Annotated in this window: 102 protein-coding genes and 2 tRNA genes (2 of these 104 running past the window's edge); 56 read left to right on the top strand and 48 right to left on the bottom strand. The window is 67.6% G+C overall.

Annotated elements, in window-relative coordinates; genetic code table 11:
- The 3 genes in view from KX816_14280 to KX816_14290 are tightly spaced (each overlapping or abutting the next) and all read right to left on the bottom strand, a layout consistent with a single transcriptional unit that may run on beyond the window.
- A protein-coding gene (locus KX816_14280) for an efflux RND transporter periplasmic adaptor subunit (protein ID QXQ05404.1) crosses the window boundary here: on the bottom strand, positions 1-702 show its 5' portion. The gene continues 585 nt to the left of window position 1, outside the view; only the first 702 of its 1,287 coding nucleotides appear in the window; its start codon is at positions 700-702; the stop codon falls past the left edge of the window.
- A complete protein-coding gene (locus KX816_14285; GenBank protein ID QXQ05405.1) occupies positions 702-2,147 on the bottom strand; it encodes an efflux transporter outer membrane subunit in 1,446 nt (481 codons plus the stop codon). The genes KX816_14280 and KX816_14285 overlap by 1 nt, the downstream gene beginning before the upstream one ends.
- Entirely contained in the window at positions 2,144-2,644 is a 501-nt protein-coding gene (locus KX816_14290) for a MarR family winged helix-turn-helix transcriptional regulator (protein ID QXQ05406.1), read from the bottom strand. The genes KX816_14285 and KX816_14290 overlap by 4 nt, the downstream gene beginning before the upstream one ends.
- A gap of 117 nt (positions 2,645-2,761) precedes the next feature.
- On the opposite strand from KX816_14290, the gene KX816_14295 reads away from it, so the two are divergent.
- Complete coding sequence (locus KX816_14295) at positions 2,762-4,162, top strand: MFS transporter (protein ID QXQ05407.1); 1,401 nt, start codon at positions 2,762-2,764, stop codon at positions 4,160-4,162.
- A gap of 7 nt (positions 4,163-4,169) precedes the next feature.
- Here the strand turns inward: KX816_14295 and trpD are convergent, their stop codons facing one another.
- A complete protein-coding gene (gene trpD / locus KX816_14300; protein QXQ05408.1) occupies positions 4,170-5,165 on the bottom strand; it encodes an anthranilate phosphoribosyltransferase in 996 nt (331 codons plus the stop codon).
- On the bottom strand, positions 5,162-5,764 hold the full coding sequence (locus tag KX816_14305) for an aminodeoxychorismate/anthranilate synthase component II (GenBank protein QXQ05409.1): 603 nt from the start codon (positions 5,762-5,764) through the stop codon (positions 5,162-5,164). The genes trpD and KX816_14305 overlap by 4 nt, the downstream gene beginning before the upstream one ends.
- A 92-nt stretch (positions 5,765-5,856) precedes the next feature.
- On the opposite strand from KX816_14305, the gene KX816_14310 reads away from it, so the two are divergent.
- Together KX816_14310 and KX816_14315 are read left to right on the top strand one after the other, a co-directional pair.
- A complete protein-coding gene (locus tag KX816_14310; protein QXQ05410.1) occupies positions 5,857-6,078 on the top strand; it encodes an AbrB/MazE/SpoVT family DNA-binding domain-containing protein in 222 nt (73 codons plus the stop codon).
- Positions 6,075-6,449: a type II toxin-antitoxin system VapC family toxin gene (locus KX816_14315; GenBank protein QXQ05411.1), complete on the top strand. Its 375-nt coding sequence runs from the start codon at positions 6,075-6,077 to the stop codon at positions 6,447-6,449. The genes KX816_14310 and KX816_14315 overlap by 4 nt, the downstream gene beginning before the upstream one ends.
- Here the strand turns inward: KX816_14315 and KX816_14320 are convergent.
- From KX816_14320 to KX816_14335, 4 genes are read right to left on the bottom strand one after another with little or no spacing between them, the layout of a single operon-like run.
- Positions 6,431-6,730, bottom strand: coding sequence for a GCN5-related N-acetyltransferase (locus tag KX816_14320; protein QXQ05412.1), 300 nt, complete (start codon positions 6,728-6,730; stop codon positions 6,431-6,433). The genes KX816_14315 and KX816_14320 overlap by 19 nt on opposite strands.
- Positions 6,731-6,734: 4 nt before the next feature.
- Positions 6,735-7,016, bottom strand: a complete 282-nt coding sequence (locus KX816_14325; GenBank protein ID QXQ05413.1) for a DUF427 domain-containing protein — start codon at positions 7,014-7,016, stop codon at positions 6,735-6,737.
- 18 nt (positions 7,017-7,034) lie between these two features.
- The gene (locus KX816_14330) at positions 7,035-8,552 is read right to left on the bottom strand and encodes a chorismate-binding protein (GenBank protein QXQ05414.1); all 1,518 of its coding nucleotides are present in this window, start codon (positions 8,550-8,552) and stop codon (positions 7,035-7,037) included.
- Positions 8,549-10,444: a SurA N-terminal domain-containing protein gene (locus KX816_14335; protein ID QXQ05415.1), complete on the bottom strand. Its 1,896-nt coding sequence runs from the start codon at positions 10,442-10,444 to the stop codon at positions 8,549-8,551. The genes KX816_14330 and KX816_14335 overlap by 4 nt, the downstream gene beginning before the upstream one ends.
- A 122-nt stretch (positions 10,445-10,566) precedes the next feature.
- Between KX816_14335 and tpiA the strand changes: the two genes are divergently transcribed.
- Positions 10,567-11,298, top strand: a complete 732-nt coding sequence (gene tpiA, locus KX816_14340) for a triose-phosphate isomerase (protein ID QXQ05416.1) — start codon at positions 10,567-10,569, stop codon at positions 11,296-11,298.
- A 14-nt stretch (positions 11,299-11,312) separates the two neighbouring features.
- Here the strand turns inward: tpiA and KX816_14345 are convergent, their stop codons facing one another.
- Positions 11,313-13,373, bottom strand: coding sequence for a S9 family peptidase (locus tag KX816_14345; protein QXQ05417.1), 2,061 nt, complete (start codon positions 13,371-13,373; stop codon positions 11,313-11,315).
- Positions 13,374-13,558: 185 nt separating this feature from the next.
- On the opposite strand from KX816_14345, the gene KX816_14350 reads away from it, so the two are divergent.
- The 3 genes from KX816_14350 (at position 13,559) to KX816_14360 (ending at position 18,508) form a co-directional block, all read left to right on the top strand.
- Positions 13,559-16,519: a TonB-dependent receptor gene (locus tag KX816_14350; GenBank protein ID QXQ08590.1), complete on the top strand. Its 2,961-nt coding sequence runs from the start codon at positions 13,559-13,561 to the stop codon at positions 16,517-16,519.
- 62 nt (positions 16,520-16,581) lie between these two features.
- Positions 16,582-17,751 (top strand): acyl-CoA dehydrogenase family protein, encoded by a 1,170-nt coding sequence (locus KX816_14355; protein QXQ05418.1) that lies wholly within the window; start codon positions 16,582-16,584, stop codon positions 17,749-17,751.
- Positions 17,752-17,773: 22 nt separating this feature from the next.
- The gene (locus KX816_14360) at positions 17,774-18,508 is read left to right on the top strand and encodes a hypothetical protein (GenBank protein ID QXQ05419.1); all 735 of its coding nucleotides are present in this window, start codon (positions 17,774-17,776) and stop codon (positions 18,506-18,508) included.
- Here KX816_14360 and KX816_14365 read toward each other — a convergent pair.
- Positions 18,405-18,905, bottom strand: coding sequence for a hypothetical protein (locus KX816_14365; protein ID QXQ05420.1), 501 nt, complete (start codon positions 18,903-18,905; stop codon positions 18,405-18,407). The two genes, KX816_14360 and KX816_14365, sit on opposite strands and share 104 nt — an antisense overlap.
- Here KX816_14365 and hslV point away from each other — a divergent pair.
- Together hslV and hslU are read left to right on the top strand one after the other, a co-directional pair.
- Positions 18,904-19,590, top strand: a complete 687-nt coding sequence (gene hslV / locus KX816_14370) for an ATP-dependent protease subunit HslV (protein QXQ05421.1) — start codon at positions 18,904-18,906, stop codon at positions 19,588-19,590. The genes KX816_14365 and hslV overlap by 2 nt on opposite strands.
- On the top strand, positions 19,587-20,954 hold the full coding sequence (hslU, locus tag KX816_14375) for an ATP-dependent protease ATPase subunit HslU (protein QXQ05422.1): 1,368 nt from the start codon (positions 19,587-19,589) through the stop codon (positions 20,952-20,954). The genes hslV and hslU overlap by 4 nt, the downstream gene beginning before the upstream one ends.
- A 231-nt stretch (positions 20,955-21,185) precedes the next feature.
- Here hslU and KX816_14380 read toward each other — a convergent pair whose 3' ends face one another.
- On the bottom strand, positions 21,186-21,809 hold the full coding sequence (locus KX816_14380) for a hypothetical protein (GenBank protein ID QXQ05423.1): 624 nt from the start codon (positions 21,807-21,809) through the stop codon (positions 21,186-21,188).
- A 1,153-nt stretch (positions 21,810-22,962) separates the two neighbouring features.
- On the opposite strand from KX816_14380, the gene KX816_14385 reads away from it, so the two are divergent.
- Positions 22,963-23,421 (top strand): PEPxxWA-CTERM sorting domain-containing protein, encoded by a 459-nt coding sequence (locus tag KX816_14385; GenBank protein QXQ08591.1) that lies wholly within the window; start codon positions 22,963-22,965, stop codon positions 23,419-23,421.
- A 54-nt stretch (positions 23,422-23,475) separates the two neighbouring features.
- On the opposite strand, the gene KX816_14390 is transcribed toward KX816_14385, so the two are convergent.
- Complete coding sequence (locus KX816_14390; protein ID QXQ05424.1) at positions 23,476-24,747, bottom strand: MFS transporter; 1,272 nt, start codon at positions 24,745-24,747, stop codon at positions 23,476-23,478.
- A 29-nt stretch (positions 24,748-24,776) separates the two neighbouring features.
- The gene (gene secG, locus KX816_14395; GenBank protein QXQ05425.1) at positions 24,777-25,169 is read right to left on the bottom strand and encodes a preprotein translocase subunit SecG; all 393 of its coding nucleotides are present in this window, start codon (positions 25,167-25,169) and stop codon (positions 24,777-24,779) included.
- A 220-nt stretch (positions 25,170-25,389) separates the two neighbouring features.
- Between secG and KX816_14400 the strand changes: the two genes are divergently transcribed.
- The 5 genes from KX816_14400 (at position 25,390) to KX816_14420 (ending at position 29,662) form a co-directional block, all read left to right on the top strand.
- Positions 25,390-26,487, top strand: a complete 1,098-nt coding sequence (locus KX816_14400; protein ID QXQ08592.1) for an MlaE family lipid ABC transporter permease subunit — start codon at positions 25,390-25,392, stop codon at positions 26,485-26,487.
- The gene (locus tag KX816_14405) at positions 26,487-27,455 is read left to right on the top strand and encodes an ABC transporter ATP-binding protein (GenBank protein QXQ05426.1); all 969 of its coding nucleotides are present in this window, start codon (positions 26,487-26,489) and stop codon (positions 27,453-27,455) included. Before KX816_14400 ends, KX816_14405 begins: the two co-directional genes overlap by 1 nt.
- Complete coding sequence (locus tag KX816_14410; protein ID QXQ05427.1) at positions 27,456-28,412, top strand: MCE family protein; 957 nt, start codon at positions 27,456-27,458, stop codon at positions 28,410-28,412. It begins immediately after the preceding gene.
- Positions 28,412-29,026, top strand: coding sequence for a membrane integrity-associated transporter subunit PqiC (locus tag KX816_14415; protein QXQ05428.1), 615 nt, complete (start codon positions 28,412-28,414; stop codon positions 29,024-29,026). Before KX816_14410 ends, KX816_14415 begins: the two co-directional genes overlap by 1 nt.
- Before the next feature lie 66 nt (positions 29,027-29,092).
- Positions 29,093-29,662 carry a TIGR00645 family protein gene (locus KX816_14420; GenBank protein QXQ05429.1) on the top strand — a complete coding sequence of 190 codons (570 nt, stop codon included), beginning with the start codon at positions 29,093-29,095 and terminating at the stop codon, positions 29,660-29,662.
- Positions 29,663-29,711: 49 nt separating this feature from the next.
- Here KX816_14420 and pepN read toward each other — a convergent pair whose 3' ends face one another.
- Positions 29,712-32,309 (bottom strand): aminopeptidase N, encoded by a 2,598-nt coding sequence (gene pepN / locus KX816_14425; GenBank protein QXQ05430.1) that lies wholly within the window; start codon positions 32,307-32,309, stop codon positions 29,712-29,714.
- Between the two features lie 160 nt (positions 32,310-32,469).
- Between pepN and KX816_14430 the strand changes: the two genes are divergently transcribed.
- From KX816_14430 to KX816_14440, 3 genes are all read left to right on the top strand, one after another.
- Positions 32,470-33,666 (top strand): M48 family metallopeptidase, encoded by a 1,197-nt coding sequence (locus tag KX816_14430; protein ID QXQ05431.1) that lies wholly within the window; start codon positions 32,470-32,472, stop codon positions 33,664-33,666.
- Between the two features lie 149 nt (positions 33,667-33,815).
- The gene (locus tag KX816_14435) at positions 33,816-34,601 is read left to right on the top strand and encodes an SDR family NAD(P)-dependent oxidoreductase (protein ID QXQ05432.1); all 786 of its coding nucleotides are present in this window, start codon (positions 33,816-33,818) and stop codon (positions 34,599-34,601) included.
- Positions 34,598-36,871: a xanthine dehydrogenase family protein molybdopterin-binding subunit gene (locus KX816_14440; GenBank protein QXQ05433.1), complete on the top strand. Its 2,274-nt coding sequence runs from the start codon at positions 34,598-34,600 to the stop codon at positions 36,869-36,871. The genes KX816_14435 and KX816_14440 overlap by 4 nt, the downstream gene beginning before the upstream one ends.
- A gap of 31 nt (positions 36,872-36,902) precedes the next feature.
- Here KX816_14440 and KX816_14445 read toward each other — a convergent pair whose 3' ends face one another.
- The 5 genes from KX816_14445 to KX816_14465 all read right to left on the bottom strand — a co-directional run bounded on the left by KX816_14445 (position 36,903) and on the right by KX816_14465 (position 49,324).
- Positions 36,903-37,823, bottom strand: a complete 921-nt coding sequence (locus KX816_14445) for a DMT family transporter (GenBank protein QXQ05434.1) — start codon at positions 37,821-37,823, stop codon at positions 36,903-36,905.
- Positions 37,820-38,845 carry a low specificity L-threonine aldolase gene (locus KX816_14450; GenBank protein ID QXQ05435.1) on the bottom strand — a complete coding sequence of 342 codons (1,026 nt, stop codon included), beginning with the start codon at positions 38,843-38,845 and terminating at the stop codon, positions 37,820-37,822. Before KX816_14450 ends, KX816_14445 begins: the two co-directional genes overlap by 4 nt.
- A 10-nt stretch (positions 38,846-38,855) precedes the next feature.
- Complete coding sequence (locus KX816_14455; GenBank protein QXQ05436.1) at positions 38,856-39,653, bottom strand: hypothetical protein; 798 nt, start codon at positions 39,651-39,653, stop codon at positions 38,856-38,858.
- Between the two features lie 40 nt (positions 39,654-39,693).
- The gene (locus tag KX816_14460) at positions 39,694-40,806 is read right to left on the bottom strand and encodes an NERD domain-containing protein (GenBank protein ID QXQ05437.1); all 1,113 of its coding nucleotides are present in this window, start codon (positions 40,804-40,806) and stop codon (positions 39,694-39,696) included.
- A gap of 472 nt (positions 40,807-41,278) precedes the next feature.
- Positions 41,279-49,324: an autotransporter-associated beta strand repeat-containing protein gene (locus KX816_14465; protein QXQ05438.1), complete on the bottom strand. Its 8,046-nt coding sequence runs from the start codon at positions 49,322-49,324 to the stop codon at positions 41,279-41,281.
- Positions 49,325-49,583: 259 nt separating this feature from the next.
- Between KX816_14465 and KX816_14470 the strand changes: the two genes are divergently transcribed.
- Positions 49,584-50,981 (top strand): DNA recombination protein RmuC, encoded by a 1,398-nt coding sequence (locus KX816_14470; protein ID QXQ05439.1) that lies wholly within the window; start codon positions 49,584-49,586, stop codon positions 50,979-50,981.
- Here the strand turns inward: KX816_14470 and KX816_14475 are convergent.
- The gene (locus KX816_14475; GenBank protein ID QXQ05440.1) at positions 50,978-51,775 is read right to left on the bottom strand and encodes an RNA methyltransferase; all 798 of its coding nucleotides are present in this window, start codon (positions 51,773-51,775) and stop codon (positions 50,978-50,980) included. The genes KX816_14470 and KX816_14475 overlap by 4 nt on opposite strands.
- A gap of 1 nt (position 51,776) precedes the next feature.
- A complete protein-coding gene (locus tag KX816_14480; protein ID QXQ05441.1) occupies positions 51,777-52,394 on the bottom strand; it encodes a DNA-3-methyladenine glycosylase 2 family protein in 618 nt (205 codons plus the stop codon).
- Between the two features lie 78 nt (positions 52,395-52,472).
- Between KX816_14480 and KX816_14485 the strand changes: the two genes are divergently transcribed.
- From KX816_14485 to KX816_14505, 5 genes are all read left to right on the top strand, one after another.
- On the top strand, positions 52,473-52,790 hold the full coding sequence (locus KX816_14485; GenBank protein QXQ05442.1) for a 2Fe-2S iron-sulfur cluster binding domain-containing protein: 318 nt from the start codon (positions 52,473-52,475) through the stop codon (positions 52,788-52,790).
- 34 nt (positions 52,791-52,824) lie between these two features.
- A complete protein-coding gene (locus KX816_14490; GenBank protein ID QXQ05443.1) occupies positions 52,825-54,045 on the top strand; it encodes a histidine kinase in 1,221 nt (406 codons plus the stop codon).
- Complete coding sequence (locus tag KX816_14495) at positions 54,042-54,842, top strand: LytTR family DNA-binding domain-containing protein (GenBank protein QXQ05444.1); 801 nt, start codon at positions 54,042-54,044, stop codon at positions 54,840-54,842. The genes KX816_14490 and KX816_14495 overlap by 4 nt, the downstream gene beginning before the upstream one ends.
- 546 nt (positions 54,843-55,388) lie before the next feature.
- Complete coding sequence (locus tag KX816_14500) at positions 55,389-55,631, top strand: PEPxxWA-CTERM sorting domain-containing protein (GenBank protein QXQ08593.1); 243 nt, start codon at positions 55,389-55,391, stop codon at positions 55,629-55,631.
- 255 nt (positions 55,632-55,886) lie between these two features.
- Positions 55,887-56,495, top strand: a complete 609-nt coding sequence (locus KX816_14505) for a DUF1090 family protein (protein QXQ05445.1) — start codon at positions 55,887-55,889, stop codon at positions 56,493-56,495.
- A 22-nt stretch (positions 56,496-56,517) separates the two neighbouring features.
- On the opposite strand, the gene ubiG is transcribed toward KX816_14505, so the two are convergent.
- The gene (gene ubiG, locus KX816_14510; GenBank protein ID QXQ08594.1) at positions 56,518-57,345 is read right to left on the bottom strand and encodes a bifunctional 2-polyprenyl-6-hydroxyphenol methylase/3-demethylubiquinol 3-O-methyltransferase UbiG; all 828 of its coding nucleotides are present in this window, start codon (positions 57,343-57,345) and stop codon (positions 56,518-56,520) included.
- On the opposite strand from ubiG, the gene KX816_14515 reads away from it, so the two are divergent.
- From KX816_14515 to KX816_14530, 4 genes are all read left to right on the top strand, one after another.
- Complete coding sequence (locus tag KX816_14515) at positions 57,344-58,567, top strand: aspartate kinase (GenBank protein ID QXQ05446.1); 1,224 nt, start codon at positions 57,344-57,346, stop codon at positions 58,565-58,567. The genes ubiG and KX816_14515 overlap by 2 nt on opposite strands.
- Positions 58,568-58,626: 59 nt before the next feature.
- On the top strand, positions 58,627-59,583 hold the full coding sequence (locus KX816_14520; GenBank protein ID QXQ08595.1) for a nitronate monooxygenase: 957 nt from the start codon (positions 58,627-58,629) through the stop codon (positions 59,581-59,583).
- A gap of 1 nt (position 59,584) precedes the next feature.
- Positions 59,585-61,849 carry a phosphoenolpyruvate--protein phosphotransferase gene (gene ptsP, locus KX816_14525; GenBank protein QXQ05447.1) on the top strand — a complete coding sequence of 755 codons (2,265 nt, stop codon included), beginning with the start codon at positions 59,585-59,587 and terminating at the stop codon, positions 61,847-61,849.
- A gap of 383 nt (positions 61,850-62,232) precedes the next feature.
- A complete protein-coding gene (locus tag KX816_14530; protein QXQ05448.1) occupies positions 62,233-64,371 on the top strand; it encodes a catalase in 2,139 nt (712 codons plus the stop codon).
- Between the two features lie 8 nt (positions 64,372-64,379).
- Here the strand turns inward: KX816_14530 and KX816_14535 are convergent, their stop codons facing one another.
- Positions 64,380-64,661 carry a hypothetical protein gene (locus tag KX816_14535; protein ID QXQ08596.1) on the bottom strand — a complete coding sequence of 94 codons (282 nt, stop codon included), beginning with the start codon at positions 64,659-64,661 and terminating at the stop codon, positions 64,380-64,382.
- A gap of 164 nt (positions 64,662-64,825) precedes the next feature.
- Here KX816_14535 and rpmB point away from each other — a divergent pair, with 164 nt between their 5' ends.
- Positions 64,826-65,137: a 50S ribosomal protein L28 gene (rpmB, locus tag KX816_14540; protein QXQ05449.1), complete on the top strand. Its 312-nt coding sequence runs from the start codon at positions 64,826-64,828 to the stop codon at positions 65,135-65,137.
- Positions 65,138-65,228: 91 nt separating this feature from the next.
- Here the strand turns inward: rpmB and KX816_14545 are convergent, their stop codons facing one another.
- Positions 65,229-66,200 carry a cation diffusion facilitator family transporter gene (locus tag KX816_14545; GenBank protein ID QXQ05450.1) on the bottom strand — a complete coding sequence of 324 codons (972 nt, stop codon included), beginning with the start codon at positions 66,198-66,200 and terminating at the stop codon, positions 65,229-65,231.
- Positions 66,201-66,318: 118 nt separating this feature from the next.
- Between KX816_14545 and KX816_14550 the strand changes: the two genes are divergently transcribed.
- A complete protein-coding gene (locus KX816_14550) occupies positions 66,319-68,412 on the top strand; it encodes an acylase (GenBank protein QXQ05451.1) in 2,094 nt (697 codons plus the stop codon).
- Positions 68,413-68,793: 381 nt separating this feature from the next.
- Here KX816_14550 and KX816_14555 read toward each other — a convergent pair whose 3' ends face one another.
- From KX816_14555 to KX816_14585, 7 genes are all read right to left on the bottom strand, one after another.
- Entirely contained in the window at positions 68,794-70,065 is a 1,272-nt protein-coding gene (locus KX816_14555; GenBank protein ID QXQ05452.1) for an amidohydrolase family protein, read from the bottom strand.
- A gap of 40 nt (positions 70,066-70,105) precedes the next feature.
- Positions 70,106-70,807 (bottom strand): MerR family transcriptional regulator, encoded by a 702-nt coding sequence (locus KX816_14560; protein ID QXQ05453.1) that lies wholly within the window; start codon positions 70,805-70,807, stop codon positions 70,106-70,108.
- Positions 70,808-70,876: 69 nt separating this feature from the next.
- Positions 70,877-71,875, bottom strand: coding sequence for a hypothetical protein (locus KX816_14565; GenBank protein QXQ05454.1), 999 nt, complete (start codon positions 71,873-71,875; stop codon positions 70,877-70,879).
- Positions 71,876-71,890: 15 nt separating this feature from the next.
- Positions 71,891-73,141, bottom strand: coding sequence for an ATP-dependent Clp protease ATP-binding subunit ClpX (clpX, locus tag KX816_14570; GenBank protein QXQ05455.1), 1,251 nt, complete (start codon positions 73,139-73,141; stop codon positions 71,891-71,893).
- A 134-nt stretch (positions 73,142-73,275) separates the two neighbouring features.
- Positions 73,276-73,920: an ATP-dependent Clp endopeptidase proteolytic subunit ClpP gene (gene clpP, locus KX816_14575; protein ID QXQ05456.1), complete on the bottom strand. Its 645-nt coding sequence runs from the start codon at positions 73,918-73,920 to the stop codon at positions 73,276-73,278.
- A 50-nt stretch (positions 73,921-73,970) separates the two neighbouring features.
- Entirely contained in the window at positions 73,971-75,323 is a 1,353-nt protein-coding gene (locus KX816_14580; protein QXQ05457.1) for a hypothetical protein, read from the bottom strand.
- A 14-nt stretch (positions 75,324-75,337) separates the two neighbouring features.
- Complete coding sequence (locus tag KX816_14585) at positions 75,338-76,336, bottom strand: glycosyltransferase family 2 protein (GenBank protein ID QXQ05458.1); 999 nt, start codon at positions 76,334-76,336, stop codon at positions 75,338-75,340.
- A 141-nt stretch (positions 76,337-76,477) separates the two neighbouring features.
- On the opposite strand from KX816_14585, the gene KX816_14590 reads away from it, so the two are divergent.
- Both KX816_14590 and KX816_14595 read left to right on the top strand, forming a co-directional pair.
- Entirely contained in the window at positions 76,478-77,161 is a 684-nt protein-coding gene (locus KX816_14590; protein ID QXQ05459.1) for a class I SAM-dependent methyltransferase, read from the top strand.
- Positions 77,158-78,072: a hypothetical protein gene (locus KX816_14595; GenBank protein ID QXQ05460.1), complete on the top strand. Its 915-nt coding sequence runs from the start codon at positions 77,158-77,160 to the stop codon at positions 78,070-78,072. Before KX816_14590 ends, KX816_14595 begins: the two co-directional genes overlap by 4 nt.
- 127 nt (positions 78,073-78,199) lie before the next feature.
- Here KX816_14595 and tig read toward each other — a convergent pair whose 3' ends face one another.
- The 6 genes from tig to KX816_14625 form a co-directional block, all read right to left on the bottom strand.
- The gene (gene tig, locus KX816_14600) at positions 78,200-79,822 is read right to left on the bottom strand and encodes a trigger factor (protein ID QXQ05461.1); all 1,623 of its coding nucleotides are present in this window, start codon (positions 79,820-79,822) and stop codon (positions 78,200-78,202) included.
- A gap of 32 nt (positions 79,823-79,854) precedes the next feature.
- Positions 79,855-79,939 (bottom strand) — tRNA-Leu (locus KX816_14605).
- A gap of 60 nt (positions 79,940-79,999) precedes the next feature.
- On the bottom strand, positions 80,000-80,098 hold the full coding sequence (locus KX816_14610) for a DUF2474 domain-containing protein (GenBank protein QXQ05462.1): 99 nt from the start codon (positions 80,096-80,098) through the stop codon (positions 80,000-80,002).
- Position 80,099: 1 nt separating this feature from the next.
- Positions 80,100-81,101, bottom strand: coding sequence for a cytochrome d ubiquinol oxidase subunit II (gene cydB, locus KX816_14615; protein ID QXQ08597.1), 1,002 nt, complete (start codon positions 81,099-81,101; stop codon positions 80,100-80,102).
- Between the two features lie 10 nt (positions 81,102-81,111).
- Positions 81,112-82,545 carry a cytochrome ubiquinol oxidase subunit I gene (locus KX816_14620; GenBank protein ID QXQ05463.1) on the bottom strand — a complete coding sequence of 478 codons (1,434 nt, stop codon included), beginning with the start codon at positions 82,543-82,545 and terminating at the stop codon, positions 81,112-81,114.
- Between the two features lie 73 nt (positions 82,546-82,618).
- The gene (locus KX816_14625) at positions 82,619-83,311 is read right to left on the bottom strand and encodes an EAL domain-containing protein (GenBank protein ID QXQ05464.1); all 693 of its coding nucleotides are present in this window, start codon (positions 83,309-83,311) and stop codon (positions 82,619-82,621) included.
- Positions 83,312-83,547: 236 nt separating this feature from the next.
- On the opposite strand from KX816_14625, the gene KX816_14630 reads away from it, so the two are divergent.
- From KX816_14630 to KX816_14645, 4 genes are all read left to right on the top strand, one after another.
- On the top strand, positions 83,548-85,215 hold the full coding sequence (locus KX816_14630; GenBank protein QXQ05465.1) for a formate--tetrahydrofolate ligase: 1,668 nt from the start codon (positions 83,548-83,550) through the stop codon (positions 85,213-85,215).
- 5 nt (positions 85,216-85,220) lie between these two features.
- Positions 85,221-86,015: a transporter gene (locus tag KX816_14635; GenBank protein ID QXQ05466.1), complete on the top strand. Its 795-nt coding sequence runs from the start codon at positions 85,221-85,223 to the stop codon at positions 86,013-86,015.
- A gap of 131 nt (positions 86,016-86,146) precedes the next feature.
- Positions 86,147-87,646, top strand: a complete 1,500-nt coding sequence (locus tag KX816_14640; protein ID QXQ05467.1) for an amino acid permease — start codon at positions 86,147-86,149, stop codon at positions 87,644-87,646.
- Between the two features lie 9 nt (positions 87,647-87,655).
- Positions 87,656-88,126, top strand: a complete 471-nt coding sequence (locus tag KX816_14645) for a glycosyltransferase (protein ID QXQ05468.1) — start codon at positions 87,656-87,658, stop codon at positions 88,124-88,126.
- Between the two features lie 71 nt (positions 88,127-88,197).
- On the opposite strand, the gene KX816_14650 is transcribed toward KX816_14645, so the two are convergent.
- Both KX816_14650 and KX816_14655 read right to left on the bottom strand, forming a co-directional pair.
- Positions 88,198-88,815, bottom strand: coding sequence for a hypothetical protein (locus KX816_14650; protein QXQ05469.1), 618 nt, complete (start codon positions 88,813-88,815; stop codon positions 88,198-88,200).
- 239 nt (positions 88,816-89,054) lie between these two features.
- Positions 89,055-89,285, bottom strand: a complete 231-nt coding sequence (locus KX816_14655; GenBank protein QXQ05470.1) for a hypothetical protein — start codon at positions 89,283-89,285, stop codon at positions 89,055-89,057.
- A gap of 107 nt (positions 89,286-89,392) precedes the next feature.
- Here KX816_14655 and KX816_14660 point away from each other — a divergent pair, with 107 nt between their 5' ends.
- Together KX816_14660 and KX816_14665 are read left to right on the top strand one after the other, a co-directional pair.
- Positions 89,393-90,352: an IS1595 family transposase gene (locus KX816_14660; protein QXQ08598.1), complete on the top strand. Its 960-nt coding sequence runs from the start codon at positions 89,393-89,395 to the stop codon at positions 90,350-90,352.
- 504 nt (positions 90,353-90,856) lie between these two features.
- Positions 90,857-91,027, top strand: a complete 171-nt coding sequence (locus tag KX816_14665) for a DUF1508 domain-containing protein (protein ID QXQ05471.1) — start codon at positions 90,857-90,859, stop codon at positions 91,025-91,027.
- 32 nt (positions 91,028-91,059) lie between these two features.
- Here the strand turns inward: KX816_14665 and KX816_14670 are convergent, their stop codons facing one another.
- Positions 91,060-91,512 carry a hypothetical protein gene (locus KX816_14670; GenBank protein ID QXQ05472.1) on the bottom strand — a complete coding sequence of 151 codons (453 nt, stop codon included), beginning with the start codon at positions 91,510-91,512 and terminating at the stop codon, positions 91,060-91,062.
- Positions 91,513-91,571: 59 nt separating this feature from the next.
- On the opposite strand from KX816_14670, the gene KX816_14675 reads away from it, so the two are divergent.
- Together KX816_14675 and KX816_14680 are read left to right on the top strand one after the other, a co-directional pair.
- The gene (locus KX816_14675; protein QXQ08599.1) at positions 91,572-92,516 is read left to right on the top strand and encodes a glycosyltransferase; all 945 of its coding nucleotides are present in this window, start codon (positions 91,572-91,574) and stop codon (positions 92,514-92,516) included.
- Entirely contained in the window at positions 92,513-93,796 is a 1,284-nt protein-coding gene (locus KX816_14680) for a hypothetical protein (GenBank protein QXQ05473.1), read from the top strand. The genes KX816_14675 and KX816_14680 overlap by 4 nt, the downstream gene beginning before the upstream one ends.
- Before the next feature lie 3 nt (positions 93,797-93,799).
- Here KX816_14680 and KX816_14685 read toward each other — a convergent pair whose 3' ends face one another.
- Positions 93,800-94,411, bottom strand: a complete 612-nt coding sequence (locus KX816_14685; GenBank protein QXQ05474.1) for a hypothetical protein — start codon at positions 94,409-94,411, stop codon at positions 93,800-93,802.
- A 10-nt stretch (positions 94,412-94,421) separates the two neighbouring features.
- Positions 94,422-94,832 (bottom strand): hypothetical protein, encoded by a 411-nt coding sequence (locus tag KX816_14690; GenBank protein ID QXQ08600.1) that lies wholly within the window; start codon positions 94,830-94,832, stop codon positions 94,422-94,424.
- A 132-nt stretch (positions 94,833-94,964) separates the two neighbouring features.
- On the opposite strand from KX816_14690, the gene KX816_14695 reads away from it, so the two are divergent.
- Both KX816_14695 and KX816_14700 read left to right on the top strand, forming a co-directional pair.
- Positions 94,965-95,222, top strand: coding sequence for an AbrB/MazE/SpoVT family DNA-binding domain-containing protein (locus KX816_14695; protein ID QXQ05475.1), 258 nt, complete (start codon positions 94,965-94,967; stop codon positions 95,220-95,222).
- 3 nt (positions 95,223-95,225) lie between these two features.
- Positions 95,226-95,612 (top strand): PIN domain-containing protein, encoded by a 387-nt coding sequence (locus tag KX816_14700; protein ID QXQ05476.1) that lies wholly within the window; start codon positions 95,226-95,228, stop codon positions 95,610-95,612.
- Between the two features lie 4 nt (positions 95,613-95,616).
- Here KX816_14700 and lepA read toward each other — a convergent pair whose 3' ends face one another.
- Positions 95,617-97,410 (bottom strand): translation elongation factor 4, encoded by a 1,794-nt coding sequence (gene lepA, locus KX816_14705; GenBank protein QXQ05477.1) that lies wholly within the window; start codon positions 97,408-97,410, stop codon positions 95,617-95,619.
- 116 nt (positions 97,411-97,526) lie between these two features.
- Here lepA and KX816_14710 point away from each other — a divergent pair, with 116 nt between their 5' ends.
- From KX816_14710 to KX816_14745, 8 genes are all read left to right on the top strand, one after another.
- Entirely contained in the window at positions 97,527-98,156 is a 630-nt protein-coding gene (locus KX816_14710; protein ID QXQ05478.1) for a lysozyme, read from the top strand.
- A gap of 73 nt (positions 98,157-98,229) precedes the next feature.
- Complete coding sequence (locus KX816_14715) at positions 98,230-99,540, top strand: FAD-dependent oxidoreductase (GenBank protein QXQ05479.1); 1,311 nt, start codon at positions 98,230-98,232, stop codon at positions 99,538-99,540.
- A 60-nt stretch (positions 99,541-99,600) separates the two neighbouring features.
- Complete coding sequence (locus KX816_14720; GenBank protein ID QXQ05480.1) at positions 99,601-101,427, top strand: PASTA domain-containing protein; 1,827 nt, start codon at positions 99,601-99,603, stop codon at positions 101,425-101,427.
- Positions 101,417-101,971: a hypothetical protein gene (locus KX816_14725; GenBank protein QXQ05481.1), complete on the top strand. Its 555-nt coding sequence runs from the start codon at positions 101,417-101,419 to the stop codon at positions 101,969-101,971. Before KX816_14720 ends, KX816_14725 begins: the two co-directional genes overlap by 11 nt.
- A 58-nt stretch (positions 101,972-102,029) precedes the next feature.
- A tRNA-Pro gene (locus tag KX816_14730) sits at positions 102,030-102,106 on the top strand.
- A gap of 71 nt (positions 102,107-102,177) precedes the next feature.
- Positions 102,178-103,104, top strand: coding sequence for a pirin family protein (locus tag KX816_14735; protein QXQ05482.1), 927 nt, complete (start codon positions 102,178-102,180; stop codon positions 103,102-103,104).
- A gap of 110 nt (positions 103,105-103,214) precedes the next feature.
- Positions 103,215-104,132, top strand: a complete 918-nt coding sequence (locus KX816_14740) for a UDP-2,3-diacylglucosamine diphosphatase (GenBank protein ID QXQ05483.1) — start codon at positions 103,215-103,217, stop codon at positions 104,130-104,132.
- A 71-nt stretch (positions 104,133-104,203) separates the two neighbouring features.
- Positions 104,204-105,241 (top strand): glycosyltransferase family 1 protein, encoded by a 1,038-nt coding sequence (locus tag KX816_14745; protein QXQ08601.1) that lies wholly within the window; start codon positions 104,204-104,206, stop codon positions 105,239-105,241.
- Between the two features lie 30 nt (positions 105,242-105,271).
- Here KX816_14745 and KX816_14750 read toward each other — a convergent pair whose 3' ends face one another.
- Entirely contained in the window at positions 105,272-105,916 is a 645-nt protein-coding gene (locus tag KX816_14750; protein ID QXQ05484.1) for a response regulator transcription factor, read from the bottom strand.
- Positions 105,917-106,018: 102 nt separating this feature from the next.
- Positions 106,019-108,271 (bottom strand): AsmA family protein, encoded by a 2,253-nt coding sequence (locus tag KX816_14755; protein QXQ05485.1) that lies wholly within the window; start codon positions 108,269-108,271, stop codon positions 106,019-106,021.
- 98 nt (positions 108,272-108,369) lie between these two features.
- Here KX816_14755 and KX816_14760 point away from each other — a divergent pair, with 98 nt between their 5' ends.
- Genes KX816_14760 through fliA form a run of 3 tightly spaced genes read left to right on the top strand, consistent with a single transcriptional unit; the run spans position 108,370 to position 111,940 of the window.
- The gene (locus KX816_14760; protein QXQ05486.1) at positions 108,370-109,098 is read left to right on the top strand and encodes a lytic transglycosylase domain-containing protein; all 729 of its coding nucleotides are present in this window, start codon (positions 108,370-108,372) and stop codon (positions 109,096-109,098) included.
- The gene (flhA, locus tag KX816_14765; protein QXQ05487.1) at positions 109,095-111,200 is read left to right on the top strand and encodes a flagellar biosynthesis protein FlhA; all 2,106 of its coding nucleotides are present in this window, start codon (positions 109,095-109,097) and stop codon (positions 111,198-111,200) included. Before KX816_14760 ends, flhA begins: the two co-directional genes overlap by 4 nt.
- A 2-nt stretch (positions 111,201-111,202) precedes the next feature.
- Entirely contained in the window at positions 111,203-111,940 is a 738-nt protein-coding gene (fliA, locus tag KX816_14770) for an RNA polymerase sigma factor FliA (GenBank protein ID QXQ05488.1), read from the top strand.
- Positions 111,941-112,064: 124 nt separating this feature from the next.
- Here the strand turns inward: fliA and KX816_14775 are convergent, their stop codons facing one another.
- The gene (locus KX816_14775; GenBank protein QXQ05489.1) at positions 112,065-112,625 is read right to left on the bottom strand and encodes a YqgE/AlgH family protein; all 561 of its coding nucleotides are present in this window, start codon (positions 112,623-112,625) and stop codon (positions 112,065-112,067) included.
- A 152-nt stretch (positions 112,626-112,777) separates the two neighbouring features.
- On the opposite strand from KX816_14775, the gene KX816_14780 reads away from it, so the two are divergent.
- The 3 genes from KX816_14780 to KX816_14790 all read left to right on the top strand — a co-directional run bounded on the left by KX816_14780 (position 112,778) and on the right by KX816_14790 (position 114,428).
- Positions 112,778-113,263 carry a peroxiredoxin gene (locus KX816_14780; protein QXQ05490.1) on the top strand — a complete coding sequence of 162 codons (486 nt, stop codon included), beginning with the start codon at positions 112,778-112,780 and terminating at the stop codon, positions 113,261-113,263.
- A gap of 70 nt (positions 113,264-113,333) precedes the next feature.
- Positions 113,334-113,765, top strand: a complete 432-nt coding sequence (locus tag KX816_14785) for an MgtC/SapB family protein (protein QXQ05491.1) — start codon at positions 113,334-113,336, stop codon at positions 113,763-113,765.
- Between the two features lie 33 nt (positions 113,766-113,798).
- A complete protein-coding gene (locus tag KX816_14790) occupies positions 113,799-114,428 on the top strand; it encodes a chromosome partitioning protein ParB (protein QXQ05492.1) in 630 nt (209 codons plus the stop codon).
- A gap of 16 nt (positions 114,429-114,444) precedes the next feature.
- Here the strand turns inward: KX816_14790 and KX816_14795 are convergent, their stop codons facing one another.
- On the bottom strand, positions 114,445-114,519 hold the 3' end of the coding sequence (locus KX816_14795) for a M2 family metallopeptidase (protein ID QXQ05493.1). 1,740 nt of this gene lie beyond the right edge of the window; 75 of the gene's 1,815 nt are visible here — the last part of the coding sequence; the start codon falls outside the window, past its right edge; its stop codon occupies positions 114,445-114,447.

Genomic DNA, 114,519 nt, shown 5'->3' on the forward strand with positions numbered 1-114,519 from the left:
CGCCGGATTGTTGGCGACGGTGACGCCCTGCACGGTGCTGCGCGCCTGGGCGACGCGGCTCAGCGCCAGCCGCAGCGAGGCGCGCGCGGTGGTCACCGCGTCGGCGGCGTGGGAGACTTCCTCGCCCGAGACCGCGCCGTCGGCGGCGGCACCCTTGCGGCGGGTCAGGTCGTTCTGCGCGCGCGAAAGCTCAGCCTGCGCCTGCGCGACGCCCGCTTGCGCCTCGTCGACCTGCGAGACATTGGCACGGGTCGAGCGAACCGCGCGCGCCAGCTCGGCGGCGGCGGACGACAGGTTGATGTCGGAGGTGGCGGGATCAAGGTCGATCAGCGGTTGGCCCTGGCGCACCGCCTCGGTGTTGTCGGCGTAGAGCGCGACGACGGTGCCGCCCTCGCGGCTGGTGATCGCAACGACGTCGCCCGCGACATAGGCGTCGTCGGTCTCCTCCACGGCGGGCGCGAAAAACAGCGCGTGGACGCCGTAGGCGACGGCCGCGATCAGCAGGACGATGCCGAGGACAGCGAACAGCCGGCGGCGCAGCCGGCCTTTGGCCGGGTCCTTGGCGGGCGGCGCGGCGGCGACCGGGGCCGCAGTTGCAGGCGCGGCGGCAGGCGGCGTCGGCACGACCTGCGGGGCCGCGGGAACGGCGGCCGGCTGATCGTCGACGTCGTCGGCGACCGGGCGGGGTCCTTGGTTGTCCATTAGCGTCTGGCCTCGATCGGGGATGGTGTCGTCGCGGTCGCGGTGGCGACGGTGTCGGGTTGGAAGCCGCCGCCGAGCGCGACGATCAGCTGGACGCGGCGGAGGATGCCGTCCGCGGCGATATTGATCGCCGCTTGCTGCGCATCGAGAAGCCTCGTCCCCGACGCCAGGATATCGAGTTGCGAGCCGAGGCCCGAACTCGTCCGCCGCTCGTCGAGGCGGACGACGTTCTGCAGTGTCGCCACGAGGCGGGCCTGCTCGGCGGCATCGGCGCTCGACGTCCGAACCTGCGAGATCGCATCGGCGGCATCGCGGACGGCGCGCAGCACCGTCTCGTTGTAGTCGGCCGTGGCGATATCGAGGTCGGCAGTGGCGCTCTGATAGTCGGACCGCAGCTTGCCGCCATCGAAGATCGGCAGGTGCAGCGACGGCCCGATGCCCCAGGTGAAGGCCCCGCCGGTAAGCAGCGAGCCAAGGCCGATCGACTGGAAGCCGACGTTCCCGAGCAGGTTGATGTTCGGGTAATAAGCCGTGCGCGCGACCTTGCGGCCCGCAACCGCGGCGTCGATCCGCGCCAGCCCGGCGATCAGGTCGGGACGCCGACCGAGCAGGTCGGCGGGCAACGTCGTCGGCAACGGCAGGGCCGCGTCGAGGTTGATGTTCGCGGGCTGAATGGTCGGGTAATAGTCGGCCCCGCGACCCGCCAGCGCCGCGAGGGCATGGACGACGACCTCACGCTGCCCCTGGGCGCGCAGCCGCGCCTGCTCGGCCTCGGTCAGCAGCGTCTCGGCGGCACGAATATCGAAGTTACTCGCGAGCTGGTTGCGGATACGCGACTGGACCAGAGAAACGCTGCGCTGGCGCGACGTCACGAAATCGTCGGCGATCCTCGCCAGCCGCTCAGCGCGGACCAGCTCGATATAGGCCTGGGCGACATTGGCGGTCAGCGCGAGACGAGCCGCAGCGACGTCGATCGCCGCGGCCCGCGCGCTGCCCCGGGCCTGATCGACGATGGCCGCCTGATGACCCCAGAAGTCGAGGTTCCAGCTGAACTGGCCGAGCGTGCTGCCGACGAAGCGATCGGTGCCACCGTAAGGCGGCGGGATGATATACTTGCCGCTGAGCCGCGTGCGCTGCTCCTGGCCGTCGAAGCTGACCTGCGGCCGGCCCTCGGCGCGACGTCCAGTGACCGCCGCATCGGCGAGGCGGACACGCGCCAGCGCTTGCGACAGCGTCGGGCTGCCCGCGAGCGCATCGGCCATGATGCGATCGAGCTGCGGATCGCCGAGCGCGGTCCACCAGGTGTCGGTGATGACCGGGCCCGCGGTATCGCCGAGCCCGACGGCGGCTGCGGGCAGTGGCGTGAGTTCGGGGCGGATCGAGTTCGGCGCGCAACTGGCAAGTGCTGCTGCGGCGATGCCGAGGGTGGCGATGCGGAAGATCATGCGGACACCCGCTCAGCCGCGGCTTCCCGGGCTTCGAGTGCAACGACCAACCGCGACAACAGGCTGATCAACGTCACGACCTCGGCCTTTTCAAAGCCGTCGAGCGCGTCGTTCCAGACCCCGAGCACCAGCGGCGTCATCGCCTCGAGCTGCTCGCGACCGGCTTCCGTGACGGCCAGGCTGACGATCCGGCGGTCCTCGTGCTCACGTTCACGCTCGACCAGGCCGCGCGCTTCGAGCTGATCGATGAGCCGCGTCGTAGCGCCGCTGTTGTGGCCGATCTGCCGCGCCAGACCGGCACAGTTGTCGACGAGGTTGTGACGAAGCATCGCAAGGGCGATCCAGTGCGTCATGTTCAGCTCGCGCCCGACAAATCGCCGGTCGATCTCGGAGGTCGACGTCTTGGTGATCCGCTTTATCAGATAGCCGATCGAGCGCTGCGGCTCGAACGTATCCAGCGCGTAAAATGGTTCGGTCATAGCTGCCTTGGCGGTCACTGCCTAAGCAGCTATATACTCGATAATGGTGAAACCGCAAGTGCCCGTGGACTATCGGAAACCGGCCGCCATCATCCGCGCGGCGGAACCTTGGACAGCGACAGGGGTCACGCAGCGATGAAGCCCGACACGCCCCCGACCCGCGCCCAGACCCTCGCCGGCATCGCGGGCCTGTCGTTCGGCACGGCTCTGGTCGTCCTCGACGGCGGCATCGCCAATGTCGCGCTGCCGACGATCGCCCGCGACTTGAAGGTCGACAGCTCGGCGGCGGTGCTGGTGGTGACCGTCTACCAGCTCGTGCTGGTGATGACCTTGCTGCCGCTATCGGCGGTCGGCGACCGGATCGGCTTGCGGCGGCTGTACCAGGGCGGCCAGTTGCTGTTCGCGGTCGCGAGCCTGCTCGCCTTCTTCGCGCACAGCCTGCCGTTCCTGCTCGTTGTGCGGATGCTGCAGGCGCTCGGCGCCGGCGCGGCGCTCAGTGTCACCTCGGCGATGCTGCGACGCTTGTACGCGCCCCAGCACTTGGGTCGCGGGCTTGGCCTGAACAGCATTGTCGTGTCGGCGTCCGCCGCGCTGGCTCCGACCGCGGGCGGCCTGATCCTGTCGTTCGCGAGCTGGCCGTGGCTGTTCATCGCCGCCGCTCCGCTGGCGGTGTTCTCGCTCGCGCTCGGCCGCTTCCTGCCCAACCCGGAGCCGCGCCCGGAGCCTTTCGACTTCACCGGCGCGTTGCTGTGCGCCGCGACCTTCGGCCTCATCATCGGTGGCCTCGAGAGCGCGGTCCACGGCGGCTCGCCGGTGGTCTCGGCGGCGATCACCGTGATCGGCATCGCGCTCGCTTTCGTGCTCGTGCGCAACCAGCGTCAGGAAGCGCGACCGGTCCTGCCCGTCGACCTGCTCGCCCGCCCGGTCGTTGCCCTGTCGGCGCTCGGTGGCTTCCTGGTGTTCACGGCGTCGATGATGCTGCTGGTGTCGCTGCCCTTCCGGCTCGAGCACGAGTTCGGTTTCTCGCCCCAGCAGGTCGGCGCGATGATCGCGCCGTGGCCGCTGACGACCTTGTTCGTCGCGCCGCTCGCGGGCTCGCTGTCGGACAAATATCCAGCTGGAGTCCTTGGCGGCATCGGCATGGCGATCGGGGTGACCGCGCTGGTGCTGCTCGCGATGCTGCCTTCCCACCCGAGCTATTTCGACATCGCCTGGCGGATGTCGCTGTGCGGCGCGGGCTTCGGGATGTTCATGTCGCCAAACGCCCGCCTGATCATCGGGTCGAGCCCGCGCGAACGCGCCGCCTCCGCGGGTGGCCTGGTCTCGACGTTACGGCTGTGCGGCCAGACCACCGGCGCGACGATGGTGGCGGCGTTGCTCGCGGTTGGTCTCGGCGGCGGGCACACGCCGGCTTTGGTTGCAGCGGGCCTCGCGACGATCGCCGGGCTGTGCAGCATCGCCCGCCTCAATCCCGCGATCCGCTTGCCGAACGCGACGGAAGTCGAGGCGCTGCGCGCACCGGGACCGCTGAACTAGCGCTGCGTCAGTAGGCCAGCCACGTCTTGAGCAGCGCCCCTGCCCGCCCGTCGTCGATCGCCGCCGCCGCCAGTGCGGCACCCGCCGGCCAGTCTGCCGCCGCCCCCGCGACGCTCAGCGCCCCCGCGCTGTTGAGCAACACCGCATCCCGGTATGCCCCCGCCTCGCCCGCCAGCAGCGCCACCAGCGCCGCCGCATTGTATCCCGGGTCGCCCCCCCGCAACGCCCCGAGCGGATGCCGCGCCAGGCCGCAATCCTCGGGCACGATGAGTTGCTCGGCAGGACCGCTATCGCCGATCGCCAGCGCCCGGCTCGGCCCGGCGATCGACAGCTCGTCGAGATTGTCCTCGCCCGACACTACCAGCGCCGCCTCGCTGCCCAGGATGGCCAGAGCGGTCGCAACGGTCGGCAGGTAATCGACCCGCGCGACCCCGACGAGCTGCCGTGTCACGCCCGCCGGATTCGCCAGCGGCCCGAGCAAGTTGATGATCGTCCGCCGTCCGATGGCCCGGCGGATCGGAGCGAGCCGCGCCAACGACGGATGGTGCTTTTGCGCGAACAGGAAGGCGAGGCCGAGCTCGTTCAGCGAGTCCTCGGCGCTGTCCGACGCGCGGTCGAGGTCGAGCCCCAGCGCCTCCAGCGTGTCCGCCGCGCCCGCCTTCGATGACGCCGCGCGGTTGCCGTGCTTGGCGACCGGCACGCCGCACGCCGCGACGACGATCGCCACCGCGGTCGAGATGTTGAGGCTATGCGCGCCGTCGCCCCCGGTACCGCACACGTCGATTGCCCCGGCCGGCGCGCGCACCGTGATCATCCGCGCCCGCAGCGCCCGGGCGGCCGCCGCGATCTCGACCGCGGTTTCGTCCCGCAGAGTGATCCCGAGCAGGAAATCGTGGACTGCCGCGTCGTCGAACCGTCCATCGAGGATAGCGCCGAACGCCGCCTCGGCCGCGGCGTCGTCGAGCGGCGCCGACGGATCGGGCAACCCGACGAGGGTGGTCACGCCGCGGCCTTGAGCGGGCTATGCGCGATGCCGGCAACGGTCAGGAAATTCGCCAGCAGCGCATGGCCGTGCTCGCTGGCGATGCTCTCGGGGTGGAACAGCACGCCGTGCAGCGGCAGGTCGCGGTGGCGCAGGCCCATCACGATGCCGTCGGCGGTGCGCGCGTTGGCGATAAGCGTGTCGGGCAGCGTCTCGGCCTCGAGGATCAGCGAGTGGTAGCGCGTCGCCAGGTACGGGCTCGGCAGTCCGGCGAAGACGCCGTCGTTGTCGTGATGGATCGCCGAGGTCTTGCCGTGCATGACCTTGTCGGCGCGCACGACCTTCGCCCCGAACGCCTGCCCGATCGCCTGGTAGCCCAGGCAGACGCCGAGCATCGGCAGCCGCGCCTCTGCCGCTGCAGCGATAAGATCGAGGCTGATGCCCGCCTCGTTCGGCGTGCACGGCCCTGGCGACAGCAGCACCGCCGCGGGCTTCAGCGCCATCGCCTCGCCGACCGTCAGCGCGTCATTCCGCACCACCTCGACCGCCACGCCCAGCTCCTGCAGGTAGTGGACAAGGTTGTAGGTGAAGCTGTCGTAATTATCGATGACGAGGATCATGCGGACCGATGTAGCGCGGGTTGCGGGCGGCGTCATCTGGCTGTGGACGTTACGTCGTGCTACGGAAGCTCGATCGATTGAGGAGTCGTATGATGACTAGCGTGACGGTATCGCCCAAGTTCCAGGTCGTCATCCCGCTTGATGTACGCGCGCGCATGAAGCTCAAGCCCGGGCAGAAGCTGGAGGTGTTCTACAATGGGCACAGCATCAAGCTGGTACCGGTCATCCCGATCGAGGAGGCGTACGGCATGTTCAAGGGCCTCGTGAACAATTTCGAGCGTGAGAAAACCGACCGCGACCCTTTCCCGCAATGAACGTCGTGGATTCGAGCGGCTGGATCGAATTTCTCATCGAGGGTGCCAACGGCCCCGCTTTTGCCGAAGTGATCGCCGACCACAATAACCTGCTGGTACCGACGATCGCGATCTACGAAGTCTACAAATGGGTGTCGCGCCAATCCGGAGATGCGGTAGCCGATCTTGCGGCGGCGACCATGCGCAGCGCGACCGTCATCGACCTCGACCCGGATATCGCGGTCATGGCCGCCGACCTGTCCGCGCAACGCAAGCTGGCGATGGCGGACGCCATCATTCTGGCCACCGCGCAACGCTTCGACGCGACGCTTTGGACACAGGACCGCGACTTCGACGGCATCGATCGGGTTCGCTATTTGCCGCGCAAATGACCGCGCAGGGCAAGGCTGCAGTTGTTGAGCGCCCGTAGCGTCCCCGCGTCGGCCATCGTCTCGAGCAGCCTGAGTGCCTCCGCCAGCGCCTCGACCGGCAGGTTCCGCTTGGCCGGCGGCCTGACCACCGTGTCCCACTTAGCCCCGCAGGCATTGTCGTAGGCGACGCGCAGAAAGCAGTGGTCGTGCCGGATCGGCCAGCCTGGCGCGGCCTCGGCGACGAGGCTCGTTACCGCCGCGTCGATCGCGACCCGCAGCGCTTCGCGACTGACCAGCGCCAACGCGTCAGCCGACCTTGACGCCCTTCCAGAAGGCGACGCGGTCCTTGATGTTGGCGGCGGCATCCTTGGGCGTCGGATAATACCAGGCGGCGTCCTTGTTCTCCGACCCGCCCGCGCTCAGCGAGTAGTAATTCGCGGTGCCCTTCCAGGGGCAGACGCTGGTCGTCGCGCTCGGCTTGAGCAGCGCCGGGTCGATGCTCGCGAGCGGGAAATAATGGTTGTTCTCGACGACCACGGTGTCGTCGGACTCCGCGATAGTGACGCCATTCCACACTGCCTTGACCATGTTCGCTCTCCTGGGGGATTACTGCCCGTACCCCGGCGCGGCGGCCATCGCCAGCGCCTCGCGCGCCGCTGCGACAAGCGCGCCCGCCTTGGCCTCGCACTCGGCATCCTCGCTCGCGGCGACGCTGTCGGCGACGATGCCGGCACCCGCCTGGACGTGCATGACGCCGTCCTTGACCACTGCGGTGCGCAGGACGATGCAGCTGTCCATCGAGCCGTCGGGCGAGAAATAGCCGACTCCGCCCGCATAGGCCCCGCGCTTCTCGGGCTCGAGCTCTCGGATGATCTCCATCGCCCGGACCTTGGGGGCACCGCTCACCGTCCCCGCCGGGAAGCCCGACAGCAGCGCGTCGATCGCGTCGCAACCGTCCTTCAACCGGCCCCGGACGTTCGAGACGATGTGCATGACGTGGCTGTAGAATTCGACCCCGAAGCGGTCGGTGACGGTGACTGTGCCAGGGGCAGACACCCGCCCGGTATCGTGGCGGCCGAGGTCGAGCAGCATCAGATGCTCGGCCAGTTCCTTTGGGTCGCTCAGCAACTCGTCACGCAGCGCCGCGTCCTCGACCGCATCGCGCCCACGCCGGCGCGTGCCCGCGATCGGCCGGATGGTGACCTCGCCGTCGCGGACCCGGACCAGGATCTCGGGGCTGGAGCCGATCAGCGCAAAGCCCGGCAAGTCGAGGAAATACAGGAACGGTGACGGGTTGATCCGCCTGAGCGCACGGTACAGGTCGAGCGGCGGCAGCGGGAAGTCGACCGTAAAACGCTGCGCCAGCACGACCTGGAAGATGTCGCCCGCAGCGATGTAGTCCTGCGCCGCGGCGACCATCTCGGCGTAGCGGCCCGGCGGCAGCACCCGGCGGCGCTCGCCGTCGGGCAGCGTTCCCGGTTCGCGGCGCGCTGCCGAGATCGGATGGGCGAGACGCGCCGCGGCGGTCTCGATACGCTCGACCGCAAGCGCGTGCGCGGTAGCCGCGTCAGCCTCTCCCGGAAACACCGGCGCGACGAAGAACAATTCGTCCTTCAGCCGATCGAAGACCAGCAACAGCGTCGGCCGTACGAACAACAGGTCGGGCAGCCCCAGCGGATCGTCGCCCGGCGGCGGCAACCGCGGCTCGGTCAGCCGCGCCGTCTCATAGCCCATGTAGCCGACCAGCACCGACAGCGCCGGTGGCAGTTCGGGCGGCACGTCCATGCGGCTCGCCGCGACCAGCGCGCGCAGTTCATCCAGGACCCCGCCGGCGCAAGGCTCGAACGCCGCCCGGTCGGCTTGCCAGCGGCGATTGACCTCGGCGCGGTCGCCGGTCGCGCGCCACACCAGATCGGGGGCAAGGCCGAGCAGCGAGTAGCGCCCGCGCACCGCACCGCCTTCGACAGACTCGAGTAGGAAGTCACCCGCCCCAGCCTGCGCCAGCTTGAGCATCGCGCCGACCGGGGTCTCGGTGTCGGCGACGATCTTGTGCCAGACCAGCTGCGGCCGGCCGGCGTCGTAGGCCGCGCCGAACGCCGCCGGGTCCGGCGCGACCTGGGTCACTTCGCGGTGGCGTCGCCGAGCAGCCGGCGCCGGGTCGCGGCGATCGCGGCCGGGTTGAACTTGACCCCGACCTCGCGCTCCACGGAGCGCCCGAAGGCCGCCGCGAGCTCATCGGGCGCACCCTGCGCAAGCTGCTGGCGGGTCGCCTCGAGCAGCGGCGGCGCGCTCGCGACATTGCCCGGCTCGACGCGGTCGACGTGGAGCAGCAACACCGTGCCGTCGGTGGCGGGCAGCGCGCGGGTGGCCCCAGCCGGCATGGTCAGGAAGACGCTGATCGCAGGCGGGATCTTCTGCTGCTGGATGGCATCGATGCGGCGACCCTTGATCGGCTGTGCGGTAATGCCGTGGGCGCTCGCGGCGGCGACGAAGCTGGTGCCCTTGGCGACCTGGGCGACGATGTCGTCGGCGATGCGCTGGGCGGCCTTGGCGCGCAGGTCGAGGGTCAGCGCGGCGGTGACCTGCGGCTCGATCTGCGCCAGCGGCGGCGTCGTGGGGGACACGGTCTGGCCCAGCTCCAGCACCGCGAACTGCCCGCGGCCGAGGTCGACGACGGTCGGGCCATCGGCGGGGTCGGCGTCGAACGCCTTGGCGACGACGGGCAGCGCGGCCGGCAGCAGCGTCGCGCCCGACCCGTCCTTGCCGACCGGCGCGACCGAGACCGGCACCAGTCCATTTTCCTTGACGACATCGGCGAAGCTCTTGCCGCCGCTCAACCCGTCCTCGATCTTGCCGACGAGGTCGGACATCGCCGCCTCGGCCTTGGCATCGCGGAGCTTGGCAGTGATAATGCCACGGAGGTCGGCGAACGACTTGCCTTGCGGCTTGATGACCGCCTCGACCTTGACGACGTTCCAGCCGAAGTCGGTCTTGACCGGCCCGAGGACGCTGCCCGTCGCCGCGGCGAAGACCTGGTCGGCGAACGGCTTGCTGGCCGCGAGCGCGAACTTGTCGCGGCTCAATTCACCGAGCGCGATATCGGTGGCGCTGGCCCCGTTGGCCTTCGCGGCGGCGGCGGCAAAGCTCTCGCCCCCGGCAACCGCAGCGGCGAACGCCTTGGCCTTGGCCTCGTCCGGCAGAACCAGCTGCGACAGGCGGCGCTGCTCGACCGCACCATAGGCCTCACGGTTCTTGTCGTAGTCGGCCTGGACCTCGGCGTCGGTCACCGCGACCTTGGCGACGAGCGCCTCGCGGTCGATCGGCGCATAGCGGAAGCCGCGGCGTTCGGAAGCAACGAACTTCGCCTTGTTGGCGGCATAATAAGCGGCAACCTGCGCCGCGGTCGGAGCGGTCACGACCGGCGGCGGCACGTTGGCCCCGGCACCCTCATGGAGGTCGAGCAGCAGCCGGGTGTAGGGCAGCGCAATCTCGCGCGGGACCTGGGCGTTGCCGCTGACCGAAAGCAGCAACTGCTTCCTGACGAGGTCGCTGCGCAGGCCGTCCTTCAGCTCGCGCTCCGACAGGCGCTGCTGGCTGAGCAGACGCTGGTAGGTCGCCTGGTCGAACTTGCCGCCGACCCGGAAGGCATCGATCGAGGCGACCGCCCCGTCGACCGCGCGGTCGCTGGCGACGATACCGTGCGCCTTGGCGAACTCGTCCATCGCGGTGACGCCCGCAAGCTGGTCGGTGATCTGCTCGACACCGCCCTCGCGCGCCGCCTGCGCCTGCGTCAGGCCGGGGTTCTCGGCCCGCGCCTGGGCGACGACGCGCTCGAGCCGGCCAAGCACGGCCTTCTCACTGACGCCGGCGTGTCCGACCGTCGCAAGATCGCCCCCGGCACCGCCGCCGCGGCCGAAGGGATCGCCGACACCGGTGATCACGAAGGCGATCAGCACCAGCCCGAGCAGGACGAGCACCGGCCACGAGGTCAGCCATTTGCGAATGAATGCGAGCACTTGAATTCCGGTTTTAGCGAACGGCGCGGACCATAGGGATGCGGCCCGCCAGCGGCAAGCATAGGGCCCGCGAGACCGCGGCGGGCTTGGCGAGGACGCGCGCCCACGCTAGTCGCGAAGCCATGACCAGCCCCAAGTTCATCGTCGGCAACTGGAAGATGCACGGACTGGCGTCCGCCCTCGCCGAGGTCGAGGCCATCGCCGCCGGTGTTCCTGAAGGTGCCGACGTCGCGATCTGCCCGCCGTTCACGCTGATCGAGCAAGCAGTCCGCACGGCTGCCGGCACCCGGCTCGCGATCGGCGCACAGAACGTCCACCCCGAGCCGCACGGCGCCCACACCGGTGACATCTCGGCGACCATGCTCACCGACGTCGGCGCGACCATCGTCATCATCGGCCACAGCGAGCGCCGCGCCGATTGCGGCGAGGATGATGCTACGGTCCTCGCGAAGACCTGTGCCGCCGTCGCCGCCGGACTGACCGCGATCGTCTGCGTCGGCGAAACCGAAGCCGAACGGGATGACGGGCGCGCCGAAGCGGTCGTCGCAAGCCAACTCGCCGGATCGCTCCCCGACAGCCCCGAGCGGCTGGTCGTCGCCTACGAACCGGTCTGGGCGATCGGCACCGGCCGTACCCCGACCGTCGCGGACGTCGCCGCGATGCACGCGATGATCCGCGCTGCGCTCGTTGCCCGCTTCGGGTCGGCCGGAAACGCGCTCCGGATCCTCTACGGCGGCTCGGTCAAGCCCGACAACGCCGCGAGCCTGCTGGGCATCGCCAACGTCGACGGCGCGCTGGTAGGCGGCGCAAGCCTGACGGCGGCGAGCTTGCTGGCGATTGCCGGAGCGGCCTAGGCCCACGCTATCGCCTACTGCACCTTGTACTTGTCGTACCACTCCACGACCGTCAGGATCGACGCGAGCCATTGGCTCGGGCGGCCCATCGAGTGGCCGGCCTCGGGCAGGCGCACCATCATCGTGTCGATGCCGCGGATCTTGAGCGCGCCGTAATACGCCTCCGACTGCTCGATCGGGGTGCGGTAGTCGGCCTCACCGTCGATCAGCAGGGTCGGCGTCTTGACGTTGCCGACCAGGCTGAGCGTCGAGCGCCGCCAGTAGTCCTCGTGGTTGTCCCACGGGTTGCCCGGCACCCAGTGCCGCACGGTCTCGGCCTGGATATCGCTGGTCAGCGCCTGCACGGTCCAGTCGGTGACCGGGCGCAGCGCGGCGGCGGCGCGGAAGCGGTCGGTCTTGCCGATCGCGTAGGTGGTTAGCACGCCGCCGCCCGACCCGCCGCCGATGAACAGGTTGCGCGCGTCGATGTAGGGCCGCTTCACCATCAGGTCGACGCCGGCCATCAAGTCGTCGAGGTCCTTGCCCGGATAGGCCTTGTCGATGGCGTTGGCGAAGCGCTCACCATAGCCGATCGAACCGCGCGGGTTGGTGAAGAGGACGACGTAACCGGCCGCCGCGTACAGCTGATGGGTGATCGAGAACATCGGGCCGTAGTCGCTGTTCGGGCCACCGTGGATCTCTAGCGCCAGCGGGTATTTCTTCGCCGGGTCGAAGTCGGGCGGGTACTGGACCCAGCCGTCGATGCCGAGGCCGTCCGCCGACGTATAGTGAACCGCCTCGAGCTTGCCGATGCGCTTGCCGGCGCGCCAGCCCTCGTTGAAGTCGAGGTGCGCGACCTCCTTGCCGCCGCGCGCGATGCCGAGCCCGGCGGGGCGGTCTTCGTAGCGCCGGGTATACGCGAAGGTCCCGCCGGCCTCGCTGAACGATCCGCCCGACGACGGCAGGTACAACCGCGTGCCGCCGACATCGGGCACCACGATCTTCGGCTTGCCGCCCGCCAGCGGCACGAAGGCGACGCGGACCAGCCCGGCGTCGTTGTACGAGACATACAGTCCGCGACCGTCGGCGCTCCAGCTATAATCGTTGACCGGGCGGTCGATGGCGCGCGTCAGGTTGCGCGCCGGGCCGCCCGCGACACCGTTCGCCAGCGGCATCACCCACAGGTCGGGCTGCGCGTAGAAGGTCGGCACCTCGAGCGCGCCGGTGAAGGCCAGGGTCTTGCCGTCCGGCGATATTCGCGGGTCGGCCTCGCTGCCCTTGGTGTTGGTCAGCTGGGTAACCCGGCCCCCGGCGGCGGGCACGCTGAACAGGTCGCTCTCGCGCGCCCGCAAGTCGCGGTCGGCATCGTACATCGCCGAGAACAGGATCGCGCTGCCGTCGCGGGTCCACGACACCGCGTTGTCGCCGACCTGGTCGAAATCACCCCGGGTCAACTGGGCGACCGAGCCGCCGTCCGCGTTGACCACGAACAACTGGTCCGCCCCCGCAGTCGCATAGCCGCTGTCGTCGCTGCGGTAGCTGAAGTCGGTGATCAGCTTCGGCGGCGGTGCCCAGGTCGCGCCTTCGGGCTTGTCGGGCATGCGGGCGATCTTGCGCGGGGCCGCCTCGACCCGCGCGACGAAGGCGAGGCGGCTGCCGTCGGGCGACCAGGCGAAGCCGGCCGGCCCCGACTTGAGGCTGGTGATCGGACGCCCGACCCCCGCGCCGACCCCGGAAACCGTCATCACCCACAATTGCGGCTTGCCGAGGAACAGCGCGATATAGGCGATGCGCTTGCCGTCCGGCGACCACTCGGCGCTCCCGGCCTTGGCCCCGGCCCCGATCAGCAGGTGCGGCTCGAGCGTGTCGCCGTTCAGCGTCGCGAGCCAGACCTCGCCCTGCCGGGTGTCGCTCTGGATGTCGAAGCTGGTGCGCGTGAACAGGATGTGCCGCCCGTCGGGAGCGACCTTGGGGCCAGTCACCATCGCGAGCTTGTACAGGTCGGCGGCCTCGAACGGCTGCGGTCCGACCGAAGCCGGTGCCGGGGCGACAGCGGCAAGGGCGCCGGCGAGTGCGGCGGTAACGAGCAAACTCATCTGGTTCTCCGGGCAGGTGTCGCCAACTTTAGCGAGCGACGCCGCGAACGCCAGCAATCTGATGCGTTGCGCGAATAACACAGTGGCGCAGAAACTCGCTCGCGACGACTACCGAACGATTGCCAGCCCGGCCCGCGGAGTCGATGTTGCATTGCAGAAACGAAGGTTGGGGAATTTTCATGACAATGTCGTCGACGCTGCGGAACACGACGATCCTGTCGGTTTTCGCGCTGGCACTTCCGCAGTTCGCGGCTGCCCAGGCGGTCAAGGTCGGCCCCGAGGCGGCGACCGGCCCGTCCGTAGTCACCAGCGCGCCGGCCTCGACCGAGACTGCCGCTGCCGACAACTCCGACCTCATCGTCGTCACCGGCTCGCGCATCCGCCGCAATCCGCTCAACCAGGACTCGCCTGTCGTCGTGCTCGACCAGTCCGCGCTGGCCGCCACCGGGCTGTCGTCGGTTGCCGACATCCTGCAGCGCCTGCCGAGCGCCGCGGGCGGCCTCAACACCAAGAACAACAGTTCGGGCAACCTCGGCAACCCGCCCGACGGCGGCGGCGTCGGCGCCGGTTCGGCCGAGATCGACCTGCGCTACCTCAGCGCCAAGCGCACCCTCGTGCTCGTCGACGGCATGCGCTTCGTCAACGGTACCAGCGGCAGCGGTATCCCCGCCACCGTCGACCTCAACACCATCCCGGCGAACTCGATCGAGCGTATCGAAGTGCTGCAGTCGGGTGCATCGTCGCTGTACGGCTCCGACGCCATCGCCGGCGTCGTCAACGTCATCACCGTGGCGCAGCAGGTCGGCCTGCGCGCCTCCGCCCAGTTCGGCACCTTCCGCCAGGGCGACGGCCACACCCAGGACTACAGTGCCAGCTACGGCGTCAAGGGCCCGACGACGAACCTCGTGTTCGGCGGCAGCTATGTGAAGCAGCAGGCGGTGCGCTCGAGCAACCGCTCGATCTCGCAGTTCCCGAACCCGGGCCAGACCAGTTGCACTGACGCCATCGGCGGCTGCTCCAGCGCCGCGATCAACGGACGATTCGATACTCGCACAAGCGCAGGCGCCATACCCGGCACTCCGTACGGCAACTTCACGATTTCGGGGCCGCCCGACAACACACCGACACTTGCGGAGTTGCGGCCGTTCACGGCCTCCGACCGGTTTAATTTCGCGCCGTACAACTATCTCCTGACGCCGTCGGAGCGCTACGGTGCGTGGGTCAGCTTCAAGCAGGAGCTCGGCTCGAACGTCAATTTCCGCGTCAAGGCACAGTATAACCGCCGCAACTCGCAGAATCAGGCGGCTTTCGAGCCCCTGTTCATCGGCCCCGACGCGGGCAACGGTGCTGGCAGCCTGTTCGACACGCTGTCGATCGACAAGACCAACCCCTACAACCCGTTCGGCGTGACACTACAATCCGGCCTGAATCCGAACGGCACGTTAAACGGCCAGCAGCAGAACTATTCGTTCATCGGTCGTCGTCTCGTCGAAGCCGGACAGCGCACCTTCAATCAGCAGGTCGACACGATGTCGACGACCGCCACGCTCGACGGTTCGTTTAACATCGGCGCGCACAAATGGTACTGGGACGCCAACGCCAACATCGGCTTCAACGATGCCAAGCAGAGCTTCACCGGCAACGTCCGAGCCGACCGTGTCGCGCAGGCCCTCGGCCCGGTGGCACTATGCACCGCACCGTGCGTGCCCTTGAATGTGTTCGGCGGCAACGGCTCGATCACCGCCGACCAGCTTGCCTTTATCTCGTTCACAGAGCGCGATCGGAGCAGCCAGCATCTCGCCGACTTCACGGCCAACCTCAGCGGCGACCTGTTCGATCTGCCTGCCGGTGCCGTTGGCCTCGCGGTCGGCTACGAGCACCGCATCCAGAGCGGCAGCTTCGATCCCGATCCAATCATCTCCGCCGGGCTTGGCGCCGATATCCCGTCGCAACCAGCTCGCGGCCGCTACAATTCGGACGAAGTCTACGCCGAGCTTCGTGTCCCGATCCTGAAGGACACGCCTTTCTTCTACTCGCTCGAGGCGACCGGCTCGGTTCGCCACGCCGACTATTCGATCAGCGGTGCGAGCACGACCTACACCGGCGCCGGCCTGTGGAAGCCGATCGAGGATTTGCTGCTGCGCGGCTCGTATGCAACGGGCTTCCGGGCCCCAAGCCTCGGCGAATTGTTCGGCGGCCGGTCACGCTTCGACCTTCCCGCGAACGATCCCTGCACCAACGATCCCGACGCATCGTCGCCGACGCCCTATCAGTCGAGCGCCGTCGTCCGCGCCAACTGTACCGCCAACGGCGTTCCCGCCAGCGGCAGCTATCAGGAGCCCCAAGGCGGGCAGTTGCCGGTCATCACGCAAGGCAACTCGAACCTCAAGGCGGAAAAGTCGCGCAGCCTGTTGTTCGGCGGCGTTTATGCCCCGGCCTGGGCCCGCAACTCGGGCTTCGCCAGCAACTTCAGCGTCGAAGCCAACTACTATGACATAAAGGTCAAGAACGCGATCGGTGCGGTCGACGCCAACCTGACGCTCGACAACTGCGCGCTGCGCGGTGATGCGGCGAGCTGCGCCCTGATCGTCCGGACCGCGAGCGGGTTCGTCAACTCGATCAACGGCACCCTGCAGAATCTCGACAGCATCCGTACCCAGGGCGTCGACCTGACGCTCAACTACCGCACCCCGAGCACGCCGATCGGCATGTTCGGCCTGTCCGCCAATGGCACCTGGCTGACCAAATACATCCTGACAGCCTCGAACGGCTTCATCGTCATCGACCGCAAGGGCACCGAGCGCGGCAGTCCCGACCAGGCCTTCCCCAAGTTCAAGGGCAATGCCACCGTCGACTGGACGCTGGGCGACATCGCGGCCTCGTTCACAGGGCGCTACGTCGACGGCGTAACCGAACTCGATGCCAACGGCGACCCCAACCGCCTGAAGCACCGCTTCTACGGCGACGCGCAGATCACCTACGCACCGTCCTTCATGGAGCGCCGCCTGGCCTTCACCGTCGGCGTCAACAACGTCTTCAACACCAACCCGCCGGCCTGCTTCAGCTGCAGCCTGAACAACTACGACCCGACGACCTACGATGTCCCGGGGCAGTTCGGGTACCTCCGCGTCAGCTACAAGATGTAGTTCTGGTCAGCCGCCTCCCGCCCGGCCTAGGGTGACACCCCAGTGGGCGGGAGGACGGTTTCTTGACGGTATTCGACGACTGGCGCGCCCGTTCGCCCTACTATGACGAGACCCACGAGGCCGTCGCCCAGTCGGTGCGGCGCTTCGTGGCGGCCGAGATCGCTCCCAACATCGACCGCTGGGAAGCCGAGGGCGAACTGCCCCGTGACCTCCACCGCAAGGCCGCCGCGGCGGGCATCCTCGGGCTCAACTACCCGGAGGAATACGGCGGCCACTCCGACGGCTTCGACGTCTTCCACTCGCTGGTCCAGACCGAGGAGCTCGCCGCGGTCGGTGCGGGCGGGCTCGGTGCCTCATTGATGACCCACGGCATCGGGCTGCCGCCGATCCTCGCACTCGGTTCCGAGGAGATGAAGCGGCGGATCGCGCCCGCGGTGCTGTCGGGCGACAAGATCATCGGGCTGGCGATCACCGAGCCGTCGGGCGGCTCCGACGTCGCGCAGCTCAAGACCACTGCGAAGCTGGTCGGCAACAAGTACGTCGTCAACGGCTCCAAAATGTTCATCACCTCGGGGATGCGCGCCGACTATCTGACCGTCGCGGTGCGGACCGGCGGCCCCGGTGCGGCGGGCGTCTCGCTGATGCTGGTCGAGACCGACCGGCCCGGCGTGTCGCGGACCCGGCTCGACAAGATGGGGTGGCGCTGCTCCGACACTGCGGCGATCTATTTCCAGGACGTCGAGGTCCCGCCGGAGAATTTGATCGGCCCCGAGAACGGCGGCTTCGCCGGCATCATGCGCAACTTCAACGGCGAACGGCTGGGCATGGCGCATGGCTGCTGCGCGATGGCGCGGACCGCGCTGGCCGAGGCGGTCGAATGGGCGACGACCCGCGAGACCTTCGGCAAGCGCCTCGCGCAGCACCAGTCGATCCGCATCAAGCTGGCCGATTGCGCCCGCCAGATCGCGGCGACGCAGGCGTGGGTCGACCTGTGCGCGTGGCAGATGCGCGCAGGTCGCGGCCTGCCCGCCGACTATGCGATGCTCAAGGTGCAGGCGACCCGGATGCTGGAGAGCGTTGCGCGCGAGGCGGCACAGGTGCTCGGCGGCGCGAGCTACATCACCGGCTCCAAGGTCGAGCGCATTTACCGCGAGGTCCGCGTCAATGCGATCGGCGGGGGGTCGGAAGAAATCATGCTCGACCTCGCGGGACGACAACTCGGCTACACGTAATGCGTACCAAAGGAAGACCGCGATGACCCTGGCCTTGATCGTCGCCCTGCTCCAGGGAGCGGCCGCGGCTGCGCCCCCTGCCCCGCCGCCGGCGACCCTGACCGCGCCGCCGCTGCGCGCCACGGTGGCTCCGTGGCCAACCGCGGCACCGGCCGCGGCTCCGGCCCCGGCGCGCCGCTACCACGACCAGTTGTTCATCGCGCCGTCCGGGGAGCCGTTCCGGGCCGCGCGGGGTGAGCCGTACCCAGTGGATGTTTGGTTCGCGCGCGCCGATGCCAACCACGACGGCAAGCTGACCCGGACCGAGTTCCGGAAGGACTTCATGACCTATTTCGAGGTCCTCGACGTCAACCACGACGGCATCGTCGATGCCAAGGAGATCACCCGCTACGAGGAGGATCTGGTGCCCGAGGTCCGCGTCGGCTTCGGCAGCGGCCCCGAGTTTCGCCAGATGAGCCCGTCCGCCGGCCCAGACGGCGGCGACAGCGGCGGCGAGGAAGCCCCCGCCCAGTCCAAACGGGCGATGCCGGACCTGCCCCGCGGTGGCGGCCGCTACGGCCTGATCAACGCCCCGGAACCGGTGGTGTCGTGCGACACCGACCTCAACCGCCGCGTTACGTCGAGTGAATACGCCGCCGCCGCCGACCGGCGCTTCAGCCTGCTCGACCCGGGTGAGATCGGCTATCTGACGCTGGCGACGCTGCCCAAGACACCGATCCAGGCGCGAGGGCAATTTCGCGTGACGAAGCCGAAATAAAGCCGCCGAGCGCTGCGGCCAGCGGCAGCAGCACCGCCGTCCCCTCACGCCCGCACAGGGTCGCCAGCGCCGGTCCGGCGCGCTCCGGCGCATCGGCGTGGCGCAGGACATACAGCATCGCGCCCTCGTCGGGCAGCAGCAGCGCGCACGCCGGATCGCCGACGGTCAGCGGCCGCCCGGCATGGCGCGCCAGTCCGTGCAGCCAGCAGTGCAGCAGGTGTCCGACCCCGACCGCGTCGTCGCCCCAGCGCCGGTAGAGCGCGACCTCGACCGCCCGGCAGCGCGGCCATGCCACCAGTATCCGGCGCAGCGACCACAGGATCAGCGCCTCGTCGGCGGGCAGTTCGGTCCAGCTGCCGCGGCGGGCTGGGCCGGTATCGCTGAATTCGACGTACATGCGGAGACTCCTTCAGTCTCGCTATCATGCGCTGTTGCGAGGCATTTGCAAGAGTGTTTGGCGTCCCTCTTTCCGTCGGCGAGCGGCTTCCTACATTCAATCCAATCCCGCCCTTCAAACGAAAGCCACCCCAACTTTGAGCGATCCAACCAACTGGCACGGCACGACGATCGTGTCCGTGCGCAAGGACGGCAACGTCGTCATCGCCGGTGACGGCCAGGTGACGATGGGCCAGACGGTGATGAAGTCGAATGCCAAAAAGGTCCGCCGCCTCGGCGCGGGCGGCCTGGTGATCGGCGGCTTTGCCGGTGCCACCGCCGATGCCTTCACCCTGTTCGAGCGCCTCGAGGCCAAGCTCGAGCAGTATAACGGCCAGCTTACCCGCGCCGCCGTCGAGCTTGCCAAGGATTGGCGCACCGACCGCTACCTGCGCCGCCTCGAGGCGATGATGATCGTCGCCGACAAGGACGTGACGCTGGTGCTGACCGGCACCGGCGACGTGCTCGAGCCCGAGAACGGCATCGCCGCGATCGGCTCCGGGGGCAACTATGCCCTCGCCGCTGCCCGCGCGCTCGCCGACAGCCCCCACGACGCCGAGGCGATCGCCCGGCGCGCCATGAAGATCGCGTCCGACGTCTGCGTCTACACCAACGAGAACGTCACGCTGGAGAGTATCCCCGCATGAGTGCCGCCACTCTGAACGTCGTCCCGCCCGTCGCCACCTCCCTCGACGGCGAGGACCCCAAGCCCTTCGATGCCCTGACCCCGACCCAGGTCGTGGCAGCGCTCGACCGCTACATCGTCGGCCAGAACGACGCCAAGCGCGCCGTCGCGGTCGCCCTGCGCAACCGCTGGCGCCGCCAGCGGCTCGGCGACGACCTCCGCGACGAGGTCAGCCCGAAGAACATCCTGATGATCGGGCCGACGGGCTGCGGCAAGACCGAGATCAGCCGCCGCCTCGCCAAGCTGGCCGACGCGCCGTTCCTAAAGATCGAGGCGACCAAGTTCACCGAGGTCGGCTATGTCGGCCGCGACGTCGACTCGATCATCCGCGACCTGGTGGAGGAGTCGATCCGCCTGGTCCGCGATGCCAAGCGCGCCGGGGTCAAGGAGAAGGCCGAGGAAGCCGCCGAGGCGCGGCTGCTCGACGTGCTGGTCGGCAAGGACGCCTCCGAGGCGACCCGGCTGGCCTTCCGCGACCGCTTCCGCTCCGGCTCCCTGAAAGGCCGGGAAGTGGAGATCGAGGTCGCCGACACCAGTGGCCAGAACATCGACATCCCCGGCATGCAGCCCGGCCAGGTCGGCATGATCAACCTCAGCGACATGTTCGGCAAGGCGATGGGCGGCCGCACCAAGCGCCGCAAGATGAGCGTCGAGGCGGCGTGGGAAGTGCTGGTTGCCGAGGAGAGCGACAAGCGCCTCGACGACGAAGACATCCAGCGCGAAGCGGTGCGCTCCGCCGAGCAGAACGGCATCGTCTTCCTCGACGAGGTCGACAAGATCGCGGTGTCGGACGTCCGCGGCGGCTCCGTGTCGCGTGAAGGTGTCCAGCGCGACCTGCTGCCGCTGATCGAGGGCACGACCGTCGCGACCAAATATGGCCCGGTGAAGACCGACCATATCCTGTTCATCGCGAGCGGCGCGTTCCACACCTCGAAGCCGTCGGACCTGCTGCCCGAACTGCAGGGCCGGCTGCCGATCCGGGTCGAGCTCAAGGGCCTGACCCGCGAAGACTTCGAGGCGATCCTGACCGACACCGAGGCGTCGCTGATCCGGCAGTACACCGGGCTTCTGGGTACCGAGGGCGTCAAGCTTGAGCTGACCCGCGACGGCATCTCCGCGATCGCGCGCATCGCCGCCGAGGTCAACGATTCGGTCGAGAACATCGGCGCCCGGCGGCTCCAGACGATCATGGAGAAGCTGCTTGAGTCGGTGAGCTTCGACGCGAGCGAGCGTTCGGGCGAGACGGTGACCGTCGATGCGGCGTACGTCGAGCGCGAGCTCGGCAGCATCGCGCGGGATACGGACCTGTCGAAGTTCATCCTGTGAGCCGAGGGGGTGCGGGCCCGCGAGGGCCCGTGCCCCTTACTCCCTCCGAAAGCAGGAGCGGCAAGCAGCCCCCGGCGTGGCGTCGCGCACAGCCCCCCATTGTCATCCCGGGCTTGACCCGGGACCCAGCTAACCCAGCGCTCGGACTCCAGACGAAGCTGGGTCCCGGGTCGAGCCCGGGATGACAATTGGGGGGAGTGGGCGACACGAGGCGCCGTCCGAACCTCGCCCTCACTCGTCCCCCGCTTCGCGCCGCAGCCGCGTCCGCACCGCCTGGGAGCGCGCAAAGCTCGTCGCATCGAGGGGCTTCCAGCTGACGGTGCCGGTGCAGTGCCGGGCGTTCTCGCGCCGGGTCTCGGGTCCGCCGTTGGCCCGGCGCTCGTTCTGCGCGCGGTTCTCGATGGCCTGGCGCAGGTTGTAGTCGAAGCTCGCGACGATCCCGTCGAGCGTGTCCGGATTGCTCGTCAGCGCCTTCTGGAAATGCTGGGCGACCTGGACGCGTATGCGCTCGACGAACACGCGCATCTTGTGCTTCCCGGAATCGCGCAGGGCCCAATGCCACATGCGCTCGGCGACATCGGTCGGCTCGATCTGCTCGGCGAACGCGCTCGCTTCCCGTCGCCCCTGGCCGGCGCCCTTGTCGTACTGGCGCAGGATCATCGAGAGCAGCTGGTTGTCGTAGCGGACCGTCTCGACACAGGGCTTGCCGTGATAGAGCCGAGTTTCCGGTGTGCCGTTGATCGCCCGGTCGAAAGCGATCGACCGCAGCCCCGCGATCCCGGCGTCGAGCGCCGCATCCCAGGCGCGCCGAAAGCTTGCGGCACCGGGCGCAGCGCGCAGGTGGTATGCCCCCATCACCGACAGCCCGATCGCATCGACCGACGCGGTGACGTTCCCGGTCGCGGCCAGATGCGCGATGAAGCCCCGTTGCCGTTCAGGGGTCCAGCCGCCACGGCGCGACTGCCGTGGGACGGGGTCGAAGCCGGGGATCGCCGGCGCTGGGATACGGGTTCAGATCATTCACGTTTTATAACCCGTTTGGTTTTATTTGTCAAGATGCGCGGTCGTGACGATGAGCCGGGATGAAGCGGGCGCTGGCGGCCGGCTTGCCGCAGACAGGGGGCGACGACGGAGGGCGTCGCAAATATTCATGACGGGGTCCGTTAAGCTATTGCACACTTTGTTCTTTTGTTGCACCTACGAAACGGTCAACGAAGGGGGGGTGCCGTGATGTTGTCGCGCTGGACCGCACGAGAAGCCGAGCGACAACCGCGATCGCCGCGAGGCGCCCGCCGCTAGGGTCGCCCCCAGCTCGGGCCGCCCAACACGCAATCGCAACAGGCAACGCTGGTCGGGCTCCGTCCGGGGGCTGCACGGCTGCGCCCAAGCGCTCCTCCCAAGGCGCGCTGATGCTGCCCTAGGTCGATCGCCAATCCTGGCGCCGATCCTGGCTGGGGCTGTCGATTGCCGATGTTTCATCGAAGAGGTTTTCTGTTTCCAAGTACTTCTACGTGTTATTACCTAAGCCACGTATGACTACGTAAGTACTTGATCATTTCGGAATAGTAACTCTTCGTTGTGTTGTTGGGTCTATATCTCCTGACTGAAGGCACAGTCCACCGTTGGGGTGGAAGCTGACGCGGGGTCAGCTCCTTAAGGGCGGAGAAGTCAGATGAACATTTCCAAGAATCTTCTGAAGAACGCCGCTGTACTCTTGATGGGTGCTGGCGCGGTCTGCAGCGCGACGACTTCGGCCAGTGCCACCAATGCACGCAATTGGAATGGGTACACCTGGGCCCGCAGCGGCAACCTGAGCATTCAGCTGGTCAACAATACCAGCGCCAAATGGACGCCTTACCTGGAGACGGCCGCCAGTCAGTGGTCGGCAGCAGCCAACATCGACTATCGGGTTGTCACCGGTCCGACCGTCGATGCTTCGGTCTGCTCACCGTCGTACGGCGTCATCGAAGTCTGCAGCGCCAACTACGGCAAGACCGGCTGGATCGGCATGACCAACGTCTACACCAGCGGCGGCCACGTCGTCATGGCGACCGTGCGCTACAACGACTATTACGCCTCGACGAGCGCTTGGTATGCCAGCGACGCCTGGTACACCAACACCTCGTGCCACGAGCTCGGCCATGCGCTTGGCCTGACCCACCAGGACTCGGTCAAGAACAACGCCAACTCGGGCAGCTGCCTCGACTCGACCAACGATCCCAGCGGCACCAAGTCCGGCTATGGCCCGACCACGGACCTCGCTCCCGGCAGCATGGACCTTGCGGCGCTGGCCGACATCTACAAGACGCCGTCGGGCACCCAGCTCGCCAGCACCAGCTTCACGATGTCGTCGGACGGTTCGTTCGTTCCCGAGCCGGCGGCCTGGGCGATGATGCTGGTCGGTTTCGGCATGGTCGGCAGCACCATGCGCCGCCGCTCGCAGCGCACGACGATGGTTACCGCCTGATCAAGGCTCCCGCCGGGTTGGGCCCACCAACCCGGCGGTCCCGGGCCCCGGGCGTCAGTCTTCGATCAGGCAGGCGTCCCGGGTGTCAGGCAGCAGCAGCGCCGCAACCAGCGACACGCCGATCATCGCGCTGACATACCAGAAGAAGCCGGCCTCATGGCCGGCTTTTTTGAACCACAAGGCGACGTATTCCGCGGTGCCGCCGAACAGCGATACCGACACCGCGTAGGGCAGTCCGACACCGAGCGCGCGGACCGCGGCCGGGAACAGCTCGGCCTTCACCAATCCCGAGATCGACGTGTAGCAGCTGAGCACGGTCAGCGCCGCGAGGATCAGCAGGAACCCGTCGCGCTGGCTGCCGGCGTGGCCGAGCGCGGTCAGCACCGGCACCGTGCCGAGGATACCCAGCACGCCGAACGCGATCAGCAGCGGGCGCCGGCCGATCCGGTCGGACAGCGCCCCGAACAGCGGCTGCAGCAGCAAATAGCCAAGCAGCGTCGCGGCACTGGTCGCACTCGCTTCCGCCTTGGTCCAACCGGCGGAATTAACCAGGAATTTCTGCATGTACGTCGTGAACGTATAGAAGGCGAGGCTGCCGCCGGCGCCGAGCATGACGACCAGCAGCACCGACCGGCGATGCACCCACAACCGTGCGAACAGCTCGCTCCGGGCCTGCGCCGGAACCGCCTGGAAAGCCTCGGTCTCGGCGATGCCGCGCCGCAGCCACAAGGCTACCAGCGCGCCCAGCGACCCGATCGCGAAGGGGATGCGCCAGCCCCAGTCCGACAGCTCCGCGTCGCTCAGGTGCTGCTGGAGCAGCACCACCACGCCGAGCGCCAGCAGCTGCCCGCCGATCAGCGTAACATATTGGAAACTAGCGGCAAAACCGCGGTTCCGCTTCCCAGCAATCTCGCTCATGTAGGTCGCCGAGGCACCGTACTCGCCGCCCACCGACAACCCCTGGAGTAGCCGCGCCAGGACCAGGATGGTCGGCGCCGCGACCCCGATGCTGCCGAAGCCGGGACACAGCGCGACGATGGCCGAGCCGCTCGCCATCAGTAGCACCGACAGGCTGAGCGCCGCCTTGCGGCCGTGGCGGTCGGCATAGACCCCGAGCCACCAGCCGCCGACCGGGCGCATCAGAAAGCCGATCGCGAACACCGCCGCGGTGTTCAGCAACTGCGCGGTAGGATCGCCCTCGGGGAAGAAGACATGCGCGAAATACAGCGACAATGCCGAATAAGCGTAGAAATCATACCATTCGACAAGATTGCCGATCGACCCGCCGACCAGCGAGCGGACCCGTGAAACGCCCCCTGATGCCATCCCCCCGGAGGCCAAGGTCTAGTCGCGCATCACTGGGCGAGCGGCACGCCTGCCGGCGCCGGAGCGGGTGCCACGGCCTTCGGGGTCGTCGTTGCCGGGCCGGTCGTGGCCGGAGCGGTTGTCGTCGAGCCGGGCGTTACAGGTGCCGTCGTCGCCGGCGTCGCCAGCGTCGTATCGATCACCCGCGAGCGGTGGCCGGCAGCGGCAAGCACCGCGAGGATGATGCTGGTCGCGATGAACAGCGAGGCTAGCACGGTCGTCGAGCGGGTCAGCAGGTCGGCCGCGCCGCGCGCGCTCATCAATCCGCCCGCGGTGCCGCCGCCGCCGATACCGAGGCCGCCGCCCTCCGAGCGCTGCAGCAGGATGACCGCGCACAGGGCGATTGCGATGAGGGTGTGGATGACGAGGACGAAGGTGGGCATGCGTTGCTTCCGGACGAGAACAGGTCGGGCATGTAGCGGCGACGGGTTTATTGCGCAACCGGACGAGCGCCGGAAGCCCACTTCGGCCGCGTCCGATCACTACCGTAGACCCTGGCGAGCGTAGCCGTGACGGCCGATTGCCGACCTCTGTCGCCGCCCGGGGCCGGGGCCGAGCTTTTTACGGCTTGCGAGCGCGTCGCCGTTGCTGCACCACAGCGACGTGGCAGGGGCTACTTTCAACGACGACGGTGACACGCTGGCCCTCGCCGGCCGCTGGACCGTGGCGCATGTCGGTGACGTCGAGCCGCTGCTGCGCGCGCTGCCCGAGGGCGGCAAGGCGATCGACCTCAGCGGCATCGAGCGCATCGACACCACCGGCGCGTGGCTCGTCCACCGGCTGGTCCGCGATCACAAGGGTGGCGAACTGGTCGGCGCCTCCGACGACGCTACCAAGCTGATCGAGAGCGTCGCCGCCGCCGACATGCCGGTCGACCGCCACCCGTTCCGCGGCAACGTCTTCGTCCACCGGCTCGAGATGACCGGGCGCGGCGTCGTCGGCCTGCTCCACGTCCTCGGCAATTTCCTCGCCTTCCTCGGCAAGACGCTGATCGTACTGTTCCAGACGATCACCAAGGGTCGCTCGCTGCGCTGGAATTCGGTCACCCACCAGATGGACGTCGTCGGTATCCACGCCCTCGGCATCGTCGGGCTGCTGTCGTTCCTGGTCGGCATCGTGCTGGCGCAACAGGGCGCGGTCCAGCTCCGCCAGTTCGGTGCGGAGGTCTTCGTCGTCAATCTCATCGGCCGCTCGACGGTGCGCGAGCTCGGCATTCTGCTGACCGCGATCATGGTCGCCGGGCGCTCCGGCTCGGCGTTCGCTGCGCAGATCGGCAGCATGAAGCTGAACGAGGAAATCGACGCGATGCACACGATCGGCCTCAGTTCGTTCGAAGTGCTGGTGCTGCCGCGCGTCATCGCGACCTCGCTGATGATGGTCCTGCTCGGTTTCTATGGCTCGGTCATGGCGATCACGGGCGGCGCGTTGTTCTGCTGGGCCTCGCTCGACATGCCCCTGATCAGCTTTACCCAGCGGCTGCAGGAGGTCATCCTGCCCTCCGACTTCTGGATCGGCATGTTCAAGGCGCCGATCTTCGGACTGATCATCGCCGTCACCGGCTGCTTCCAGGGCATGCAGGTCACCGGCAACGCCGAATCGGTCGGGCAGCGCACCACTGCCGCAGTCGTCCAGTCGATCTTCCTGGTGATCGTCCTGGATGCGTTCTTCGCGGTCTTCTTCACCGCGCTGGGCTACGTCTGATGGCCAGCGCCGCCGCCACTCCACCCGCCGGGGCCAACCCGGAGCCCCTCCGCGACGAGGAGGGCAAGGAGATCGTCATCCGCGTCCGCGGCCTCGAGAACGGCTTCGGCGAGCAGGTCGTCCACCACAACCTTGATCTGGACGTCCGGCGCGGCGAGATCCTCGGCATCGTCGGCGGCTCGGGCACCGGCAAGTCGGTGCTCATGCGCTCGATCATCGGGCTGCAGACCCCGCAGGCCGGCGAGATCGAGGTCTTCGGCGAGCGCATGGACATGATCGACCCGGTCAAGTCGAAGGATATCCGCCGCCACTGGGGCGTGCTGTTCCAGGACGGCGCGCTGTTCGGCTCGCTGACGGTCACCGAGAACGTCGAAGTGCCGATGCGCGAGTTCTACAAGTTCAGCCCGCAGTTCATGGACGAGATCGCCGGCTTCAAGATCGCCATGGTCGGCCTGCCGGCCATCGCCGGCCCGAAATACCCGAGCGAGCTGTCGGGCGGCATGCGCAAGCGCGCCGGGCTGGCGCGCGCGCTGGCGCTCGACCCGCGCATCCTGTTCCTCGACGAGCCGACCTCGGGCCTCGACCCGATCTCGGCCGCCGCGTTCGACGAGCTGATCCGCAGTCTGCGCGACACGCTCGGGCTGACGGTGTTCCTGATCACCCACGACCTCGATACGCTGCACGCCATCTGCGACCGCGTCGCCGTGCTCGCCGACCAGCATGTCCTCAAGGTCGGTACGATTGCCGAACTGATGGATTTCGATCATCCATGGGTGCAGGAATATTTTCGTGGGCCGCGCGGGCGCGCCGCCACGGCAGGGTTCGAACAGGGCAAGCACGACGCCGAGGCCCACGACGCCGACGCCCACAAGGCCGACGGTCAAAGGGCGGACGCTCTTAGAACGGATACCAAGACGGACAGCGGCGACGGGGGCAGTGAAGCCGGTCAGAACAGGGAAACAGCCTGAGTGGAAACGCGCAGTTCCTACGTGCTCGTCGGGTCGGTCGTGCTGGCCTTCACCGTCCTGCTGTTTGCCGCCGTGCTGTGGCTGGCGCGCTTCTCCGGTGAGGAGAAGAAGGAATTCGACGTCGTCTTCAACACCTCGATCTCCGGCCTCGCGGTCGGCAGCGCGGTGGTCTTCAACGGCGTGCCCGTCGGCCAGGTCCAGAAGATCGCGCTGGTCCCGAACTCGCCGCAGCTGGTCCGTGTCCGCATCGCCATCGAGCCCGATACGCCGATCCTGAAGGGCACCACCGCCGGGTTGGAGGGCGTCGGCTTCACCGGCGTCAACCAGATCAGCGTTATCGGCACCATGGGTGGCCAGCCACCGATCGTCGATAACGGCCCATGGGGTCGCCCGCTGATCCCATCGCGGCGGGGCGCGCTCGGCCAATTGCTCGCTTCCGCGCCTGAACTGCTCAACAACATCTCGGCGCTGGCCGCGAGCCTCAACAAGACCCTCAACCCGCAGAACCGCCAGTCGATCGGCAACATCCTCGCCAACGCCGACCGGCTGTCGAAGGCGCTGGCAGACCGTGGGCCCGAAATCGCCGAGACCCTCGTCGAGACCCGGCAGACACTGAAGCAGGCGGGCGAGGCGGCGGCGCAGTTGAAGGTCACCCTCGCCTCGACCGACCGCCTGATGAACGGCAAGATTCCGGGTCTGATCGACGATCTCGACGGCACCGTGAAGCGCGCCAACGCGACGCTCGGCAAGGTCGACGCGGTGATGGATGCCGCCAAGCCCGGGGTCGATGCGCTGTCGACCCGCACGGTGCCGGAGATCGGCCAGCTGATCCGCGATCTCCGCGACCTCACCCAGTCGCTCGGCGCGGTCTCGGCCAAGCTGGACGAAGATCCCGCCAGTGCACTGCTCGGTGGCCGCCGGCTGCCCGAATATCCCGCCAAGAAGGGCAAGAAGTGATGAAGCGCCCGGAAAACCTGAAGCGAAGCGTCGCCCTCCTCGGCCTGGCGTTCGTCACCGCCTGCGGCCCGCTGGTCCAGATCGGCGGCAACGACAAGGTGCCGACCGCGCTGATGACGCTGCGCGCCACCGCCAAGCCGGTCGAGACGACGACCTCGCCGCGCTCGCACACGCTGTCGGTGATCGTGCCGACGGTGCCGGGGCCCCTGCAGACGCTGCGCCTGCCGGTCATTACGACGGACACGAGCCTCGCCTATCTGACCGGCGCGACCTGGGCCGAGCAGCCCAACAAGCAGTTCGCCCGCGTCCTCAGCGACACCATTGCCTCGCGCGGCATTCCGGTCCTCGGCACCCGCGAGACCACCGTCGGTGCGACCCGCCAGCTCGGCGGGCAGCTCGTGGATTTCAGCCTCGATGTCCGCGATCCGTCGCAAGCCAAGGTCGTGCTGCGCTACGATGCGCTGTTGACCGGCGACGCCGGCAAGACGCTGCTGGTCCGCCGCTTCGACCGCGTCGTGCCGGTGTCGAGCCAGTCGCCCGCGGTCATCGCAGCGGCGCTCAACAGCGCGGCCAACGAGGTTGCCGCCGAAGTCGCCGACTGGGTCGGACAATAAGCGACCGGGCATAAAACCAGCGGCCTGACGCTGGCAGGCGCGACAAATCGCCCTATATCCTCCGCCATGACCCTAGCCTCGCCGCACGCCGCTGCCCTCTTACCCGCCGGTCCCCCGCCGCGGCTGGCCCCGCTGCCGCTGATGATCTTCGGCTCGCGGTGGCTGCAGGTGCCACTGTATTTCGGCCTCATCGTCGCGCAGGCGGTCTATGTCTTCCTGTTCCTGAAGGAGCTTTGGCACCTCGTCAGCCACGCCAACAGCTTCGGCGAGCAGCAGATCATGCTCGTCGTCCTCGGCCTGATCGACGTGGTGATGATCTCCAACCTGCTCGTCATGGTGATCGTCGGCGGCTACGAGACGTTCGTGTCCCGCCTCGGCCTGGAGAACCACCCGGACCAGCCGGAGTGGCTGAGTCATGTCAACGCCGGCATCCTCAAGGTAAAGCTGGCGATGGCGATCATCGGCATCTCGTCGATCCACCTGCTCCGTACCTTCATCGAGGCCTCGAACCTCGGCTCGGCGGCGTCGCGCGTCACCGAGACCGGCGTGATGTGGCAGACTATCATCCACACCATCTTCATCCTGTCGGCGGTCGGTATCGCCTACGTTGACCGGCTGAGCCGCGAGAAGCACTGACCCGTGCCGTCATCGCCGCGCCGGCGGGGGTGACGAAAGTTCACGGCCTTTACGCCAGCGACCGGCTCGCCATCTCGAACACATCCTTCGACAGCCGCGGCGAAGCCAGCACGCGCTCCAGCTCGGCGCGCATCAGCGCCGAACGCACCACGTCGAACCGCCGCCAGCGCCCGAGCGGCACCACCAGCCGCGCCGCGCTCGACGAGTTGACCCGGTCGACCGCCAGCACCTGGTCCGCCAGGAAGCGGTAGCCGCCACCGGACGTATCGTGCAGCCGCAACTGGTTCGCCCCGAACGCCCCGACCAGCGAGCGCAGCCGGTTCGGGTTAGCCGCAGCGAAGTCCGGGTGCTGCGATAGCGTCACCACCTGCTCGAGCGTATCCGCGCGGGTCGACATCGCCTGAACCGAGAACCACTTGTCGATCGACGAGGCATCGCCCGCATAGCGCGCGTGAAACCCCGCCAGCGCGGCCTCGCGCTCGGGGGCGTCGGAGTTCGCGAGCACGCCGAGCGCCGCCAGCCGGTCGGTCATGTTGTCGGCGTTCTCGAACTGCGCGAAGGCTGCTGCAACTGCCTCCGGGTCCTCGGTCGCCATCAGGTACCCGAGCGCGACGTTCCTCAGCCGCCGCCGGCCCTTGGCCTCGGGGCTCATCTCGTAGCGATTGGCGGCGTTGTCGCGGTAGGCGTCCCACCACTTGTCGCGCAGCGTCGTCGCGGCCTGGACCCGCGCGGCATCGCGGCGACGGTGGATCGCATCGACATCGACGGTCTCCGCCTGGTCGCCGATGAAGGCCTCCGACGGCAGCAGCACCGCCTCCGCCTTGAACGCCGGGTCGAGCCGGGAGTCGAGCGTCGCTCCCAGCGCCTCGACGACATCGTCGGCCGGATCGTCGCCCGCGAGCACGTCGAGCGCGAGCTGCTGGAACGCCTCGTAGCGCGCGAAGGGGTCGTCGTCGTGCGCCGACAGGAACGCCGCGGCGCGCCGGTCGACGGGCGTGGTCAGGATTACCGGTGCCGAGAAACCGCGGTTGAGCGACAGCAACGGCGTCGATGCGACGCCTTCGAAGGTGACGCTGGTGGTCGCCTCGGTCAGCTCGACCAGCCGCTCGTCGCCGAGCCGCACACCGGTCGACGGGTCGAACAGCGCGGCGCGCAGCGGGATGTGCAGCGGCAGCTTTTCGGGCTGGCCCGGCGTGGGCGCGGTCGACTGCTCCAGCGTCAGCGTCGCCGTCGCGGTCAGCGCGTCGTGCGTTAGCGTCGCCGCCACCCGCGGCGTCCCAGCCTGCGAATACCAGCGCCGGAAGCGCGTCAGGTCGACCCCGCTCGCGTCCTCCATCGCCGCGACGAAGTCCTCGCAGGTCACCGCCTGCCCGTCGTGGCGCTCGAAATACAGGTCGGTGCCGGCGCGGTACTTGTCCGGCCCGAGCAGCGTGTGGAGCATGCGGATGACTTCCGCGCCCTTGTTGTAGATCGTCGAGGTGTAGAAATTGCCGATCTCGATGTATTCGCCCGGACGGATCGGGTGGGCCAGCGGGCTGGCATCCTCCGGGAACTGCACCGCCCTGAGCGACCGCACGTCGTCGATGCGGCGCACGGCGCGCGAGCCCTGGTCGGCGGAGAACTGCTGGTCGCGGAAGACCGTCAGGCCCTCCTTCAGCGACAGCTGGAACCAGTCGCGGCAGGTGACGCGGTCGCCGGTCCAGTTGTGGAAATACTCGTGCGCGACGACCGCCGCGACGGCGTCGAAGTCCGCGTCGGTCGCGGTCTCGGCGTCCGCCAGGATGTACTTCGAGTTGAAGATGTTGAGGCCCTTGTTCTCCATCGCCCCGAAGTTGAAGTCGTCGACCGCGACGATGTTGAAGACGTCGAGGTCGTACTCGCGACCGTAGTTGGCCTCGTCCCACGCCATCGAGGTCTTGAGCGCGTCCATGGCGTGCGCGCAGCGCGGCAGGTCCGCCTCGGCAACCCAGATCGCGAGGTCGACATCGCGCCCGCTGGCGGTGGTGAAGCTGTCCCGGAACGGCGCGAGGTCGCCTGCCACGGCGGCGAACAAATAGCACGGCTTGGGCCACGGATCGTCCCACACCGCGAAGTGGCGCTGTTCGCTTGCGACGCTGCCGTCGCGGGCACCGATCACGCCGGTCTCGCCGAGATTGCCGTTTGCCAGCAGCACCGGGTAGCGCGCCCGGTCGGCGGTCAGCCTGACGGTGTAGCGCGACAGCACGTCGGGCCGGTCGGGGAAGAAGGTGATGCGGCGGAAGCCCTCGGCCTCGCACTGGGTGCAGAGCTTGCCGCCCGAGGCGTACAGCCCCATCAGCTGGGTGTTGGCCGACGGCGCGATCGCGACCTCGGTGGTGACGACGGCGCTGTCGCCGGTGATCGCGACGCTGAGGTGGTCCCCGCGCGGGCGAGCCGGATTGGGTACGCCGTCGACGCCCAGGCTGAGCAGTTCGAGGCCCTGCCCGTCCAGCACCAGCGGTCGATCGTGGTCGCCGTTGCGGGTCACGGTCAGCGTCGCGCGGACGATGGTGCGGTCGGCGGCGAGGTCGAAGTCGAGCGCGACCGTCGGGATCAGCCAGTCGGGGGCCGCATAGTCGGCGAGCCGAACGGTCGGCGGCGACTGCGGCGTGGCGTACGCATCGAGCACAAGCGGGACTTTCGAAAGGGTTGCCGTCAGGCTTAGCCGGTTTCACCAGCGTGGGGCTAGTGCGGCATCTTTGGCGACGCCGGGGCGAGGGTTCGTTGCGACGGCTTGCAACGCCGCACAACCGTGTTACGGTCGTGATACACACGGGGGAACTTATCGCATGGTCACCAGCGTCTTCGACGTCGACACCGCGACGCGCGCCTACCTCGCCGCCTTCAACGGCGCCGCGCGGCTGAAGTCGGACGCCTATTTTGAGGGCGGCTACTGGCTGCTGCTTTGGAACGCGGTGGTCGGTGTCGCCGTCGCCTGGGCCATCCTCCACTTCGGCTATGCGGCACGACTGTCGGCGTGGTCGCGTCGCGTCACCGGCGGCCGGCTGTTCCTCGCGACGCTGTTGTGGGGCCTGATCTTCTTCTTCGCGATTGCGCTGATCGGGCTGCCGTGGACGATCTACACCGATTTCGTGCGCGAGCATCAGTACGGCATGTCGACCCAGGATTTCGCCGCCTGGTTCGGCGACTTCGCAAAGTCCACCGCGATCGACATCCCCCTCACCGCCCTCGTCGTCGCGCTGGTGATGATCGCGGTGCGGCGCTCGCCGCGGCGCTGGTGGATCTTCGGCGGCGGCATCGCGGTCGCCTTTCTGGCCTTCGGCATCGCCGTCGCGCCGATCCTCATCGAGCCCTTGTTCAACAAGTACAGCCCGATGCCGGCGTCGCCATTACGCGAGGAGATCCTCAAGATCGCGCGCGGCAACGGCGTGCCGGTGACCAACGTCTACGTCGTCGACCAGTCGCGGCAGACGACGCGCGTCTCGGCCAATGTCGCCGGCCTCGGCTCGACGGCGCGCGTCGCGCTCAACGACAATCTGCTGGCGACCCACGACGACGCCGGCACGCTCGCGGTGATGGGCCACGAAACCGGGCACTACGCGCTCAATCACATCGCCGTGCTGATCATCTCGTTCTCGGCAGTGATCATGGGCGGCTTCATCGCCATCCAGGCGGCGGTCCCGGCGCTGATCCGGCGCTACCCCGGCTGGCGCGTCGAGGGCATGACCGACCCGGCCGCGATCGCCGTCGCGGTCATCGTCCTGACCCTGTATTTCCTCGTCATGACCCCGGTGACCAACACCATCACTCGTTTCCAGGAGTCGCAGGCCGACATCTTCGGCTTGAACGCTGCCCGCGCTCCGGACGGCTTCGCGCGTTCCGCCATCCGCCTCGGCCAGTACCGCAAGCTCGAGCCGACACCGTTCGAGGAGTTCGTGTTCTTCGACCATCCGTCGGGCTACACCCGGGTCCACATGTCGATGGTGTGGAAGGCGGAGCACCTCGGCGAGCCGGGGGTGCGGTAGCACTTTCTACCCTTTCCCCTTGAGGGAGAGGGACCGCTCGCGCCTTCGCGAGCAGGGTGAGGGGTCGGGGTGCGAGAGTCCCCTCACCCTGCTTGCCAAGTGGCAAGCTGTCCCTCTCCCTCAGGGGGAGAGGGTGCTAGTCTAGCCCAATGCACCTCCTGATCTTCGGCCTCGGCTACACCGCCTCCCGCCTCGCCGCCCGCCTCCGCAGCGCCGGCTGGCAGGTCACCGCGACCACCCGCGCCACCCTGCCCCTCGACTCCCCCGCCGTCGCCGAAGCCATCGCCGCGGCCACCCACATCCTGAGCAGCGTCCCCCCCGCCGAGGGCACCGACCCGGTCCTCGCCCACCACGCCCAAGCCCTCCGCACCGCCCCCGCCCGCTGGGTCGGCTACCTCTCGTCCACCGGAGTCTATGGCGACACCGGCGGCGCGTGGGTCGACGAGAGCGCTGCCGTCGGAACCGGCCGTCGCAACGCGCGCGCCGCCGCGGACCTCGCGTGGCAGTCGCTCCGCGCCGACGTCCGCGTCTTCCGCCTGCCCGGCATCTACGGCCCGGGCCGCTCGGCGCTCGACCGCGTTTCTGCAGGCACCGCGACCCGCGTCGATGCGCCCGGCCAGGTCTTCTCGCGCATCCACGTCGACGACATCGGCTCCGCGGTCATCGCCAGCTTCGATCGGCCGCCCGGCGTGTGGAACCTCGCCGATGCCGAACCCGCCAGCGGCAATGCCGTCACCGAATACGCTTGCGACCTGCTCGGCCAGCCCTACCCGGACGTCGTGCCCGTCGCCGCCCTCAGCCCCATGGCGCAGGGCTTCTACACCGAGCGCCGGCGCATCGCAGCGACGAAGATGACCCGCGACCTCGGGCTCCGGCTGCGCTATCCAGGCTATGAATCGGGCCTGCGCGCCTGCCTGTCGGAGAGCATCGCATGAAGTTCGGGGTCGGCCAGTCGGTCAAGCGCGTCGAGGATGTCCGCCTGCTCACCGGCAAGGGGCGCTTTACCGACGACGTGCAGGCGACCGGCATGGCCTATGCCGCAACCTTGCGCTCGCCCTACGGCCACGCGCGGATCGTAGGCATCGACACCGAAGCGGCAAAGGCCGTGCCCGGCGTGCTCGCCGTCTACACCCACGCCAACGTCGCCGAGCTCGGCGTCATCCCGTGCATGGTGCCGCTGTCGGGCAAGCTGACCACCCCCCACCTCATGCTGGCCAGCGACCGCGTGCGCTTCGTCGGCGACGGCGTTGCGTTCGTGGTGGCGGAGACCCGCGAGGCCGCGCGCCTGGGCAGTGACGCGGTCGTCGTCGACTATGCCGAGTTGCCCGCCGTCGCCAGCATCGAGACGGCCATCGCCGACGGTGCCCCGAAGATCTGGGACGAAGCCCCGTCCAACGACATCTTCGCCTGGCACGTCGGCAATGCCGAGGGAGCCGCCGCAGCGCTCGCCGGCTCGGCCCACGTCACCCGCCTGCGCATCGTCCAGAACCGCGTCGCCCCGACCTCGATGGAGGTTCGCGCCGCGGTCGGCCACTTTGACGAGGCCAAGGGCTACACCCTCGAATTCGGCGGCCAGGGTGTTGCCTCCGCGCGCACCATGACGGCGGGCATCCTGCAGGAGCCGGTCGAGCGCGTCCGCATCGTCACCGGCGACGTCGGCGGCGGCTTCGGCATGAAGGCCTTCATGTACCCCGAGTATTTCCTCGTGCTGTACGCGGCGAAGCAACTCGGCCGCACGGTCAAGTGGACCGGCGACCGCGGCGACGCCTTCCAGTCCGACACCCACGGCCGCGCCATGGTCAGCGAGGGCGCGCTCGGCTTCGACGCCGACGGCCGCATCACCGGGCTCCATGTCGAGACCTGGTCCGACCTCGGCGCCTACCAGTCGACCTTTGGCCCCGCCATCCAGACCTTCGCCGGCGGCCGCATCATGGGCGGCGTCTACCGCATCCCCGTCATCCACAACCACGTCCACGGTGTCGTCACCAACACCGCGCCGGTCGATGCCTATCGCGGTGCCGGGCGTCCCGAATCGGCGTACGTGATGGAGCGCCTCGTCGAGGCCGCCGCCCGCGAGCTCGGGCTCACCATCGACGAGATCCGCCGTCGCAACCTGCTGACGCCCGCCGAACTGCCCCACGATAACGGCCTCGGCCTGACGTTCGACATCGGTGATTTCCTCGCGGTGCTCGCCAAGGCCCAGCGCCAGTCCGACTGGGACGGCTTCCCCACCCGCAAGGCCGCCGCCGCCCGCGCCGGCAAGCGCTATGGCCGCGGCATGGCCTATTATGTCGAGATCGCCGGCGGCGGTAGCACCGAGGAGTTCGCCGACATCCGCGTCGCCTCGGACGGCATCGTCGAAGTCGCGGTCGGCACCCAGTCGAACGGCCAAGGCCATGAAACCGCCTACGCGCAGGTCGTCGCCGAGCGTCTCGGCATCGATTCCGAACAGGTCCGCATCGTCCAGGGCGACACCGACCGGCTCGAGGTCGGCAACGGTACCGGCGGCTCGCGCAGTATGGCGTGGGGCGGCGCCGCCTCGCAGCTCGCCGCCGACGAGATGGTCGCCCGCGGCATCGCACTTGCCGCCGCCGACCTCGGCGGCGACGTCGACTATGAGGCCGGCGTGTTCCGCAGCCGCGCCACCAATCGCACCCTCAGCCTTGGCGAGCTCGCGACTGCGCACCCCCAGGGCCTCGACGGCCGCACCAGCTACAAGCCGGCGAACCCTGCCGCGACCTTCCCCAACGGCTGCCACATCGCCGAAGTCGAGGTCGACCCCGACACCGGCAAGGTCCGCGTCGCGCGCTACAGCCTCGTCGACGACTTCGGCACGCTGGTGAACCCGATGCTTGTCGAGGGCCAGATCCACGGCGGCGTCGCGCAGGGCCTCGGCCAGGCGATTCTCGAGAACGTCGTCTACGACGCCGACGCGCAGCTTCAGACCGGCAGCTTCATGGACTACGGCGTCCCTCGCGCCGACGACATGCCCGACACCATCGGCTTCGACACCCTACCGACCCCGAGCCCGACCAACCCGCTCGGCGTCAAGGGCTGCGGCGAGGCCGGCACCATCGGCGCGATGCCGTCCGTCATGAACGCGATCATCGACGCGCTCGACGGAACGCAGGTCGAGATGCCCGCCACGCCGGAGAAATTGTGGCGGATATGCCGGGGCCTGGAATTGGCTGTGGCGGCGGAGTGACCTTCTACCCTCCCCCCCCAAGGGGGGAGGGTCAAGCCCGCGACCTGAGCGCCACCACCAACCCACTCAGCGCCAGCACCACCCCCAACCCCGCGCCCCAGGTCCACACGAACCCCTCGAACACCGTCGACAGCGTCATCGCCACGACCGGTACGATGACGTTGACATACCCCGCCCGCGCCGGCCCGATCTCGCGGATCAGCGCGTAGTACAGCCGGAACGCCAGCGCCGACGCAACGACCGCGAGGTACGTCACGCCCGCCGCATAGGTCCAGCGCAGCTCGACCACCGGCGGCCCGCTGCTCGCCCAGGCCCAGGCCGCCGACATCAGCCCGCCGTACAGCATCGCCGCCGCGATCAGACCCTCGAGCGGCAACGCCCGCGCCCGCGCGCTGCCCTGGATGACGTTGGCGACCGACGCGCCGAGCACCGCACCCGCGGCCAGCGCCAGCCCGATGCCGACGTCGGCGCCGCGCACGTCGAGGTCGTGGCCGACCAGCAGCGCCACGCCGGCGATGCCCATGACGCTGCCGACGACGAATAGCGGCGCGATGCGCTGGCCGAGAAACACCCGCGCCAGCAAGGTGTTCGGCACCACGATCAGCGAGAACACCAGCGCCACCAGCCCCGAGGTGACATAGGTCTCGGCCGCATAGACCAGGTTGAAGTTGAGCAGGAACTGCACCGACCCCGCCGCCACCGCCAGCGCGTGGCCCGCCGGTCCCATCCGCAGCGGCCGCCGCAGCACCACGCACATCAGCACCACCACGACGCTGGCGATCAGGAAGCGGTAGCTGACCGACCACGCCGGCGGCACCACCCCGAGCTGGCCCTTGATGACCAGCCACGTCGACCCCCAGATCAGCGACAGCAGCACGAACTGCACGATCGTCGCCGGGTGGACGCGCCGCTTGTTCGGCCCGGCGGTGATCGGCTGGTGTTCGGCGTTCATGGTGGTGATGCCGGCAGAGCGGCGAGCGCCGTCGTCAGCGCCGCGATATCAGCCGCCGGGGTATCCCACGCCACCACCAGCCGGACGTCCCCCGACCCGGCATCGTTCCAGTCGTAAAAATCGAAGCCCTGCGCCCTGAGCGCGCCAGCATGCTCGCCGAGCGCCGCGAACACCTCGTTCGCCTCGACCGGCGCGAGCAGCCGCGCGCCCGCCGCCGCACCAATCCTCGCCGCCCCGGCATTGGCGGCCGCGGCGTTCCGGCCCGCGGCCCCGGTCTCGATCATCGCCAGCAGCTGCGCCGCCTGGAACCGTCCCTTGCTCGGCATCTGCCCGGCCCGCTTGCGCCTGAACCGCAGGTCGTCGGCGAGCCCGGCCTCGAACACCACGATCGCCTCCGCCGTCATGCCGCCGTTCTTGATCGCCCCGAAGCTCAGCGCCGCGGCGCCAGCGCCGGCGCTGATCTCGCCGGGGTGGCAGCCGAGGTAGGCGACCGCATTGGCGAAGCGCGCGCCGTCGACGTGAAGCCGCCAGCCCTTCGCCCTCGCATAGTCCCCGAGCGCCGCCATCTCGGCGGGCGTATAGACCGTGCCGCTCTCGGTCGCCTGGGTCAGTGACAGCACCCGCGGCTGGACCTGGTGGACGCCGCCGCGGTAGCTCGCGAGCCCTGCGTCGATCCCGGCCGGGGTCAACTTGCCGTGAGCACCGTCGACCAGCATCAGCTTCGCGCCGCCGGTGAAAAACTCCGGCGCGCCGCACTCGTCGACGTTGATGTGCGCCTCGCGGTGGCAAACGACCGCGCCGTACGGCGGCGTCATCGCGGCGAGCGCCAGTGCGTTGGCGGCGGTCCCGGTCGACACCGCGAACACCGTGCACGGCGCCCCGAAATAGTCACCGAACACCCCGTCGAGCCGCCCGCTCCAGTCGTCGCCGTCATAGGCGCGTGTCGTCGCGCGGTTCGCCGCGACGACCGCAGCGAGCACTTCGTCGCACGCGGCGGCGGCATTGTCGGACATGAAGTTCATCGACTACCGGCTAGGGGGTCGCAGCGATGGGGGCAAGCGCGTCGGCACGGGGCACCGGCTCCGGCGCGTCCTCCCACCCGGTCCGCGGCAATTTCGCCAGCTCCGCCAGCGTCGGAAAGTCGGGCTCCATGTCGATGTCCGCGGCGCGCGCCTTCGCCTCTGCCTCGCTCATGTGCGCGGCGAGGCCCATTTCGATGCCGACCCGCGTCCGCCGCTCGAGCTTGCGGCGCGAGCTCTCGAGCATGTGCGGCGACAGCTCGATCGTCCGGTAACGGGTGCGCCCGGCATCGCCGCGTGCGACCAGCTTGAGCATGATATCGGGACGCTGGCGGTGGATCGTCGTGGTCGCGCCGTCGGCCGCGGTCCGGGTCTCGACATAGCCGGCGACCGCGCCCTCGAACAGCGCATCCTCGATCAGGCCGTGGGCCTGGAGCTTGGCCTTGGCCCAGCCGTACGCGAAGTCGGCATCACGGTTGCGCACGTCGTAGGCACCGCTTTGGCTGCCGCCGACCTCGGTCGCGGCGCGCGCGACGCTGCCGTGTCCGGCGAGCGAAACCAGGAACGCCGCGCAGGTCGCGGCATCCCAGGCGCGGTAGCTGTGGACCCGCCAGGCGGCCCCGTTCGCGGTCGCCGTCGCAGCCCGGATCTGCGCGTCGAAGCGCTTGTCGGCCCTGCGCTGGTGATTGACCGCGTTGCGCGTGACGCCCGCCACCTTCGCCGCCCGGGTCATGTTCCCGGTCGCGGCGAGAGCCTTCAGCAACACCGCGCGCACGGCCGGCGTCGTCAGGCAGACCTTCCCGATCGTCATCCGTTCCCCTCCGAGTGTTCTCGTACGGGCCGACAATGGACTATTGGGCCTGTTTTGTCAACCGGTTTGTGCGTATTTGGTTGTTTTCGGGCGGCGTAGCAAGCGAGGGCGGCAGGCTGGCACGACCGGGGTCGGGATCGACCGGGCGTTGGAGTTCGTCACTCACCGCACCGATCCAGTCGCCGCCGACCAGCCAGTTACCGTAGGTCGCTTGCCAGCGCCCCCGCGCACCGACGCATCGCTCGACATGTCCGGCAAGCATCGGATCGGCGGCGTGGCGGAGTGCAAACAGGCCCTCACTGACACGCTTGAACGTCACCTGCCCGAATGGGGTCGAGACTTTGCCCGGCAGATTCGCGCCGGACTGTGCCCGCGGCTCCGCCTCCGCAGGCGAGTGTGGAGGCGCAGCCGGTGACCCGCCCGACGCCTGCCGTATCCCGAACTTGCCTTCCCAGTCCCAGATGTGCGGCCGGTGGCTCGCAACCAGTTCGGCGCAGACCGCGTCCAGGCGGGCGCGCGACATCCGCGCCGCAAACAGGAACGGTGCCCGGAGCAGCGAGCCGGTGTCGCGGTCGTTCTCCCACCAACGCTTGAACAGGTCCGCCCTGACGATCGGAACTTTGCCGTCCGACGTCGCCGACTTGCGGCCAATGAACGTCGTCGGCGAGACCACGACGACCCCCGTCACGCCCTCAAGCCCGTTCATGCCCTGTACTTTGAACCAGTCCGCCAACACTGCCGCGTGCCGTTTTGCCTGCTCGACCGGCGACGCGATCGCAACTGGGCGCCCCTTGCCCCGAGGCCCGTACCAGGCGGTCCATTCACCGCGGGCATTGCACTGCAAGCTGGCATTGAGGGCCTTGGTCTCGAGCGCATAGACGAACCGGTAGCGCGAGACGACGACGTGGTCGATCTGGGCGACGCGACCACCGTGCTCGATCCGCAAGTCGTGGATAACGTGAATGTTGGGGTTGTCGCGAAGCGCGAAGTCGAGGTGATAGGCAACGTTGCCCTCGCCGCGGGCGCCGGCCCGGATCGATGTAATCTCGTGCGCGATCAGCTCGCGCTGGCGCGCCGACAGAGCGGGTCGCGACAGCAGGTTTTCAAGCGTCGCGAGGTCGCCGCGGCGGTCGTCGGCAGTCTTCAGCAGCATAGTTTCGCGCTCCTTGCGATGCGATCCCTGCGATCCGGTCCCTGCGGTCGGGTTCCTGCGATCGCCTATCTCGCCGCCCCAATTCGGCGGCCGCGTCTCGCCACACCGCATGCCGGACGAGCGCGGGACGGGCAGGCAGGACAGGCCGCCCTCGCTGCCTCCGCTCGCGCTCGCCTCGGCTGGAAAAGCCCACCGCGACAGTCTGTTTCAGCTCCTCGGGCGCGCTCTTCATTTGTCCGCCCCGGGATGCTGGCGAGCGCCAGTATCCCGGGTGGCGCAAGTATCGGGAGTGCTCGCCCCGCACCGCCACGGACACTCGCATTCGCCAGAATGACCAGCGGGCCCTAACAGTTCACGCCGCGCCGACGTCGCATCAACCGAAATCAAATCGTCCGCCCGCCTCACGCGAACCCCCGAGGCAGCGGATGCTGCCCCGGGGGTAGGTCGTTCTGCTCCGGTCGGTAGGCGCTGATCAGAAGCCGACAGTTAGCGTTGCCTTGACGCCGTTGTCCTTGGTGTTCTTGCCGAGCACACCGCTGTAGCCGGCACCGAGCGTGACGTTCTTGGCGACGGTTGCATCGACGCCGAGTTCACCCGCGAAGGCCGACGTGTCGAGTGCGACGCCGCGGATCGCCGCCGCCGTCGACGTGCCCTGGATGGTCACCAGCGAGACTGGCGAACGGTCGCCGGTGGTCCGCTGGTAGCCCGCCGAACCCCGCAGCCAGGCCGAGCTGCCGAGCAGGATGCTGCCTCGCAGACCGGCGGTCAGGTACGTCGTGTCGTACTTGTCCTTGGCGATGTTGAGACCGGTGAAGCCGCCCGCCTCGCTGAAGCCATCGAGGTTGTACTTGACGTAGGCGGCCCGGAAGAACGGCTCGACCCGGGTGTTTGCCGCCGCGGCCAGGTCGTAGCTGACGTCGCCGAAGACCTGGTAGCTGGTGCCGCCGGTCTTGCCGGTGAGAGCCTGCGACGTACCCGGGAAGCTGACGGTCCGGTTCTCGGTGCTGCGAACGTGGCTCGCGGCGCCGCCGATGCCGAAGGCGATGCCCTTGTCGGCACGGTAGCCGGCGTAGACGCCGCCGCCCGTGCTCTTGACCTTGCCCTTGCCGAGACCGCGGGTGTCGACGTCGCTCTCGAGGTAGTTGAACAGGCCACCGACCTTCCAGTCGCCGAAGCTGGCGTCGACGCCGGTGATGACACCCTTCGCGTCGATGCTCAGGTGGCTGCCATTGCCGTCACTGGAGCTCTTGGTCCACGAGCCGATGCCGCGGGCCCAGACACTGACGTTGTGCTCGTCGGTGCCGGTGGTGTTGACGCCGTTCGTGGCGCCGCCGGTGCCGCCGAGGCTGGCGCCGAGACGGTCCAGCGCGGCTTCACGCACGTAGCGGGTATCGGCCATCGCGGTGCGGCTGTTGGCACTGGTGACTTCGCCGGTCAGCTGGTTGAGCGAAGCCCCGAGTGCCCCACCGCTCTGCAGGAAGATGTTGAAGAAGCTTTGCGGGTTGAAGCCGGCAGTGACCGACGTGTCGAACGCGGCGGCGATGTTGGTGATGTTCGACGAACCGCCCGCACCGCTGCCGAGCAGACCGACGATCGAGGCCGGGGCAAGGGTCAGCTTCACGTCCGTCGCACTGTAGACCAGGGTCGGCTTGAAGGCCTGGATGAACCCGGTGGTGGTCGGCGTGAAGGCGCCGGTCCGGCCGCCGGCGGCGGTCAGGATCTGGTACGTGGTCCCGAAGATCGCCGGAGTAGCACCGGCGACCAGCGCGATGTTGGCACCGTTCAGCGCCGCCGTGCCGGTGACCACCAATTTGTCCGAAACCGCACCCGATATCTCGGCGGCATAGGTCGAGCCGGCGGTGAAGGTCGCGTTGCCGGCGACCGTGAAGGTCCCGGGGCTCAGGCCCGGGGCAACGGTGCCGCCGGCTTGCACGACCAGCCCGACGATCGTGCCGGTACCGCCGAGCGTGCCGCCGGCCCCGACGGTGACCACCGATGCGGTCAGCGCGCCGTTGACGTCGAGGCGACCCGCCGCGACCGTCGTGCCGCCGGTGAAGCCGCTGCTGTTGGTCAATGTCAGCACGCCCGTGCCGACCTTGGTGATGCCGCCGACGTTGCCGATCTCGCCGGTCAGGGTGAAGGCACCCGTCCCGGAGTCGATGCGGCCCGCACCCGTTGTCTGGATATTGTTCGCGACGACCAGCCCGGTGACGCCGGACTTGAGCGTCGCGCCGTCGTTGATGGTCAGGTAGCCGGTGCCCGCCGCGGTGTTCGTGCCGAGCGTCACGGTGCCCTGGTTGATGCCGAGGCCGGCCGCGAAGGTGTTGGCGCAGTTGAGGATCAGATTGCCGGTGCCGACCTGTGACAGCGAGCCCGGCCCGGTGATCACCCCGTTCACCGTCATCGTGAACGCCTTGGTGTCGATACGCGCCGCGCCGGTCAGGTCGACCTGATTGCCGAGCACGATGTTGTCGGCACCCGAGGCGAGGATCGCCTGGTCGTCGATGGTGATCAGGCCGGTGCTGGCGGCAGCGCTGTTGCCCAGCGTCACGGTGCCCTTGTTGATGCCGAGGTTGCCGGTGAACGTGTTGTGGCCGTTGAGGATCAGGTTGCCGGTGCCGATCATCGACAGCGAGCCCGGCCCGGTGACTTGGCCGTTGAGGACCACCGTGCTGGCCTTGGTGTCAATGCGCGCCGCACCCGCGTTCAGGTTGACGTGGTTGCCGACCACCAGATCGGCGCTCGCCGCCAGTATCGCCTGGTCGTCGATGGTAATCAGCCCGGTGCTGGCGGCATCGCTGTTGCCCAGCGTCACGGTGCCCTTGTTGATGTCGAGGTTGCCGGTGAACGTGTTGTGGCCGTTGAGGACCAGGTTGCCGGTGCCGACCTGCGACAGCGAGCCCGGCCCGGTGATCACCCCGTTCACCGTCATCGTGAACGCCTTGGTATCGATACGCGCCGCGCCGGTCAGGTCGACCTGATTGCCGAGCACGATGTTGTCGGCACCCGAGGCGAGGATCGCCTGGTCGTCAATGGTGATCAGGCCGGTGCTGGCGGCAGCGCTGTTGCCCAGCGTCACGGTGCCCTTGTTGATGCCGAGGTTGCCGGTGAACGTGTTGTGGCCGTTCAGGATCAGGTCGCCAGTACCGATCTGGGAGATCGAGCCGCCACCGCTGATAATACCGTCCAACTGCAGGGTACCAGGGCCGGAGTCGATGCGTGCTCCGCCGAGGGTGATGACATCGTTCGCCAGCCCTGGGCCCGTCGTGTTGGTCGTCAGGATGGTCTGGTCGGCCATTACCAGGACACCGGTACCGAGCGCAGCATTGTCACCGACCGTTAGCGTTCCAGCCGTCAGGAGAGTGTTGCCGGAGTAGGTGTTGGCCGCGTTGAGGACGAGGTTGCCCAGGCCCTGCTTGGTGATCGAACCGGTACCGCCGATGGTTGCGTCGATCGTTGCGGTGACACCGGTTGCGGTCTGGATGATGTCGCCGGCCGTAACGGTCAGGCCGCCGGCACCGGTGGCGGTGACGTGATAGCCGTCGAGTTGGAACTGCAGCTGCGAGAAGTTCTCGTTCTCCTGCAGCTCGACCGTACCGGCACTCGCACCAGCGAAGATCGCGACGGCGTTCTGCCAACTGGCGTTGAGCTGGAATGGATCAGAGGTCCAGTTGGTGTTGAGATTGTTCCAGACGCCCGAGCCGCCCAGGACCGTGCCGGGGACTTCGCCGGTCATGTCGGTACCGTCCCAATACTGGATCAGGTCGCCGGGCGCAGTAACGATGAGGTTGACCTGACCGGAGACCAGAGTTTCGATCGTGCCGCTATAGCCGCCGGGCAGCGTGACGACATCCAGGCCGTTGTCGGTCAATGCGCCGCCGTAGGTGAAGAGGTTGTAGACGCCGAGACCGAACGTATGCGAGTCGCTCACGTTAAGCAGGCCGTCGAGCGTGAGCGCGCCGGTGACGACGGTACGGTCGTTCCACACGGAGGACAGGACGTTGGCCTCGCCGAGCTCGTAGTTGACGAGCGTCGAGTTGTTCAGGAACAGCGAGCCAACCGTCAACGTACCCGGCGAGTCGCCGGGGGCGAGGATTGCGTTGTCCTGCAGAGTGACGTCACCGGCGATCGAGCCGGTACCCTGTAGTGTCGCGCCGTCAAACACCAGCACCGAACTCACGGCGTTGGTCAGCGCGCCATCGACGCGGAGCGTACCGTTGCGCACCTGAAGGTCAGCGTTGACGCCGTTGCCCGAGTTCGCGAGTGTCAGGACACCGTCGCCAAGCTTGTAGATTGTGTTGCCAGCGCCAGTGATCGCGCCGGTCAGCGCCAGGTCCCTGCCGCCGCCGAGGCTGGTGTTGCCTGCGCTGACGTTGACGGCGTTGCCGACGGTGAGTGCACCCCCGCTGTTGTTGACGATGCCGCTGCCAGCGCCGAGCGTGACCAAGCCCGTGCCGAGGGCATCGTTGGCGCCCACCGAAGCGACTGCGTTCGTCAATACCGTTCCACCCGAGTAGGTGTTGGGACCGTCCGCGTCGGTACCGAGAATGATCAGGTTGCCAGGCGTCGAACCGTCGGTGATCAGGCCGCCTGCACCCGTGATGCGTCCGGCCAGGGTTACGTTGTTGCCGTCACTCTCGACCAATCCGGTAGCCGAGTTGAAGGTCGGACCAGAGGTGCCGATCAGGCCGACCGTGAGCTGACCATTGAGGCGTATGTCGTTGGCGATGGTGATCGCCTGGCCGCCGACGAGGCCGACATCCAGTCGCACGTTGGCATTGGCATCGAGCGTGCCCGAACCAAGGTTGTTGCCGCCCGCTACAGTGAGCGTGCCGTCATTGAGGATGACCGGCCCGCTGATCGTGTTGGCGCCGGTCAGGACGAGGTTGCCGCCGCCAATCTTGAAGATCGCCCGCGGACCGTTCAGCTCCGAGATCGCACCGGCCTGGGTCGCCTTGTCGCCGGCGAGGACGAACAGCTGCGTCGTGTTGCTGTTGACGATGATCGGCGCCACGCTTGCGATGCCGTTGGCGTAGCTGATGGTCGAGCCGGTCGTGGTGATCGGCCCGGTGCCGGCAGCATTGCTGCTCAGCAGGCTGAGGCGCCCCTCGGTCAGGTTGATGCCGCCCGAGAAGCCGCTGTTGTCACCCGAAAGCGCGAGCGCGGCCGCACCGGTCTTGGTGATCGTGCCGGTGCCGACGATGTCACCGGACAACGTGATGTTGAAGGGCGTGGTGTCGAAGGTCGCCCCAGCGCCGCCGACACCGTTGACGACGGTGTTGTTGGCGAAGCCCGAGTCCAGCTTGATGACCGTGCCGGCATCGATGTTGAACGTCCCGAACCCGAGCGCGCCCGTCGAGGCGACCTCGAGCGTGCCCGCCGCGACGTGAACGCCGCCGGTCATCGAGTTGGTGCCACCGAGTGAAAGCGTGCCGTCGCCGGTCTTGATCAGGCCGACGCTGCCGCTGATTGCCGAGTTGATTGTGGCGGTCACACTGGCCGCGACATCGACCTCGCCGGCACCGCCGGCGTGCAGCGTGCCGCCGGTCAGCGTATAGCCGGTCAGGTCAAACTCGAGCTTGTTGAAATTCTGAGTGCCGGCAACGGTGACGACGCCGGGAACGACGCCAGCGAAGATGGCGGTGTCGCTACCCCAGCCGGTGTTCGTCGAGCCGGCCGAATTGGTCCAATTCTGGCCGGCGGTGTTCCAGGTCCCGGTGCCGCCATTGATGACATTGTTGCCGACGACGTTGCCACCGTCCCAATACTGGATGCTGCTGGCGAGCGTCGTGACGACGAGATCGACGAAGCCGCCGCCGGTGACGAAGGTGAAGCTGCCGAAGCCTGAGGGCACGGTGCCGAGGACGGGCCCGGTACCGGACAGGATGCCGGTGTAGTTGATCAGGTGGTAGGTGCCCGCGCCAAACCCGCCGAGGTCGGTAAAGTTGAAGGTCGCGCCGAGCGAAAGGTTGCCGTTGACGATGATGAAGTCGTTGACTCCCGAGCCGGTGGTGCCGGGAGCAGCGAGCTCGAAGTCGAGGAGCGAGCCGCTGTCGAGTGTCAGGTTGGCGAAGCTGATGGTGCCGGCGCTGTTGCCAGGCGCGAGCGTGCCACCGGAATGGACCGTGGCGTCCGCCAGGCTGCCGACGCCCTGGAGCCTGGCAGCGGCTTCCACTCGCGTGTTGCCGGTGCCCGTCGAGCTGTCGACCCGCAGAGTACCGAATTCGACGTCGGTGCCGCCGCTGTAGGTGTTGTTGCCGGACAACGCGACGGTGCCGGCTTCGGACCACATGTGGATATTGCCGGTGCCACTGATGTCACCCGTCAGGTTGAGGGTGTGCGTGCCGCCGCCATCGATGTGGACGTGACTGTTGATCACGATCGCATTGGTCAGCGTCGCGTCGACGCTGGTGGTCAGGCGCGCGAAGTCTTCCATCTCGATGGTGCCGGAGCCGAGGGCTCCGCTGGCGCCGACGCGCACAGTGCCATCGGTGATGTGGGTGCCACCACTATAGGTATTCACGTTGTTGATGTTGAAGGCGCCGCTGCCCGACTTGACCAACTTCCCAACGCTATAGATCAGCCCGTTCAAGGTCAGGTCGTTGCCGTCGGCGTGGATCTCGCCACCGCCGCCGGTCAGCGCGATGGTGTTGGCGAGGGTCAGGCCGTTGGTAGCAGTAACGATGTTGCCACCCTGGACGAGGATGGACCCGGTTCCGAAGGCACCGTTGGTGTCGAAGTTGATAACGCCACTACCGGCAGACGTCTCGCCCTGGAAGTTGGTGCCGGTCAGGCTGATCGCGCCGAGGCCGTCCTTGACGAGGTTGCCGCCGCCGGTGACGAGGCCGAGGGCCACGGTCGCGCCAGCATCGACGACGTTGATCCGGTTAAGGAGGCCCGTCAGCGTCAGGACCCGCGTTGTCGCGGTGAAGCCCGTGCCGTCGATGCGCAGCTCGCCCGAATTGAGCGCAATACCTGCGTTGCCGTTGCCGAGCTGGGCGTTGCTGCTGACTTCAAGAACCGAATTGCTGACGGTCGTGCCGAGGGTGTAGTTGTTGGACGCCGCGGTCAGGACCAGGCGGCCGCCGCCGATGACGTTGAGAGCACCTTGGTTAGCGCCGTTGACGTCGTTTATGGGTCCGGAAAGCGTCAGCACATATCCATTGGTGTCGACGGTGAAGTCGCCGTGGACGCGGATCGTGTTGGCGACGGTAAGGTTCACCCCGTAGCTCGCGAGCGCCGAATTGAACGCGAGTATGGGGTTGGCGCCGCCGCCGATTGCCAGGCCATCGCGAATGCCGAGCGTCGAGCCGTCGAGCTGGGTTGCGCCGCTGTAGGTGTTTGCCGAACCGAGGATCAGTGTTGCACCGTCACTGACGTTGATACCGCCGGTTCCGGAAACGATGCCGTCAAGTTCCAGCGTGGTGCCGGGGCTGTCGACGGTCATGTTGCCGCCCTGGAGGACGACCGCATTGTCGAGCGACTGCGACGAGATCGCGTTGACACGCGAGTTGCCGGTGATCGTCAGGGCACCGAAGCCGAGGACATTGGAGTTCCCGAGCAACAGGGTGCCCTGGGTGACGACGGTACCGCCGTAGTCGTTGAACACGTTGTCGATCTGGAGGGTGCCGCCGTCGGTCTTGGTCAGGAGACCGGTTCCGGTGATCAGGCCGGTCAGCGTCGGCGCGTGGCCGCCGCCATCGATGTTGGCGTCGAAGTTCAGCTGGATGGCATTGGCGAGGACGGTATTGGTACCATTCGCGACCAGCGTTCCACCGGCACCGGTAAACGTGATCTTGCCGGTACCCAGCGAGTCGGCGGCGCCGAAGCCGAGCGTGCCGCCAGCGATGTCGGTGCCGCCGGTATAGGAACTATGGCCATGGAGATTCTGTTGACCCGCGCCGCTCTTGACGATCTTGATCGCGGCGCCGGCACCCGAGATCGGGCCTCCGTACGTCTCGAGACCCGACGCGAGGTCGATCATCAGGACGGCAGCGACGCCGCTGTTGATGTTGTCGCCGTTGCCGGAAAGGCCGGCGACGGTCTGGTCGCCGCCGGCGAGGTCGAGCATCGCGTTGACGATCATCTTCGAGTTCGCCGACAGCGTGTGGGCCGCACCGGCCTGGAGGATGCCAGCGTTGACGACCGTGTCGCCCGAATAGGTGTTGGCACCAGTCAGCGTCAGTGTGTTGACGCCGGCCTTGTGGAGACTGAACACCTGGACACCGGTGCCGTCACGCAGGATGCCGCCGAACGAGTAGTTCGAGCTCGACGAAAGAAGGGCGATGCCGTTCTGTACGAAGTCATAATTCACACTCGCGGTGTCGAGGTTCGCAAGCGGAACCGACAGGCCGCTGAGGTCCAGCGCCGTAGCGGCGCGCGCCCCGGTCGCGTTCATCGCGGCACCCGCGAGCAGGAGGGCAACCATCGCCGAGCGCGAGCGCCGCGCCGAACGCGCCGGTGCGGCCAGGCGAGCAAAACTCGCGCCAAGACCCGTTACGCTACGCGATTCGACCATTTAAAAACCCCCATCAATTCGTGACAGCGCCCAATGCCACGTCGCCCCGTAGACCGGAGTCACGCTTAAGGGCAAGCGCGCATAGTCAAAATGTACGTAATTTGTTCATCGACGACTTTGTAATCACGGTAATTTTACTATGACGTTTTGAACGCGTTGCGATATCGACAACTCCTTTGGATGGTTCAATAAATTGAATATGATAGAACTTACGTTCATTATTGCAGCGATATCATTTTCGGTCGTTGCAGGCTGGTTAATGTGGGGGCGACCGCTGGCGGGGGCGCGAGCCGAGGCCGCGGCGGCGCGCGCGGAGGTCGAATCGTGGCGCGGCAAGGAGGTCTTGGCGCGCCTCGCGGCGACCGAAGCGGCGGCGGAATTGCGCGCCGCGAAAGGCCGGGTCGATGCGCTCGATACCGTCGAGGCGGATCGGCTGGCGCTGGCCGGACGCGTAGGGGCATTCGAGGCCGAGCGGGCCGAACGGGAGCGCGCCCACACGGCTGACCTGGCGCGGACGAACGAGAATTTCGCGGCGCTGGCGGCAAAGGCGCTGGAGAGTGCGCAGGCGCAGTTCCTCGAACGCGCCGAGGCCCGCTTTGCCGAGCACCAGACGCTGAGCGAGGGCGGCATGAAGGCGCTGCTGACACCGGTTGCCGAGACGTTGCAACGCTACGAGGGCGAGCTGAAACTGATCGAGGCGTCCCGGCAGGAGGCTTACGGCGGCCTCAAGGAGCAGCTCGTCGGACTGGCGGCGGGTCAATTGCAGGTCAGCGCGGAGGCGTCGCGGCTGATCAATGCGCTGCGCTCGAGCGGCAAGACCAGCGGCAGCTGGGGCGAGCAGCAGCTGCGCAACACCCTCGAGATGGCAGGCCTGCGCGAAGGCATAGACTTCACTGTCCAGACCCACGCCGGCGGTGAGGACGGCGGCAAGCGTCCGGACGCGATCGTCAACCTGCCCGGTGGCCGCCGGTTGATCGTCGATGCGAAGTGCTCGCTGAACGACTATCTGTCCGCCGCCGAGGCCGACAGCGAGGACGGCCGCCGCGCCGCCTACAAGCGCCACGCCGCCGCGGTCCGCACCCACGCCCGCGGCCTCAGCGACAAGAGCTACTGGAAGGAGTTCGGCGAATCCGCGGACTTCGTCGTGATGTTCCTGCCGGGCGAGAACTTCCTGTCGGCGGCACTCGAGCACGACCTGCCGCTGCTCGGCTGGGCCTTCGACCAGCGCGTCCTGCTGACCGGGCCGATCAACCTGCTGGCGCTGGCCAAGACCGTCGCCTTGGTCTGGCGGCAGGAGAAACTGGCGCAGGAGGCGAAGGAGATCGGCAAGCTCGGGGCCGACCTGCACGCCGCGATCGCGACGATGGCCGAGCACCTGTCGGGGATCGGCAAGAACCTCAGCCAGGCGGTCAACGGCTACAACAGCTTCGTCGGGTCGCTGGAGGCCAATGTCCTGCCCAAAGCGCGGCGCTTCACCGAGCTTGGCGTCGAGGAGGGCAAGAAGGCGGTGCCGACGCTCGGGGTCATCGACACTTCGGTGCGGACCCCTGCGGCTCCAGAACTCCGCCTTGCGCCGCCTACCAGCGGAGCCGCAAACGACGCCCCCGCGAACGACGCCCCTGCGAACGACGCCCCTGCGAACGACGAGCGTGACTAGCGAGCCTGGTTGAGGACCTCATACAGCAACACCGCGCATGCCACCGCGACGTTCAGGCTGTCGGCGCGACCGCGCATCGGCAGCTTGACCAGCACGTCGCAGGCGGCGGCGTAGTCGGCGGGCAGGCCAGATTGCTCGTTGCCCATGAAGATGAAGGTCGGCGGGGCATAATGCACCGCCTGATAGTCGACCGCGGCTTCGAGGGATGCTCCGACCAGCATCCCCTCGCCCTGCCGCAGCCACTCGAGGAACGTCGGCCCATCGGTCTGGACCACCGTCCGCGTGAACAGCGCGCCCATCGAGGCGCGCACCGCCTCGACGCTGAACGGATCGCACGAGGCGTCGAGCAGGATCACCCCGCCTGCACCCGTCGCGTCGCAGGTCCGCAGCATGGTGCCGAGGTTGCCGGGGTCCTTGAGGTTCTCGACCACCACCCACATCGGGGCGGCGTGCCGGTCGACCTCCGCCAGCGTCGTGGCGCGCATCGGGAAGACGCCGAGCACGGACTGGGGGTTGTCCTTGCCGGTCAGCTTGGCGAGGATGTCGGGCGTGGTCTCGATCGCAGTACCACCGCCGCCCTCGACGACCGCGACCAACCGCTCGACCAGCGGGTGCCGGGCGGCTTCGGCGGCGTAGACCAGCATGCGCGGGGCCTGTCCGGCCTCGACCGCCTCGGTGCATATGCGCAGGCCCTCGGCGAGGAACAGGCCCTCGGCGCGGCGATGCTTCTTGTCGCGCAAGGCTCCAATGCGCTTGATCGTCGGGTTCGAGTGGGAGGTGATGAGCAGCGGCATGTCAGATCGCGATGATGTTGTAATGGTGCCAGCAGAATACCGCGAGCGCTCCGCGGTGGGGGCGGAACGGCTCGGCCAGCGCGCGCGTCTCCTTCTCGGTCGGTCGCGCTTCCAGGCCGAGCAGCTGTCCGATCGCGATCTGGATGGCGAGGTCACCCGCCGGCCAGATGTCGGGACGACCTTCCGCGAACAGCAGGTAGATTTCCGCCGACCAGCGCCCGATGCCCTTGACCGCGACCAACGCCGCGATCGCGTCCTCGTCGTCCTCGGGCAGCGCCGCGAAGTCGAGCGCGCCGGTGGCGACCAGCCCGGCCAGGCTGCGGATGTAGCTCGCCTTCTGGCGTGATAGCCCCGCGGTGCGGAGGTACTCGTCCGACATGGTCGCGATGCGCGGGAAATCGCCGGTGTCGCCGACGAGGGCCTCGAACTTGTTCCAGACCGCGGCTGCCGAGGCCACCGATACCTGCTGGCCGACGATAGCGCGCATCATCGTTGTCGCACCGCGCTGGTTGATCCGCGGCTCCGGGTAGCCGAGCCGCACGAGGGCGGCCGCAAACAGCGGGTTCTGGTCGGCGACGTAGTCGATGCCGCGCCTGAGCGCGTCGGCGCTGAGGCCCATGTTGATTACCCGTTTGCCGAATGTGATGACGCCGCTAATAGGCTCGCAACCTGATTTGCGCCACTAGCCGGAGCGACCATGCCCAGACTTCTCGTCACCGATCGTGCCGGCAACACTACCGAGGTCGACGGCGACGCCGGGCTGTCGGTCATGGAGGTCATTCGCGACAACGGCTTCGACGAACTGCTGGCGCTGTGCGGCGGCAGCTGCAGCTGCGCGACTTGCCACGTCCACGTCGCGCCCGAGTGGATGGAAGCCGTCGGCCAGCCCAGCGGCGACGAGGACGATCTCCTCGACAGCAGCGACAACCGCACCGCCAACTCGCGCCTGTCGTGCCAGATCCCGTTCACCGCGGCGCTCGACGGCCTCGCGGTCCAGATCGCGCCGGAGGACTGACGCTTTCGCGCTCGGGGTGCTACACCCTCCCGCAATGCCGCTCGCGAGCCTCCGCAACCAGACGTTCTTCCACGACAAGAACCGTGCCTTCTGGCTGCTGCAGGGCGGCGGTTGGGGGGCTTACCTGCTGCTGCGTGGGCTGGGCGGACTGGCCAATGCGATGGGGCTGGCGTTCGTCCTGCCGACGCTGATCGTCACCGCCACCGGCTTCTCGCTGACCCTGTTGATGGCGGCCGCCTATCGCCGCGTCATCCGCATGAAGCCGGTGTTCGTGTGGACGGTGACATTGATCATCGTCGCCGTCGCGTCGGGGCTGTTCTCGGTGCTCGAGGTCTGGGCGCACGCGACCTTCTACGAGCCCGGGTGGCAACCGCGCGGGGTCGAGTTCCTTGGTGCCATCCTGCTCGACTTCTCGGTGCTCGGGGCGTGGACCGGCCTGTACTACGGCATCAATTATTACCTGCTGCTCGCGGCGCAATCGGAGCGCATGCTCAAGGTCGCGGCGCAGGCCAATTCAGCGCAGCTCGAGATGCTGCGCTACCAGCTCAACCCGCATTTCCTATTCAACACGCTCAACTCGATCTCGACCCTGGTGCTGCTCAAGCAAACCGAGAAGGCCAACGCGATGCTGTCGCGGCTGAGCTCGTTCCTGCGCTACAGCCTGGTCGGCGGCCTCGAGGGCATGACCACCGTCGCGCAGGAAGCAGAGGCGCTGAAATTATACCTCGACATCGAGCGCACGCGCTTCGAGGACCGGCTGCGCACCCGCTTCGACATCGCGCCCGCGGCGATCGAGGCCCGGATGCCGTCGCTGCTGCTCCAGCCGCTGGTCGAGAACGCCGTCAAATACGCCGTTACCCCGCAGGAGGAAGGCGCCGACATCCACGTCGACGCGCGCCTGATGGGCGACCGGCTGATGATCACCATCGCCGATACCGGGCCGGGATTACCGCCCGGGGGGTTGCACGGCGAGCTGCCAGCCTCCACCTCAGGAAGTGGTGTCGGCCTCGCCAACATCCGCGACCGTCTGGTCCAGGCCTACGGCGAGGACCATCGTTTCGAACTCGAGACGAACGAGCCACACGGCTTGATCGTTTTGATCGACATACCGTATCAGGCCTTCGAAGGCCGAGGCACTGACTTCCGCGGCGGCAACGCGGATAGCCGGGCCGAACTGCGGTCGGTCGAACAACGTCTGGCCGAACCACGTCAGGGGGCGCAACAACTCGCAACGCCGAGGGAAATCGCGCAATGACCATCCGGACCATTCTGGTCGACGACGAACCACTGGCCGTCCAGGGCCTCGAACTCAGGCTGCAGGCCTTCGACGACGTCGAGATCGTCGAGCGCTGCGCCAACGGTCGCGAAGCGATTCGCGCCATCAAGACGCTGAAGCCCGACCTGGTCTTCCTCGACATCCAGATGCCGGGCTTCGACGGTTTCTCCGTCGTCAGCGGCCTCGCGGACATCGAGCCGCCGCTGTTCGTCTTCGTCACCGCCTACATGAAGCACGCGATCAAGGCGTTCGAGGCGCAGGCGGTCGACTATTTGATGAAGCCCGTCGAGGAGGAGCGCCTCGCCGCAACCATCGAGCGCGTCCGGCAGCGCCTCGCCGAGAAGCGCAGCAGCGAGGACACCACCCGACTGCGCGGCATCCTCGAGGAGGTCGCACCGGACTCGATTCCCGAGGACATGGCGACCGGCGAGGAGCCTGCCAGCAACCGCTTCGAGAAGGTCATCAACATCAAGGACCGCGGCCAGATCTTCCGGGTGGAGGTGGGTGACATCGAGCGCATCGACGCGGCCGGCGACTACATGTGCATCTACACCGCGGACCAGACGCTGATCCTGCGCGAGACCATGAAGGATCTCGAGAAGCGCCTCGACCCGCGCAAGTTCCAGCGCATCCACCGCTCGACGATCGTCAATCTCGACAACGTCAAGTCGGTCAAGCCGCACACCAACGGCGAGTGTTTCCTGGTGTTGGGTTCAAGCACCCAGGTCAAGGTCAGCCGCAGCTACCGCGACGTGGTGGCGCGCTTTCTCTGGTAATTTCGCGTTAATCATTATTGTAAGGCCTGCCTTACACTTATTGCCCAACCGATAAGCATGGTTACGGATTCGTAACGACTTAGAGGTTGGCACAGGCCTTGCATCGCTCCCTGCAACTAGAGGGAGACTAATATGCGCCTGCTCGCTGCCACCGCCACCGCCCTGCTGATCGCGACTTCGGCCGGTGCTGTTACCGTCATCAACGGCAGTTTCGAAGACGGGGTGGCACCGGGCTCCTACACGACGCTTGCAACCGGCGACACGACCTCGCTGCCCGGCTGGGAGGTGCTCTCGGTCGGGGTCGACTATATCGGCAGCTACTGGGTCGCCTCGGCCGGCAGCCGCAGCATCGATCTTTCAGCGATAAGCTCCGGCGGCGTCAAGCAGTCGATCAGCGGCTTCACGGCCGGCGCGACCTATCGGATCACCTTCGACCTGTCGGCGAACCCGGACGGGGCCAGCCGGCCGAAGCGGGCGCTCGTCTCGGCGACCGGCGGCGTCTCGCAGGAGTTCGTCTACGCCAACACGCTAAACACCAAGTCAGACATGATGTACGAAACCTTTACTTACGATTTCGTCGCCAGCGGCACCATGCAGGACATCCAGTTCCGCAGCGAAGAGAACAATGCCTACGGCACCGTCCTCGACAATGTCTCGATCGCCGAAGTGACGCTCGAAACGTCGGGCGTGGTTCCGGAGCCCGCGACCTGGGGCCTCATGCTCGGTGGCTTCATGATGGTGGGTGTCGCCGCTCGCCGCCGCGGCCGGATACGCTCGATCGCGGCCTGAGCCTTTTCGACACGCCACGACATCACGGCCCGGGGGCAACCCCGGGCCGTTCTCGTCGTCGGGCACCGCTCGGCAAAGAGTCACTTGGCCACCTTGATCGGTGGTTCCGGAGCGCACCGGCAGGCTGAACGGCGGCTGACGATCCGCCTCAGAAATCGTTCACGGCCCACATGCGAATTACCGCGACGGGGCCACCGCGACCGGGGGCATCCAAGTGGTGAGTTGCGTTGCGTACCAATTCCGAGGGAGATCGAAATGCGAAGTTTCATACTGGCGACTGTTGCACTGGCATCGCTGGCCGTACCGCTCGCGGCGCAGGCCCAGGACGAGATCCACCGGGATCGCCACGAGGTGCGCCAGCAGGTGCGTGAACTCGACGCCGCCAAGCGCAGTGGCGACCCGCGCGCGATCCGGCAGGAGCAGCGCGACGTCAACGGCGCGCGCCGCGAGATGCGCTCCGACCTGCGCGACCGTCGCGACGACCGGGGTGGCGACCGCTACGCCGGGCGCGACGACCGGCGCGATTACCGCCGTGACGACCGGCGTGACGACCGACGCGGCGACGAGTGGCGCGACAACCGTGGCGGCGACTGGCGCGACCATCGCGGCGGCTGGGACGGCGAGCGCCGCTACAACGCCGGGCGCTACGAGTATCCGCGCGGCTATGGCTACCGTGCCTGGGGAGTCGGCGGCTTCCTGCCCCGCTCGTACTGGGGTGAGCGCTACTGGGTCGCGCGGCCAGTCGCCTACGGCCTGCCCTACGCCGGCCCCGGCACACGCTGGATCCGCGTCGGACCCGACGCCCTGCTGATCCGCAACTTCAACGGCTCGGTCATCCGCGTCGCGCGCGGCATCTTCTACTAAGCGGCGCCGGGACGGCGGCGACCTAGACGGGGACCGCCGTCCCGAAATAGTTGACCGACACATCGCGGCCGAGGACGAACCCCGTCCCCGGCCGCCATGTCAGGCCCTGCGTATCGGTGACGTTCAGTCCGGCCGCCGCGAGTTCTGCCGTAATCTCCTCCGGCATCACGAACTTCGACCAGTCGTGGGCCCCGCGCGGAATCGTCTTCAGCACCCGCTCCGCCCCAACGATCAGCGTCGCGTACGACAGCGGCGTCCGGTTCGGAGTCGAGAACACCAGCACCCCGTCGTCCGCCAGCAGCGTCCGCAGCGCCGCGAAAAAGGCCGTGCGATCGGCGACATGCTCGATGACCTCGAGGCAAGTGATCAGGTCGTAGCGGCCCCCGGTCTTCGCCAGTGCTTCCACCGACACGCTGCGATAATCGATCCCCAGCCCGACACCGTGCGCCTGCGCCGCGGTGATATTCTCCGCCGCCGCGTCGATGCCGGTGACCGCCGCGCCCATCCGCGCCAGCGGCTCCGTGACCAGCCCTGCCCCGCAGCCGACATCGAGCGCGCGTCTGCCTGCCAGCACCGTCCGGGCCCGCGGATCGAGGCCCCAGTGCGCCAGGCAGGCATCGCGGATGTAGGCCAGCCGCACCGGATTGATCCGGTGCAGCATCGCCGAGCTGCCGTTCGGGTCCCACCAGTCCGCCGCGAGCGCCCCGAAGAACGCCGCTTCCTGGGCATTGATAGTTGAAGTTGCAGGCGTCACAGGCGGCTCACCTTGCTTTGGCCCCCTCGTGTTTCTATCACGCAGACAATTCAGGCAAGGCGCGCGACGCCGCACAAAGGACCTCCCCGCCGCCATGGCCCGTATCGTCATGAAGTTCGGCGGCACCTCGATGGCCGGTATCGAGCGCATCCGCAGCGTCGCCGCACGCGTCAAGGCCCAGGTCGAGCTCGGCGACGAGGTCGCGGTGGTGGTCTCGGCGATGGCCGGCGAGACCGACCGGCTGGTCGGCTTCTGCCGCGAGGCGTCACCGCTCGCCGACCCGCGCGAGTACGACGTCGTCGTCGCCAGCGGCGAGCAGGTCACTGCCGGGCTGCTGGCGATCGCGCTGCAATCGCTCGGCCTCAGGGCGCGGTCGTGGCTCGGCTGGCAGCTGCCGGTGCGGACCAGCGACGCCCACGGCTCGGCGCGCATCCAGTCGATCGACACCGTCGCCTGCCTCGCGGCAATGGCGTCCGGCGAGGTCGCGGTAATGCCGGGCTTTCAGGGCGTCGACGACCACAGCCGCGTGGCTACGCTCGGCCGCGGCGGCTCCGACACGTCCGCGGTGGCGCTTGCGGCCGCGCTGAAGGCCGACCGCTGCGACATCTACACGGACGTCGATGGGGTCTATACCACCGACCCGAGGATCGTGCCGCGAGCCCGCAAGCTCGAGCGCATTACCTACGAGGAGATGCTCGAACTCGCGTCGGTTGGGGCGAAAGTCCTCCAGACGCGTTCGGTCGAGCTGGCGATGAAGGAAAAAGTCCGGGTCCGGGTATTGTCGAGTTTCGGCGACGGACCGGGGACGCTGGTCGTTGGGGAAGATGAGATCGTGGAACAGGAACTGATCGCCGGCGTCGCCTACAACCGCAACGAGGCCAAGGTCACGGTCATCGGCGTGCCCGACCGGCCCGGCGTCGTCGCGGCGATCTTCGGGCCGCTCGCCGAGGCCAGCGTCAACGTCGACATGATCGTCCAGAACATCGCTCATTCGACCGGCCGCACCGACGTCACCTTCACCGTGCCGCGAACGGAACTGGTGCTGAGCCTCGACGTGCTGGAGCGGGTCCGTCAGGTCATCGGCTACGAGCAGGTGCTGTCCGACGACGCCGTTGCAAAGATTTCGGTCGTCGGTGTCGGCATGCGCAGCCACGCCGGTGTCGCGGTGACGATGTTCAAGGCGCTCGCCGACCGCGGCATCAACATCCAGGCGATCACCACGTCCGAGATCAAGGTCAGCGTGCTGATCGCGGAGGAGTACACCGAGCTTGCGGTTCGGGTGCTGCACACCGCCTACGGGCTGGATGCGGCCGCGTGACCCGCTTCGACCAGCTCTCGGCCCGCGGCACCGCCTTCCTCGGCTCGCGCTACGCCGTCATGGCGGGCGCGATGACCTGGGTGTCGGAGCGCAATCTCGTCTCCGCGATCAGCAATGCCGGCGGCTTCGGCGTGATCGCCTGCGGGTCGATGACACCCGACCTGCTCGACACCGAGATCGCCGCGACCAAGTCGCTGACCGACAAGCCGTTCGGCGTGAACCTCATCACCCTTCACCCGTCGATGAGCGATCTCATCGACGTCTGCGCCAAGCACAAGGTCGGCCACGTCGTGCTGGCCGGCGGCCTGCCGCCTGGCGGCGCAATCGAGCGGATCAAGGCGAGCGGCGCAAAATTGATGTGCTTCGCCCCGGCGCTGGCGCTCGCCAAGAAATTGGTGCGCTCGGGCGTCGATGCTCTGGTCATCGAGGGCTCCGAGGCTGGCGGCCACATCGGCCCGGTCAGCACCTCGGTGCTGGCGCAGGAGATGCTGCCCGTCGTGCGTGATGTGCCGATCTTCGTCGCGGGCGGCATCGGGCGCGGCGAGGCGATCGCGGCCTACCTCGAGATGGGCGCCGCCGGGGTCCAGCTCGGCACGCGTTTCGCCGCCGCCACCGAGAGCGTCGCCCACGCCAATTTCAAGCGCGCCTTCGTCCGCGCCTCCGCCCGCGATGCCGTCGCATCGGTCCAGTTCGACGGCCGCCTTCCGGTGATCCCGGTGCGCGCCCTCAAGAACGCCGGCAGCGAGGCGTTCAGCGCCAAGCAGCGCGAGATGGTCGGCCACCTCGACAGCGGCGCAGTCGAACTCGCCGAGGCCCAGCTCCAGATCGAGCACTACTGGGCTGGAGCCCTGCGCCGTGCCGTCGTCGACGGCGACATCGAGACCGGCAGCCTGATGGCCGGCCAGTCCGTCGGCATGGTGACCAGCGTGCAGCCGGTGGCCGAGATCATCGCCGAACTCGTCGCCGAAGCCAGCGCCGCGCTCCACCGGCGCTCGCAACCGCTGGCGGCCGCATAAGATGGCGGTCTCCGCTGCGCGGTCGATCCTGACCCGCCTTCACGACGTGATGGCGGCGAAGACGGCCCCGCAGTCGAAGCTCAATGCCGTCGTCAACATCGTCGCCGAGGGCCTGTCGAGCGAGGTCTGCTCGATCTACCTGCTCCGCGACGGCGCCCTCGAACTCTACGCGACGCAGGGCCTCGCCCAGTCCGCCGTCCACGTCACCAAGCTGGCGCTCGGCCAGGGCCTCGTCGGCACTATCGCCGTGACCCGCGAGCCGCTCAACCTGGCCGAGGCGCGCTCGCACCCCGACTTCGCCTATCGTCCTGAGACCGGCGAGGAGGATTATCACAGCTTCGCCGGGGTCCCGATCCTGAGGCGCGAGGCCGCGATCGGCGTGCTCGGCGTCCAGCATTCGGAGCCGCGCGACTACCAGGACGTCGAGATCGAGGCGCTGCAGACCGTTGCGATGGTGCTGTCGGAGCTGCTGGCGGGCGCGGGCCTCGTCGACGACGCGGCGGCGGCCAAGGCACGCGGCCAGGCCAGCGGGCCGCTGCGGCTGACCGGGCTCAAGCTCGTCGACGGCTATGCGAAGGGCATCGCTACCCTCCACCAGCCCCGCATCGTCATCGAGCACACCGTTGCCGAGGACACCGAGGCCGAGCGCCGCCGCGTCTACGGCGCCTTCGAGAAGATGCGCGCCCAGATCGACCGGATGATGGGCCAGGCCGAATTCGACGGCGGCGGCGAGCACGAGGAGATTCTCGAGACCTATAAGGCCTTCGCCTACGACGAGGGCTGGAGCCGCCGTATCAACGAGGCGATCGACACCGGGCTGACCGCGGAGGCCGCGATCGAGCGCGTCCAGCAGCGCACGCGTGCGCGCATGAGGTCTATCCCCGACCCGTACCTCCGCGAGCGGCTGGCCGACCTCGACGACCTGTCCAACCGCCTGCTTCGCATCGTCTCGGGCCAACTCGGCACCGCGGCGCAGTCGGGCCTGCGCGCCGACATCATCCTGCTGGCGCGTAACCTCGGACCCGCGGAGCTGCTCGAATACGACCGCCGCTTCCTCAAGGGCGTCGTGCTCGAGGAGGGTTCGCCGACCGCCCACGTCACCATCGTCGCCCGCGCCATGGGCATCCCGGTGATCGGCCGCATCCGCGACTACCGCACCGCGATCGCCGACGGCGACGAGCTCCTGCTCGATGGCGGCGAGGCGGTGCTCTACGTCCGGCCCAGCGCCGACATGCGCAAGTCGTTCCAGTCGATGAGCGCAATGCGCGCCAAGCGCCAGGCAGGCTATGCCAAGCTCCGCGACCTGCCCGCCGTCACCCGCGACGGGGTGCCGGTGACGCTGCTGATGAACGCCGGGCTAGCGGGCGATGCGGAAGCGCTGCGCGAGACCAACGCCGACGGCATCGGGCTGTTCAGGACCGAATTCCAGTTCCTCGTCGCGGCCACTTTGCCACGCCGCGAGCGCCAGACCCAACTGTACCGCACCATCCTCGATGCCGCTGGCGACAAGCCCGTGGTCTTTCGCACCGTCGACATCGGCGGCGACAAGGCGGTGCCCTACATGAACGCCGACGACGACCGGGAGGAGAACCCCGCCATGGGCTGGCGCGCGCTGCGCCTCGCGCTCGATCGCGACGGCCTGATGAAGGTCCAGGCGCGCGCGCTGATCGACGCGGCGGCGGGCAAGTGCCTGAACGTCATGTTCCCTATGGTCAGCGAGCCGTGGGAGTTCGCCGAGGCCCGCCGCATCGTTGAGGATGCCCGCGACCAGGCTGTCAAGCGCGGGCGTCCCGTGCCGAGCGAAATCCGCTACGGTGCCATGCTCGAGGTTCCGGCGCTGGCGGAGGCGCTCGACGTGCTGCTGCCGATGGTCGACTTCCTGTCGATTGGCACTAACGACCTGACCCAGTTCCTGTTCGCCGCTGACCGCGCCAACCCGCGCCTCGCCGACCGCTACGACTGGCTGAGCCCGAGCGTCCTGCGCTTCCTCCGCCGTATCGTCCGCGCCTGCTCTGCGGCCGGTGTGCCGGTCACGGTCTGTGGCGAGATGGGCGGTCGCTCGCTCGAGGCGCTGGCGCTGCTCGCGCTCGGCATCGACCGGCTGTCGATCACCCCGGCCGCAGTGCTGCCGATCAAGGCGTTGGTCCGCACCGTCGCGCTGACGCCGCTGCGCGCGATGATGGACGATTGGCTCGACGCGCCGGGCAGCGATGTCCGCGAACTGCTGCGCTGCGCCGCCGATGCGCAGGGCGTGGTGCGCGCTTAGGGCCAACCCCTCGATTGTCGTCCCGGGCTTGACCCGGGACCCAGCTTCCCCGCGCTGGGTCCCTGGTCAAGCCCGGGATGACAATCGCGCGCTGTCCTACACTTGGCCCATCTGGTACATTATGGGCCAGACGAAGTCACCGTTATGCACATTTTCTCATATTTAGCGACAAGCTAGGGGGTGCAAGCCATTGTTAAGCAGTCACACGCTCTCGTTCGCCCGAGATTTCGACAGGCCCGCGATAGTGTCAACTCTGACAACTCTCGCCTTGATCGGCAGGTCTGTCGCGGCCCCCAGCCCCTGATCGCCGATAGTTACACCGCCGCGCGGGTCCGATAACGGCGGCATGCGTTCCGTCCCCAATCCCTACCCTGGAGACGACCATGGCCACCATCACCAAGCCCAAGACTGCGCCCGCCAAGAAGACCGCGACACCCGCGGCGAACTCGCTCCCTGCCGCTGCCTTCGACATCGGCAACGGTGGCGAACAGCATCAGGTCGCGACCGGCGGCCAGCCGGTCCTGACGACCAACCACGGCATGCCGATCTCCGACGATCACAACAGCCTCAAGGCCGGCCCGCGCGGCCCGACGCTGCTCGAGGACTTCGTTCTCCGCGAAAAGATTTTCCACTTCGACCACGAGCGTATCCCGGAGCGCGTCGTCCACGCCCGCGGCCTCGCGGCGCACGGCTATTTCGAGCTGACCGACAGCCTCGAGGGCATCACCACAGCCAAGATCCTGACCCAGACCGGCGTCCGCACCCCGGTGTTCACGCGCTTTTCGACCGTCGCCGGCAACCGTGGTTCGGCCGACGTGGCGCGCGACGTCCGCGGCTTCGCGGTCAAGTTCTACACCACCGAGGGCAACTGGGACATCGTCGGCAACAACATCCCGGTGTTCTTCATCCAGGACGCTATCAAGTTTCCCGACCTGATCCACGCCGTGAAGGAGGAGCCCGACCGCGGCTTCCCGCAGGCGGCGTCGGCGCACGACACGTTCTGGGACTGGATCGCCTGCTCGCCGGAGGCGATGCACATGGTGATGTGGCAGATGTCGGACCGCACCATCCCGCGCTCGGTGCGCATGATGCAGGGCTTCGGCGTCCACACGTTCCGGCTGGTCAATGCCGAGGGCAAGTCGACCTTCGTCAAGTTCCACTGGAACCCGACCCTCGGCATGCAGTCGGTGGTGTGGGACGAGGCGCTCAAGCTTAACGGTGCCGACCCGGACTATCACCGCCGCGACCTGTACACCTCGATCAACGACGGCGAGTATCCGGCGTGGGAGCTCGGCGTCCAGCTGTTCACCGAGGAGGAGGCCGACGGCTTCGACTTCGACCACCTCGACTCGACGAAGCTCATCCCGGAGGAGATCGTGCCGGTGCGGGTTATTGGGCGAATGGTGCTCGACCGTAATCCTGGCAATGTCTTCGCTGAGACCGAGCAGGTCGCTTTCTGCACGCAGAACATCGTGCCCGGCATCGACTTCTCGGACGACCCGCTGCTCCACGGCCGCAACTTCTCGTACCTCGACACCCAGCTGAGCCGTCTTGGATCGACGAATTTCAACCAGATCCCGATCAATGCGCCGAAGTGCCCATTTGGGAACATGCAGCGCGACGGTCACATGCAGACCCATCCGCAGGGCACCCGCGTCGCCTACACCCCGAGCCTGATCGACCCGTCGGGACCCCGCGAGGACCCGGTGAACGGCTTCCGCAGCTTCCCCGCCGCCGTCACCGGCCGGAAGGCGCGGGTCCGGTCCGAAACCTTCTCCGACCACTACAGCCAGGCACGGCAGTTCTTCATGAGCCAGACCGAGCCAGAGCAGGACCACATCGTTGCCGCGCTGGTGTTCGAGCTCAGCAAGGTCGAGCTGCCGATCATCAGGTCGACGATGCTCGGCCACTTGGTCAACATTGACGAGACGCTGGGTGAGCGCGTGGCCGCGGGTCTCGGCCACGACGCGCCGATCGTCCCGGTCAAGGCGGCGGTCGCGACCCGCACCGATCTCCCGACCAGCGCAAAGCTCAGCATCATCGCGCAGGGCCCGCCGACGCTGGTCGGTCGATTGATCGGTGTTCTCGTCACGGATGGTGCCGAGACTGCGACGGTCGGCGCGCTGATCAAGGCTGCCAAGGCGGCAGGCGCATCGATCAAGTTCGTCTGCCCCAAGGTCGGCGGCGTGACCCTCGACGACGGCTCGAAGCTGGTCGGCGACTTCCAGCTCGCGGGCGGCCCGTCGGTGCTGTTCGACACAGTTGCTGTGGTCGCATCCGAGGCCGGCGTCACCGCGCTGCTCGGCGAGGCGGCGGCGGTGTCGTGGGTCCATGACGCGTTCGCGCACCTGAAGGTCATCGCGTTTACGGCGGCCGCACAGTCGCTGCTCGATGCGGCCGGGGTCGAGCCGGATGCCGGGATCGTCGCGCTGGCCAAGGGCAAGGACGCCGCGAGCTTCACCGAGGCGGCGGGGGCTGGTCGTATCTGGGCGCGCGAACCGAGCGTGCGGACGGTTTACTGACCGGTGCGCTAAGCTGGGAACGCCTTGTGCCACGGCGTGATCGACCGCGAGGCGAACAGCCCCGCGAGGTGGTAAGGATCGGCGGCCGCGAACGCTACGGCAGCGTCGCGGTCGTCGAACTCGGCGATCAGGAGTGTCCCGATGGCGCGGCCGTCGTCCTTGAGCAGGGGCCCGGCCACCAGCAGCGCCTCGCCCAGGCTGGCGATGTGCGGCAGATGTGCTGGACGCGTCGCGGCCCGCAACTCCGAGGAGTCTGGCTTGTCGATGCAATGAATGGCAAAATACGGCATCGGCACCTCGCGCTCCAATCGCGCTTTAAAGGTCTAGCGGCGGCGGCGGGGCGGCGAAAGAGGGTATCAGCGGCTGGCTATTTCGCCGCTGCAACTTGACGGATCAACCCTCGTCAGCTATCGCCCCCGCCTTTCCGGTACACCAGAATTCAGGACGAACACGCATGTCGCGCATCTGCGAACTGACCGCCAAGGGTCGCATGGTCGGAAACAATGTTTCCCACGCCAACAACAAGACCAAGCGGGTCTTCCTGCCCAACCTGCAGAACGTAACTCTGATGTCCGACATCCTCGGCCGCTCGATCCGGCTCCGCGTGTCGATGAACGGCCTGCGTTCGGTGGAGCACGTCGGCGGCCTCGACAACTGGCTGATCAAGACCCGCGCCGAAAAGCTCAGCGACCGCGCCCAGAAGCTCCGCCGCGAGATCAAGAAGAAGGTCGCCGCGACGGCTGCCGAGACCGCTCCGGCTGCTTGAGCCGGCTGGCGCTACGGCGCCGGTCCTCGACCAAGCTGCTGAACGACCACGCGCCGCCGCTCCTCTACCGAGGTCGGCGGCGAAGCCGTTTTTAGACCCGCTCGGCAGGCTCCAGCGCACACGTGCTATGGTCAGCCTCGATCTGCACCGTCGGATGAGCGATCCTGTGGTGATGCGACAGGTCGTGCGCCAGCTTCGCCAGCAGCGAGTCGTGCGGTCCGATCCCGGGCACGGTGAGGTGGACCGTCAACGCCACCTCGGTCGTCGACATCGACCAGATGTGCATGTCATGCACCGCGACAACGCCTGGCAGCTCAAGCAGGTACGCCTCCACCGCGGCGCAATCGACACCCTCGGGTACCGCATCCAGCGACAGGCGGAGTGATTCGCGCAGGGTGCCCCAGCTTGCGGCCGCTATGATCAGAGCGACCCCGATGGCGACTGCGGGGTCGAGCCACAGCCAGCCGGTGCGGCTCATCACGAACGCCGCGACGACGACTCCGGCCGAGACCAGCGCGTCGGCGGCCATGTGCTGGAAGGCGCCACGGACGTTAAGGTCGTCCTTGCGCCCGCTGGCGAATAGCCACGCGGTGATGCCGTTGACCGCGATGCCGAGCGCCGCGACCGCCATCACGGTGTCGGTCGCGACCGGCTCCGGATTGGCCAGGCGTTGAACCGCCTCGACGACGATGATCGCCACCGCCATCAGGAGGACTACCGCGTTGATCGTCGATGCCATGATCGACGAGCGCCGGAAGCCGTAGGTGAAGTTCGCGGTCGGCTGCCGCCGTGACGCCCACGCCGCGCCCCACGCAAGCAGCAGCGACAGCACGTCGGCAGCGTTGTGCCCGGCGTCGGCGAGCAACGCCAGCGACCCCGAGGCGACCCCGTAACCTGCCTCCGCCAGCACGAAGCCGAGGTTGAGCACGACCCCGATCGCGAAGGCGCGGTCGAAGTTGGCCGGCGCGTGCGAGTGGCCGTGGCTATGGCTGTGCCCGTGGCCATGCGCCACGGCACCGTGGTCATGCGCTGCAGCGCCGTGGTGGTGATCGTGATCCGCCATGCGTCGTGCTTCGCGGAAACTGATGGCCTCCGTCAAGCGTCACACGGCTTGTGCATTGCCGCAGCCCGGACGTTACCGCTAACGTCAGGCAACGAGACGGCACGAGGGGGAGGCGCGAATGCGGGTCTGGTTGAAGGTCGTGCTTTGGGTCGGCGCCGTGGTGGCGACGCTGCTCGTCGGCCTCGCCAGCTGGGAGAACCTGTCGGCCGTCGCGCCCGCCGCCGACCCCGCCAAGCGCCATGACGTCCGCATAGTCCGCGACAGCTACGGCGTGCCCCACATCTTCGGACGGACCGATGCCGACGTTGCCTACGGCCTCGCCTATGCCCATGCCGAGGACGACTTCCCCAACCTGGAGGAGGTGCTTGCCGCGACCCGCGGGCGGGCCGCCGCGATCAGCGGCGAGGAGGGCGCGCAGCTCGACTTCGCCCTCGGGTTCCTGGACGCCCGCCGCGCTGCCAATGCCGGCTACCTGACCCACCTCGACCAGCCGACCCGCGACCTCGTCGAGGCCTATGCCGCCGGCCTCAACCGCTACGCCGCCAAGCACCCCGGCGAGATCCGGCTGCGGAACCTGTTCCCGGTCACCGGGCGCGATGTCGTCGCCGGCTTCGTCCTGCGCGCGCCCTTCTTCTTCGGTCTCGAACGGACGCTGGGAGCGCTCGTCGAGGGCAAGCTACCGCCCCGCGATTCCGGTGCCGAAGTCGAGAAGGGCTCCAACGGCTTCGCGATTGCCGGCCGCCGCTCGGCCGACGGCGTCACCCGCCTGATCTCCAACTCGCACCAGCCGTGGACCGGTGGCGTCGCGTGGTACGAGGTCGTCGTCCACTCCGATGCCGGCTGGGACTTCGCCGGGGCGCTGTTCCCCGGCGCGCCCTACCCGCTGCTCGGCCACAACAAGACGCTCGGCTGGACCAACACCGTCAACCGCCCCGACCTCGTCGACACCTACCGGCTGGTCATGGACGCGGACGGCACCCACTACCGCTACGACGGCAAGTGGCTGCCGCTGCAGACCCAGAGAGTCTGGCTTCACGTCAAGCTCGGGCCGCTGACACTGCCGATCCCGCGCACCCTCTACCGCTCGGTCCAGGGCCCGGTAATCCGGAATAAGCTCGGCACCTTCGCCGTCCGCTACACCGGCATCGCCGACGTCCAGCAGGTCGAGCAATACTACCGCCTCAACAAGGCCCGCAACTTCGCCGAGTGGCGGCAGGTGATGGCGATGCAGGGCGTACCCGCGACCAACTTCGTCTACGCCGACGCTGCCGGCCACATCGGCATGTTCTACAACGCCCGCTTCCCGGCCCGCACCCCCGGCTTCGACTGGAAGGGCGTGCTCCCAGGCGACACCTCGCGCGACGTCTGGACGACCTACGTGCCGTTCGCGAGCGACCCCGCCGTCATCGACCCGCCGTCGGGCTGGGTGGCGAACTCCAACAACACGCCCCTCCACGCGACCGCGCCCGAGGACGACCTCAAGGCCGCCGCGTTCGCCCCCGAGCTTGGCATCGAGACCTTCATGACCAACCGCGCGACCCGGTGGATCGAGCTGTTCGGCAAGCTCCCCGGCCCGATCAGCCGTGACGACCTGCTCCGCATCAAGTTCGACAAGACCTACGCCCACGCGGGCACCATCGGCACCTGGATCGACCAGCTCATCCACGTCGACACCAAGGGCGACGCGAGCCTCGAGGCAGCGCGGGCCCTCCTCGCCGAGTGGGATTGGACCCAGGACGGACGCGGCGCGGCGGATGCGCTCGCGGCGACGGTGATCGGGTCCGCCGCCCGCTCGATCTATCGCGGCGACCCGCTCCCCGACCCGCACGCGACGCTCACCGAGGACGCCGCGTGGCTGCGCACCCACTTCGGCCGCATCGACCCGCCCCTCGGTGCCGTCCAGCGCATCGTCCGCGGCAAGCTGTCGATCCCGGTCTACGGCGGCCCCGACACCATGCGCGCGATCTACAGCACCCCGGCGGACGGCGTCCGGGTAGCGGATCACGGCGACAGCTTCATCATGCTCGTCGAGTGGGGCAAGGACGGCGCGGTCCACTCGCAGAGCATCCACCAGTTCGGCGCCGCCACCAGCCGCCCCGAATCACCCCATTATGCCGACCAGGCGAGACTGTTCGCCGCCGAGCGCTGGAAGCCGGTGTGGTTCGACGAAAAGGCCCTGACCGGCCACATCGAACGGAGCTACGAGCCGTAAACAGCGTGTCTTGGGTCGTTAGTTAGAGCTGGCCGCGCTCCATGCCATCCCGGGCTTGACCCGGGACCCAGCTAATTTCGAGGTCCGGGTTCGGGGTTAGCTGGGTCTCGGGTCAAGCCCGGGATGACAACGGGGCCCGCATTACGATGAAGCCAGGCATGACAATTAATTTCCAAGCGGCCCAGGGAGCCGCGAGAGTTGTCAGAGTTCACACCCTCGCGCCCTTTGCCGATTTGCGGCGGCTCCGGGCACACAACGACTCTGCAAGGGCTTACGCCGAACGGTTGGCATCCCAGATGAGAAAAAGCGCGCGCCATCGTTCTCGGCGAGGCCGCAGTGTACCAAATCGGTAAGCTGTAGGACAGTCCCGCCCCGTCGCCGCTAGCGCGCGTCCTTCACTACCACGCCGCCCTTGATCACGACCGCGACATGCTGGAGCCGCGTCACGTCGCCGAGCGGATCGCCCGCCACCGCGATCATGTCGCCGTAACGTCCGGCCGCGATCGCGCCGACGTCCTTCGACCGCCCGAGTGCCTCGCCGGCATTGACCGTCGCGGCCTGCACGGCCTGCAGCGGCGTCATGCCCCACTGCACCATCGTCGCGAACTGCAGCGCGTTGGTACCGTGCGGGTAAACGCCCGCGTCGGTACCGAACACCATCTTGACGCCGGCCTTGACCGCCCGCCGGAAGGTCTCGCGCTGCGCCCGGCCGATCAGCTTCTCCTTGTCGAGACTTGCCTGGAAGACGCCGTTCTTGGTGCCCTGCGCGAGGATGTAGTCGTCGTCGTAGATGTCCATCGAGAACCAGCTGCCGATCTTCTTGGCCAGCGCGAAGCTCTCGTCGTCGGCGAGACTGGCGTGTTCGATGGTGTCGGTGCCGGCCCGGAGTGCCGCGTTGATGCCCGCCGTACCGTGGGCGTGGACCGCGACCTTCATGCCGAGCTGGTGTGCCTCGGCGACGAGGGCGTTCATCTCCTCCTGGCTGTACTGCTGGCCGCCGACGCTGTCGGTCTTCGAGAACACGCCGCCGGTGCCGCAGAACTTGATCACCTCGGCCCCGTATTTGCGCAGCTTGCGGACCGTGGCGCGAATCTCGTCGGGACCGTTGGCGACCGCGGGGGTGTCGACGCGGACGTTGGGCGGGAGCTCGGTGACGTCGCAGTGGCCGCCGGTCGCGCCCATGGCGTAGGTGGCGGGCACGATGCGTGGTCCCGGAATGTCGCCATGCTCGATCGCCTGCTTCAGCCCGACGTCGTCGTAATTGTCGCTGCCGACGTTGCGCACCGTGGTGAAGCCCGCCTCGACGGTGAGCTTGGCGTGAGCGACGCCGATCGCGGTCCAGAACGACGGCGTGTATTCGAGCCCGTTGTAGCCCGCGATCGTCGGATCGGCGGTCAGGTGGACGTGCATGTCGATCAGGCCGGGCAACAGGGTCAGCGGCCCGAGGTCGATGCGCCTGGCACCGGCCGGGACGGTCACGCTCGCGGCCGAGCCGGCCGCAGTGATCCGACCATCAACGACGACCACCGCGGCGTTGTCGATGGTCCTGCCCGCAACGACGTCGAGCATATGGGCGGCGGTGACGACGACGGTTTCGGCGTGGGCAGCGGAGGCGAGCAGGCCGATCGCGAGCGCGGCGCAGAACGATTTCATGGCGGTGTCCCCTTTGGCCGCAATGCCTGGCGGCGGCACGTCAGTTGTTGTCGTTCGCGATCCGGCGTCGCGCCGCGAGCTTGGCGAGGATCGTGCGGGTTCGCAGCAGGCCGATCAGCTCGTTGATCGAGCCGATGCCGCGTTCCGCCATGTCGATCGCCTCGGCCTCGTCGACCTGTCCGGCGGTGTGCTCGAAGAACAGCCGCATCTCCTGCGCGGTGATCCATTCGACGAGGTCGAGGTAGATTTTCAGCGCGGCGTTGTCGAAGCCGCGGTCACCGCGGAAACCGACGGCGCGCAGGTCGCCGAGCACCCGCATGATCGCCGCGTCGCGCGCGCTGACGGTGCCCGCCGCGTCGACGGTGATGATGCCGCTGTCACGCTGCTCGACGATGTCGTGATCCTCCGCACCGGTCTGCGCCATCAGCGCGGCGAGCGGCACCCGCGGCGCGTCGTGGTCGAGCCGCGAGGCGAGGATCAGGTCGAGCTGCGGGAACGCCTGCGGCTCGAGCCAGCGCTCGGCACCGCCATCGGCATCGCCGTCGAGCAGGGTCCGGATCACCGCGAGCGGCAGAAAGCGCTCCTCCTGCAGCCGCTTGATGGCGCGCAATCGGGTGACGTGGTCGTCGCTGTACGAGGCCGAGTTGCGGCTGGCGCGCGCCGGCTCGGGCAGCAGCCCCTCGCGGATATAGAAGCGGATCGTCTCGCGACCCACGCCCGTCCGCTCTTCGAGTTCACGCATCCGCAAGTTCAGGTCTCCGGGGCCGGTGCCGAGAGCTAACATACCGGGCACGATACGGAAACCTGCGGGTCAGTGCGACCCCAGCGTCGATTGGCGAAAGGTCTCGAGCATCGCGAGATAGTCGGCGCGGCGAGCGATCAGATGCGGATGCCGCGACACGTCGAACATCTGCTCGCGGAAATAATGGGTCGCGCCGAGCGCCTCCGCGGCGGGATCGCCGTCGATAAAGCCCATGCAGACCTCGGCAATCGCGAGCAGGCGCAGCCACATTATCGAGGTCAGGTCGGGATCGACGGCATCGATGAGCGAGGTCAACGGCTCGAGATAGCCCGGACCGCACGCAGACTGCTCGTCGAGGCAGGCGATGAATTCGTCCGGCCGGACAACACGGTCGGACTTATCGCCCCCCGCAACGATCATCTGGATGGAAATCAGCGGGATCTCGTCGCGGAACATGTGTTCGCGCTGATTGACCCAGTCTACGTCTGGATGCGGCGGATGGTCGAGCGGGACGTCACTGCTCGACAGGCAGCGGTGCAGCTGTTCGCGGAAGCGCAGCAGGCGAATCGTCGATGGATCGACCGAGAAATCGGCGTAGGCGAGTTGCCGGTCGATCAATTCCGTCAGCGCTAGCAGGCGGCCCAGCCGCATCAGGACGCTGCGACCGTAATAGGTCTTCACCGACGTCGAATAGCGAAACCGCCCGAGCGAGACGATCCGCCCGACATAGCCGACACTGGCATTGACGAGTTGGAAGCGCAGCGGCCCGATCGCGGCGTAGAGACGCTTGCGAGCCTCGAAGCGGTACGAACGATCCGCGGCTTCCTCGCCGAGCACGGTCTCGGTCGCGCGCTTGAGATCCGCCTCGAGCCTAGCGCCGGCGGCGGCATAATCGGCATCAAGGGCGGATTTGGACCGGGCCGACAGGTCAGCCAGCTCCGCCTTATGATCTTCCAGCCGCTTTGCGAACTGGTGATCGACGACGCGGCCGGCGAACCACTGCGTTCCGGCCCAGACGGTGCCTCCCGCCCCGAGCACCGAAAGTGCGACGGTCGGGAGGTCCACCATGCCGATCTGACGGCGTTAGGCCGCCTTTTCCTTCACCGCGACGCGGACCGGCTCCTTGATGCCGAAGACCACGTCCTGGTCGACGATGACTTCCTCGACGTTCTCGAGGCCGGGCAGGTCGAACATCGTGTCGAGCAGGATCGACTCCATGATCGAGCGGAGGCCACGGGCGCCGGTCTTGCGCTCGATGGCGCGCTTGGCGATCGCCGACAGCGCATCGGGCTCGAAGCTGAGCTTGACGCCCTCCATCTCGAACAGCCGCGCATACTGCTTAGACAGCGCGTTCTTCGGCTCGGTCAGGATCTTGATCAGCGCCGGCTCGTCGAGGTCTTCCAGCGTCGCGATGACCGGGAGACGTCCGATGAACTCCGGGATCAGGCCGAACTTGAGCAGGTCCTCGGGCTCGCACTGGCGCAACATCGCGCCGGTCCGGCGCTCGTCGGGTGCGGCGACGTGCGCGCCGAAGCCGATCGACTTGCCCTGCAGGCGGTCACCGATGATCTTCTCGAGGCCGTTGAAGGCACCGCCGCAGATGAACAGGATGTTCGTCGTGTCGACCTGCAGGAACTCCTGCTGCGGATGCTTGCGGCCACCCTGGGGAGGCACGCTGGCGGTCGTGCCCTCCATGATCTTGAGCAGCGCCTGCTGGACGCCCTCGCCGCTGACGTCGCGGGTGATCGAGGGATTCTCCGCCTTGCGGCTGATCTTGTCGATCTCGTCGATGTAGACGATGCCGCGCTGCGCCCGCTCGACGTTGTAGTCGGAAGCCTGGAGCAGCTTCAGGATGATGTTCTCGACATCCTCGCCGACGTAGCCGGCCTCGGTGAGGGTCGTCGCATCGGCCATCGTGAACGGCACGTCGAGCAGGCGCGCCATGGTCTGCGCCAGCAGCGTCTTGCCGCAGCCGGTCGGGCCGACGAGCAGGATGTTCGACTTTGCCAGCTCGACCTCGGCGCCCTTGGCCCCGTGGTTCAGCCGCTTGTAGTGGTTGTGCACCGCCACCGACAGGACGCGCTTGGCATGCTGCTGGCCGATGACATAGTCATCGAGGTGCTTGCAGATCTCGCGCGGGGTTGGGACGCCGTCCTTGGTCTTCACCAGGGCGGTCTTGGTCTCCTCGCGGATGATGTCGTTGCACAGCTCGACACACTCGTCGCAGATGAACACCGTCGGACCGGCGATCAGCTTGCGCACCTCGTGCTGGCTCTTCCCGCAGAACGAGCAGTAGAGCGTGTTCTTCGAGTCCCCGCCACTCAACTTGGTCATGGACGTCCTCTCCGGCCGGATCGCACTCTAACGGCCTTTCAGCTTGCGCGGCAAGCGTGGGCCTGCCGACGTGACATTAACGTGAATAGCGGCGCTATGGGTTAACGCGCACCAAGAAAGATGCTTGCGCGTCGTCAGGCAGCCCGCAGCGTCGCCTCGGCGTCGGTCGGCATCGGGCGCTTGTCCTCGATCGTATCGATCAGGCCGAACGCCTTTGCCTCCTCTGCCGACATGAACTTGTCGCGGTCCATGGCACGCTCGATGGTGTCGAGGTCCTGGCCCGTGTGCTTGGCATAAAGCTCGTTAAGTGCATGGCGGACACGAAGAATTTCCCGCGCCTGGATCTCGATGTCGGCGGCCATGCCCTGCGAACCACCGCTCGGCTGGTGGATCATGATGCGGGCGTTGCGGAGCGCGACGCGCATCCCCGGCTCACCGGCAGCGAGCAGGAAACTGCCCATCGACGACGCCTGGCCGACGCACACCGTGCCGACCTTGGGGCGGATGTATTGCATCGTGTCGTAGATCGCCATGCCGGCCGTGATCACACCGCCCGGCGAGTTGATGTACATGAAGATATCCTTCTTCGGATTCTCCGACTCGAGGAACAGCAACTGGGCGACGATCAGCGAGGCCATGCCGTCCTCGACCTGGCCAGTCACGAAAATGATGCGCTCGCGGAGCAGCCGCGAGAAGATGTCGAACGACCGCTCACCGCGGTTGGACTGCTCGATAACCATGGGAACGAGCATGGCGGTGGGATCGGTGGCAAAAGGCATTAAGGGCTCCGCTGGCTGTTCCGGTAACATCGGCGCGAACGGCCCGCGCTTCAAGCCCCCGCCGCCACGACCGCCGCCGGCACCGTCCGCCGCGCCCGCCACCACGTCCACAACCGCCAAGCACCGTCGCACGCCATTAAGAACAGCAGCGTCGAAACCATGTAGCGGTAGCGCAGCAGCGGGTAGACGAGGATGTAGGGCACTGCGGGCAGCGTCACCGCCGCCAGCACATAGAGGTACAGCCAGCGCCGCCGCGCCAGCATCACCGCAAGCGTCAGCAGGCCGAAGATCGAGCCCGCCCAAATCAGCGCGACGCGGATGCCGGCACCCTGGGGAACACCACCGAAGCGGCTGAAGAACCACGCCGGCGGCAGGTAATAGTCGCGGATGTTCTCGCGCCGGATGCGGTTCACGGTATCGGGATGGTTCGCCATCCAGTCGCGCGCAGTGTTCTCCAGCCGGCGGTTGTACTCGACGTCGCCGAGCCGGATGTAGTCGGCGCGGGCCTGCGCATTGTGCTGCGGGCTGATCACGTAGAACCGCTTGTTGTAGGCGTCCTGGCGGCTCTGGGTCAGCTGCGCGTCATGGTAGACGAACGACAGCGACAGCCCCAGCGACGACCGCGTCAGGATCAGGTTGCGGACGTTGTGCTGGTTGTAAAGCGCCCACGGCAGCGTCACCGCGGTGACGACGATCGCAGCCGCGGCGACCGGGATCATCCAGCGCGTCCAGCGCACGCGGCGGATCAGCAGGATGCCGACCATGCCCGTCGCCGCCAGCCCGGAGGCCGGGTTGATAATCCCGATCGCGCCGACGCCAAGGCCGAAGCCGATCAGGCCGCGCGTCCCGATCGCACGTCCGCCGGCCTGCCACTCGCTGTCGGCCTTAAGCACCTGGAGCAGCATCAGCGCGATCAGGAGCGCGGAAATCCCGCCCTCCCAGCCGCGGAACTCGCGAACCTCCAGCGAGAACTGCAGCGGCAGCAGGGTCACGATCGCGAGCCCCGCCAGCCGCGCCGGCATGCCGGCCCCGAGCAGGGCAAAGGCGCGGAAGGCGACGAGGAAACTGAGCGACACCACCGCGATCGCCTGCAGCGACAGCACGACGGTCGCGAGGTGGGTAACACCGAACAGCCGGTAGGCGGCGGCCGAAATCAGCGGCGTCGTCGGTGCGAGGTGCGCCGTCGGGCCGGTGCCCGCACCGAAGGCGTCCGCATACTGCCCCTTCGTCGCGAGCGCGATCGCGATGTGGTGGCTCTCGCTGGTGTAGGGATGAAGGTCGTCGACGACCACCAGCCAGCCGATACGCAGGATCGCACCGATGACGAGCAGGATGATCGGCAGCGACGGCAGCATCAGCCAGCGGTGCAACCTGTCGGACAGCGCATCGGGACGGGTGGACAAGGCGAATCCTCGCGTCAGGGGACGGACATCAGGGTCTTGATGTCGACGGGATGCGGCCGCGCCGCGGTACCACGCTGGGCATCCTCGAGCAGCCGGACCTTCTCGAGGGTGATCTCGATGAGCTGGCGGTTATGGTTGATCAGGTCGGCGATCAGCCCGAGCAGCAGGGTCAGCAGGCCGACGATAAGCAGCGCGCCGCCGATGACGAGGCCCTGGATCTTCCCCTCGCCCTCGCCCATCGCGTAGTAGATCACGAAGCGCACGATGGGGATCAGTCCGGTGACCGCGGCGGCGAGACCGAGCACGCCGAACACGCGCAGCGGCTGGTACATCGAATACATCCGCAGTGTCGTCACCGCCTGCCGCGTGATGAACTGCCGGATGCCCTTGAACAGGCGCGATTCGCGGGTCTTGGCGTTGCTGCGGATCGGCACGCTGGCATAGGAAATGCGCTTGGTGCCGACCTGGATCAGCATCTCGATGGTATAGCTGAACTTCGACAGGATGTTCAGCTTGAACGCCGCCTCCCGCGAGATCGCGCGGAAGCCGCTGACCGCGTCGGGAACCACCACGCCCGACAGGCGGCGGACGACGCGGCTGCCAAAAGTCTGCAACCGCCGCTTGTTCCCGGAGAAGTGGGAGATCGACGAGGTCTCGCGGTCGCCAACGACGACATCGGCGCGGCCCGCCAGGATCGGCTCGATCAGCTTGGGAATGTCGCCGCCGAAGTATTGGTTGTCGCCGTCGGTGTTGACGATGATGTCGGCGCCGAGTGCAAGGGCGGTATCGAGTCCGGTGCGGAAGGTCAGGCCAAGGCCGACATTGTGCTTGCTGCGTACTATGTAGTCGACGCCGCAGTCGCGGGCGACTTCGACGGTGCGATCCGACGAACCGTCGTCGATGACAAGGATCTCGACGACATCGACGCCAGGGATCTTCCGGGGTATGTCGGCAACGGTTTGCGCGAGCGTGGCTTCCTCATTGAAACATGGAATTTGCACGATCAGTTTCATGAAAACCCCCAAGGCTTAATCCAGATTAGCTTTGTGCTGGCTGCATTGGCCCCCGAATAAACCCTTTACACTGTAAATGCGGGGATTGTTAAGGGATCGGAGACGCGAATGGCGGAACTTAAATCGGCATACGTGGGGGCGATGCGGAAAGCCCGGTCCGTTGCCGCGGGGATCGGGGTCGTGCCGTGGCTCGAATCGATGCCCGAGCGGCCGCTCGCGCGCTGGGCCCGCAGCCTGTTCGCGATCTACGACATCGATGACATGGTCCGACTCGACCTGCCGTGGTGGAATTTCGCGGCGATCAACCGAGTCGACAGTTTCCTCCGCTCCCGGCCCGGCGCGCGGGTCTTCGAATACGGCAGCGGCGCCAGCACCGTCTGGCTCGGCCGCCGCGCCGCCGACGTGTTCAGCGTCGAACACGACGCCGGCTGGGCCCCGGTGGTCCGCGAGCAACTCGCCGCAATGCCAGGCGTCAGGCAGCGCATAGACCACCGGCTGGTACCGCCCGACGAGCCGCGCATCGACGACCCGGCCTATGCCTCGACCAAGCCCGGCTGGCGCGAGCACTCGTTCCGCCGCTACGTCCACGCCATCGATGACGCCGACGGGCTGTTCGACGTCATCGTCATCGACGGACGGGCGCGCCCCGCCTGCCTCGACCACGCGGCCCCGCGCCTTGCCCGGGACGGCATCATCGTGTTCGACAACAGTCGGCGCGCCACCTATCAGGCAGCGATCGCCCGCTCGGGATTGCGCACCCAGGAATATGCCGGATTGACCGCCTGCCTGCCCTATCCCGACGCGACGACCCTGCTCCAGCGGTGAACCGCACGGTGTTGCGGCGGCTCGCCCGGATTGCCGGCCGCCTGATCACGGTCGCCGCCTTCGTCTTCATCGCGCTCGCCATCCGCCGCGAATGGGGGGCCGTCGCCGACCGCCACCTGCCCGTCCGGATCTGGCCCGCCATCGCCGGGATCGCGGTCATCTACGGCAGCGCGCTGATGTTCAATGCCGAGGTCTGGCACCGGCTGATCTCCGACTTCGCGCGGACGCGGCTGCCGCGACGCGTCACGCTGCCCAGCTACGCGCTGTCGCAGCTGGCGAAATACGTGCCGGGCAACGTCTTCCAGTATGTCGGGCGGCACGGCCTGATGTCCCGCGCCGGGGTCGCCAACGCGCCTTTGTTGCGGGCGATGACGTGGGACATCGGCTTCCTGCTGGTCGGTGCGTCGCTGACGGCGCTGCTGGCGTTCACGCTGTTCCCGATCGACATCGCGTTCCTGTCGGCCGCGCTGCTGCGCGACGCGGCGGTCGTTGCAGGCATCGTCGCGGTGGTCGCGGCGGGGGCGCTGTCGCTCAGCCCCTGGCTCGCCCGCCACGTCAGCGCGGCGCGCCCGCAGGTCACGACCGCCGTGATGGTGATTCCCTTGCTGCTCGGCTTCTTCACCGTGCAGGCGTCGGCGTTCACGTTGGTCGGGGCGCTGGTCACCGGGCAGCTCGTGCCGCAGCTGGCGACGGTCGCGGTAATCGCCTGGGTCGCGGGCTTCCTGCCGCTCGGCACCCCCGCCGGGCTCGGCACCCGCGAGGCGGTGATCCTGCTGCTCGCGGGGCCGCTGGTCGGACCGGCGGACGCGATCGTCGTCGCCGCACTGTTCCGGCTGACGACGACGCTCGGCGACTGCGTCTGCTACGCGATCGGGGTCGCGATCAACCGCCGGGAACTGCGCCCAGCCTGAACTCGAGCGACACTTGTCATCCCGGGCTCGACCCGGGACCCGGCTAGCACCGCGTCCAGTCCTCGTGGTTAGCTGGGTCCCGGGTCAAGCCCGGGATGACAGCTCCGCATGCGTCTCGCGCCGCCCCTTATTCGGCAGCAGGCTCGGCGGCCTTCTTGGCGCGCTTCGGCTTGGCGGCGACGGCGGCAACCGGCTCGTCGCTAAGCGTCGGGCCGTCGGTGAACACCTCCGACTCGTCCTTGACCGGCGCGTCCGGGTCGACAGCCTTCGCCTTCTTGGCGCGCGGTGCCTTGGCGGGCTTTGCGGCAGCAGCCGGAGCATGGTCATGGTCGCCATGATCGTGGCCGGCATGATCGTGCCCGCTGTGATCATGGCCGTGGTCATGATCGCAGTCGGGACCGTGGACGTGGCCGCCCGGGGTCTCGTCGTCGCTCTCGATTTCTGCGGTCAGCGTGTCGCGATCGACGGTGCGCTCGGTGATCTCGGCCTTGCCGATCAGATAATCGACGACCTTGTCCTCATACAGCGGCGCGCGCAGCTGGGCGGCCGCCATCGCGTTCTCCTGGAAGTACTTGATGACCTGGTCGCGCTCCTTGGGGTAGCGGCTGGCCTCCTGCGCGATCAGGCGGTTCATTTCGGACGGGCTGACGGTGACGCCGCCCTGCTGGCCGATCTCCGAAAGGAGGAGCCCGAGGCGGACGCGGCGCTCGGCGATGCGGCGATACTCCGGCTTCTCGCTCTCGAGGCCCTCGAGGGCCGCAGCCTGGTCCTCTTCGTGGCTCGCTTCATGCTCGAGCTGCTGCCAGATCTGCTCGAACTCGGCGTTGACCATCGACTCCGGCACCGCGAAGTCGTGCGCGGCGGCCAGCGTGTCGAGAAGCTTGCGCTTCATGTGCGTGCGGGTCAGCTGGCCAAGCTCGCTGGTCAGCTGGTCCTTGAGAATTTCCTTGAGCCCGTCGAGCGTGTCGAGGCCGAGCGCCTTGGCGAACTCGTCGTCGAGCACGGTTTCCTTCACGGTCTGGACCTCGTTGACGGTGACCGCGAACTCGGCGTCCTTACCCTTGAGGTAGGCGACGTTGTAATCGTCGGGGAAGGTCACCTTGACGGTACGCTCGTCATTGGCCTTCACGCCGACGAGCTGGTCCTCGAAGCCGGGGATGAGCTGGCCCGAGCCGAGCTCGACGCGCATGCCCTCGCCCTTGCCGCCGTCAAAGGCCACGCCGTCGACAGTGCCGAGGAAGTCGATCAGCACCGCGTCACCGACCACCGCAACGTGCGTGGCGGGGGCGGACTCGAAGCTCTTCTGCTGGTCCGAGAGACGCTTGAGTGCGGCATCAAGGTCGGCATCGGTCGGCTCGACGACGAGCTTCTCGAGCTTCAGCCCCTCGATGTTCGGGGTCTCGATCGTCGGCAGCACCTCGACCGCAACCTTGAAGTCGATGTCGGTACCCTCCGCGACGTTCTCGTCGAGGTCGACCTGCGGCTGCATCGCCGGGCGCAGCTTGTGCTCCGCCATCAGCTGCTGGACGCCCTCGTTGACAGCGGCCTGCAGCACTTCGCCGTGGAGCGCCGGGCCGTGCATCTTCTTGACGAGGTTGAGCGGCACCTTGCCGGGGCGGAAGCCGGGCATCCGCACCTGCTTGGCGACCTCGACGGCGCGTGCATCGATCTTCTCGGCCAGCGCGGCGGCCGGGATGTGCACGCTGTACTCGCGCTTCAGGCCCTCGTTCAGAGTCTCGGAAATACGCATCGGTGTTCTCGTTCTCTGGACAAAGGCGAAGTTGGTGCGGGCGAAGGGACTCGAACCCCCACGTCTTTCGACAACAGGACCTAAACCTGCCGCGTCTACCAGTTCCGCCACGCCCGCAGGGGTGAAGGTGAAGGGGGCGTCTATAACAAGCGGTGGCGGAAGGGCAAGGTCGGGCCGCTATACCAGCCACCACCGGATCAGTCCGCCGACCACCAGTACCGTCGCGACCCCCGCCGCCCAGAGCCCGACGAACCACGCCAGCCGCCGCGGCCACATCCTAGTGATACCCGTCGTGCCCGACCTTGCCGCGGAAAACCCAGTAGGCGTAGCCGGTGTAGGCGAGGATGATCGGCACCATGATGCCCGCGCCGACAAGCATGAAGACCTGGCTGCTGGCGGGCGCCGCAGCCTGCCAGATCGTCACCCGGCCGGGAATCAGGTACGGGAACATGCTGACGCCGAGCCCGATGAAGCTGAGCAGGAACAGCGCCAGCGCGAGCAGGAACGGCGCAAGTTCGGCGCGCTTGGCGAGGCTCCGGAAGAACAGCAGCGCCGCTGCCGCCGCGAGCACCGGGATCGGCGACAGCAGGTAGATGTTCGGTACCGCGAACCAGCGCTGGAAATAGATGCCCTCCGAAATCAACGGGGTGGCGAGGCTGACCGCGAGCACCGCGATCGAGGTGCCGACCCCGAGCCACTTGGCCAGCGCATAGCCGCGGTTCTGCAGTTCGCCCTCGGTGCGGAAGATCAGCCAGCACGCACCGAGCAGCGCATAGCCGATAATGACCGACAGGCCGGTCAGGATGCTGAACGGCGACAGCCACTCCCACCACAGCCCCGAATAGCTGCGCCCGGTCACCGAGATGCCCTGCAGGATGGCGCCGAGAGTAACGCCTTGCGCGAACGCCGCAACCATTGAGCCGCCGAAGAACGCGAAGTCCCAGACCGGCTGGCGAGTCGTGCGCCAGCGGAACTCGAACGACACGCCGCGCAACACCAGGCCGAGCAGCATCGCGATCAGCGGCGCATAGACCGCCGGCAGGATGATCGAATAGGCGAGCGGGAACGCGGCCATGAGCCCGCCGCCGCCGAGCACCAGCCAGGTCTCGTTGCCGTCCCAGACCGGCGCGACCGAGTTCATCGCGATGTCGCGCTGGCGGCCGGGCTCGAGCAGCGGAAACACGATGCCGATGCCGAGGTCGAAGCCGTCCATGACGACATAGGCGAACACCGCGAACGCCAGGATGCCGGCCCAGACGATCGTCAGGTCGAAGCTGATGCCCACGCCGCTATTCCGCCGGGTGCAGGATTGCGTCGGGATCGTGCCCGGCAGCGGGGGTGATGCCCGCGGTCCGGGTCGGGCCGCCGACCGGGATACCGGGCTCGCCGGGCTGCGGGGCATGGCCCATCAGCTTGACGATGAACCAAGTGCCGATGCCGAAGACCACGAAGTAGACCAGCACGAAAGCCGTCAGCGACGCCGCGACCGCAGGGGCGCCGACCGGCGACAGCGAATCGGCGGTGCGGAGCAGGCCGTAGACGGTGAACGGCTGCCGGCCGCTCTCGGTCGTCGCCCAGCCGCAGATCACCGCGACGAAGCCCGCCGGGCCCATGACAAGTGCTGCGCGGTGCAACCACGGCCAGTCGAACAGCTTACCGCGGAATCGCGCCAGCAGGCTGAACAGCCCGAGGCCGAGAATCGCGAAACCGATCGCGACCATGATCCTGAAGGTCCAGAACACGATGTGCACCGGCGGCCAGTTCTTTCGTGGAAAGGCGTCGAGGCCGAGCAGCGGCGCATTCGGATCATGCTTGAGGATCAGCGACCCGAGCTTCGGGATTTCGACCGCGTCACGCATCACCCCGGCCTTCTGGTCGGGAATGCCGAACAGCGTCAGCGGCGCGCCATTCGGGTAGGATTTGTAGTTGCCCTCCATCGCCGCGATCTTGGCGGGCTGATGCTGGAGGGTGTTGAGCCCATGCTCGTCGCCCGCGACGATCTGCAGCGGCGCGACCAGCGCGGCCATCCACATCGCCATCGAGAACATGACCTTGGCACCCTCGGTGCTGTGGCCCGGTTCACGGCGGCCCTTGAGCAGGTGCCACGCACCGACTCCGCCGACGACCAGCGCGGTGGTCAGGTACGCCCCGAGCACGGTGTGGACGAGGCGGTACGGCATCGACGGATTGAAGATCACGACCCACCAGTCGACCGGCACGAACTGGCCGGCGGCGTTGAAGGCGAAGCCCTGCGGGGTGTGCATCCAACTGTTGACGACGATGATCCAGAACGCCGAGATCGCGGTACCGAGCGCGACCATCAGCGTCGCGGTATAATGCAGCGCCTTGCCGACCCGGCCCATGCCGAACAGCATGACGCCCAGGAACCCAGCCTCCAGGAAGAAAGCGGTCAGCACCTCGTAGGCCATCAGCGGACCGACGACCGGCCCGGCCTTGTCGGAAAATTGCGCCCAGTTGGTACCGAACTGGTAGGACATCACGATGCCGGAGACGACGCCCATGGCAAACGCGATCGAGAAGATTTTCAGCCAATATTTGAACAGGTTGAGATAGACCTCGCGACCGGTCCACAGCCACAGCCCCTCGAGCACCGCGAGGAACGACGCGAGCCCGATCGAAAACGCCGGGAAGATGAAGTGGAACGAGATCGTGAAGGCGAACTGCGCGCGCGCCAGGTCGAGTGCGGTGATCCCTTCGAACATGGGCTCACCCCTATCATAACGTACAAAAAACGCACGAGCGGTCGTTGCCGCGGCAGGACGACCGCCGGTCGCCTCAGACGACGATGCTGACGGCCGGCAGCGCCTCGAACGCCGGCATGGCGAAATAATAGCCCTGGAGGTAGCGCACGCCGATCGCCCGCAAGGCCGCGACCTCGCCCTCGGTCTCGATGCCCTCGGCGATGACCGTCACGCCGAGCGCGTCACACATCCTGACGATCCCGTCGACGACGATGCGGCGCGACAGGCTCGCATCCAGCCCGCGGACGAGGCCCATGTCGAGCTTGACGATATCAGGCTGGAACCGCGCCAGCAGGTTCAGCCCGGCATAACCCGCCCCGAAGTCGTCGAGCGCGGTTCCAAACCCCATCTTCTGGTACGTTGCGATGATATCGACGACATGGTCGGGGTCCGTCATTTCCTCGTTCTCGGTGAACTCGAAGATCAGGCGGTCGGTTGGAAACCCGGTCGCAGCGGCGGTTCGCAAGGTCAGCTGGATGCAGGCAGCCGGCGAATAGACCGCATTCGGCAAGAAGTTGATCGACAGGCGCGCGCCGGATTCGATCAACCCGCACTGCGCCGCGGTCTCGATCGCCTTGACCCGACACCGCTGGTCGAAGGCATAGCGGTTCGCCTCCGAGACCTGCGCAAGCATGTGACCGGCACCCTCGTCCGCCGGTCCGCGCACCAGCGCCTCGTACGCGAACGGCACGCCCGTAACGATATCGACGATCGGCTGGAAAGCCATGTGGACCTGAAAGTCGAGCCCACGACCGTCTCGGCAACCGGCGCAGGGTATGGTGCGCGGCATCGTTACGGGGGTCAGTTTTTTCATGGCTCCCCAATGCCTTAAATCACTTAAGATCGCGACCTATCGGGAGAATGAGGTGCTGTGGCGGTTCTGCCACGGCACCAACCAAGCCCGCGAGCCGCCACGGACATGACCCTTGCGGCACCTGCCAAGTGACGTGCATCTACCGATTTATGTCGATCGATCTTGAAATCGCGCGAGCCGCGACCCTACTCCCGATCACCGAGATCGCCGAGCGTGCCGGCATTCCGGTCGATGCCCTCGAACCTTACGGCAAGCACATCGCCAAGCTATCGGCGCCGTTCGTGGAGGCGCTTGCCGCCCGCGCGGCCGGCAAGCTGATTCTCGTTACCGCGATCAGCCCGACCCCAGCGGGCGAAGGCAAGACAACCACCACCATCGGCCTCGGCGATGCCCTGAACCGGATCGGACGGCGGACCGTGATCGCGCTGCGGGAGCCGTCGCTCGGCCCGGTGTTCGGGCGCAAGGGCGGTGCGACCGGTGGCGGTCATGCCCAGGTCGTGCCGATGGAGCGCATCAACCTGCATTTCACCGGCGACTTCCACGCCATCGGTGCGGCCCACAACCTGCTGGCGGCGCTGGTCGACAACGCGCTTTACTGGGGCACTGCGGGCAGCCTCGACCCGCGGAAAGTGACGTGGCGGCGTGTCGTCGACATGAACGACCGGGCGCTGCGCCGGATCACCGTCGGACTTGGCGACGGCAAGAACGGCTTCGCCCGCGAGACCGGCTTCGACATTACCGTCGCCAGCGAGGTCATGGCGATCTTCTGCCTCGCTGCCAGCCCTGCCGAACTGGTCGAGCGCCTCGGGCGCATCGTCGTCGGGCGGACCGGCTCGGGCACCCAGGTGACTGCGAGCGATCTCGATGCGGCGGGAGCGATGGCGGCGCTGCTGGTCGATGCGATCCAGCCCAACCTCGTGCAGACGCTCGGTGGATCGCCGGCGCTGGTCCACGGCGGGCCGTTCGCCAACATCGCCCACGGCTGCAACTCGGTGATCGCGACCCGCTCGGCGTTGGCGCTCGGCGAGTTCTGCGTCACCGAGGCTGGCTTCGGCGCCGACCTCGGCGCGGAGAAGTTTCTCGACATCAAGTGCCGCTCCGCCGGGCTCAAGCCGGACTGTGCCGTCGTGGTGGCGACGGTCCGCGCCCTCAAGATGCACGGCGGCACCCCCAAGGACGGGCTCGCCGGCGAGGATGTCGCCGCCCTTGAACGCGGCTTCGGCAACCTCGCGCGCCACGTCGAGAACCTGCGCGACTTCGGACTGCCGGTGGTCGTCGCGGTCAACGCCTTCACCGGGGATACCGAGGCCGAGCAGTCAAGGCTGCTCGACCTGTGCTCGGGCATCGGCGTCGACGCGCATTTGTGCACCCACTGGGCCGATGGCGGCGAGGGTGCCGAGGGCCTCGCCCATGCCGTCGCCGCCGCCGCCGAGACACCGTCGGAGTTGAAGCTGCTCTATCCCGACGATCTGCCGCTCGCCGACAAGATCCGCACTGTCGCGCGCAACATCTACCGCGCCGGCGAGGTCGTCTTCGCGCCCGGTGTGGAGCGCGACCTCGCCCGCTTCAGCGGCGAGGGTGCGGGAAACTTTCCGGTCTGCATGGCCAAGACCCCGTATTCGTTCAGCGCCGACGAACGCCGGGTCGGTGCCCCGTCCGGATTCGCGCTGCCGGTCCAGGAGGTGAGGCTGTCGGCCGGTGCCGGCTTCGTCGTGGCATTGTGCGGAACGGTCAACACCATGCCGGGCCTGCCGCGCGTGCCGGCGGCGGCGCACATCGGCCTCGGACCCGACGGGCGCATCGAGGGGTTGTCATAAGCGGCATGAAACCACTGCTGCTCGGGATCGCCCTGCTGCTCGCCGCCCCCGCCGCGGCGGATGAACTGCGCGACCTGTGTCCTGACCGGCCCGGCCTCGATACGCCGCCGTGCATCGTCGACAAGGGCCATGTCCTCGTCGAGGCCGGTCTCGGCGCTTGGCAGCACGACCGCACCAACGACAGCGTCACCGACACCTTCACCACCGGCGACGTGCTGGTCCGCCTCGGCGTCACCGACCGTCTCGAGGGCTTCGTCGGTTGGACCGCCTACAACCACGAGCGCGTCCGCGACCGGGCCACCGGGCTCGTCACTCGCGATCACGGCAGCGGCGACGTGATCTTCGGAGTCAAGCAGTCGCTGCTCAACCCCGGCGGCGGCGACAAGGCCTCGGTCTCTGTCCAGGCTTTCGCCACCGCGCCGACCGGCAGCGATGCTTTCGGGGCCGGCGGCTGGACGGAGGGCATATTGCTGCCGGTCCAGCTACCGCTGCCCGCCGACTTTACACTGGCGCTGACTCCTGAGGTCGATCGCCTGCCCGACACGCTGCGCTACGGCCACCACGCAGAATGGACCGGCGTCGGCGGTATCAGCCACGCGCTCGGCAAGGTCACCGCCGGGGTCGAGCTGCTGGTCAGCCGCGACGATGACCCCGGTGCCCGCACCACTCAGGTCCTGACCGACCTGAACCTCGCCTACGCCGCCGGCAAGAACCTCCAGCTCGACGCCGAGGTCGATGCCGGTCTCAACCACGAGACCCCGGATATCCGGATCGCGTTCGGCGTGTCGCGGCGCTTCTAGGACGAAGCGAGAGGCGACGTGCCCCCGTCGTGCGGCGGCACCCTTGACCGCGCGCCGCCGAACCGCCAACCCTGTGCTGCAGGGACTGGCGCGGCAGGTGAAACACCCCGCGCCGACAAGGGGAATACTTAGTGGCCAATTGGCGTATCAAGTCGCTCGACGCGATCCTCGCGACAGCTGAGAAGAAACCGCTTACTCGCAGCCTCGGCGCTTTCCAGCTCACCATGCTCGGCATCGGCGGGACGATCGGCACCGGTATCTTCGTGCTGACGGCGGAAGCCGCGACCAAGGCCGGGCCGGGAATGATGGTCAGCTTCGCCATCGCCGGGCTGGTCTGCTTCCTGACCGCGCTTGCGTATTCCGAACTCGCCGCGATGATCCCGGTGTCGGGATCGGCATACACCTTCAGCTACGCGACCTTCGGCGAAGTCATTGCCTGGGTCGTCGGCTGGGCGCTGGTGCTCGAATACGCCATCGCGTCGAGCGCGGTCGCGGTCGGCTGGTCGGGCTACATGGTCGGCCTGGCGGAGCGCTTTTTCGGCGTCCGGATCGCGGATACCTTCGTCCACGGGCCGTTCGACAAGGCCCCCGGCCTGATCAATCTGCCCGCGATGTTCATTGCCCTTGCAGTGTCCGCCTTGCTGGTCGTCGGCACCAAGGAGAGCGCGCGCTTCAACGCCGTGCTGGTCATGGTCAAGATCCTCGCCCTGATCATGTTCCTGGCGCTCGCTTTGCCCGAGATGCAGTCGATGAACTTCACGCCGTTCATGCCGCGCGGCTTCTTCGCGCACGAGATTCCCGATCCCTTCGTCAGCGGCTCGATGATCTCGGTCGGCGTCTCGGCCGCCGCGGCAACGATCTTCTTCGCCTTCGTCGGCTTCGATTCGGTTTCGACCGCGGCCGAGGAGACGATCAACCCGAACCGCAACATCCCGATCGGGCTGATCGGCGCGCTCGGCGTCTCGACCGTGCTGTACATGCTCGTCGCCGCGGCCGCGACCGGATCGGTCGGCGCGCAGCCGACTGGCGATCTCGCGCGCTCGAACGAGGCGCTCGCCTATGTCCTGCGCACGATCGGCTACCCCTGGGCCGGTAATCTGCTGGCGATCGCCGCCGGCGTCGCATTGCCCTCGGTCATCCTCGCGCTGATGTACGGCCAGACCCGTATCTTCTTCGTCATGTCGCGGGACGGGCTGCTGCCGCCTATCCTGTCGCGCATCCACCCGAGGTTCAAGACGCCGCACGTCATCACGATGGTGACCGGCGTATTCGTCGCGGTCTTCGCGTCGCTGTTCCCGGTTGCCCTGCTGGCCGAGGTCTCGAATTCCGGTACCCTGCTGGCGTTCCTCGCCGTCGCCATCGGCGTCATGGTCCTGCGGGTTCGCGATCCCGGTCGTCGCCGCCCGTTCCGTACCCCGATCGTGTGGGTTACTGCGCCGCTCGCCGCCGCCGGCTGCGCCTTCCTGTTCTTCTCGCTGTCGAGCTACACGCTGGAGCTGTTCGTCGGCTGGGCAGCGGTCGGGCTGGTCGTGTATTTCTTCTACGGTCGCACCCGGTCGAACGTCGCGCGCGGAGTCATCGAGGTGCACGAGCTCGATACAGACCGTCCGACGAGCCCGGTCGAGGGCTGATTGATCGCCATGAGCGCGTTGTACGCGCTCGCGGCGTTCCACGGAGCAACCCGCGAGGCGCTGGCCTTCGTCTCGGCCGGGCTGGCGCTTTCCAGCCTCGACGGACTAGCGGTCGACGCGGCCTTCTTCGCCCGGCTCGCGTGGCGCCGGGTGACGGTCTACCGCCACCACGCCCGGGCCCAAGCCGACCGCCTCGGCGGCGACGGCGGCGCGATGGCGATCCTGGTGCCGGCGTGGGACGAGGCCGCCGTCATTGGCCCGATGCTGCGCGCGCTGGTCGCGGGCCTCGACTACCCGGACTACCGGGTCTTCGTCGGGGTCTATCCCAACGACCCGGCGACGCAGGCCGAAGTCGCGGGCGTCCGCGACCAATGTATCACCATCGTCACCTGCACCCGTCCCGGCCCGACCACCAAGGCCGACTGCCTCAACCACCTGTGGCGCGCCGCCGTCGCCGACGAGACGCGCGGTATTATGTAGCAAACGCACCAATGCGTAGGCGTTGGCAATCGGCCGCGGTGGCTTTTGCCATCATATGCGGTATGTTGCCGTCAAGTGGCCTCGCTGAAGCCGCCCCCGAATACGTTAACGATAGTGCATTCAATTTCGGCGGTGCTGTGATTGACAATGCCGGTAACTTGAAACTGATCTCCAGTATAGTAGTTGTCTCCCGTGATGGAATGATATCCTACATAAAGGGATATAACCCAACTCGCAGGGTTCTCTATAAAGTTGGACCGAGTGAAGTCTTCTGGGACTTTAAGTCCAAGAAAGTGATAGAGACCAATATCAGTGAACTCTCCACTCGCATAGATAGCACTCTTTTTCAGAGCAGTGTGGTTTTCAAAAACCTGAGACTTAGCAACTGCTGCCGCAGTCTTGTGGTCCAGGCTAATCGCATATCCGATGGAAATCCTGAATGCAGGAGAGTTGCCAAAATTCCGAACCTCGACGGGGCTTCTAATAACAATAAACCGCGCCTTGGGCTCCTTAGGGTCTACTTGGATGAAGCAAATCTTTGGAGGTTTGAGCATCAACCAAGGACGGTTGGCTTGGTAGGCGGCATCGGCGCTTCGAGCCGCCTCGTTGGCGCCCCGTTTAGTTTCATCGGCGGCGCGCTTAGCGAACCACGCGGCGGCGAAGGCGGCGGCGAGCGTGGCAGTGCTCACTCCAAATTGCCACCAAACCGTCGCAGCCTGTTTGTCCGCATCTCGGGCTTGATCAACAGTCGCCTGAGCGCTGATAGCGTCGCAGGGAACCCCTATGCCGCTACCGGGGTAACACTCTTGCTTTGCTCTGTCGGCGGGTGGGGCGTCTGGCGGCTTTGGAATGGTCGCTGGCGTAGCGGCGGCCTGCTGGTGATGGTGATGCTTATTGGCGGCCCGGCACTGTTCGCCTTGCCCTAGTATCAGCCATCCGAGAGCCGCAAAGATGACGTTCCGATAGCCTCTAGGCATTGGACCAGGAACACCGCTGTAAACTTACCCCGCGCCAGTTTGTTGCGGATATTCGGCTCAGAGTCCACGACGCCGACAGCCGCCAGTTTCTCGACAAGCTGGTTGTAGGACACGCCTTTCCGCTTCAGCTCAGCCTTCAACATGCCCTTCACACGGGCCTCCCAATCTGTCGCTTCGGCCATACCCGCACTCCATTCGTCGCAAATGCCACCATACGCGATGCATTTGCCCTTGCATAGAGTGCATGATTGCCACTATATCCGATGCATAAGCACTGGATACGATGACAATGGCTCAGCACTTCCTCCTTTCCGCCAAGGCCCGCACCCTTAGCCTCAAGGCTGTGTTCCGCATGGGCGAGGACAACGCCTATCAGACGTTCTGCGAGATGCGTTGGACCGAGACGGGCGGCGACCCCGTTTGCCCGCGTTGCGGCTGTGTCGAGGCGTACAGCATCACCAGCCGTCGCAAGTTCAAGTGCGTCGGTTGCCATCACCAGTACAGCGTCACCAGCGGCACGATCTTCGCCAGCCGCAAGCTGTCGTTCACGGACCTGCTCGCCGCCGTCGCGATCTTTGTGAACGGTGCTAAGGGCGTGTCTGCGCTGCAGGTCAGCCGCGACCTCGACGTGCAGTACAAAACGGCGTTTGTGCTGTCACACAAGCTGCGCGAGGCGATGATCGCTGAGACGGCTACGGCCACACTGAGCGGCATCGTGGAGATCGATGGCGCGTACTTTGGCGGCTATGTGAAGCCTGCTAACCGCAAGGTCGATCGTCGGGACCGCCGCTTGCTCGCCAACCAGACGGGCCTTCGCCAGTCGGTTGTCGTGATGCGCGAGCGCCATGGCCGATCGCTTACCTACATCGGCAAGTCTGAGGCCCAGGGTGTCGCCGCCGTCAACGCTCGTGTCGCCACCAGCGCCACCATCCATGCCGACGAGGCTTCGCATTGGGACGTGCTGCACGGTCGTTACAACGCCCGCCGCATCAACCACAGCGTCAACTACTCAGACGGTATCGCTTGCACGAACATGGCGGAAAGCTTCTTTAGCCGCCTTCGCCGTGCTGAGATCGGGACGCACCACAGCATCGCCGGGGCGTACCTGAGCGCTTATGCTGGCGAGATGGCATGGCGCGAGAACAACCGCCGCATCTCCAATGGCGCCCAGTTTGAAATGGTTGTCACCGCAGCAATGGCGTCTAGCGTGTCGCGGCAGTGGAAGGGGTATTGGCAGCGCGGGATATAAGGACATCTTTAATAGTTGCTGCGAAGCAACGCTGATCCGCAACTTGTAGACAAAATACAGATTCAAAGACACCACAGCTTGCGTCGTTCTCGGTATGGACGCATAGGAAAACCCCCGGTGCGTCAACACCGGGGGTCAGTTCGTGTCCACCGGCTGCAAGCGCCGTTGGGTTGTGATCACCATTCTCGGTTAGAGCTTGGTGGCCGTAGCGTCAACAGAATTTGCAGCCCTCGATAAGAGGGAGCAGGCAATGAGTCCTTGATGCAACACTATCTGGCCTGACCAGCCAGCGCGTTTCTCGCGAATGCCGCGAGCGCTGCGAGTGGCCCTAGAGCCGCCGGGATTTTAGCTACACTGATACCGTCGACTCGCGCTAGCGAAAGCTGGCCAAGTCGACGGCGAGCATCATCGTAGCTCGTAGCCGCGAGTTCTAAGTGCCATTCGGCATCGTCATGGCGATAGGTCACAACGTACTTTTCAAATTTTGACATATTGGACACCCCCATGAACTATTACCATCTGTACCGCGATACGATCTCGCAGTGGCGTTGGCGTTACGTCGCATCTAACGGCAAGATTATTGCCGTGTCGAGTGAAGCGTACGTGGCCAAGAGCGATGCTTTGTACGGCATCACTTTGATGCGTGGCTCGGCAAGCTCGCCCATCCACGAGTGATGAAAGGGCCGGCGGTCGGATGCGACCGCCGGCTACTCATTCAGGGTCTCTCGCTTTACCTGCCACCGCAGAAGCGCCCCCGTCGAGAACCGCTCAGACTGCACCAGTCCCGCCCGTCGCAGCTTGCTCAAGCTGTGCCCGGTGCGCTGCGAGATCAGCTTGAACAGCACCCGGTCTGCGGTATTGAGCCGCCGCTGTTCCATGATAGCTACCGCCAGTTGGTGCGTGTTCATCGGCTCAGGGGCGTTCCTGAGCGTGTGGAGCAGGAACCGCTGCACCTCGCCACGGAAGGCCGCGCTAGGCGGCGGTATGGGGCGCGAGGGCAAGTCCTCTAGGTCTATGTCGGGCTTGAAGATGCGGATGGTCGCATCAACGTGGTCGAGGCCGCTGAGCAGGACGCCGAGCTGTTCGCGGAGGGCGTCAATCTCGCCTGCCATTGCGGCGCGTCTGGCGAGCAGACCGTAGAGAACGGGGTCGTCTTTCATATGACGACATTACGCTACGCCGATGATTACATCTATCATTCGGCTGGTGCGTTTGCTACATAATACCGGAGACGCGGTCCGGTCGCCGCTTCAAGGCGCTCGTCCTCCACGACGCCGAGGACGTCGTCGACCCGCTCGAGCTGCGCGTCTTCGACCATCTCGTGCCCCGGCTGGCGATGGTCCAGCTACCGGTGATCCCGCTCGTCGACCGGGGCTCGCGCTGGATCAGCGGCCACTACCTCGACGAGTTCGCCGAGAACCACCTGAAGGACGTCGTCATCCGCGAGGGCCTCGGTGCCGCCGTGCCGAGCGCCGGGGTCGCCTGCGCGATCGAGCGCGGCGTCCTCGGGCGCATTGCCGACGCGGCCGGCGGCAGGCCGTTCGACCCCGCCTGCCTGACCGAGGACTATGAGCTCGGCCTGCGCATCAAGCGCCTCGGCGGGCGCACCGCGCTGGCCCGGGTGGCGCGCGCCGACGGCGGCATCGTCGCCACGCGCGAGCACTTCCCCCGCGACCTCGACGCCGCCGTTCGCCAGAAGACGCGCTGGCTGCTCGGCATCGCGCTGCACGGCTGGGACCGGCTCGGCTGGCAGGGTAGCTGGGTCGATCGCCTGATGCTGCTCCGCGACCGCAAGGCGATCGTCGCGGCGCTGCTCGGCATCGGCGGCTATGGGGTTGCCGTGCTGGTGCTGGCGGACGCGGCAATGGTCGGAATGGTGCCCGTAGCGGGCCTATTCGCACCTTTAGTCGAACCCGGGAGCGCGCTCGACTGGACGCTGCGCTTCACCACCGCCGTGCTGCTGTGGCGGCTCACCGTCCGCGCTGGCTGCACCACCCGCGTCCACGGCTGGCGGGAGGGCGTCCGCTCGGCCCCACGGACGGTAATAAGCAACTGGATCAATGCGTTAGCAGCATGGCGCGCCGTCCAGCGTTATGCCGCGATCCGCGCCGGACGTGAACGCCTGAGCTCGGACAAGACCGCGCACCGCTTTCCCGGACCATGAAAATCGGCCCGCTCGGCTGCCTGGCGCTGCTCGGCGCCGGGACTGTCGGGTGGGTTATCGGGCGGATCCCCGCCGTCATCGAGGGCATGCGCCGCGATGTCGCCTCCGCAGAGGCGCAGACCGGCCAGCAGCTGGCGCTTGCAGCCGTCGCGCCCGCCCGAGCACCGGACCGGGAAGACATGGTGTCGGCGGTCGCGCAGCCGATGACGAGACCGCCCCCTCATCCGCGTCATGCTGGCGAACGCCAGCACCTACTACCGTCAGATACTCGGCCGTTCGAGCTCGTGAGTGCCGTCGGTGCTGGCGTTCGCCAGCATGACGAGATCGTGCGGACCGGAGCGCCCGCCTTCGCGACCGAGCCGGAGACGACCGCGGACGCGTTGGCACTTCCCGGCCTGCTCCCGGGTCTCGAAGGCACGACATCCCCCGAAACCTTGCACATCGGCACGCTCGGCCCGCTGCTCCCCGTGCGTGCGCCGCAGAGCGGGTTCGCCCTCGCGACCGCGGGCTATGCCGACCTTGCCGCGGGCGATCGCTACGCCGCGGCGGCGCATTTTGCCGCCGCGCTCGCGGCCGACCCGACGGCCGACAACGCCCCGGCGTGGCAGCGGACGCTGCGCCAGCTGACGCGGCGCTGGTCGAACGAGGCCTATGTCATTCTGCGCGGCAGCGGAGGCGCTGGGCTCGGCACGACGCCGGTACTCGGCGGCGGCCAGGGCGGCCGCAGCTTCAGCTACACCGCCACACCGCTCGCCAACCACCCGCTGTACGCCGTCGTCCGGACCATCGGCGCGCGCACCCAGGGGCTCCGCATCGACGGCGAGTCCGACACCGAGCAGGCCGCGCTGGGCCTGCGCTGGCGGGCCGGAGCGGGCGCGACAGTGAGCGTCGAGCGGCTGGTCGCGATCACCGCCGGCGGCCGCTCGGCATGGACGGTCCGGCTGGCCGGCGGCGCGACCCGGCGCATCGGGCCGCTCATCGCCGACGGCTACGGCGAGGCCGCCGTCGTCGGCGCCCGCCGCCGCGACCTCGTCGCCGGCGTCCAGGCGCGAGTGTTCAGGGCCGCCGTGCGCGGTGCCCTGCGCCTCGAGAGCGGCATCGGCATCTGGTCGGGCTGGCAACGCGCCGGCACCATCGTCGACCGCTTCGACATCGGCCCGACACTGAGCGTGATCGTCGACAGCCTGCACCTCCGCGCCAGCGTCGATTACCGGGTTCGGGTGGTGGGCAACGCGGACCCGGGGAGCGGGCCGGCGTTGACGGTATCGCAGAGTTTCTAGCTCTTAGTGGGGGTCGCCAGCCTTTGATGCGGCTGCGCCTGATGGCGGAGCCACAAGCACTGGTCCCGGCGGCACTTGCGGCGCTGTATGGATGGGCACCGTGCTTGCTGCCGTGGTCGGGGGGGCAGCAGGTGTTTGAGCATTGAGGGCTTGCCGCGTGAAAACCTCTTTCTGTATTTTCTCGAAGGCATCTTGATAGGCTGCCGGATCAGTCACGGGCTCTTCGTCCGTAAGAATGCTCCGGCTTTTCCCAGTCGACATTACGAAACTTAGTCGAGCGCGTGTCATATTTGGGCCGCGTGACTCGATAAATGCAGACACAATTGGAACAGTCTTTTTCTTACCAAGGCCATACCAAATATTATAAGTCGTTTTAGACTTGTTAGATGATTGTGCCGAGATAAGTCCTGTTGATTTGTCAGCTGTAAGAATTCGAAATCCAGCGTCTTGAAAAACAGTCATGACAGCCGAGAAAACGACATCGGTAGTAGCCTCAATGTCCCGAGCTTGAATCTGTTGAAGTTCAAGACCAGTGACTTCTGGCGGCTTTTTAGCTTCCGCCATATCTGCCCCGATAGTGATCGCGATTAAAGCTACGACCGCTGCCTTGTTCATTTTTGCCACCTTAAAACGAGCTACTGCGACTCTTGAAGTCTATGACACGCTTGTCGGATCCAAACTTGATGATCAATGTCATAGTCCGCTGCGTTTGGATCGATTTGTTCTTTGCTGACCCAAAGCCCAATCCAGCGCCCCCGCCAGCACCGCCGCCGCCACCGCCGACCAGCATCCCGATCGAAAACCCCGAGGCCGACGACGAGCTGACGGTGGCCTGTCGATCGTAAATCCAGACCTCTTGGCCAAGACCGTCGATCGTCATAATATTGGGCGATCCAAATGCTTCAGCGACATCGGTTTGCGTGGTGGTCCCGATATGCAAATTCATTTGCACCATGCCGTGTGTCAACGTGTTCGCTGAGTCGGCGGGGACGAGTTCCTTGGTCGCTGCATGTTGCGCGACAAGCGACAGCCCCACGGCCGCGCCGATTAAACGTATTCGCATTGCCCCGCCCCCGAACTCAACTCGTCTTAATTGCCTGATTTACGGCTGGATTGTCAATCACGCCAGCCCGTTGCAAGCCCCCCGTATATACCGTAGATACAAACCATGGCCGCACTGGAAACCAAGACTTTCGTCAGCGGCAACAGCGTCGCCTTGCGCCTGCCGAAGGCGCTCGGCATCGGCCCCGACGTGGCGATGCGGATCGAGCGTCGTGGCAATGTCCTGACCGTCGTACCGGTGCATGATCCCGCGGAGGAACGCCGCAAGGTCATCGAACTGGTCGAGGCCTTGCGAGCGCTCGGGCCGATCGGCGATGTCGAGGTCCGCGAGCCGATTGAATTTCCCGACCGCCCCGGCCTCTGACACGTGGCACATCTGCTCGACACCAGTGTCGCGATTCCGCTGCGCGACGGTGTTCCGGCGATCCTAGACCGGTTCGCCGAGCTTCCGGAACGGCCGTTCCTCTCGATGGTGGGCCGAGTCGAATTGGAGAACGGCGTCGTCAGGACCGCTGAATTCGCGGCCCGTCGCCGCCGCGCACTCGATATGTTGCTGGCACGGGTAACGGTGCTAGTCTTTGACGACCTTTGCGCCGATGCCTATCGTTTAATCGTCGAGGCGGTCGGATATTCGCGGCCACGCGTTATTGACCGGATGATCGCCGCGACGGCGCTGGCCCACGGTCTGACGCTGGCGACGTTGAACGGCGCCGACTTCCGCGACGTTCCGGGTTTGAAACTCGAATCCTGGTGACGCGCTAGGTCGCGTCGCCCATCCGCAGCGCCGCGATGAACGCTTCCTGCGGGATGTCGACGTTGCCGTACTGGCGCATGCGCTTCTTGCCCTCCTTCTGCTTGTCGAGGAGCTTCTTCTTGCGGCTGATGTCACCGCCGTAGCATTTTGCCGTCACGTCCTTGCGCATCGCGGCGATGGTCTCGCGGGCGATGACCTTGCCGCCGATCGCGGCCTGGACCGGGATCTTGAACAGGTGGCGGGGGATGAGGTCCTTCATGCGCTCGCACATGTGGCGGCCGCGGGCCTCGGCGGCGTCGCGGTGGACGATCATGCTGAGCGCGTCGACGATCTCCGAGTTGACCATGATCGTCATCTTCACGAGGTCGCCCTCGCGGTGGCCGATCTGGTGGTAGTCGAAGCTGGCGTAGCCGCGGCTGATCGACTTGAGGCGGTCGTAAAAGTCGAACACGACCTCGTTCAGGGGCAGGTCGTAGACGATCTGGGCACGGCCCCCGACATAGGTCAGGTTCTTCTGGATGCCGCGGCGGTCTTGGCACAATTTCAGCAGGTTACCGAGATACTCGTCGGGCACGAAGATCGTCGCCTCGATCCATGGCTCCTCGATCATCTCGATCGTCGACGGGTCGGGCATGTCGGCGGGGTTGTGCAGCTCCTTGGTGGTGCCGTCGCGGAGCAGGAGCTTGTAGACCACCGACGGCGCGGTGGTGATCAGGTCGAGGTCGTACTCGCGGGTCAGCCGCTCCTGGATGATCTCGAGGTGGAGCAGCCCGAGGAAGCCGCAACGGAAGCCGAAGCCGAGCGCGGCGCTGCTCTCGGTCTCGAACGAGAACGACGCATCGTTGAGGCGCAATTTGCCGAGGCTGTCGCGCAGCTTCTCGAAGTCCGCGGCGTCGGTCGGGAACAGCCCGCAGAACACCACCGGCTGCACGGTCTTGAACCCCGGCAACGCCTGCAGAGCGGGCTTTTTCGCGTCGGTGATGGTATCGCCGACGTTGGTCTGGGCGACTTCCTTGATCTGCGCGGTGATGAAGCCGATCTCGCCCGGCCCGAGCGTGTCGAGCAGCTCGATCTTGGGCCGGAAGCAGCCGACGCGGTCCACCAGGTGCTGGGTGCCCTCGGCCATCATGACGATCTGCTGGCCCTTGCGGAGTGAGCCGTCGATGACCCGGACCAGGATGACGACGCCGAGATAGGGGTCGTACCAGCTGTCGACGAGCATCGCCTTCAGCGGCGCGTCGATGTCACCCTTCGGCGGCGGGATCTGGTCGATGATCGCGTCGAGGACCGCCTCGATGCCGATGCCGGTCTTGGCGCTGGCGAGGACCGCATGCTCGGTCGAGATGCCGATGATGTCCTCGATCTGCTGCTTGACCCGCTCGGGCTCGGCGGACGGCAGGTCGACCTTGTTGATGACGGGGACGATGACGTGGTCGTGCTCGATCGACTGGTAGACGTTGGCCAGCGTCTGCGCCTCGACGCCCTGAGCCGCGTCGACGACCAGCAGCGCGCCTTCGCAGGCGGCCAGCGACCGCGACACTTCGTAGGCGAAGTCGACGTGGCCGGGCGTGTCCATCAGGTTGAGGATGTGGCCCTTGTAGTCGAGGCGCACGGTCTGCGCCTTGATGGTGATGCCGCGCTCGCGCTCGATGTCCATGTTGTCGAGCACCTGCTCGCTCATCTCGCGCGCGCTGAGGCCGCCGGTGACCTGGATCAGGCGGTCGGCGAGCGTCGACTTGCCGTGGTCGATGTGCGCGATGATCGAGAAATTGCGGATGCGGTCGAGCGGTGCGGTCATTCCGGGGCTTTAGCAGGGCGAGCGCTTCGACGCCACGCACGAGAGCGCGGGTGAGCAGGTGCGGGGCGAGGCGCGAAATGCTATAGGCACGGCGGGCCATCGACGGGGGAAACGCGATGAGGATAAGTCCCGAGTGCACCGCGCTGGTGACCGCGTGGGAGGGCCTGCCCGACGGCGACCCGTCGACGGTGAATTTCGACCCGTACATGGACCCGGTGGCGGTGTGGACGATCGGCTATGGCCGCGCGCTCCGTGACCCGCAGACCGGCAACCTGCTGAAGGGGATGGGCGACCGCAAGGCGGCGTTCGCGCAGTTCCCGGGCGGCATCAGCCGGTTACGGGCGATCGCGATGCTCGCCGAGGACCTTGCCGGCGAGGAGACGAAGGTCGGCGCTCTGATGCGGCCCGACGCCGGGCAGGCACAGTTCGATGCCCTGGTGTCGTTCAACTTCAACACCGGCAGCCTAGGCGCATCGACGCTCCGCAAGCTTCACATGAGCGGCAGCGCACCGGGTACTCTGACTGGCGACGCGAGCATCGCGGCGTTGGCGGGCGCGGTCCGGACGAAGCAGGTCACAAGGCCCGCCGACCTGCTGCAGGGCTTCGCGGTGTGGTCGTTCGGCAAGGGCGCGTTCCTGGGCGGGCTGTTCTGCCGGCGGCTGGCGGAGTGGACGCTGTACCGGGGCGCGACGGCCGCCGAGGCCAACGCCTTCGGGGCGCATGTCCGCGACGTGATCGCGCACTGACCCACGCCCCCTCGCCCGTCGGTGCTGGCGTTCGCCCGCACGACGGGTAGAAAGGGCACGGGGAGAGAGCTTCATGCTGCATGTCGCGATCGTCGGCTCGGGTCCAGCCGGCTTTTACACCGCGGAGGGGCTGGTCAAGACCTTCGGCGAGGGTGTCCATGTCGACATCATCGACCGGCTGCCGACGCCCTACGGCCTGATCCGTGCGGGTGTCGCCCCCGACCACCAGTCGATCAAGGCGGTCGACAAGCGCTATGCCGCGACCGCGGTGCTGCCGCAGGTGCGCTTCGTCGGGCATGTCGAGGTCGGGCCGAAGAACGGCCATGCGGGGGTGACGATCCCGGAGCTGCTCGGGCTGTACGACGCGGTCGTGCTCGCCACCGGCGCCCCGCTCGACCGGCCGCTCGGCGTACCGGGCGAGGACCTGCCCGGGGTGATCGGGTCGTCGGCGTTCGTCGGCTGGTACAACGGCCACCCCGATTTCGCCGACCTCGAGGTGCCGCTCGGCCACCCGGGCGCCTGCGTCATCGGCAACGGCAACGTCGCCATCGACGTCGCCCGCATCCTCGCCAAGACACCGGAGGAGCTGGGGGCGTCCGACATCGTCCGCCACACCCGCGAGGTGCTCGAGCACAGCAAGATCGAGCGCATCCACCTGATCGGCCGGCGCGGCCCCTACCAGGCGAGCTTCACGCCGAAGGAGATGGGCGAGCTCGGGCACCTCGCGCGCGCGCAGCCCTATGTGCACGCCGAGCATTTGCCCGATGCCGCCGGCGACGCGGCGCTGGAGCCGGGGCTGCGCAAGACCGTCGGCCACCTGCGGTCGTTCGCGGCCACGGAAGCTCAGGGCAAGCCGCTGGCGATCCGCTTCGACTTCCTGACCCGCCCGGTCGCGGTCGAGCAGGCCGGCGACCACCTCCGCCTGATCGTCGAGGGTACGCGGCTCGACGGCGACATGGCGGTCGGCACCGGAGAAATGCGGTCGATCGACTGCGGGCTGATCGTCACCTGCATCGGCTACCGGACCTCGCCGATCGAGGGCGTCGCCTACGACGAGCGCGCCGGGCGCTTCCTGAACAGCGACGGGCGGATCGAGGCCGGGCTATACGCCACCGGCTGGGCCCGGCGCGGACCGTCGGGCACGATCGGCACCAACCGGCCGGACGCCTTCGCGGTGATCGAGCGCATCGCGGCCGAGGTCGTGCCGTCCGGCAAGGCCGGCAGCGACGGCCTCGACGCGTTGCTCGGCGGTCGCGGGATCGTGCCGACGACCTTCGCCCACTGGCAGCGCATCGACGCCGCCGAGGTCGCCGCTGCAAGGCCGGGCAGCCCGCGCGAGAAGTTCGTCCGCCGCGCCGACTTGCTGGGAGCCTCCGGAGGCTGAAGCGCTCGCCGTAACCCGCTCAAGATGTTAAGAGGCGGGTAAGCTGCGGAGGGTTCGACGATGCTCGGCGCGCGCCTGCTGATCGCTGCCTGCCTCGCCCTGCTGGCCGGAGCGCCGGGCGCTGCGGCCAGCCGGTATGATGCGGAGCGGACGACGAGGGTCAGCCCCGCCATCGCGGCCGGACGCGCGACCGTCCCGCCGCCATCGGCACCCCGCCAGTTCACCGTCGGCGACGTCAGCACCCAGGAACTCCGCGCGAGCTTCCAGACCTATGTCGCCAGAACCTGCGGGTTGCGGCTGTTCCGCGTCTCGACGCGCTACGTGGCCTCGAACCTCGAGCGCGGCGCGATGGTGGGGCCGAGCGTCCCGGCATACGGCCAGACGGTCGGCTGCGGCCGCGGCGTCCTGGTGCAGCTGTCGGAGGGGCCGTCGTCGCCGCCCGACCGGCAGCCGCCACGCGAAACGCCGCCGGTGATCATCGACACGTATACGCCGCCGCGAGAGCAGCCGCTGCTGGTCGACAATTTCCGCAATATCAATCGCATCCCGCGCTTCGAGGCGCGCGTCGCGCAGAAGTGCGGCTCCGGCTTTTCGGTCTCCCGGCTGCAGCGGCCGTCGAGCCGGCCGCCGGGCCAGTACGACGGGCAGCAGCCCGATCCGGAGACCGTCTACGAGTGCGGCATGCCGGTGACGGTGTGGACGGCGGCGGCGCGGGAGGTGCCGGACCTGCTGGTCGGCGACCTCAGCGTCGATGGCGGGCACGCGCTGGCGCAGCAGGTTGCCCGGAAGTGCGACCAGGAACTCCAGATCGACAACCAGGAGCGCCATGCCCCCTCCGATCCCGGGGCGTTTGTCAGCCAGTCGCCGCCGCCCGCGACGGTCTATCGCTGTGGGATGGGGGTGACGATCGTCCGTTCGCTCGGGCAGGTCGAGGCGTGGCTGATGCCGGAGCTGCGCGGAAAGGCCGACGTCGTCCGACTGGAGGCCGACGCCCGGGATCGCTGCCAGGGCCACGGGCTTGCCGTTGCGGCATCGAACGAACCATCGGATCGCCCTCGCGGCACGGTGCTGAGCCAGGACCCGCAGGCTGGCACGCGCATCAATTGCGCGACGCGGATCACGCTGACGGTGGCGGTGCCGCAGGAGAGCCCGGTCAGCGTCATCTACGTCGGCAACCTCGACACCGAGGCCGGCATCGACACGCTCCAGCATGCGGCGGACGGCTGCCCGGGCGGTCTAACCGTTGCCCGGACGAGTCGCGAATCGACCCTGCCGGTAGGCGCGTTCGACGGCCAGACGCCGTCGCCAGCAACGGTGTTCACCTGCGGGATGGCGGTGACGGCGTGGACGTCGCGCGGGCCGGCACCGCCCCCGATCCCCTCACTTCCCGACCTGGTCGACCACGACCTCGCCGCCGTGACCGACTGGGCGAATGCCGTGGCGAAGGCGTGCGGACACGCGCCCGCGATCGGCGTGACCCACGAAGTCTCGCAGACCCAATCTCCCGGAACGGTGCTCAAGCAAACACCAGCAGCAGGCGATTTCGCGTGCAGCGACCGGCTGGATGTCACGGTGGCAGTTGCGGGGCCATCCGACGTTGGCCCGGGCAACGACAAGAACACGGGCACGGGCACCGGCACCGGCACCGGCGGGATCTGGCCCTACATCGTCGCTGCGCTCGCCGTCGCAGCGGTGGCGGGTGGAGCGCTGTGGTGGTTCCTGACGCCCCGGCTGGTGTTCGGCGTCCCCAGGTTCGGTGGCTCGACCGAGGCCGAGGGGCTGGCCGGTGCGCTCCCGCTGATCGCCCTCGAAGCCCGCGCCGGCACCGCCGAGGTCTCGGAGCCCGCGCTGCCGATCGACAAAGTGGAGACCGACGATGGCCGATAGCCCGATCCTGCTGAGCAGCCTCCTCGCCGACACCCGCGGCGCGGTCGACGAGGTCGTCCACGCCAAGGCGGCCGAACGCCCCGACGCGGCGCTGCTCGGCAAGGCACTGACCCGGCTCGGCGATGCCGTCGACGGCGGCGTCCGCAAGGCCTGCAACAAGGACCTCGTCGGGCTGCTGGTCGAAGGCTGGGGCAAGGCAATGGAGCTGCGCGGCTACGGCGATCCTGCTAAATATCCGCCGCCACACACCACCCGCATGTTCGTCGGCAAGCACCCGATGAAGGTCTCGGTCGACCCCGAACTGACGCTGAGCATCGGCACTCTGAAGTTCCCGCTCGAGTTCATCGTCGAGTTCGTCGCGACGGTGAACGCGGTGCGCCTGACCATCGTCGACGGCGCGATCACCGACGTCGATATCGGCACGCTCGAGGTCGGGGCAAAGCTGCGCTGGGGCACGACAGAGGTGCCGCTGCCGCTCAAGACCCGCGAGATCAAGCTGCCGGGGCACTTCGGGATCACCCCGCCGTTCGCGATCCCACACTGAGGACGCTAGCGGGTTGCGCGTGCCACCGCCCGCCGCTATAGCCGCCGCTCTTCATCGTCGGGGCGTAGCTCAGCCTGGTAGAGCACTGTCTTCGGGAGGCAGGGGCCGGAGGTTCGAATCCTCTCGCCCCGACCATGAAGCGCCCGTCCCGGGGGCACAGCACACCCGGCCAGGGGCCGCAGCAGACATAGCGAAGGAGTTCGCGCATGACCGTCCGGGCGAGCGAGATCGACGGCGTCGACATGGTCATCGTGCCGCCGACGAAGGACCTCGGCGACGGCTTCACGGTGCGCCGCGCCTTGCCCTCGGCGCAGCGCCGCATGGTCGGGCCGTTCATCTTCTTCGACCAGATGGGCCCGGTGACGCTGACCAGCGGCCACGGCCTGGATGTTCGCCCGCACCCGCACATCGGGCTGGCCACGGTCACTTACCTGTTCGACGGCGAGATCATGCACCGTGACAGCGTCGGCTCGGTCCAGGCGATCCGCCCGGGCGAGGTCAACTGGATGACCGCGGGCTCGGGCATCGTCCATTCGGAGCGTACCCGGCCCGAGGTTCGCGCGCATGGCGGCGACCTGTTCGGGCTGCAGACGTGGATCGCGCTGCCGGTCGCGCACGAGGAAACCGCCCCCGCCTTCGCCCACCACAAGGCCCACGAGATCCCCAAGGCGGAAGCCGGCGGCGTTGCGCTGACCGTGGTTGCGGGAGCCTCGGACGGGCTGCGCTCCCCCGTCGCGACCTTCTCCGACATGGTCTACGTCGACATCGCGATGGCGCCCGGAACCCGTTACCAGCTCGGCACCGAGCACGTCGAACGGGCGGTCTATGTCGTCTCCGGCGCGGTCGCGGTCGCGGGCCAGACCGGCGGCTTCGCGACCGGCGAGCTGGTGGTGTTCAAGCCCGGTGCCGAGATCGTCCTGCAGGCGGTCGGCGCGACCCGGCTGATGCTGGTCGGCGGCGAGCCCTTCCCCGAACCGCGCCATATCGAGTGGAACTTCGTGTCGAGCTCCAGGGACCGCATCGAGCAGGCCAAGGCCGACTGGCGCGCCCGCCGGTTCGCGGAGGTGCCGGAGGAGAGCGAGTTCATCCCGCTGCCCGGCGAACCGGAGGCGGCCGTCGTCCGCTATCCGTGAGGCTTTTGGGCATCACTCGATGCCGTTAGGTCACTTGGCCAGCCAAGCCCCTCAAGTTGTAACAAACAACATATAGTGGCCCCTCAGGCGAGGTAGCGGGCGACCGGCGCATGGCTTCACAACCAGTTGTAGCACTGGACCAACTGGTCCGCATCGCGGCCGTAGCGCCGCTGGCCCAGAAACCGTCGTGGGTCGACGACGAGGACGGTGGCGACGACGGGAGCAAGCGCAAGCTGCGTCCCCGCACCGTCTGGATTTCCGACACCCACCTCGGCACCGCGGGCTGCAATGCGGTGCTGCTGCTCGACTTCCTGAAGTCGGTGCAGCCCGAGACCTTGTACCTGGTCGGCGACATCATCGACGGGTGGCGGCTCAAGCGCGGCTGGTACTGGCCGCCGCTGCACAACGACATCGTCCGCCGCGTCCTCAAGCTGGCCCACAAGGGCACCCGCGTTGTCTACATCCCGGGCAACCACGACGAGGCGCTGCGCGACTTCACCGGACTCAACTTCGGCGGCGTCGAGGTGCTGCCCGAGGTCATCCACGTCACCGCCGACGGACGCCGGCTGCTGGTCCTCCACGGCGACGAATTCGACGGCGTCGTGCTGTACGCGCGCTGGCTGGCGTTCCTCGGCGACCGTGCCTACGCGCTGCTGCTGCGGCTGAACGTCGTCTTCAACGCGGTACGGCGGCGCTTCGGCCTACCCTACTGGTCGCTGTCGGCGCACGTGAAGAAGAAGGTCAAGAACGCCGTCGCCTTCATCTCGCGGTTCGAGGAGGCGGTCGCCCACGCCGCCCGGGACCGCGGCGTCGACGGGGTGATCTGCGGCCACATCCACTCGGCCGAGATCCGCGAGTTCGCCGGCGTCACTTACTACAACGACGGCGACTGGGTGGAGAGCTGCACGGCATTGCTCGAGCACCCCGACGGCCGGATGGAGATCATCGACTGGGCCGAGCGCACCGCCGCAGCGCGCAGCCGCGTTGTCCCGGTCGCCGCAGCGGCACTGATCCCGGTTCCCGCTTGAGCATTATTCTCGCGACGCGCCCGGCTAGGGTGGATACCCCGGCCGCGACGCCGGTTGCGCGTATGATGCCGATGCGGATCACTCTGGTCAGCGATGCCTGGACGCCCCAGGTCAACGGCGTCGTGCGGACGCTGGCGACGACGGTGGCGATGCTCCGCGAACGCGGTCACGCGGTCCAGACGGTGACGCCCGACCTGTTCGTCTCGCTGCCGTGCCCGACCTATCCGGAGATCCGGCTGGCGCTGACCACGCGGGGCCGGATCGCGAAAATGATCGAGGGCTTCGCGCCGGAGGCGGTCCACATCGCCACCGAGGGCCCGCTCGGCTGGCTGGCGCGCGGCTGGTGCATCGCCAACCGGGTGCCGTTCACGACCTCGTTCCACACCCGTTTTCCGGACTACGTCGCGGCGCGGATCGGCTTCGGCAGCGAGCGACTGTGGCGGCTGGTGAAGCACTTCCATGCGCCGGCAACGCACGTCCTGACCGCGACCCAGCGGCTCGCGGTCGAGCTGCGCGAGCGGGGCCTGCCGCGCACCCTGCCGTGGTCGCGCGGTGTCGACCTGACGCTCTTCAACCCGCACGTCATGCCGCACCCTGCCCTGCGCGACCTGCCGCGCCCGATCCAGTTGTGCGTCGGGCGGGTGGCTGTCGAGAAGAACCTGCAGGCATTTCTCGACCTCGACCGGCCGGGCAGCAAGATCGTCGTCGGGGCTGGCCCCGCACTCGGCGAGCTGAAGGCGCGCTACCCCGAGGTGCGTTTCCTGGGCGCGCTCCACGGCGCGGCGTTGGCTTCCGCCTACGCTGCGGCGGACGTGTTCGTCTTCCCGAGCCTGACCGACACGTTCGGGCTGGTGATGATCGAGGCGCTGGCCTGCGGCACGCCCGTCGCGGGCTTTGCGGTCGCCGGGCCGCTGGATGTCGTCGGGGATGCGGGGCGCGGCGTGGTCCCCGGGTTCGATGCCGTTATCGGCGCGATCGACGACGACCTTGGCACCGCGATCGACCGGGCGATGACCGCGGATCGCGACGACTGCGCTGCCTACGCACGAAACTTCAGCTGGGAACGCTGCGTCGACCAGTTCGTCGCGGCGCTGGTGCCGACGGTCTAGGCGCAGGCGCGCCAGCGTACCGCGCCAGCACTAGGCGTATTCGCGTAGCCTCATGTCCATCGCGAGTTGGGTCCGACTCTCCAGACCGAGCTTCGCATAGACGTTGTGGAGGTGCATCTTGACGGTGCCCTCGGAAATTCCGAGCGTGCCGGCGATGACGCGGTTGCGCTGGCCGGCGGCGACCAGCCGGGCGACATCGCGCTCGCGCCGGGTCAGCAGCGAAGGCGTCGCGGCCTGTCGCTGGGCCATGCGGTCATAGGCAGTCTTCATGGCGCGCGGATCGAGCCACTGTTCACCGTCGGCGACCGTCACGATGCATTGCTGGACCATCTCGAGCGGCGCGTTGCGCTGGAGCAGGCCGTCGACGGCAAGCTCGACCGCCTCGATCGGCACGTCGCTGTCACCCTCGTTGCAGAACAGGATGATCCGGGTCGGAAGGCCCGCGCCGCGCGCGTTGCGGAGGAGCTCGACGCCACCGGGCGTCATGCCATTGAAGTCGAAGATCGCGAGGTCGGGGGCCCGCTTGAGCATCGCGGCAAGGACCGATCCCCCCTCGTGGAAAGGCGGATCGACCGTGAATCCGTTACCCTTCAGGAGATCGGAGAGCGCTGCCGCGAGCAGCGGCAGGGCACTCCCGATAATAGCGTGGCGAACAAGCACGTCACGATCAATCAACAACATATGACCTTCAAATCTGCCGGACCGATCGAAGGTACGCAGACTTTCGGTCTACGGATGCGTCGTCGGACTTCTGCCTGTCACAATAGATCGAGGAGCTTAACGCTTCTTCTTCACCTTCGGATCATGTGGAGCGGCGTCGACCACCGCTGCCGGCGCGGCCGCCTCGACCGCCGCGCAATTGCTGTTCTTGGCGTCGCCGATGTCGACGAAGGCGAGCAGCGCACCGATGCCGCCGGTCGCAAGGCCCAGCCCGACGCCGACGCCCGCCCGGGCGATCAGCTGCTTGGAGATCGGATGGATCGCGGGTGCGGCGAAATAACCGCCGATGCCGACTGGTGACTGCCCGGAGACCAGGCTGAACTCCTTCGAATCGCCCCGTATGGAAAGATCGAGCGATTCGTTCTTGAAGCTGAAGCTGCCGCGGCCGCGGAAGTTGGCGCGCCGGGTATCGAACAGCACCGGGTCGGCAGCGGCGATGCCATCCTTGACGGTGAACGCGACGACGCCGCAGCGGATTTCCTGGGGCTTCTTGAGTTTCTTGATGAGCCCAGCGGTGATGTAGTTCTGCAGGTCGAGCTTGCCGAGCTCGATGTTGCGCACCCACAATGTCCCCGCCGGGAAGACCAGCGCGATGCGACCGTTCGAGGTGGCCAGCGATTCCCGCATCGTGTCGCCGTAGCCCTTGAGCTGGACGCGCCCGAAGACGCTTGCGGTAGTGCCGCTCTTCTCGACGTCGAAGGAGGTCAGCAGCTGGCCGAGCGGCACCCGGCTCATGCGGATGTCGTAAGCGGTGACGACCGGCCTGACACTGGCATCGAGGTCGATGTCCGCCGTCAGCCGCCCGCCGATGATATCGAAGGCGATCGGCGTCAGGTGGAGGTCGCTGTCCTTCAGAGTGAGCGCGAGCTTGAGATTGGCTAGCTTGACGTTGCCGGTGCGGATCGTCGCGGCGCTGTATTTGATGTTGGCGTCGAAGGCCTTGAGCTGCTCGATCGCCAGCGGCGCGTCGGGGATCACCCGCGGCGTACCGGCAACAGTGCGGATCACCGCTTTTACGCCCTTTGCGTCGATCGCGGCGGGCGAATAGCCGATCAGCGGCCCGACATCGAGGATGTCGAGGACCTTGGTGTGCAGGTCACCGGTCAGCAGCGGCTTCGTGCCGGTGATGTCCGCGACCATGCTACCCGCGATATCGGACCCGCCGATGCGGCCGTTCATGTCGCGGAAGCGATAGACCTTGCCGTCCTTGATGAATTTCGCCGACAGCCGATAGGGGCGCGTCGCGGGGCTGACGAGGCCGAACAGCTTGAACGCGGTCTGCAGGTTGCGGCCGCGCACCGCGACCTGGATCGAGGTGCCGTCGAGCTCGTTGCTCCGCGGCAGCACGCCTGACGCGTCGACGTGCGTGTCGGCTGCATCGGCGTGGAGGTCGAGCTTCGACTGGCCAGAATAATCACCTTGGGTCACCGGCGTCATCGAACCGGTCAGCTTCACGGGAATTGCCGGGCCGGTTTTACCAGCCAGCTTCAACGGCAGCGAGACGTTCTGGCTGACGATGTTGAAACGCATGTCGGCACCGTCAAAGCGCGTCACACCGGGCAGCGTACCCTCGGCATCGATCACGGTTGCGGCGGCCTCGCCGTGGAGCTTGAGGCCGACACGGCCCCCGCCCATCGCGGCGTTCGGTGTCGTCAGCGCGCCGTTGACGACGAACGGCGCACCGAGCGCGGTGCCGTCACCGACGAACGTCAGCGGACCGGCGACCCGCACCTTGCCGTTGTCTACCGGGTTCGAGGCCGAGACATCACCGAAGCGGACGTTGACGTCGGCGCGGTTGCGCGCGTCGATGAAATGCGCGGTCGTGCCGGTGATCGAGGCGCGGTCGATCGCGGGCATCTTGAAGGGCTCGTCGCTGGCGAAGGTCCAGGTGTTGCGGCCCTGTGCGTCGATCTCGGCACCGACCGTGCCGCCGTCGAGGTCGAGATAGCGCACCCGGCGCTCGCCGCGGATCAGGTCCCACAGGCCGACCTCGCTGTCGATGCGGCGCGCCGTGAACAGCTGCCGGTCGTGCGCCCATGTCGGGTTCGCGACGCTCAGCCCCTCCGCGTAGAATTTGATATGGGGGTTCAGGTAGAACTGGAAGTCGCCCGCCACTCGCACCGGCCGGTCGGCGTACTTGCTCGCGTAGTTCTCGAACGGGTGTTTGAGGAAGCGCCCCTTGGTGACGAACAGCACGACATAGGCGAGCACGAACAATCCGAACAAAGTCGCCAAGATTGCGAGGATCGTGCTGGCGACGCTGTGAACGGGGTTGCGCCGGACACCGGTCGCGAGGGGTGAGCTAGCCATACCGCCCGTCAACGACGCGGTGCGCGTTGACGTTCCAATCTGCCGTCCGCCGCGCTTGGCACGGGCCTTGCACCGCGCCCCGCGAAAGGGGTGCGAACTTGGCGATTTCGGCGATCGACACGTCAGCGGTAATCAGTGGCATCAAGCTTGCGGCGGCGCAAACCGGCGTCGACTTCGACTATCTGCTCGCCGAAGCGACGGTCGAGAGCGGCCTCGATCCCGCCGCCGCCGCACCGACCAGCAGCGCCCGGGGGCTGTATCAATTCACCTCTGGGACATGGCTCGACACCGTCCGCAAGCACGGTGCCGAGCATGGCCTCGGCTGGGCCGCGGACGCTCTCAAGGCCGGGGCCGACCCGACGACGCGTGCCGCGATCCTCGACCTGCGCCGGGACCCGGGAGCCTCGGCCTCGATGGCGGCGGCACTGGCGTCGGACAACGGAAAGTCGCTCGAGCACCGCCCCGGGCGCGCCGCCGGGGCGACCGACCTGTACCTCGCGCACTTCCTCGGAGCGGGCGGTGCGGCGCGCTTCCTGAAGGCCCGCGACGCCGACCCGGCAGCGTCGGCGAGCGGCGCCGTCCTCCCCGCCGCAGCCCACGCCAACGCCGGCGTGTTCACCGCCAAGGGTGGCCGCGAACGCTCGCTCGCCGAGGTTTACGACCGTTTCAGCGCCAAGCTCGGAGCCACGTCCAGCAATCCGATAGTGGCCCGCGCTGAGCCGCAAACGACCGGCAATCCGGTGCCGCGAACCGGCAACTTCATGCCGGTCGACGCAACCCGCGCCGCGCGGACCGCCTACCTGCTGCTCGCCGAGTTCGGGGCATGACCGCCGCTGTCGCCGCAAACGCCGGAGGCTTCACGCCGCGCTCGGCGCTGTTGCCGCTCGGCATCCTGACCCTCGTCGTGCTGATGGTGGTGCCGATCCCGCCGCTGCTGCTCGACATCTTCTTCACGCTCAATCTCGGCGTCGCGCTGATCGTGCTGATGGTGGCGATCAACACCCGGACGCCGCTCGATTTCTCGGCCTTCCCGACGGTGCTGCTGTTCGCGACGTTGCTCCGCCTCAGTCTCAACGTCGCCTCGACCCGGGTCGTGCTGGTCGGCGGCCATAAGGGCACCGCAGCGGCGGGCCATGTCATCGAGGCGTTCGGCAGCTTCCTGATCGGCGGCGACTACATCGTCGGCATCTTCGTCTTCGCGATCCTGATGATCATCAACCTCGTGGTCATCACCAAGGGTGCGGGACGGGTCTCGGAGGTCGCGGCGCGGTTCACGCTCGACGCCATGCCGGGCAAGCAGATGGCGATCGACGCCGACATGAACGCCGGGCTGCTGACCGCCGACCAGGCCCGCATCCGCCGCGCCGAAGTGTCGACCGAAGCCGACTTCCACGGCAGCATGGACGGCGCCTCCAAGTTCGTGAAGGGCGACGCCGTCGCGGGCGTGATGATCCTGTTCATCAACATTGTCGGCGGCCTGGTCCTCGGCACCGTCCAGCATGGCCTCAGCCTCAGCGTGGCAGCCAAGACCTATATCCTGCTCGCGATCGGCGACGGTCTGGTGGCGCAGGTGCCGGCGCTATTGCTGTCGATCGCCGCCGCGATGATCGTCACCCGGGTATCGTCGGAGCACGATCTCGCCGGCCAGATCAGCAGCCAGTTCGCCAGCCCCGCGGCGTGGGTTCCGGTGGCCGTCATCCTCGCGCTGCTCGGGGCATTGCCGGGGATGCCGCATCTCGTGCTGCTGCCCGCTGCCGCTGGAGCTGGGGTCGCCGCCTGGGCCCTGTCGCGGAAGCGGCCTGAGCCACCTCCACGCGTCCCGGCTCCCGCCGACCCCGCGACCATCGACTGGGAGGACGTTGCCGACAGCGCCCGCGTCGGGCTCGACCTGGGCTACGGCCTGATCGCGCTCGTCGACGAGGCGCGCGGTGCGCCGCTGATGGCCCGGATCACCGCGATCCGCCGCTCGCTGTCGAAGTCGCTGGGATTCGTCGTGCCGGTCGTCCGCGTCCGCGACGACATCGCGCTCAGCCCGCAGACCTACCGCATCCTGATCGACGGCGTCGTCATCGGCGAGGACCAGGCGTGGCCCGACGATGTGCTCGCGCTCGAGGCCGGGCCGATCGACGTCGCCGTGCCCGGCCGCTCCGTCAAGGACCCGAGCTTCGGCCTCGATGCGCGCTGGATCGACCCCGGTGAAACCGACCTCGCGACCGCGGCGGGCTACACGGTCGTCGACGCCGCGACGGTGATCGGCACACATCTGAACACGCTGCTTGCCGACCGCGCCGCGCTGCTGCTCGGGCAGGACGAGGTGCAGAAGCTGCTCGACGGGCTGGCGGCGAGCGCGCCGCAACTGGTGTCGGGGCTGGTGCCGAAGCTGCTGCCACTGGCGACGGTTACCCAGGTCCTGCAGCGGCTGATCGAGGAGGGCGTGCCGATCCGCGACCTGCGCGGTGCGGTGGCGGCACTCGCGGCGGTGGCTGGGCGCAGCGCGGATGCGTCCGAGCTGACCGAGTTGGTGCGCCCGGCGCTCGGCGGCGCGATCGTGCAGACGCTGGCTGGCCTGCGCGAACCGTTGCCCGCGATCACCCTCGCCCCCGAGCTCGAGGAACTGCTCGCCGCCTCGGTCCGCGCCGCGCCCGGATCGGGCTACCCGTTCGACCCGGCGCTGGCGGGCCGCGTCCTCGACAGCCTTGCCGAGGCCAGCGGGCGGCAGGCCAACCCCGTAGCCATCGTCACCGCGTCACCGGTTCGCCGCGCCCTGTTCCAGCTCATCCGCCACCGCCTGCCGGGCACCCGCGTGCTCAGCATCTTCGAGATCCCCGACGACCGCGCCATCGAGGTGGTGGCCACCGTCGGGGCCGCCGACCGACCCGGAAGCACCGGGGCCGCCGACCCACCTGCCCTTCCCGCCCCAGGAGCCTGACCATGGACGCTCGCCTCGGCCTTGAAATGACCGCCTACGCGCCCGCGGCGCTGGTCCGCACCGACCCTGAAAAGCTGATCGGCTCGCACCTCGGGCTGGTGCGGCGCATCGCGTGGCATGTCCACGGGCGCGTCTCGACCGCGATCCCGGTCGAGGACCTCGTCCAGATCGGCATGGTGGCGCTGATCGAATCGGCGCGCGCCTTCGAGGACCGGGGCCACGCCGCCTTCGCCACCTACGCCAGCGTCCGCATCCGCGGCGCGATGATCGACAACCTGCGTAAGTCCGCGACCCTGGTACGCAGCGCCATCCGCCGCCGCCGCGAATTCGGCATCGTCGCGTCGCGCCTGTCGGGCCATCTCGGCCGGCCGGCGACCGACGCCGAGATGGCGGAGGCACTCGAGATGACCGTCGAGGCCTACCGCGTCGCCGCCGATACCACCCACGCGGTGCGCTACGAGTCGATCGACGACGTCTATTCCGACCACAGCGCCTGGTTCGCCGACGAAGCCCCCGACGCCTTCGACAACCTCGCGCGGAACGACCTGCGCCGCGCCGTCACGGCGGCGATCGGCGACCTGCCGGCGCGCGAGGCGCTGGTGCTGCAACTGTATTACGTCGAGGAAATGAACCTCGAGGAGATCGGCCTGACCATGAACGTCGGCGCCGCGCGTATCTGCCAGATCAAGAAGAGCGCGCTCGACAAGGTGCGGGTGAAGCTGGGGGAGTGGGAGGCGTGAGAATGGTCTCTTGCGTTGCTTCATTGTCATCCCGGGCTCGACCCGAGACCCAGCTAACCTGGGAGTCCGAGCGCTGGGTCAGCTGGGTCCCGGGTCAAGCCCGGGATGACAATGGGCCGCCGGGTTAGGCCCGCCCGGCGCTTGCGCTGAGCTGCCCGACGTTGATCCCCGCCATCGCAAAGGCGTGCGGCCAGCACTTCTCGGGCGGGGTGCCGAAGATCAACTTGTCGTCGCCAGGAACGCTGTGCCAGCCGTGGCGGGTGAGTTCCTCGTCGAGCTGGCCGGCATCCCAGCCGGTGTAGCCGAGCGCGGAGACCCAGCGCGACGGACCGGTGCCGTCGGCGATTGCCTTGAGCACATCGAGGGTCGAGGTCAGTGCGAACTGCCCGGCCACGTCGATACTGCTCTGACCGGTCCAGTCCAGCGAATGGATGACGAACCCACGTCCGGGCTCCACCGGGCCGCCCGAACGAACGGCGACCTCGGGAGTCGCCTGCGGCTCCACCTCGAGCTGGGTCATCAACTCACGGACACCAAGGGCCGGTAGCGGGTTGTTGATGACGATGCCGAACGCGCCGTCGTCGTCGTGGACGCAGATCGCGATGACCGCGCGTTCGAAGCGCGGATCGCCGATGCCGGGCATCGACAACAGCAACTGTCCAACGAGGTAACGCGGCGGCTCCATCGCCTAAGTATATGGGGGAGCACGCCGGTGCGCCAGTCGGCGCGGTGCGCTTTACCGTCGCGCGAGCCGATGCCGGAACGCCGGGCTGGCCAGCGCTTTACGCTCCGTCAGCGCAAGGCTATGCGCGGGTCCTGTTCAACCGGAGACGAAGCATGACGATCAAGGTCGGCGACACCGTGCCGAGCGCAACGCTGATGAAGATGACCGAGGCCGGCCCAGCACCGGTCGCCACCGACGAGTTGTTCAAGGGCCGCACCGTGGCGCTGTTCTCGGTACCGGGTGCGTTCACCCCGACTTGCTCGGCGAAGCACCTGCCGGGCTACATCGACAACGCCGACGCGATGGCCGCCAAGGGCATCGACGAGATCGTCTGCATCTCGGTCAACGACGTCTTCGTGATGGGCGCGTGGGCCAAGGCGGCGGGTGTCGGAGACAAGGTCACGCTGCTCGCCGACGGCAACGGCGACTTCGTCGAGGCGCTCGGCCTGACCATGGACGGTAGCCGCTTCGGCATGGGCAAGCGCGGGCAGCGCTTCTCGATGCTGGTCAAGGACGGCAAGGTCGTCGAACTCAACGTCGAGGACCCGGGCGCGTTCAATGTCTCGTCGGCAGAGTATCTGCTCGCCCAGCTGAACTAGTTTTCGACTCGCTATTTGACAGGCGCGGCGGTTCGGTCATCCTTCGCGGATGATCGATACCGCCGGGTTTGTGCTGCGATTGACGGCCGCGACGCTGATCGGTTGCCTGATCGGCCTCAACCGCGACCTGCACGGCAAGCCGACCGGCATCCGGACGCTGGGGCTGGTCGGGCTGTCGTCCGCGTTGATCGTGCTGGTCGCCTACGGGCGCGGCGACAGCGGCGACGCCAGCCGCGCCATCCAGGGCGTGGTCACCGGCATCGGCTTCCTTGGTGCCGGGGTGATCATCAAGGATCCGGTCAACACCCATATCCGCGGGCTGACCACGGCCGCCTCGATCTACCTGACCGCGGGGCTTGGCGTGGCGTGCGCTCTGGGTGCGTGGGTGCCGATGGCGATCGCGGGCGTGCTCGCCGCCGTGGTGCTGGGGGCCGGCGGCCAACTGGAGAAGGCGTTGCGCCGCCGCTGGGCCCATCCTACCGACGCCGACCCGCCACCGTGAGCCCGCCACCCTGACCGTCGAAGGAGGCCACCCATGGCCCTGCACGTCACCCACGTCACGTCCGTCGCGATCGACAAGCTGCGCCCGACCCAGCTCAGTGTCGGCTACCGCGAAGTCGCCGAGAAGCGCGCGGCGTGGCAGGCAATGAAGTCACGCGACCGCGCCAGCTACCTCGACGGCCACATCGTGCCGGTCGTCGTCGGACCGAAGGGGAAGTTCTACGTCATCGATCATCACCATCTGGCGCGGGCGCTGGAGGAAGCCGGCCACGGGCATATCCTGGCAGGCACGCTGGCCAACCTTTCGACACTCGCGCTCGACGAGTTCTGGACGGTGATGGAGCATCGGCAATGGGTGTTCCCGATCGATGCCAACGGCGTGCGCCACCCTTATGATGCGATCCCGAAGCACGTCGAGCAGTTGACCGACGACCCGTGGCGGAGCCTGTCGGGTGCCGTCCGCCGCGCCGGCGGCTATGCCAAGGAAAGTGCGCCGTTCGAGGAGTTCCTGTGGGCGGATTTCCTCCGCCGCCGCATCAACCCGGCGTTGCTCGCGAGTGATTTCGACGCCGCCCTCGCCGCCGCGGTGCCGCTGTCGCACAGCGCCGCCGCCGCCCACCTGCCGGGCTGGTCGGGGGCGATCTCAGCCGCCGGGCAAGGCTAGGACAGCGTCACCGGCGCTAGAGCGTCGACCCGGCCCAGCCGCACGCCTGGCCCTTGTTCTGCTCCTTCAGCCAGACCTGCAGCGGCGCGAA

Source organism: Sphingosinicellaceae bacterium, from assembly GCA_019285715.1.
In the GTDB taxonomy this organism is placed as follows: Bacteria; Pseudomonadota; Alphaproteobacteria; order Sphingomonadales; family Sphingomonadaceae; genus Glacieibacterium.

What these genes read in the sequence shown, in the direction of transcription:
- KX816_14285 (QXQ05405.1), bottom strand. Translation starts at nt 2,147, where the DNA reads ATGATCTTCCGCATCGCCACCCTCGGCATCGCCGCAGCAGCACTTGCC.
- KX816_14295 (QXQ05407.1), top strand. Translation starts at nt 2,762, where the DNA reads ATGAAGCCCGACACGCCCCCGACCCGCGCCCAGACCCTCGCCGGCATC.
- KX816_14305 (QXQ05409.1), bottom strand. Translation starts at nt 5,764, where the DNA reads ATGATCCTCGTCATCGATAATTACGACAGCTTCACCTACAACCTTGTC.
- KX816_14310 (QXQ05410.1), top strand. Translation starts at nt 5,857, where the DNA reads ATGACTAGCGTGACGGTATCGCCCAAGTTCCAGGTCGTCATCCCGCTT.
- KX816_14315 (QXQ05411.1), top strand. Translation starts at nt 6,075, where the DNA reads ATGAACGTCGTGGATTCGAGCGGCTGGATCGAATTTCTCATCGAGGGT.
- KX816_14325 (QXQ05413.1), bottom strand. Translation starts at nt 7,016, where the DNA reads ATGGTCAAGGCAGTGTGGAATGGCGTCACTATCGCGGAGTCCGACGAC.
- tpiA (QXQ05416.1), top strand. Translation starts at nt 10,567, where the DNA reads ATGACCAGCCCCAAGTTCATCGTCGGCAACTGGAAGATGCACGGACTG.
- KX816_14345 (QXQ05417.1), bottom strand. Translation starts at nt 13,373, where the DNA reads ATGAGTTTGCTCGTTACCGCCGCACTCGCCGGCGCCCTTGCCGCTGTC.
- KX816_14350 (QXQ08590.1), top strand. Translation starts at nt 13,559, where the DNA reads ATGTCGTCGACGCTGCGGAACACGACGATCCTGTCGGTTTTCGCGCTG.
- KX816_14360 (QXQ05419.1), top strand. Translation starts at nt 17,774, where the DNA reads ATGACCCTGGCCTTGATCGTCGCCCTGCTCCAGGGAGCGGCCGCGGCT.
- hslV (QXQ05421.1), top strand. Translation starts at nt 18,904, where the DNA reads ATGCGGAGACTCCTTCAGTCTCGCTATCATGCGCTGTTGCGAGGCATT.
- KX816_14365 (QXQ05420.1), bottom strand. Translation starts at nt 18,905, where the DNA reads ATGTACGTCGAATTCAGCGATACCGGCCCAGCCCGCCGCGGCAGCTGG.
- hslU (QXQ05422.1), top strand. Translation starts at nt 19,587, where the DNA reads ATGAGTGCCGCCACTCTGAACGTCGTCCCGCCCGTCGCCACCTCCCTC.
- KX816_14380 (QXQ05423.1), bottom strand. Translation starts at nt 21,809, where the DNA reads ATGGGGGCATACCACCTGCGCGCTGCGCCCGGTGCCGCAAGCTTTCGG.
- KX816_14385 (QXQ08591.1), top strand. Translation starts at nt 22,963, where the DNA reads ATGACCAACGTCTACACCAGCGGCGGCCACGTCGTCATGGCGACCGTG.
- KX816_14390 (QXQ05424.1), bottom strand. Translation starts at nt 24,747, where the DNA reads ATGGCATCAGGGGGCGTTTCACGGGTCCGCTCGCTGGTCGGCGGGTCG.
- secG (QXQ05425.1), bottom strand. Translation starts at nt 25,169, where the DNA reads ATGCCCACCTTCGTCCTCGTCATCCACACCCTCATCGCAATCGCCCTG.
- KX816_14405 (QXQ05426.1), top strand. Translation starts at nt 26,487, where the DNA reads ATGGCCAGCGCCGCCGCCACTCCACCCGCCGGGGCCAACCCGGAGCCC.
- KX816_14415 (QXQ05428.1), top strand. Translation starts at nt 28,412, where the DNA reads ATGAAGCGCCCGGAAAACCTGAAGCGAAGCGTCGCCCTCCTCGGCCTG.
- KX816_14420 (QXQ05429.1), top strand. Translation starts at nt 29,093, where the DNA reads ATGACCCTAGCCTCGCCGCACGCCGCTGCCCTCTTACCCGCCGGTCCC.
- KX816_14430 (QXQ05431.1), top strand. Translation starts at nt 32,470, where the DNA reads ATGGTCACCAGCGTCTTCGACGTCGACACCGCGACGCGCGCCTACCTC.
- KX816_14435 (QXQ05432.1), top strand. Translation starts at nt 33,816, where the DNA reads ATGCACCTCCTGATCTTCGGCCTCGGCTACACCGCCTCCCGCCTCGCC.
- KX816_14440 (QXQ05433.1), top strand. Translation starts at nt 34,598, where the DNA reads ATGAAGTTCGGGGTCGGCCAGTCGGTCAAGCGCGTCGAGGATGTCCGC.
- KX816_14445 (QXQ05434.1), bottom strand. Translation starts at nt 37,823, where the DNA reads ATGAACGCCGAACACCAGCCGATCACCGCCGGGCCGAACAAGCGGCGC.
- KX816_14450 (QXQ05435.1), bottom strand. Translation starts at nt 38,845, where the DNA reads ATGAACTTCATGTCCGACAATGCCGCCGCCGCGTGCGACGAAGTGCTC.
- KX816_14455 (QXQ05436.1), bottom strand. Translation starts at nt 39,653, where the DNA reads ATGACGATCGGGAAGGTCTGCCTGACGACGCCGGCCGTGCGCGCGGTG.
- KX816_14460 (QXQ05437.1), bottom strand. Translation starts at nt 40,806, where the DNA reads ATGCTGCTGAAGACTGCCGACGACCGCCGCGGCGACCTCGCGACGCTT.
- KX816_14465 (QXQ05438.1), bottom strand. Translation starts at nt 49,324, where the DNA reads ATGGTCGAATCGCGTAGCGTAACGGGTCTTGGCGCGAGTTTTGCTCGC.
- KX816_14470 (QXQ05439.1), top strand. Translation starts at nt 49,584, where the DNA reads ATGTGGGGGCGACCGCTGGCGGGGGCGCGAGCCGAGGCCGCGGCGGCG.
- KX816_14475 (QXQ05440.1), bottom strand. Translation starts at nt 51,775, where the DNA reads ATGCCGCTGCTCATCACCTCCCACTCGAACCCGACGATCAAGCGCATT.
- KX816_14480 (QXQ05441.1), bottom strand. Translation starts at nt 52,394, where the DNA reads ATGGGCCTCAGCGCCGACGCGCTCAGGCGCGGCATCGACTACGTCGCC.
- KX816_14485 (QXQ05442.1), top strand. Translation starts at nt 52,473, where the DNA reads ATGCCCAGACTTCTCGTCACCGATCGTGCCGGCAACACTACCGAGGTC.
- KX816_14490 (QXQ05443.1), top strand. Translation starts at nt 52,825, where the DNA reads ATGCCGCTCGCGAGCCTCCGCAACCAGACGTTCTTCCACGACAAGAAC.
- KX816_14495 (QXQ05444.1), top strand. Translation starts at nt 54,042, where the DNA reads ATGACCATCCGGACCATTCTGGTCGACGACGAACCACTGGCCGTCCAG.
- KX816_14500 (QXQ08593.1), top strand. Translation starts at nt 55,389, where the DNA reads ATGATGTACGAAACCTTTACTTACGATTTCGTCGCCAGCGGCACCATG.
- KX816_14505 (QXQ05445.1), top strand. Translation starts at nt 55,887, where the DNA reads ATGCGAAGTTTCATACTGGCGACTGTTGCACTGGCATCGCTGGCCGTA.
- KX816_14515 (QXQ05446.1), top strand. Translation starts at nt 57,344, where the DNA reads ATGGCCCGTATCGTCATGAAGTTCGGCGGCACCTCGATGGCCGGTATC.
- ubiG (QXQ08594.1), bottom strand. Translation starts at nt 57,345, where the DNA reads ATGGCGGCGGGGAGGTCCTTTGTGCGGCGTCGCGCGCCTTGCCTGAAT.
- KX816_14520 (QXQ08595.1), top strand. Translation starts at nt 58,627, where the DNA reads ATGGCGGGCGCGATGACCTGGGTGTCGGAGCGCAATCTCGTCTCCGCG.
- ptsP (QXQ05447.1), top strand. Translation starts at nt 59,585, where the DNA reads ATGGCGGTCTCCGCTGCGCGGTCGATCCTGACCCGCCTTCACGACGTG.
- KX816_14530 (QXQ05448.1), top strand. Translation starts at nt 62,233, where the DNA reads ATGGCCACCATCACCAAGCCCAAGACTGCGCCCGCCAAGAAGACCGCG.
- KX816_14535 (QXQ08596.1), bottom strand. Translation starts at nt 64,661, where the DNA reads ATGCCGTATTTTGCCATTCATTGCATCGACAAGCCAGACTCCTCGGAG.
- rpmB (QXQ05449.1), top strand. Translation starts at nt 64,826, where the DNA reads ATGTCGCGCATCTGCGAACTGACCGCCAAGGGTCGCATGGTCGGAAAC.
- KX816_14545 (QXQ05450.1), bottom strand. Translation starts at nt 66,200, where the DNA reads ATGGCGGATCACGATCACCACCACGGCGCTGCAGCGCATGACCACGGT.
- KX816_14550 (QXQ05451.1), top strand. Translation starts at nt 66,319, where the DNA reads ATGCGGGTCTGGTTGAAGGTCGTGCTTTGGGTCGGCGCCGTGGTGGCG.
- KX816_14555 (QXQ05452.1), bottom strand. Translation starts at nt 70,065, where the DNA reads ATGAAATCGTTCTGCGCCGCGCTCGCGATCGGCCTGCTCGCCTCCGCT.
- KX816_14560 (QXQ05453.1), bottom strand. Translation starts at nt 70,807, where the DNA reads ATGCGTGAACTCGAAGAGCGGACGGGCGTGGGTCGCGAGACGATCCGC.
- KX816_14565 (QXQ05454.1), bottom strand. Translation starts at nt 71,875, where the DNA reads ATGGTGGACCTCCCGACCGTCGCACTTTCGGTGCTCGGGGCGGGAGGC.
- clpX (QXQ05455.1), bottom strand. Translation starts at nt 73,141, where the DNA reads ATGACCAAGTTGAGTGGCGGGGACTCGAAGAACACGCTCTACTGCTCG.
- clpP (QXQ05456.1), bottom strand. Translation starts at nt 73,920, where the DNA reads ATGCCTTTTGCCACCGATCCCACCGCCATGCTCGTTCCCATGGTTATC.
- KX816_14585 (QXQ05458.1), bottom strand. Translation starts at nt 76,336, where the DNA reads ATGAAACTGATCGTGCAAATTCCATGTTTCAATGAGGAAGCCACGCTC.
- KX816_14590 (QXQ05459.1), top strand. Translation starts at nt 76,478, where the DNA reads ATGCGGAAAGCCCGGTCCGTTGCCGCGGGGATCGGGGTCGTGCCGTGG.
- tig (QXQ05461.1), bottom strand. Translation starts at nt 79,822, where the DNA reads ATGCGTATTTCCGAGACTCTGAACGAGGGCCTGAAGCGCGAGTACAGC.
- KX816_14610 (QXQ05462.1), bottom strand. Translation starts at nt 80,098, where the DNA reads ATGTGGCCGCGGCGGCTGGCGTGGTTCGTCGGGCTCTGGGCGGCGGGG.
- KX816_14620 (QXQ05463.1), bottom strand. Translation starts at nt 82,545, where the DNA reads ATGTTCGAAGGGATCACCGCACTCGACCTGGCGCGCGCGCAGTTCGCC.
- KX816_14625 (QXQ05464.1), bottom strand. Translation starts at nt 83,311, where the DNA reads ATGGCTTTCCAGCCGATCGTCGATATCGTTACGGGCGTGCCGTTCGCG.
- KX816_14630 (QXQ05465.1), top strand. Translation starts at nt 83,548, where the DNA reads ATGTCGATCGATCTTGAAATCGCGCGAGCCGCGACCCTACTCCCGATC.
- KX816_14635 (QXQ05466.1), top strand. Translation starts at nt 85,221, where the DNA reads ATGAAACCACTGCTGCTCGGGATCGCCCTGCTGCTCGCCGCCCCCGCC.
- KX816_14645 (QXQ05468.1), top strand. Translation starts at nt 87,656, where the DNA reads ATGAGCGCGTTGTACGCGCTCGCGGCGTTCCACGGAGCAACCCGCGAG.
- KX816_14655 (QXQ05470.1), bottom strand. Translation starts at nt 89,285, where the DNA reads ATGGCCGAAGCGACAGATTGGGAGGCCCGTGTGAAGGGCATGTTGAAG.
- KX816_14660 (QXQ08598.1), top strand. Translation starts at nt 89,393, where the DNA reads ATGGCTCAGCACTTCCTCCTTTCCGCCAAGGCCCGCACCCTTAGCCTC.
- KX816_14665 (QXQ05471.1), top strand. Translation starts at nt 90,857, where the DNA reads ATGAACTATTACCATCTGTACCGCGATACGATCTCGCAGTGGCGTTGG.
- KX816_14670 (QXQ05472.1), bottom strand. Translation starts at nt 91,512, where the DNA reads ATGAAAGACGACCCCGTTCTCTACGGTCTGCTCGCCAGACGCGCCGCA.
- KX816_14680 (QXQ05473.1), top strand. Translation starts at nt 92,513, where the DNA reads ATGAAAATCGGCCCGCTCGGCTGCCTGGCGCTGCTCGGCGCCGGGACT.
- KX816_14685 (QXQ05474.1), bottom strand. Translation starts at nt 94,411, where the DNA reads ATGAACAAGGCAGCGGTCGTAGCTTTAATCGCGATCACTATCGGGGCA.
- KX816_14695 (QXQ05475.1), top strand. Translation starts at nt 94,965, where the DNA reads ATGGCCGCACTGGAAACCAAGACTTTCGTCAGCGGCAACAGCGTCGCC.
- lepA (QXQ05477.1), bottom strand. Translation starts at nt 97,410, where the DNA reads ATGACCGCACCGCTCGACCGCATCCGCAATTTCTCGATCATCGCGCAC.
- KX816_14710 (QXQ05478.1), top strand. Translation starts at nt 97,527, where the DNA reads ATGAGGATAAGTCCCGAGTGCACCGCGCTGGTGACCGCGTGGGAGGGC.
- KX816_14715 (QXQ05479.1), top strand. Translation starts at nt 98,230, where the DNA reads ATGCTGCATGTCGCGATCGTCGGCTCGGGTCCAGCCGGCTTTTACACC.
- KX816_14720 (QXQ05480.1), top strand. Translation starts at nt 99,601, where the DNA reads ATGCTCGGCGCGCGCCTGCTGATCGCTGCCTGCCTCGCCCTGCTGGCC.
- KX816_14725 (QXQ05481.1), top strand. Translation starts at nt 101,417, where the DNA reads ATGGCCGATAGCCCGATCCTGCTGAGCAGCCTCCTCGCCGACACCCGC.
- KX816_14735 (QXQ05482.1), top strand. Translation starts at nt 102,178, where the DNA reads ATGACCGTCCGGGCGAGCGAGATCGACGGCGTCGACATGGTCATCGTG.
- KX816_14740 (QXQ05483.1), top strand. Translation starts at nt 103,215, where the DNA reads ATGGCTTCACAACCAGTTGTAGCACTGGACCAACTGGTCCGCATCGCG.
- KX816_14745 (QXQ08601.1), top strand. Translation starts at nt 104,204, where the DNA reads ATGCGGATCACTCTGGTCAGCGATGCCTGGACGCCCCAGGTCAACGGC.
- KX816_14755 (QXQ05485.1), bottom strand. Translation starts at nt 108,271, where the DNA reads ATGGCTAGCTCACCCCTCGCGACCGGTGTCCGGCGCAACCCCGTTCAC.
- flhA (QXQ05487.1), top strand. Translation starts at nt 109,095, where the DNA reads ATGACCGCCGCTGTCGCCGCAAACGCCGGAGGCTTCACGCCGCGCTCG.
- fliA (QXQ05488.1), top strand. Translation starts at nt 111,203, where the DNA reads ATGGACGCTCGCCTCGGCCTTGAAATGACCGCCTACGCGCCCGCGGCG.
- KX816_14775 (QXQ05489.1), bottom strand. Translation starts at nt 112,625, where the DNA reads ATGGAGCCGCCGCGTTACCTCGTTGGACAGTTGCTGTTGTCGATGCCC.
- KX816_14780 (QXQ05490.1), top strand. Translation starts at nt 112,778, where the DNA reads ATGACGATCAAGGTCGGCGACACCGTGCCGAGCGCAACGCTGATGAAG.
- KX816_14790 (QXQ05492.1), top strand. Translation starts at nt 113,799, where the DNA reads ATGGCCCTGCACGTCACCCACGTCACGTCCGTCGCGATCGACAAGCTG.